The following is a 115,343-nucleotide window of genomic DNA, read 5'->3' as shown; positions in this document are numbered from 1 at the left end:
TCTGGGTGTCCAACGTCATCCCCGAAGGTCCGGTTGTTCTGCGTGCGGATCTGCCAGCGGACGTCAAGGCGACGATGACCGAGCTGGTCGACACACTTTATGAGCGTGACGCCGAATGTGCCTACGGGGTTGCTGCGGGTGACACGCTTGGTTTTGTGCCAGTGACCCATAAAACCTACGAAAGCATTGTTGCGGCCCGTCAGTCTGTGATCGGCAACTAAGATATTTTTATGACGACCCCGGTCGCCTTTGTGTTGAAGGCGGCCGGTATAATTATGCGAGGCAGCATTATGACAGCAACAGACACGGCAGGCCGGGCAGCGACACCTGGCCTTGGTCATATTCGTGAAAGCTACCTTGCACAGGTCGGGCGACGCAGGCTTTATAGTGGCTTGGCGTTGTTGCTGTTTGTGGTCTTGATGGTGTCCGGTTTTAACATTGCAGATGATCGCAATGCAGGCGGGTTCTGGGAGGGGTTGCACCAAATTGGCGATTACCCAAGTGAGGTGCTTGCCGAGGCTTGGGACAAACGCCGCGATCTGCCAAGCCTGATTGCCAAATTTTTTCCAGCCCTCGTTGAGACAATCAATATTGCGGCTGTGTCTACAATCATCGGCGCTGTGGGCGGGTTGATCCTGTCGCTTTTGGGAACCCGTGGCCTTGCCAAATGGCCACGGTTGATCCCGCTGTTTCGCCGTTTTTCCGATACGCTGCGTGCGATCCCCGAAATCGTTATCGCGCTGGTGCTGATCTTTATTTTGGGGGGCGGCCCTGTGCCTGCGATGATCGCAATTGCGCTGCACACCGCTGGTGCGCTGGCCAAGATGTTTTCCGAAGTGGCTGAAAATGCGGATCTCAAACCCGTGGAAGGTTTGGCTTCAACAGGGGCCACTTGGACCCAACGGATGCTTCTTGGTGTCTTGCCGCAGGTTGCGCCAAACTATGTCAGCTACACCTTGCTGCGGTTCGAAATTAATATCCGCGCCTCTGCCATTCTGGGTTTTGTCGGTGCAGGCGGCCTTGGCTATGAGCTGCGCAATGCGATGGCTTGGGGGCCGGGTCGGTTCGATGAGGCTGCAGCGATCTTTGTGCTGCTGTTCGGTACGATCGTTTTCTTTGACCAGATTTCAAGCCGCTACCGCAACCGTTTGACCGAAGGACAAGCCCAATGACATCGTTGGATATTCAAGCCTCGAAGACCCACGCTGAAGGTCTGTTTCGCCGAAAGCGTTTGTTTGCTTTTGGTGTGCCTGCGGTGATCTTGGTCTATTTTGCCTATATCTTCTTTGCGTTTGATGTGCCGGGCTTGATCCAGCGCGCCAACATGGAAAACGCGCGCACGCTGACCTCTGACATCTGGTCCCATAAGGTACACGTCACCCGCGATAATCGGAATGGTGAAGTCTCTTATGCGGTTGAAGGCGAACGCAAGGGAGAATACCCCGAAGGCGAGCGCCCTGCCTGGGTCAGCGGCACAGACGTTATCACGGTTGATTTGGGCGGCGACACGATTGTCCGCTTTCTGCCCGACAACCGCACCGAGATCGACGTCCCAGGCTTCGGGTCTGTCGAGGCGCAGGTCGAAGGCCGTACAGTCACCACCAATTTGCCGTCGCAGCTGCCCGATTGGATCAACGCATCCGACCGTCGTGTTGCCATAACAACACCCGAGGGCCGGATCACCCTCACGGGGTCAAAGACCGAAGTGTTCAACTATTTCGCAGGATGGGAATTGTTCTGGTTCACATTCGACAGCCCTTATCATGGTATAGGATTTGGACAGATCGTGTTTGGCGCACAGATCGATCCCGAACGACGCAACATCATCGGTGCGGTGTCGGACTTTTGGTACAATAAAATGTGGCGCCACAAGGATATCGCTTGGGCGCTGGGCGAAACGATCCTTATGGCGTTCCTTGGGACCATGGGGGCTGCAATGATCGCGCTGCCACTGGCGTTCTTGGCCGCTAAAAGGTTTACGCCTGTCATGTTGCTGCGTACCGCTACCCGCCGCTTGTTTGACTTTGTTCGCGGCGTGGACGCGCTGATCTGGACAGTGGTTCTGGCCCGTGCGTTCGGACCAGGACCAATGACTGGTGCCTTGGCGATTTTGATCACCGATACAGGCACCTTCGGCAAAACCTTCTCTGAGGCGCTTGAAAATGTTGACGACAAACAGATTGAAGGGGTGACATCGACAGGGGCCAAACCGCTCCAACGGTACCGGTTCGGGGTTATTCCGCAAGTCGTTCCGGTTTTACTGGCGCAAGTTCTCTATTTTCTCGAATCCAACACCCGCTCTGCCACAATCATAGGCGCGATCACCGGTGGCGGGATTGGCCTGATGCTGACGCAGGCGATCCAAACACAAAAAGACTGGGAGGAAGTCGCCTACTACATCATTTTGATTATTTTGATGGTCATGGTGATGGACTGGTTGTCGGGTTGGCTGCGCGGTAAATTGATCGGGCCCAAAGACGGATGACGCCTTACCTTATAGGTATGAACAGGGGCATCGGGGCTGCATGCGTTGCGGTTGGTATCCTTGATGTTTCCACAGGACTGAAGCTGGCTAGGACAGGCAAGGTCTTCCGCTTTTCTGAAGAAGAAAGAGAACTCTGATACATGTCCCGACTAAGCGCGACTGTTCCATTCATCCATGCCGATTGCGACATCACCGACAGCACCTTTGGTGCCTACGTCGAAATCGGGCGTGGCAGCAGGCTGAACAATGCGGCGTTCGGGGATTATGCCTACTGCGACCGTTACGCCGATATCGCCAACGCGCGGATTGGCAAATTTGCCAACATCGCCGCGTTCAGCCGGATCGGTGCGACGGACCATCCCTTGGATACGGCTGCCTGCCACCATTTCCTGTATCGCTCGGCGGACTATTGGGATGACACGACGCGGGATGCGACGTTTTTTGAACATCGCCGGTCCCGTATCGCCCAAATCGGACACGACACATGGATCGGGGCAGGTGCGATGATCAAGCCCGAGGTGACTTTGGGGGATGGCGCGGTCGTGGCGGCGGGGGCGGTGGTCACAAAAGACGTCGATCCCTACACAATCGTTGCTGGCACGCCTGCCAAGCCGCTGCGTTTGCGCCAACCTCGCAACATCGCGGATCGTCTCATCGCGCTGGCCTGGTGGGATTGGACCCATGATGCATTGCGTGCGGCATTGGACGACTTTCGGGCAATGAAGGCCGAGGCGTTCTTGGAAAAATACAAAGGTTAGCCTTTTCGCCCCCTCAATTTGATAAAACTTTGATCTTTCTGTGATGTGCCGTTCATATGGCCCGAATACCCCAAGCCGACATGAGCACCAAAAGGGGAATTTCATGCTTCGAATCATCGCATTGCCAACCGTCGTACTGGGCGCAACACTTGCCGTGGCACCTGCCATGGCACAAACGCTTGACCGCGTTGAATATGGCCCGCGTCCGTTCTATCTGATTGACCGGATGGAAGACGGTCCTCTGAAAGATCAATTGCAGTCTTGCCAAAACCAAGAGGCATCCACCTCGCTGTTTTCTATTGGTCACCGCGGTGCGCCGATGCAATTTCCAGAGCACACGGTTGAATCCAACCGCGCGGCGGCTCTGATGGGGGCGGGCATTCTGGAATGTGATGTGACGTTCACCGCCGACCTTGAACTGGTATGTCGTCACGCGCAGAATGATTTGCACACAACGACCAATATCCTTGCCACGCCTTTGGCCTCAACCTGCGTGGCGCCGTTCACGCCAGCGAATAGTGATGCAGGTGCCAAGGCCGAATGCCGCACATCCGAAATCACGTTGGACGAATACCGCAGCCTGACACCCAAGATGGACGCCGCTGACAGCACCGCCACAACAGTCGAAGCCTACCTTGATGGTACAGCGAATTTCCGCACCGATCTCTATTCGGTTGAACCTGCAATGTTAATGACACACGCAGACTCCATTGAATTGTTCCGAGACCTTGGTGCGCGGTTCACGCCAGAATTGAAATCGCCCGTCGTCGAGATGCCGTTCAACGGGTTTACCCAAGAAGATTACGCGCAAAAGCTGGTCGATGAATATGTGGCCGCTGGTGTTCCTGCGTCAGATGTCTGGTTGCAGTCGTTCAACCTTGAAGATGTGCTGTATTGGATCAAGGCCGCGCCAGAATTCGGTGCGCAGGCTGTTTACCTGATGGATGAATACGACATTGATGGCTATTCGCCAATGGATGCGGCCACTTGGCCCAACACCATGCAAGAGCTGAAGGCGATGGGCGTGAACTACATTGCACCACCCACGTGGATGCTGGTGACGCTTGAGAATGGTGAAATCGTGCCATCAGAATTGGCCATTCAAGCCAAGGCCGCAGACATCAACATCATCACCTGGACCATCGAACGCTCTGGCCCGCTGGTGAATGGCGGGGGGTGGTATTACCAGTCCATCGCAGATGCGGTAAACAGCGATGGCGTGATGTATGAGTTGATTGATGTTCTGGCGCAGGACGTTGGCGTCAAAGGCATCTTTTCGGATTGGCCTGCCACTGTGACGTATTACGCAAACTGCATGGGTCTCGAATAATTCGCCTGTCGTGACGATGATGGCCTCGCCTGTTTCGGGCGGGGCCTTTTTAGTTCTCCAAGGTCAATGTGACCCGATCACCGACAAACCATGTGCGACCATATTCGATGGGATTGTCGGCCAAATCAACATTCACACTAGAGGATCGCAGCAACGGGTCCCCCTCGGCGATCAGTAAATGCAGGGCCTGCGTCGCGGTGGCCCGCACTGCCGTCAGCCGTGTAGACGCACGGGTGTAATCGGGCACGCCGACGGCAGCCAAAGCTTTTGTGACGCTACTTTGTCCGCAAAAGGCTGCTGATATGCCGGGGGTGCGCACCTGTGGAAAAACGCTTTCGAACACGGCGATCGGCTGGCCATCCGCCAAAGACAGCCCGTGGTAGGAACAGACCGGTTCGCCGATTTGGATGGCAAGTGCTTGTGCTTCGCCGGCTGTGGCAGCCCGGTCTTCGACCAGCAGAACGCGTTTTTCAGGCAATCGCCCTGCCGCAACCAAATTGTCGTGGAATCTGACCTTGCGTCCGATGGGATAATCAGTGGGCGTCGAGGCCACAAAGGCCCCCGCACCGCGACGTGTGCGGATCAAGCCTTCGTCCACCAACGCAGAAATACCATGGCGCACAGTGTGTCGATTGACGCCAAACCGCTCGGCCAAGGCCGCTTCGGTCGGAAGCCTGTCACCTGCCGCATAGCGGCCTTCGGCCAGATCGATACGCAAGGATTGCGCGATTGCCTGCCAGATCGGTGTCTTGGGGCCGGGTCCGTGTTTTGGGGCTGTGTCACGCAAAATTCACAAATCTCCGCTGGGGGAATCGATCAGATATGTTAATATATGTCTAGTTGTATAGAATCTGAAGAAGTTGTCGAGATGAAAGACATGAACGAAGATTATGCCGCACGCCAGAATTGGCTTGGCATTATGGCCAAAGGGCCTAAAGGGCGCGTTGCCAACCTGTTGGACGCGACCATGATGCGGCCTGTGTTCACATGGCTGCGTGCACCTGAGGTGGGCAGCACCATGGTACAGGCCCGCGCCGGTGCAACAGGTGCATCGTTCAATTTGGGCGAAGTCTCAGTGACGCGCTGTGCGCTGACGCTTGCCACGGGTGAGGTCGGCCATGCCTACATTCAGGGGCGCAGTAAGGCTGATGCAGAGGCGGTGGCTGTCGTGGATGCCTTGATGCAGACGGCGGCGGCACCGATGTTGCAGACCGCAGTGTTGGACGTGCTTGACGCAGAGCAAACAGCCAAACGCGAAGCCCGCGCGGCCAAAGCCGCCGCCACAAAGGTTGATTTCTTTACAATGGTACGAGGAGAAGATTGATGCAGGCCCAAATCCCAAGCCAGCCCCTGAGCGGCGGCTTCGCCGACCCCGCCATCGCCTCTGCAGCCGCATTCCGTCAGGTTATGGAGGCAATGGCCCGACCCGGCACGATCCACATGGTAACGGGGGCCGCCCCGCCAGCCCCGCTTTCCCCTGCGACAGGGGCAGTTTTGCTGACGTTGTGTGACCCTGACACCCCTGTCCATCTGGCCGGGGAACTGGACTGCGAAGCGGTGCGTGCTTGGATCGCTTTTCACACAGGCGCGCCCGTTTCCGGTCCGTCCCGTTGCATGTTCGCGGTGGGTGGCTGGTCAGACCTTATGCCGCTGGGGGCTTATCAAATCGGTACGCCGCAATACCCGGACCGCTCTGCGACGCTGATCGTTCAGGTCGGGCGGCTAGAGCCGGACGGCGCCGTCTTGTCTGGTCCCGGCATCAAAGACAAACACGCTTTGTCGCTTCCCGACATAGAGGCGTTTCAGCACAATGCCGGACATTTTCCCCTTGGTCTCGATTTCATCTTTACGTGCTGCGACCAAGTAGCGGCCCTGCCGCGCAGCACGGTCGTCACGCAAAAGGGAGACATCTGATGTATGTCGCTGTCAAAGGGGGTGAGCGTGCGATTGAGAACGCACATGCGTGGCTTGCCGAAGAACGCCGTGGCGATACGTCCTTGGCCGAACTGAGCGTCGCACAAATCCGCGAACAGCTGGCATTGGCCGTCAATCGCGTCATGGCCGAAGGGTCGCTTTATGATCCTGATCTTGCTGCCCTTGCGATCAAGCAGGCGCGCGGTGATCTGATTGAAGCGATCTTTCTTATTCGCGCATATCGCACCACGCTGCCCCGATTTGGTGCGTCCTTGCCAGTGGACACGGGCAAGATGGCCTGTGATCGGCGCATCTCGGCGACATTCAAAGACCTGCCTGGTGGGCAGGTTTTAGGGCCGACGTTTGATTACACCCACCGCTTGCTGGATTTCAAACTTGCAGCCGAAGCAGAAGTGCCTGAGGCCGCGACACGAGAGGCCGCAGTCGGAGATGTTCCTCATGTGACCGAATTTCTGAACCACGAAGGTCTGATCGAAGAGGCGGTTCATGATGACACGACACCGCCGGACCTGACCCGCGAACCGCTTGAAATGCCTGCGGAACGCAGCTTGCGCTTGCAGGCGCTGACCCGTGCGGACGAAGGGTTCACGTTAGGCATGGCCTATTCCACCCAGCGTGGTTACGCGCGAAATCATGCCTTTGTGGGTGAGCTGCGCATTGGTGCTGTGCCCGTTGAAATGGACATCCCCGAGCTTGGGTTCAGCATCGAGATTGGCGAGGTCACGCTGACCGAATGTGAAACCGTCAACCAGTTCACAGGCTCAAAATCCGAGCCGCCACAGTTCACGCGTGGCTACGGGCTGGTTTTTGGCCAAACCGAGCGCAAAGCGATTTCAATGGCGCTGGTCGATCGGGCGCTGCGTTGGAAAGAGCTTGGCGAAGAAGACGAAGGCGCCCCTGCGCAAGACGCTGAATTTGTGCTGTATCACGCGGACAACATTCAGGCGACAGGGTTCCTTGAGCATATCAAATTGCCCCATTACGTCGATTTTCAAGCCGAATTGGAACTTGTGCGCAAACTGCGTGAAGAGGCGGGTGTGGATCAGGTTGCGGAGGCAGCACAATGAACGACTACAACTTTGCATATCTCGACGAACAAACCAAACGCATGATCCGCCGCGCGATCCTGAAAGGGCTGGCGATCCCCGGGTATCAGGTGCCTTTTGCCAGCCGTGAAATGCCGATGCCGTATGGCTGGGGCACAGGCGGGGTGCAGGTGTCGGCGGCGGTGATGACACCACAGGACCGGTTCAAGGTGATCGACCAAGGGGCGGACGACACAACCAATGCCGTGTCGATCCGCACATTCTTTGAACGCACTGCAGGGGTCGCAACGACCACCACCACGTCAGAGGCCACGGTCATCCAGACCCGCCACCGCATCCCCGAAGAGCCGCTCAGCGAGGGCCAGATCCTTGTCTACCAAGTGCCTATTCCCGAGCCTTTGCGATTTCTGGAACCGCGTGAAAGCGAAACACGCAAAATGCACAGCCTTGAGGAATACGGGCTGATGCATGTGAAGCTGTATGAAGACATCAGCCGCCACGGCCATATCGCAACGTCCTATGACTATCCGGTCAAGGTGGAAGGGCGCTATGTAATGGACCCGTCCCCGATCCCGAAATTTGACAACCCCAAGCTGGGCGATATGGCGGCGATCCAGCTGTTTGGGGCAGGCCGGGAACAGCGCATTTATGCGTTACCCCCTTACACTCGGGTCGTGTCGCTTGATTTTGAGGACCACCCGTTCGAAGCCTCTAAACCGGATCACCCCTGTGCCATGTGCGGCGCAGAAAACAGCTATCTCGACGAAGTGATCACAGACGACGCAGGCGGACGGATGTTTGTCTGTTCAGACACCGATTTCTGCGCAGGACGGCAGGCCGCTGGCTACACCGGCAAAATGAATGGAAAGGACGCGGCATGACACCTTTGCTTTCGGTCCAAGGGATCACAAAGTTCTACGGCCACCATATTGGCTGCAAAGATGTGGGGTTTGATCTTTACCCCGGCGAGGTCATGGGGATTGTCGGGGAAAGCGGGTCCGGCAAGTCCACTTTGCTCAACTGTATGGCCGGACACCTGACGCCCGACGCGGGCGCGGTCGTTTTTGATACGAGAGCGGATGGCCCGAAGGACACCGTCACAATGTCCGAACCCGAACGCCGCATGCTGTCACGGACCGATTGGGCCTTTGTACATCAGCATGCCCGTGACGGGTTGCGTATGGGCGTCAGTGCGGGCGGCAATGTGGGTGAACGCCTGATGGCCGTGGGCGACCGTCACTATGGCGACATTCGCGCATCGGCGACCGATTGGCTTGGCCGCGTGGAAATTGATGCCGCCCGTGTCGATGATCGTCCCACGACATTTTCCGGCGGGATGCAACAGCGCCTTCAGATTGCCCGCAATCTGGTGACGGGGCCAAGGCTGGTGTTCATGGATGAACCCACGGGCGGGCTGGATGTTTCCGTTCAGGCGCGGTTGCTTGATCTGTTGCGCGGGTTGGTACGCGATATGGGGCTATCGGCGATCATCGTGACGCATGATCTCGCCGTTGTACGGCTTTTGGCGGATCGCCTGATGGTCATGAAAGACGGTCATGTGGTCGAAGCCGGCCTGACCGATCAAGTGCTGGACGATCCCCAGCACGCCTATAGCCAACTTCTTGTCAGTTCTGTTTTGCAGGTGTGAAAATGATAGACCTTAGAAATGTATCCAAGACTTTTACGCTGCACAATCAAGGCAGTGCAGTAATTGAGGTCATTAACAATGTGTCATTTTCCGTGGGGCTCGGTGAATGCGTGGCACTGACCGGCGCATCTGGTGCTGGCAAATCGACACTGATGCGGATGATCTACGGCAACTACCTCACGCAGGCCGGTCAAATCCTGATCGACGGAACCGACGTGGTGCAGGCCGAACCACGCGACGTCATCGCCTTACGCCGCGAGACCCTTGGCTATGTCAGCCAATTCCTGCGGGTTGTCCCGCGCGTGCCAACGCTGGATGTGGTGGCCGAACCCCTGCGCACCGTCGGTGCCAAAGCTGAGACAGCACAGGCCCGTGCCGAAGAATTATTGACCAAACTCAACATTCCGCAGCGGCTTTGGTCTTTGTCACCCACCACCTTTTCGGGCGGCGAACAGCAACGTGTGAACATCGCCCGCGGGTTCGCGCACACCTATCCCGCGATGTTGCTGGACGAACCAACAGCCAGCCTTGATGCAGCCAACCGAGACGTCGTGCTGTCGCTGATCGAAGAGGCCAAAGCCCGAGGCGCAGCAATCATCGGCATCTTTCACGACGAAGCGGCCCGGTCCCGCGTCTGCGACCGTGAAATCGACGTCGGTCAATTTACACCGGGCCTGTCCTCAAGCAGCGCAGCGTTAGGACAACCAAAAGTGTCCTCAAGCAGCACAGCGGCAGGACAATCAAAAGAGACTGCGGCATGAAACAGGGTCGCTTTATTGCCGTTGTCGGCCCGTCCGGTGTGGGCAAGGATAGCGTGATGGCAGGGCTGGCCGCAGTTGATCCAGCGTTACATCTGGTGCGCCGCACGATCACGCGCGCACCGGAATTGGGTGGTGAAGATTACGACTCCGTCAGTGTTGCAAAGTTCAATGAGATGGCAAAAGCGGGGCATTTTGCCATTCACTGGGGTGCGCATGAATTGCAGTATGCCATACCCGCGCACGTCCGGATGGTTCTGGCCGAAGGCCGAGACTGCCTTGCTAATTTTTCACGCTCTGCGTTGCTTGCAGGTGATGCGGGTTTTGCGCGTTTCTGTGTCCTCAACATTACGGCGCAGTCCAAGACGCTTGCGGCGCGTCTGGTCGCACGTGGCCGTGAAAACGAGGCCCAAATCGAAAGACGGTTGGCACAAGCAACCAAACCGCTGCCCGACGGGTTGAACGTAAAGACGGTAAGCAATGACGGTCCACTTGATGCAACAATCGCGCAAGCCTTGTCGTTACTTCAGCCTGTGAGGGTGTAGCGTTGGACAAGTCCACATCGCCCGTCGGGGTCAACGCCAGTCATCCGCCCGATGCTGTCAGCGTCAACCCACCGCGTTGTTTAGGCGCACAGCGACCATTTTGGGCAACCGCCCAACGCCCAGCCCAGTCAAATCACCCTAAAGTTGACCAATGCGCCATCAATCGGCGCGTCATAAATCGCGAAGCGAGTGTAAGTCATGAATTATCCTCTTAGACCTGAAGCTGTGGACCACTCAGATGACAGGTTTGCTTTAGGCGACCTTTGTCTTGCCAATGCGCGTCTTGTCATGCCTGATCAGGTTCTGACAGGATCCATCACGATTGAGAAAGGCGTGATCACCGACATTGCCGAGGGCGATGAAAGACCAAGCGGCTGCGTGGATTGCGCTGGCGACTTCGTGATGCCGGGCCTTGTTGAACTGCACACCGACAACCTTGAGCGCCATATGGAGCCACGCCCCGAAGTGGACTGGCCATACTTGCCTGCGTTGATTGCCCATGATGCAGAATTGGCATCTGTCGGGATCACCACCGTGTTTGACGCCTTGCGCGCAGGATCCATCCATTCTGGCAAAGGGCGCTATATTGATTATGCCCGCGCAGTTGCAGATGAACTTTTGGCGGCCCGCGCCAAGGGCGTGTTCAAGATCAGCCATTTTTTGCACCTGCGCGCAGAGATTTGTTCTGAAACCCTGCTTGAAGAGTTGGCCCGTTTCACGCCAGATGACCGTGTCGGTATCGTCAGCTTGATGGATCACACCCCCGGTCAACGTCAATTCCGCGACTTGACCGCCCTGCGCACCTATATCGCAAAGAAACGTGGCATGGATGACAATGACTTTGCGGAACATGTCGCGAACCTGAAAAGGTTGCAGTCCAAGTTCGGCGACAAACACGAAAAGGGGGCCGTGTTAGAGGCCAACCGACTGGGCGCGGTTCTGGCCAGCCATGACGACACAACCCGCGATCATGTTATAGCATCCCAAGAAAACGGTGTTGGGTTCGCAGAATTCCCAACCACACGCGAGGCCGCGCAAGCGTGCCGGGATCGCGGTATTGCGGTCATGATGGGCGCACCCAATGTCATCCGCGGCGGGTCCCATTCTGGTAACGTCGCCGCAATGGAATTGGCCGAGGCCGATTTGCTGGATATTCTGTCGTCTGATTATGTGCCCGGTGGGTTGTTGCTGTCGGCCTTCCGCATCGCGGACGTTTGGGGCGATCTCTCGCGCGCGATTGCGACAGTCACCCGCACACCTGCCCTTGCGGCAGGGTTGCCGGATCGTGGCAGTCTACAAACGGGACTGCGCGGCGATGTTTTAAGGGTTAGCAACACGCAAGGCACCCCGGTTCTGGGTGGCGTTTGGGCGAAGGGGGGGCGCATCGCCTGACACCGGTTCTGCGACCTAAGGGGCGGCCATACAGGGGGGGCTGGGCCTTGGCCGACATTTTGCAATTTCATTCTGCTCAGTCTTGGAACGCGACCTTGGGTTTCGCGTGGCGCTGGTCCTGAACATCCACACGTGGGTTGCCGGCTGTGTGCGCCGCTAAATTGATCTAGCGGGTGTTGGCGATATCCAAAATGGATGTCTGGCTCAGTTGGAAAACCAGTTGTTTCTCGACGTCTTGCAGCACATCGGCAACCTTATTTTGCAAGGTATCTTCAAGGGAACAGTTACTTGAGTTTGGAGCGACCTTTGACGCAACCAGACTTTCCCCGAGGGCCAGATAGACGTCCGCCAAACTGATATCTTCGGGTTTGCGGGCCAGACGCCATCCACCAGCATGCCCTTTTTCCGACGATAAAAGCCCGGCATCCTTCAAGGTGCCCAGCACGCGACGCACGACAACAGCATTGGTTCCGGAATGCGCCGCGATACTTGCGGATGTGCGCATTTTTGTAGGTGTCATGGCCATATGACCAAGCGTGTGAAGGGCAAGAGATAGCCGGCTATTACGTTTCAAAACCTGTCTTTCGTAATTTCATATGTCACGTAACATCTCTTGTTGCGCATGTCTCGTAACTGCTCTAGGTGCGTAATAGTATAACATGTATTGCAAAAAAGGTGCAGACAGATGCGAAACGGGCATATGCAAAACCTTGGGAAAACATGCCTTCCCGTCCGACGTCGAAACGCAAACCCCATGCGTACCTACGATGCGCTACCGGTGCCTTTGCGCCGCTGGTTATCGCAAGCCGTTTTGCCCTGGTCCCCGAAATCTGCTGCACGCCTTTGGGCGCAGGCCCGCAAAAAAGGGCTGAGCGTAGAATTAACCCTTCAGTCGTTGCAAAACGCCGAGCGAAGAACACTCGCCAGCGAAACACACGCGACCCCACAACTTACCAAAACTTCAACCTGAGGAACGTACCTGATGTCCGTATTTACGCGCGTTGTCGCTGCCGCATTTTTCGCAGCTAGCCCGTTGTTGCCAGCCGCAGCACAAGAAGGTGTGTTGTCCATTTCCACCACGTTCGGCACCACCGATGAAATTCCTGATCCACGCGCAGGATACAACGGATGGACCTCCAATCAGGTCGGCGTCACCGAGACGTTGATGGGCATTGATTATGACATGAACCTGTACCCGCGTGTTGCCGAAAGCATTGCGCAGGTCAGCCCCACAACATGGCGCGTTACGGTGCGCCCCGATGTCCGGTTTCACGATGGAACACCTGTCACTGCAAGCAGCATTGTAGATGCAATTGCTGCGATCTCGGATGACGCGCATGCCGGGTACAATGCGCGTATTGCAAAGCTTCTTGATCTGGCGTCTGTGACTGCTGATGGCGACGCTGTCATAGCGTTTGAAACCAACACGCCGAACGCGGCATTCCCTTGGACTTTGTCCGATCCGGGCATCGCAGTTTTGGGGCCCGTGTCCGATGCATTCCCGATCAATGCGACAGGTCCGTTTGTGTTCAAGGAAGCGGTGCCAAAACAGCTGTACCGCGCCGAAGCGAATATGGATTACAGGCTTGGTACACCATCCCTGGAGGAAGTGCGGATCGTGTACACAGCCGATCCTGCAACGGCCGCTTTGGCGTTTGAGGCCGGTGAAGTGGATATGGTGATCAACTATCCCGAAGCTGATTTTACACGCATTCAAGAAACAGGCGCGCTTGGATTTTCGGCGCCAACGGGTCGTCTGTATTTCTACACGGTGAACGCCCAAAGCGGTCCAATGGCGAACCCGTTGATCCGTCGTGCCGTGTCTTTGGCGATTGACCGCAACGGTGTTGTTGCAGCGGCATTGTCAGGTGTGGGTGGCGTGCCTGCGGGCACGATCTATCCCGAGGACAAAGGGTGGGCGGCTGACATTCCAGCGGTTTATGACCCGTCTAAAGCCGAAGAATTGTTGATGCAGGCCGGAGCCGTCAAAGACGGTGGGCGTTGGATGCTGGATAGCGCACCGCTGGAAATCGACATTGTGACATACTCCGGCCGCGCGGCACTTGCCCCTACAGCGGAATTGACACAGGCGTTCTTGCAAGCCATTGGTGTGACCGCAAATGTGCGTGTCGGTGAATACGGTGCCAGCAATGACGCCATCGCAGCAGGAGACGCGGATATGTTCCTTCAAGCATGGGTGACTACGCCCCAAGGTGATCCGGGCGCTGTGCTTGAGACGTTGTTGAAGTCGGACGGCGGATCGAACGCCGGGCAATATGCAAACGCTGATCTTGACCAACTGCTGGCAGATGGGCGCACGACATTCGATGCGGCAGAACGCAAAGCCATCTACAACAACGCGCAGCAGATCATTGCGCAGGACGCAGCCATGATCCCCGTGTTCCATGTGGCGCAGGTCAACGTCGCGCGGCAGGGCCTGACCGGCTATGCAGTGCATCCGACCGAAACCTATATTGTCACCCACGAGACTGCGTTGGAAAAATGAAGCGAACTGTGTCCGGCCTAAGCGTGATCCGTGCAGGTCGGACAGTTCTACATCCAACATCCCTGACCATTGCCGCGGGTGAGCGGGTTGGGGTTGTTGGTGCTTCGGGGTCGGGAAAATCAACTTTGGGTCATGCCCTTGTTGATGATCTGCGCCAACAGGGTGTGCGCGTTGCCCATGTTCCCCAAAGCCCCGACGAAGCGCTTGATCCGCTTCGCTCAATGGCGTTTCATTGGCATGAGGCGACGCGGGCCATGGGGCTTCCGCAAGACAAAAACCAGCAACAACGGCTGTTCAAAGCCCTCAAAATTGACCATGGCGATCTAGGAAAACGCCCCTGGAGCTGGAGCCGCGGCATGCAGCAACGGTTTGTCATTGCGATGGCCATGATAGGGGCGCCGGATCTGCTGGTTATGGATGAACCCACGTCAGCGCTGGATCCCATCGTTGCAGTGCGCACTATGGTTTTGCTGGACGAACACTTGCGCGGATCAGGCACCGCTATGCTTTTGATTACGCATGATCTGGGCCTTGCAGCGCAATATGTGACGCGCCTTCTGGTGATGGACGGTGGCCGCCTTGTCGAAGACAGCCCAACCCGCGCACTGCTGGAGCAGCCGCAATCAAAAACAGCGAAATCGCTTTGCGCACACCGAAGCTGGCTTTCGCTGCCATGCTGAGGGTCGAAAATATTTGTATAAAACGGGGCAGGGTCCAGACACTTACGGATGTGTCTTTGTCGCTTGATGCAGGACGCACGCTGGCTGTTGTGGGCGAAAGTGGGGCGGGCAAGTCGACGTTGATTGCCGCTATTTTGGGCTTGGTCAAACTGGCGCAGGGAGAAATTACCTGGGCAAATGCGGCTGTGCCTGACTGCCGTCCTGCCTTGGTGATGCAAGAACCCCGCGCCTCGTTCAATCCCGCGTTGCCGCTTTTGAGGTCTGTGTCCGAGCCGATGGCCGCGCAAGGGGCTTTGATGTCACAAGAGCGACTGGCGCGTTTGTGCGATGGTTTGGAATTGCCGCTTGACGTGCTGCTGCGTCGGCCCGCCGAAGTCTCTATCGGTCAGGCCCAACGTGTGGGCATCTTGCGCGCACTTATTGCAAAACCGCCGTTGGTCTTGTTTGACGAACCGCTGTCTGCGCTGGACGCGGTCACCCAAAAGCACACGGCAAGATTGATCGCGGATTTACAGCGCGAAGAAGGTTTTGCGTCCCTGATTGTGACACATGATCTGGGCTATGCGGCGGCCTACAGCAACGAAATGGCGATCTTGCGCAATGGCAGGGTTGAGGAAACGACGCCCACCGACATCTTCATACAAGAGCCGCGTTCGGATTACGGTCACGCATTGCGCACGGCCGCCTTCGCTTTGGGAGCGTTGGAGGCGGTGGCATGATACATGCGATTTTTGGACTGGGCTTACGGGCGACGGTTGTTCTGGCCGGGACCGCAATCGCGACATTTGCGTTGCTTTGGCATGCGCCGGGTGATCCTGCACTTGCGATTGCGATGGCCCGGTATGATGTGGTTGTGACGGCTGATGTTATCGACATCGTGCGCGCAGAGGCCGGATTGGATGGCGGGTTCTGGCCCGCGTTCCAAGGATGGATTGGCCCGCTTCTGACAGGGGATTTTGGCAGGTCGTCTGTCACAGGGCGCCCGGTTTGGCCTGATCTGGTCACGGCACTGTCCTATACTTTTCCACTGGCGCTTATGGGTCTTTTGATTGGCATGGGGATTGCGGTACCGCTCGCGGTGGTCGCGGCGCGCCATAAAGGGGGGTGGCCGGACCGGCTTGCTGTTGCCCTTGCGTCCCTTGGGGCCGCTATTCCGGCCTATTGGTTGGGGCTTTTGCTGATCTTGTTGTTTGCGGTCAAGCTGGCGTGGTTGCCTGCTGTGGGTGCGCGCACCACAGCGCATATGGTTCTTCCAGCGCTGACGCTTGGGCTTGGGGCAGCGGCGGCTTTGACGCGGATTATACGCTCGGGCATCCTTGAAGCGCGCTTGCAACCTTTCCTGCCTGCGTTTGAACGGCGAGGCGTCAGTGCAGGCGGAATTGCACGCAACCATGTCGCCCCGCATGCCGCGATCCCTGTTGTGACGGTCTTTGGATTGGAACTGGCGTTTTTACTAGAAGGCGCTGTGATGATCGAAGTGATCTTTTCGCGCCCCGGTTTGGGCAGTTTTCTAGTGCAAGCAATCGGTGCACGGGATTTCCCCAAAGTTCAGGCTGTCGTTATTTTGACAGCTCTGCTGTTTGTCACGATCAACCTTCTTATTGACCTTCTTTACCACACAATTGACCCGCGTATCGGAGACCATGATGCGTAGCGTTCTTGGCCTCGTTTGTGTGTTCATTCTGCTTGCTGTCTTCGGGCCGTTGCTTGCGCCTTATGACCCCACGGAGATTGATATTCCGAACCGGTTGCATGCACCAAGCTTTGATTGGCTGTTGGGAACCGATGCCTTGGGCCGGGATATCCTTTCGCGTCTGTTGCATGGTGCGCGCTGGTCACTGGGGCTGGCATTTGTCATATCGCTGATCGGGCTTTTTATCGGCACAGCACTGGGTTTGGTGGCGGCATTGTTTGGAAAGACGGTGGATTGGGTGGTGATGCGCGTCACGGATTCGTTTTTGGCCTTCCCCGAATTGATCGCTGCTGTGGTGATTGCGGGCGTTCTGGGCGGCGGGGTCAACAGTCTGATTTTTGCGTTAAGCGTCACGGGGTGGATGCGTTATGCACGGGTCGCACGCGGGATCGGGTTGACGCTCCAAACGCGCGGTTATGTTGTGCAGGCGAAACTGGCCGGTCTGTCACCTTTGGCTATTTCGCGGTGGCACTACCTGCCGTCATTGTTGCCATCCCTGACAGTCGTATGGACGGGCATGTTTGCGCGGGCCATCCTTGGCATATCTGCGCTTGGCTTTTTGGGGTTCGGAGTGCAACCGCCCATGCCGGAGTGGGGCACGATGCTGCTGGATGCGCGTATTCACATGCGGTCGACCCCTTTGCAAATGATGTGGCCGGGGCTGGCGGTTGTTGTGTGCGTTTTGGCGATCAACCTGACCGGTGATGCATTGCGCGATTCATTGGCGGACGAAGACGCAGAGCAATGAGCGAAGCCCAAGATCGCCCGATGTACGGCATCGGCTTGCGGGTCCTGTCGGGGCTTTTGTTCGCTGGCATGTTCATCAGCGTCAAAGCCATAAGCGCAGATGTTCCCCTTGGCGAGATCGTGTTTTTCCGGTCCTTCTTTGCACTGATCCCCTTGGTCCTATTCCTTTGGGTTCGAGGCGAGTTTCCCGGCGGGCTGGCCACAAAACGGCCCCGGGATCACGTCTTGCGCGCAAGCTTTGGCGCCATCGCACTGTTCACGTCTTTTGCAGCACTCGCACGTCTGAACATCGCTGAAGCCAGCCTTTTGGCGCAGCTTTCGCCGATACTGACGGCTTTGGCTGCAGCGGTGTTGCTATCAGAGCGGTTGACCACCTGGCGTATCGGCGGGCTGACGCTTGGCTTTGCGGGCGTGGTCGCATTGGTGTGGCCGGAACTGAGCGGGGGGGCGCTGGAGCTGACGCGCCTGATTGGCATTGGCTTGGGCTTGATTTCGGCAGTGTTGGCGGCGTTGGCGATGATCATGGTGCGCAGCCTAAACCGCACCGAAAACCCCGGTGCCATCGCGTTGTATTTTGTGATCGCGTCGATGATTGGGGGGGTGATCTCTATTCCGTGGGGCTGGATCATGCCGGACGTATTTATGTTGGCGTGTCTTGTGCTTGCAGGCCTTTTCGGGGGCTTTGCCCATATCGCGATGACGTTTTCATTTCGCTACGCAGAAGCATCGCGGCTTGCACCGTTCGAATATCTCACCCTGCTTTGGCCATTGCTGGCGGATTTCTTCCTTTTCCGCCTGCCCATTTCGACAACATTTGTCCTTGCGGCCCCTTTGGTCTTGGCGGGGGCCACTGTGGCCGCCGGTGAAGGGCGCAGGTTTCGGAAATTTGCGGGTTAGAAAAGACAGAGGGACGGCTGTCCAGTTTGCCTAACAAGCGACCATACATTTGAAATTCAGTTTGGGCCCGATTGCGAATTTCTGTCGGGTTTAAAGGTTATTCCACGACGTGTTGGTGCCACATGTCTGTGACGATATCCCATCCTTCATCGTTTGGTTCCAAGACAAACAAATAGGTGCCTGTGGCATCCATTCCGACGCTTTCTACGACGGCCTCAACAGACCCGATCATAATGGCCAAAGTTTCGTCTTTCGACACAAAGAGAGGATCAATCGTGTGAGTAACATGCCCTTTGTTTGCTGTCACAAATTCGAACAACTGGCGCGGTCCGGCCAACCCTTGGCTCACGGGCGTGCCTTGCGCGATCCACAATGTGTCGTCGACGTAAAGGTTGGTAAGGGCATCAGCGTCGCCTGCTGCTGCGGCTGCGTTGAAGGTATTGTTGACGGCGCGCGGGCTGTCTTGTGCCGGTGTGTCGGCCAAAGTGCCGCTGGCGCCCAAGGCAAATGTTGCAAGAAAAATTGCAAATTTCATGTTCAGAACCTCTTTAGGATTAGGATTAGGATTAGGATTGGGGCTTAGGGTGTTCGACGCGCCGCGGTTTGCGTCGATCATGCCCTCAAGCATGGCTATGAAGCCGGGCTTGTCGTGCTGAACCATGTTGTCATCGGTGTCGATCATATGGATGCGCATGTCATCGTGGTAGATCTGGTGCAGCGCATTGATGTCGTTGGTGGTGCCTGCTTCATCCACGACAAACAGGCCCGGTTCTGCGAAGGGGCCTTCAACACCCATGCCATTGCGAGGGCCAGAAATATACAAACCAAGCTGCTGCATTTGTGTGATGGTCAGGTCATAGCCAACCGGGAATTGAGGGTTGATCTGCACCATGTGCTTGGACGCGCGATCTTTGCTATCGGCAGAGACCACTGCGACGTCCATTTTTAACGACTTCAGGTCTTGGATAATGTCATTCAACTTTCGCAGATAGCTGGTGCAGATGGGGCAGTGGCGTCCGCGATAGACAATCACCAGTTTCCAGTGATCGGAACTGCTGCGTGCGCCCAAATCCAACGCCCCCCGCCCAGTTTCGGGACCTGTATCGAAGGGAACGCCGCGCCCGGCATTGGTTTTTGCGTGTGCATTGGTGGCTTCTTGACTTATATAATGACCGATACAAAAAGAATGGGGCGGCCCCGCACCTTTAACGAAGGCGATGCGTTGCTTGCGGCGATGAATACCTTTGGGACCAAAGGGTATGACGGGACATCGATGAAGGATCTGACCGCAGCCATGGGGATCAGCGGGCCAAGCTTGTATTCTGCGTTTGGGGACAAGCGAGAACTCTACCTCAAAACCATCGATCGGTATGCAGACGTCGATGGCTGTGCGCCTATCGTTGCGTTTGAAGCAGGGCAGGACATTGCCAAGGCGGTCCATGACTTTTTGGAATCTGTAATCTTGTATTCCACAGCAGAGCATGGCGGCGCGAAGGGATGTTTCCTGGCGTCATGTGTATCCACAAGCGTGGGTGAGGTTGAGGGGGTGGCGGAACGTATGGAAGACGCCACGCCTGCACAAATGCTGTCCGACCTCGATGATCGGGTAAAGATGATTTTGTCTTGATCCGTTGGGCCGTTGTTGCTTGGCTGTCAGCAAACGGGCACTTAGGCCTGTAGCTGTCAGACAACTTGGGTCCTTCAGGCGATTAAGTGCGCGACGGCGGCGCCGGTTCATTTGTTTGCAACAGGAAGTCGGACAAAAGCCCAGAAAACAGTGCAGGTTTTTCAAGGTGCACCGCATGGGCACAGGCCGGAACAACTGCGAGATGGGCATGCGGGATTGTTTGCCATAACAACGCCGTTTGTTCCCAGGCATAAGTGCGGTCGCGGTCACCCCAAATCACCAAAGTTTCGGATTTGATGGCCGCCAGCGTGTCTACGCCAGACCATTCTTGCATCGCATCCAAACCTGCAAGTATGGCTTCAATGCCTGATCTTGCCGCTATGTCTGCGCAGTTTGCATAGCCCTTTGCGTCTTCGCGTTGCAAAAACCAGGTTGCGGCAATCCGGCGGGCGGTTGCATTCGGGCCGTCCTGCTGGGCGCGGATTTTGCTGTGTGCGATGGTCTCGAACCGCCCCGGCAAAACCCCTTGTGCGCCTGTCGCATAAAGCACAAGCTTGCGGACGCGGTGGGGAATTTTGCGGACCACTTCCTGCACAATCATTCCGCCCATGGAGTGCCCAAGCAGATCGAAGCTATCCACGCCCCGCCCGTCAAGTTCCTCTATGACCCAATCGGCAAAACCACTGATGGTGTTGATAGGATCAAGGTCACAGTTTGCGCCGAACCCCGGAAGGTCCAGGGCGATGACGTCGCAGGTGTCTTTAAGGGCCACGACATCGCTTGCCCATTGGGCGCTGCCGCCCATGAAGCCATGCACCATAACAAGGGGTATCACTTGCGTTGTCCCTGAACGATCCGGTCAAGGATCATCGCGCAGAACAGGATCGCAAAGCCTGCCAGAATACCTTGGCCGACGTTGGCGTATTGCAATGCCTCAAGCACATCCTCACCCAGACCTTTCGCACCGATCAGTGATGCCACAACCACCATTGCAAGCGACAGCATTATGGTCTGATTGATACCTGCGCGTATTGAAGGGCTGGCAAGTGGCAGGTCTACCCGTGTCAAAAGATACCATTTGTTCGCCCCAAACGAAATCGCAGCTTCGCGCACGCTTTCGGGGACGCCCCGCAATCCAAGCACGGTCAAACGTACAACAGGGGTGCCGCCAAAAATCATCGTGGTGACCACAGCGGCGGGTTTGCCTGTGCCGAAAAACGCAATCACCGGGATCATGAAGACAAAGGCAGGCATGGTTTGCATGAAGTCCATGATGGGTTGAATGGCTGCATAAAAGCGCGGTCGACGTGCCGCGAACATACCCAAAGGGATGCCGATCAGGATCGAAAGACATGCGGCCGTGCCAAGCAAAGCAAGGGTCGTCATGGCCTTTTCCCAAAAGCCCAACAGCCCCATGTAGGATAGGAACGCCCCTGAATAGATCGCCATGCGCACGCCGGCTGTCAGCCACGTCAGAAGGATAATTAAGGCTGCAATCACGATCCACGGTGTGCTGACAAAGACGATCTCAAGCGCGTCCAGCAACAATCGGATCACAAAGGTGATCCCGTCGAACAAGGCTTCTCCGTTCAGGACGGCCCAGTTGAAAAACGTCTCAACCCAATCAATGCTGGTCAGGCGAATACCCGGATCCGTGGGGAAGCTGCCAAGAAGTTCGAAGCGCCCCGGCAGGCTGTAGTGCAGCATCGCAGCCAACACAATCAGCCCCATGAAAATTGCGCTGAACACGATCTGGGACAGCGGCATTCCCGATCTTATGGTGCGGTCAGACACCCAATCCGAAAAGCGCCCTTCAAGCGCCCAATTGGCGACAGTGGCCTGAACGGCCTTGGTGACAAGAAGAATACACAAACCAATCAGGGCAATTTTTGGCCCTTGCGCGGCCATAGCTGCGGCTTCGTCGCGCATGCCGCCGATGTTGGCCTCTAGCCCCTGAACGGCGCGCTGGAACGCATCGATCCTATCTGAACCGTCTTCGATGGCGGCTGCCAATTGCCTGCGTCGCAGGTCTAATGTCCCTTCAATGGACGCGATGCGCGCCATGGCGTCGGCACCCAGATCTCCGAACAGCCCACGGGCAATCTGAACCAATGCCAAAGCTTCAAGGATTAAAAACGGCAGCGCCCATGACCAAAGCCCGCGCGCTCCGAACCAGACCGGCCCAAACAGGCCCGCCATCAGGTTCAGCGTGGGTGTGAACCGCGATGATCCGCCGATTTTGTTGAAATTCTTGATGTAGTAGTCTGGGTTGGTGCGCACAAAGGTTCGAATATTGGTGCGCCGTTCTTCGGCATAGGCGATGGCAGCGTCGCTGTTGGGGTCGTCCAGCGGGTTCACGGTTGTGTCCATCATGATACCTCTGTCCCTTCGATGACAGTGCGCAATAAATCTGCTCGTGTTATTATGCCGACGTCGCGGCCCCCGTCCTGCACAAGGATCGGGTTGTCGTCGTCAATGGCAAGATTGATGAGATTGCTCAGCGTTTCATGGCCACCGACGTGGCGGGCGTTTGCAGAAACGGGGCCTGACTTGGCGATGTAGGCGTCAATCGGCTGCATGACCGCGTGTGCATGCACGACCTTCAGGCGCGAGATGCCAGCTACAAAATCCGCAACGTAATCATCGGCGGGGTTCATCACGATGTCTTCGGCGGTTCCGGTTTGCACCACTTTTCCATCCCGCATGATGGCGATGCGGTCGCCGATGCGAACGGCTTCGTCCAGATCGTGGGTGATAAAAATCGTGGTTTTCTTCAAGATTTTGGACAGGCGGATGAATTCATCCTGCAACTGTCTGCGGATCAAGGGATCCAGCGCCGAGAAGGGTTCATCCATCAAAAGCACGTCGGGGTTTGCGGCCAAGGCCCGCGCCAATCCGACACGCTGTTGCATCCCACCGGACAATTCATGCGCGAACTTTGAGCCCCACGCGCCAAGTTCCACAATATCAAGGATTGCGGCGGCTTGGCGCAGGCGTTCGTTCTTGGAGATTTGCCGGATTTCAAGCGGCATGGCGACGTTGTCCAGAACAGACCGGTGCGGCATCAAGGCAAAGTTCTGAAACACCATGCCGATCTTGCGATTGCGAAAGGCCTGTAGTTCCTTTGCGCCCAAGGCCATCACATCTGTGCCTTCGATTTCGATCTTGCCAGCAGTTGGTTCAAGAAGGCGATTGAAGTGACGCACCAAAGTGGATTTGCCGCTGCCGGACAATCCCATTATGCAGAAAATTTCGCCACGATTGACAGACAAGCTGACGTCCGCAACACCGACTACGGCGTTGAATTCAGACAGCACTTCGGCTTTGGTTAGCCCCCGGTCGCGGATGGCTTGTAGCGCGACGTCTGGCCTGCCACCAAAAATCTTCCAGACGTTCGAGATTTTAATGACACAGTCGTTGGTTTCCATGGTTGCCCCACCCACCATTAAGAAGGCCGGCGCAGAGTGTCCGCGCCGGCTTTGATCAAGTTGCGTTGAGGATCAAAGACCCAGCATCGCATCAACACGGTCGGAATTTGCAGCAACCCATTCGGCGGCCACATCTGCCGGTTCACGGCCATTGGCGCTGATTTCAAACGCAAGGCTGCTGACATCGTCGGCGGTCAAATTGAAGTTCGCAAAGAACTCTGCAATCGCGGGGGACCGCTCGGGCAATGAATTTGACCATGCAATTTGCACTTGTTTCAGATCATCCTTGGTCGCAACCATCGAGTTTTTGTACCAGTCTGCATCGTCCGAAGGCTGAACCATCTTGTATTTGGCGGGGTCATATGTTGGTTCTGTCAGCATCACGACATCAAACATGTACCAAACGGCGTGTGGCTCATAGCAATAGAATGCATAGCCTTCACCCTTGGCGATGCTGTCTTTGATGCGGGCTGTCTTTACCGCTTCTTCTGCGCGAATGGGTTCGATGAAATCGAGCAATCCGTAGTCGCGCACTTTCACTTCGTTGACATTGGCAGAGGCCCAGCCGGGGGCACCGATCCACATCTCGCCCAAGCCATTGCCATCGCTGTCCATCAACGCGGCCACGTCGGGGCGGCCAAGATCAGCGATATCTGTGATGCTGTTGGCGGCGGCAAAGTCTTTTGAGACGCAAAACCCCTGATTGCCCTGATACGGATTGCCGGACAACGACACGGTGCCGGCACCGTCAACATATTGTTTGGTAAAACTTTCCTGATTTGGCAGCCAAACGTCGGGGTGGACATCAATATCCCCTTCGCCTTGGTCCATGGCCTGAAAAATCGTCGCGTTGTTGCCGGGCACATAATCGACCGTACCGCCGATGCGGGTGGTCACGACTTCGCCCAGAACATAGGCAATGGCTTGCGCCCCTGTCCATGTGGGAACGCCGATATTCACCTCTTCGGCAAAGGCGGGAACAGCTATCACGCTTGCGAAGGCCGCGGTCATTAGTTTCTTTTTGAGTGTCATGTTTTGTCTCCTTGTTGGGTCGGCTTTTTATTATTGCAGTTTATTTTTTTAGGCAGAGTAGCCGGGCAAGCCGAAGGTGTCGGGATAGCCAAACAATGCAGCGCTGCCGCCAGTGTGCAGGAACACCACGTTGTTCATACCATCGAAATGCCCCTTCCGGGTCAAATCTATCAATCCGTCCAGCCCTTTGCCGGAATAGACCGGATCAAACAAAAGCCCTTCGGTCTGGGCCAACAGTTTCAATGCGGCGATCATCCCGTCGGTGGGCAAACCGTATCCGGGACCGACATAGTCGCAGTTGGCGCGCACTGAACTGCGTGGAATATCGGTCTGGATGCCCAGATGTGCCGCTGTGCGCTGGGCCAAATCATGCACCATGCCTTCTTGTTTGTCTTGTGGCGCACGTACGCCAATGCCCAGAAGGTGGATATCGCTTTCGATTGCGGCCAGTCCGGTCACAAGCCCCGCCTGCGTGCCTGAACTGCCTGTGGCATGCACCAGCGCGTCAATGTCCAACCCCACGGCACCGGCCTGATCAACCAATTCGCGGGCGCAATTGACGTACCCCAAAGCGCCGGTGGTGTTCGACCCGCCGCCGGGGATAATGTAGGGCGTCTTGCCTTGTTGGTGCAACGTATCGGCCAGCGTTTCCATTTCGGCATTCATGTCTGTGCCACCGCTGCGTTTGGACACGCTTGCACCATGCAAGCGATCCAGCAACACGTTGCCGTTCATGATGTAGCTGCCGTCATTTGATCCTGTGCGATCTTCCAGCAGGATGTGGCATGCCATGCCCAGCTTCGCGGCCGCAGCCGCTGTTTGTCGGGCGTGGTTTGATTGCGTTGCACCTTGGGTGATGATTGTGTCTGCACCCTGTTTTTGGGCGTCCGCCATCAGAAATTCCAGCTTTCTGGTTTTGTTGCCTCCGGACGACAGGCCGGTGCAGTCGTCGCGTTTCACCCAAAGGCGCGGGCCGCCCAATTCTTCGCTTAGGCGGTCCATAGGTTCAAGCGGTGTTGGGAAGTGCCCCAATGCAACGCGCGGAAATTTCGCCAAGCGCACAGCAAGGTCCTTGCAGCGGCTGGCCATAAGATCAGCCGACCCCATTGCGTTTTGCCCCGTTGCATCTGGCCCAATCATATCATCAGTTGCAGTCACGATATCCCCCATGTGTCGCTCAGGCAAAGCATCGCCTATGGCCACGCAGAAAAACAATGCTATTTTCTATGACTGCTCATATAATTTGTTTGAGCAGAAGGGTGTGCACAATGCAATTTCAATGGCTGGATGACGTTCTTGCGTTACTGGAAGAAGGAAACCTGTCGCGTGCAGCAGCACGTCGCAATATCACGCAACCTGCGTTTTCGCGGCGCATACGCGGGTTCGAAGACTGGTTGGGCGTGACGGTTTTGGAACGGCAGGCCAACCGAGTGGACATCAGCGCAGCACTGCTGTCCAACGAAGATGAAATCCGCGCCCTGATGACGCGGCTTCGTGAGCTGCGCACAAAAATTGCGCATTTTGACAGCTCTCAGATGACCGTTGCTTTGGCTGCCCAGCACGCGCCGATTTGTGCGACATTTCCGGACATGGCACTGCGGGCAAAGCAGCATTTTCCGGGCCTGCAATTCAGGTTGCGTGCGGGCAATCTGAACGATTGTGTTTCGATGTTTTTGCGTGGCGATACCAGCATGCTGCTATGCTATGAGGCCGAAACAGTTGGCGCGTTGCAATTTGGCCCCGATGTCCAAAGGGGCGTTTGGGGCAGCGACTATCTGGTGCCGGTTGTGGGGGGCGCTTTGCGTTACGTGGTGACGGACATGGGGGACATCCCTGCGGACACACCCGCGATTGTTTACCCCGAAGACAGCTATTTTGGTGAGGTGTTGCGCAACATTCCGACGTCGTTGGGTAAGGCGGGGTCCGGCGCCAACAGTTTCATCGTGTCGGCGTTTTCCAGCGGAACGCGTGAACTTGTATTAAAAGGCCTCGGAGTGGGGTGGATTCCCTTCAGCATGGCCTACCGCGAAATTGAAAGTGGAGACCTCATTTCGTTGGCCACGCGCTACGGGCAAGAAGCGCTGCAGGTGGTGGTTTACGCAAACCAGAATGAAGAAATTGCGCAATCCTTGATGAAGATTTGGGCTAAGGAAAAGTGACAAAGAACCCAATGGCCGCGTCAAAGCGCATGGTCTTCATCGGTCAAACGCGGATGATGGGCTGGGGCTGCGCCGATGCTTTCCAACATTTCGTAAAGCGTTTGCATCCAGTCGCGTTTTACCCGCGTTGCCAGTCTTGATGGTGGACGGTGCAGGGGCGTCAGAATTGCGTATTCGTAACGTACAGATGCGTCAAAAGGGCGAAAAATGATTTGGCCTTTGGCAATGTCCAATTCGCGTTCCGTCACAAGGGTCAAAGGATCCAATATTGTGCAGCAATGCCCCAAAGCGATGAAGGGAATAAGGCGCAGTAGCAATTGGCGCTGATGATTTGTGTTGCATATTATGGTTTGTTTCCAAAAGGTTCGTCAAAGTTGGAAAAGCCGAAGTCGATGCTTTGGGTGCTCGCAAGTTCACGAATTTGCGACGTGCTACGTGACGCAATAGTGGTGCTGAACTGCGGGTCAGTGGCCACATTTTCACTTATGAATTTTGGAAATATATTTGCGGATATTCCGGGCATGTCGGCCAAATTCAAACTGCCAGTTTCGGTGGATCTAAGGCCCTTCATGGTGGCTGAAACCGTGGACACCCGGTTTAAAATCTCGGTAGCTTCCACCCTCAAATAACGGGCTTCAGGTACTGGAACCAACTGTCTGCCGCGCCGTTCAAACAGTGTCAGATCCAGACTTTTCCAAAGTCTTGATAGCAAGGCTGATGGCGGGTTGCGTGCGTCCGAGTGTTTTGGCGATCTGTGACACGGACCCTATTTCCATGACTTCCCGAAAAACTTTGAGCTGGGCGAAGGTAAATTCGACGGCGAACCGCATCCGAAGTTGTGCATCGTCGCCGATCTTTTCCCCGAGGATCTAAACCTGGTCATGCCAAAAGGCACAACAATCTCGGATCTTGGCGACGTTGAAGGCAAACGTGTTGATATTGCGCAGGCGGGGTCCGTCACACAAGTGGCCGTTTTGCAAATGCTGGATGCATGGGGCGTCAATCGCGACAACATGGACGAGGCCGAATTGAGCAACAGCCAATCTGCGGAACGTCTGGCTGACGGTCAAATCGATGCCTATTTCTATGTGGCAAGCTGGCCTGTGGCAGCGATGGTTCAGTTGGCATCGACCAAAGGCATGAGCCTGCATTCCTTGACCGAAGAAGATCTGGCCAAGATCAACGAAGTCATTCCCGCCTACATCCCGTCGAAGATTCCCGGCGGTGTATATGAAGGTGTGGACAGTGACGTGCTGACACCAGCTGTCTCTGCAATGCTGGTGGTATCTGCTGATCTGTCTGACGAGCTGGTCTATGGTTTGACCAAGGCGCTGTGGAACGCCAATACGCGCAAGTTGCTGGACAATGGCCATGCCAAAGGCAAGAAAATCACGCCTGACACGGCATTTGACGGTGGTGCAGCGCTCGGCGTGCCTTTGGATGCAGGCGCCGAGAAGTTTTACAAGGAAGCCGGTCTTCTAAAGTAATCCCCGATCTCTTTTCCTGAGATATGACATTTTGTGGTGCCCGTTTTCGCGGGCGTCGCAGGCCTTGCCCGCACGCGCAATCCTAGGGGACCCCCATGTCAGCATCCGACCAAACAGAGACCCACGAGCTGACCGCCGAAAAGCTGGCAGCCATCGAAGAAAAATACGACGAAGGTTCCGCCACCCGTGCGGTTGGTCCTGCAACAGGCGTTGTTTTGTGCGCCGTTGCCCTGACATTTGCTATCTATCATTAAATCACTGCCGGTTTCGGCTGCCTGCCGATCATTGGCACATGGGCTGGCACCTGACTGGCCTGTTTATCCTGACGTATGCGCTGTTCCCCATCATCGGATCGAAAAGCCTGTTTGCGATGAAAGCCAGCGCATTACGCATTGGCAATATTCCCGTTTGCGACATTGTTTTCATGGGTTTGGGGGTGGCGTCTGCCTTGTACGTGGGCTTTGCATGGCGCGGTGTTCCGATATTGGGCATCGAAGAACAGACGTTTCGCACGGGCAATCCCAACACTTATGATGTGTTCTTTGGCGTGGTCATAATTTTGCTGGTTCTGGACATTGCCCGCCGCACATTGGGCTGGGTTTTGCCGCTGATCATTTGCGTCTTTATTTCCTACGCCTTGCTGGGCCAGTGTTTTCCCGGTCTGTTGAAACATCCGGGGGTGAATTTCAAAATCTCTGTGTCATCGATGTACTTCCCGCAATAAGGCGTCTTTGGGGTGACGCTGTGGGTGGTCTCTACTATCGATTTTCATTTCGTGTTGTTTGGAGTGGTCGCGCAGCGCACAGGGCTGGGTCAGTTGTTCATCGACAATGCTACAATTCTGGCGGGGCGTTATACGGGCGGGTCTGCGAAGGTCTCTGTTGTGTCGTCGGCATTTTTCGGCATGATTTCAGGATCTTCCGTGGCCAACACCGTGTCCACGGGCGCATTGACAATCCCCAAAATAAAACGCTTGGGCTATCTGGGGCCCTTTGCAGGCGGCGTTGAAGCGGCATCATCTGCAGGCGGGCAAATCACACCGCCGATCATGGGGGCTGCGGCCTTTATCATGGCCGAATTTCTGGAACTTCCCTACACCACCATTGTGATCGCTGCCATTTTCCCCGCGCTGCTACATTATGCCGGCGTGTTCACCGTTGTGCACCTGATGGCGCGTAAGCTGGACCTGAAAGGTTTGACCAAGGAACAACTGCCCAAACTCAAGGCGGTTTGGTCTGAAGGCTGGGCAAATATCGTGCTGTTGGTGGGGCTGCTTGTGATGCTTTTTTCTGTCTACACGCCGTTCATGTCTGCCTTTTGCGGCATCTCGCTGGTTGTGGTCACTGGCATGTCACGGCTGAAAGAGCCCCCAACATTGGTGTATTCAGCCGCTTTCATTGCGTTTGTTTTGTGGAACTTCACTGGCGGCGGATTTGATCTGACTATGACGATCATCTTGTGTGCAGGCATCTTGTGTGAAGGGTCTGCGATGGACGATACAGTCACCATTCTAGGCGCAGGTATTGTTGGCATTTGCAGCGCCCTGTCTTTGCAAGACCGCGGCGTTAGGGTGCGGTTGATTGATCGCGGCGCACCTGGGCAAGAAACGTCATATGGCAACGCGGGCATTATTTCCCCTTGGTCCATTGTAGCGCAGGCATCTGCAGGGCACAGGCCATGAGCATCTGGTGGCTGACAGTTTCTATGTGCATGCTTTCCGAAACGCACCCAAGGCCAGTTTGAACGATTTGGGCTGCGAAATCCGTTAAAACAAAGGGGCAGAGCTTAAATTGGTTGGGGGGGACGCACTGCGCCAGCTTGAACCTGCATTGTCGCCAGCCTTCAAAGCGGCGGTCTTGATCAAGGGGCAGGCGCGGGCTGTATCCCCGGGGCGTATCGGGACTGCGCTGGCGCAAAAGGCGTTGGACCAAGGTGCCGAAGTTTTGCGCACCGATGTGTCCGGACTGACCCGGCAAGCCGACGGGACATCGGGGCTTGCCACCTCGAGCGGCGCGGTGCAGACAAAAAACTTTGTGATTGCAGCAGGGGTTTGGAGTGCCGCTTTGCTGAAACCTTTGGGCTTGGATGTTCCGCTTGTGGCAGAGCGGGGATACACCGTTGAATTCCCCAATGCCGCAACAAGCATCAACAATTTTGTCATGGATGTAGACGCCAAGATCGTGGCAAGTTCGATGTCGGACGGTGTCCGTGTCGCCGGATCGTCGGAATTTGGCGCGTTTGACGCGCCAGCGAACCCTCGCAAAAAGGCATTGCTGCAGGCCCAAGCCAAGGCGATGTTTCCTGATCTTGATACAGAAGGGACTGTGTTTCGGATGGGGCGGCGGCCCTCATTTCCGGACAGCCTACCTGTTTTGGGGCCTGTGGACGGGGCGCAAGGGCTGTTCACGGCGTTTGGACATTCCCACTACGGTTTGATGATGGTGCCCAACACAGACCTGTCCCCGTTTTCGCCGCAGCGGTTCTAAAGCGGCGGCAAAATTACGAAACGGAGGGCGTCGATGTGGCCTTCTCGCGCATGCGCGCTTTTGATTGGTTCCGCAACGTAAACTTTATTTGACCTGCCCTGTATCAAGGTGGCACGTTTGCGTTGGTGTATTTACGTGGGGGGGGGTCTAGATTTGGTTTTGACATCACCCCGGAGTGAGCTAAAGAAAAACATATGACTGGATATGTACTTGAAATAACTGATTTTTGGAGGCTTTCCTTCGAAGATAAAACATTTCAGATCAAAGCGCCCAGAGCCCGTGCTTTGATCACCTTTTTGGCTTTGACCACCGGTGGAATGCGCAGCCGCGAGTATCTGGCGCAGCTTTTGTGGCCAGATGTTCCGGCCACAAATGCGCGGGCGTCTTTGCGTCAGTTGATGCTGGTTTTGAAACAGGACCTGCAAGATGCCGATCTTCTTCAGCAGTCGCGCAATGATATCAGTCTGGATCAAAGCAGGATTTCCACAGACGTTGATGTGCTGATCGGGCGGCTGGAGGGCGGAGAGCACAACGAACATACTTTGGCACAGGTCGGTGCGTTGCCACGTGCATTGGCAGATCTGGAAGACATCAGCGAAGACCTGTCAGTTTGGCTCAGGGTGCAGCGGGAACGCATTGTCGCGCGTGTCGCGACTTGTTTGCAAACGCAGTATTCTGACAGGGCCTTGCCCGCGCGGATGCGCAACAGATTGGCGAAAGCTGCCCAGGACCTGGACTCCTTTGACGAAGACGCAGTGCGCGTTGTTATGGCGTCGCATACCGAACTGAACAATTCCGTCGCGGCGCTACGTGTTTATGGCGATTTTTTCGAAATGCTGGATAGGGAATTGGGCGCGGAGCCATCCGTTGAAACGCAGGATCTGGCCGTATCAATAAAACTGGCCAAAGATAAAAACCCTGTCAGCGTGATGCCGGCCGTGTCTGATGAAGTTTCTGTGGCGGTTTTGCCTTTTGATGCGGCGGGCACTGATTTACCTGAGCATATCATCATCGGTCTCCTGGATCATGTGACATGCCAGCTTGCTGGGCTTCGCGCCCCGGCGGTTATTTCCAGCAATTCAACACGCAGGTTTTTGCGCCAGCACCCCGAACCGCGGGAAATCGGGCGTGTGTTGCAGGCCACATATGCCGTAACGGGCGCGATCAGAACGGATGGTGAAAAGGCCGTGATTTCGGTGCAGCTTGCAAAGACGTCTGACAATCGGGTGGTCTGGGCCAACCGGCACGTCTGCGCTTTGGATGATTTGTACGACGTGAATATTCCGATTGCGGCTGAAATTGTTCAGGTTGTTTCACCCTCTATCAACTCGGCTGAATTGACGCGCACGGTGGCCACCCCGTTGACCGAACTGGAACCGTATCATTTGTTGCTGCGCGCCAAGGATCTGATTTTTCAACTGTCATGGCCGGAATTTGAACGGGCAGGGGTCCTGTTGAAACATGCCACAACCCAAAGCCCGTATTTTGCGCCCGCCCATGCGCTGATGGCCGAGTGGTTTGCGATTGCGATTTGGCAGGGTTGGTCGCGCACCCCCCAAGACGATCAGGTGGCACTGGAAGGGCATCTGCAAAAAGCCATTTCCCTGTCGCCAGGCGACGGAAGGGCACTTGCGCTTTGGGGACACAGCCAGCTTGTGATGCACCGACGGTATGGCAAGGCAGAGCAAGCTTTTGAAACAGCGCTGGAACTTGGGCCGAATGATGCGGAAACGCTGATATGGACCGTGCCGAATTTTGCCTTTCTCGGGCAGCCAGAGCGCGGTGTTGCAATCGGTGAGAAGGCGATGAAGCTGTCTCCTTTGGACCCTTTCGTATTTCGCAACGAACATTTCTTAAGTGTTGCGTGTTACGGGATCGGTGATTTTGAACGGGCGGCGGCTTTGGGGCAGTCATCTTACGAACGTGTGCCCAACTACGCCTCAAATATGCGGACAACCATTGCGGCATTGGTTGCGGTGGGCCGATTGAATGACGCCCGCTACCTTGCATCCCAACATGCTGAAGTAGAACAAGGTTTCTCGGTCTCCGAATTCTTCAAACGTGCGGCCTTCCGGTCAGAAGACACGCGCAGGCAGTTTTGCGATCGACTGTTAAGCGCAGGCATGCCCCTTGACGCAGCTTTGACGCAAGACTGACGCGGTATGGTTAACGTCGTCGTGGGTTTGGGGAGAACTTAGATGACGATAAAAGGCGCAGGGCACGGTGGCACGCACGGGGGCACCCATGGTGGCACGCATGGCGGAACTCATGGTGGCACACACGGCGGTACGCATGGCGGCACCCACATCGCGATGGGGCCGGGATCTGGCACTGTCATTCCCGCGAACATGCCCTTGCCGTCCAGTGCTGCGGACGCTGAAACCAGCATCGTAAGGGGGCTGTCTTTCGGCGACCAGAATTGCCATCCAGACCTGTGGGTGATTGCCAAATACAACGAAATTTTCGCGGTTTTGTCGCCTGACGATGACAGATTTGGCGCCGCTCTGGAAAGCATCACGCCTGCGTCTGAGGAAGATAATTGGTCGAAAATTCTGGACCGCAAAAACGCACTGCAGGATTACTTTGCAGAAACGGCTGATCAATCGGGTAACTTTGATCACTATTACCACAATGTCCTGTCGATCAACACGCGCAGCCACCCCAACACCGCCCGCCTGATCGCGCTGGGCATGTCTGTGGCGGGGGTGATCGGGCTGTATTGGAAGATGAAATTCAACCGCCCGCGCCCTGCACAGATGATGCCCGGACTGTTTCCGCTACTGCCAACACCCGCGCATCCGACGTTTCCAAGCAATCACGCCACACAAAGCTACACTGTGACAGCCCTTTTGAAACACGCCCTGACAGGGGCGGCCGAAACGGCCTATGCGCGGCGTCTTGATGAACTGGCAAAGCGCGTCAGTGAAAACCGTGAGCGGGCAGGGCTGCATGTGGCGGATGACACGGCTGGCGGTGTCGCGTTGGCCCAAGTGGTCACGAAACGGCTGCTAGGGGTTGGATTTGTCAAAGACGAATTGATCCCCGGTTGCCGTGCTGAATTGCAGATTTGATGGCGCTGATGGCTGAAGCTGTTTACGGGGCATGTACCCCGCCGGGATGGACCCTAGAGGGGGCGCGTGACATGCCGCACGCCCAAACAGCTGCCGTGCTACCGCAAAGCCGGATCAACTTGCTGGATGATGTGATGTCCCATGCAGACTGGCCGCTGGGCGATCAGGCTGGTCGCGGCACATGCAATGCCTATGCAGTTGTCGCCGCGGAAGAACTGTACCGCATGCGCCAATCCAAGACGCAAAACATGCAGCTGTTTTCGCAAGAGCATTTTTATTCTGCCATCCGCCAATGTACTTTCGAGAAGATCGGGATGCAGGTTGCCGACGATGTAAAGCGTGCCCAACACACCCAAGGGCTGACGTTTCTGGCGCAAGCCAAACAAGCGTTGATTGAATTCGGGCTGTGCCAAGACACATTGATGCCGATGTTTGAAACGGATGATCCGGCGTTCTTTATGCAAGAGATCCCGGAAGCAGTGGCCAAGGATGCTGCCAGTCGCCGGTTGGATGCGGATGCCTTGGAACATAACATCATCGATGTGCGCACAGGTACTGCACCGCCGCAAAATCTGACATGGGTGAAGGCTTTGCGATCCAACATCGTGACGTTGTTTAAAGACAAACTGGCGCATGGCATTCCGGTGGTCGCGTCTTTTGCGATTTTGGACAAAGGAAGTTGGTTCAGTAACACGGCGGAACAATGGGGCAAGGTACGCTATTGCCTGAAGGAAGATTTGAAAGTGTCCGGTCGGCCGGACGGGCACACAGTTTGTATCGTGGGATATGAACCGCCGGCTGATGGAGACACCCAAAGCGGAGGCTGGTTCCATTTTCGCAACAGTCATGGTGATGGGTTTGCAAGATACTTTGACGACAATCCCTTTGAACCGGGGGCGTTGGGCAAAGGGTATGGTTACATCTCGGCAAAGGACGTGAACGTCTATTGTTGGGAGTACATATTTCGGAAGTGATCTGGCTTTCCAGAAGGGGTGGGGGTGTTTGTTTTGTTTGGGTCGTTCTTGTTGAATGACGGTGTTTAAAAGTGACTTCCTTCTTAGACTTTCCGAAATGAAGGGCGTCTGGCGGTTATCGTCAGGCGCCCTTCGCATTGGCGGCCGCTGGCGTGTACGTGTGGCGCGTGTGCGATGATAGGGCTGCGCTATAGTTTTCATTTATTCTTTGCCAATTGCACGGTAAAGCACGTCCAGACCTTTGCTCCGTTGTGAAAGAAAACTTATGAATATGCTCAAGATCGTCGCAGTGCCCATGCACAAGGAAGGCCGCAAATTCGTGGCGATTTTTGCGATTGTGACCGCCCTTTTGGGGCTTGTCTGGATGCCGTTGTTTTGGCTGGGTGTTGGGGCAACAGTCTGGTGTTACTACTTTTTCCGCGACCCGGTCCGCGTGATCCCGCAACAAGAGGGTCTGGTTGTGTCCCCCGCAGACGGCGTTGTGTCCTTGATCGAAGACGTGTTGCCAACCCCTGATATGGAGCTCGGCTCAGAGCCGTTGACGCGTGTGTCGGTCTTTATGAATGTGTTCAACTGCCATGTGAACCGTGCGCCGATTGCAGGGAAAGTGGCCGCAATCACCTATCACCACGGCAAATTCCTGAACGCGTCTTTGGACAAGGCCAGTGAACATAACGAACGCAACAGCGTCACCCTTGAGGCCGCTGACGGCACACGCATCGGCGTGGTCCAGATTGCGGGCCTGATCGCGCGGCGCATTGTATGCTTTGTGCAAACTGGGGACACATTGGGGGCAGGTCACCGCTTTGGCTTGATCCGTTTTGGCAGCCGGTTGGACATTTACCTTCCCAAAGGCGTCAATCCGATGGTGTGCGTCGGCCAAACGGCTGTTGCGGGCGAAACTATTTTGGCTGATTTGAAAGATCCCGACATCCAACGCCACGGGACCTACGAATGAGCGAGTCCCAGCGCCTCAAGCTGCGCCATATCGTGCCCAGCCTGGTCACGGTCTTTGCGATCTGTGCCGGTCTGACCAGTCTGCGCATGAGCATTGAAGGCAATATTGAATTTGCGTTGTACTTCATCCTTCTGGCGGTCTTTCTGGACGCTGCGGATGGGAAGTTGGCGCGTTTTCTGGACACTGCAAGCCCGTTTGGCGCGGAATTGGACACATTGGCAGATTTTTTTAACTTCGGCATCGTGCCCGGTGTCTTGATCTACAACACGCTGTACATTGGCACAGATCACGCCAATCTGGGTTGGCTTGCGACGATGGTTCTGGCGGTGTGTTGCGGGCTGCGTTTGGCGCGATTTAATCTATCCACCAAAGCCGCGGACGTCGCGTTGAAAAAGGACGATCATTTCGTGGGGGTGCCTGCACCTGCCTTGGCGTGTTTGGCGTTGATGCCCGTGTTCATGTATCTTCACGGCTGGGACAAAACGGACTTTCCGTTTTTGCGGGCGGCCTACATCATCGGGGTTGGTATGTTGGCTGTCAGCACGATCCCTACGTTTTCCATCAAACACGCCAGCATCAAACGGGCGCATCTGCCGTTTGCTGTGATAGGGGCCGTTGTATTGGTGGTATGCTTGATGGTGTATCCGTGGCCAACGCTGATCCTGGCAAATTCGCTGTACTTGCTGTCTTTGCCACTGCCATATCTGGTACAGCTGCGCCAAAATAATACGCCATCTGATTGAATAAGAGCGCCCCGTAATCGGGACGCTCTTTGTGTCGTGACATCAGCCTGTCTTACTCAGGGCAGTTGTTGCCAACCCATGCCGAGAAGCTTTTGATTTGCTCTTCAGGGAAGTAGGGACCACCCGCGGGCATTTCTGGAAATCCTACCGGAAAATCGCTCATCATTTTCTCTTCTAGAATTTTAACCAAGCCCGACGTTTCGGGTGTCCCGCACGTCACAAGACGCACTCCGAACACCTCTTTGGATTTGAAATCAGTATAACTTAGGCCATCCCAGAATTTGCCGTGGGGGGCGCCGTTGATGCCGATTCCGTTGAGTTTCACGTAGGAATTGAGCATCTCAAGCACGTCCGCATAGGATTTGATTGCGATGAAATCAATGATGCCGACGTTCGATCCGACCACTTCGGGGGCGGTGAACGGGCTGTTCTTGATCAGGAAGTTGAAATCCGACCCATTCAATTGCGCCACGCCGTGGCAGCCCAAACATCCACCCATGTTCACTTTGCCGGTGCCATGTATCACCGTGTTTTGCATGTCGATCTGGTCTGCAGCTTTGCCGCCTCGAAAGTTTTGCAGCTCTTCGTTGGATTCAATCACGATATTGGACAGAAGATAGGTCGAGATGTCCTCTTGATTGGTGCTGTCTTTGATCGCGCTGTAATCAACGGGGTGGGCTTGGACGCCGACCAATTGGTAGTTGGCCCAAACGGTCCCTGCCAATCCGGTTTGCGCCACACTGTTCATGGCTTTGACGGCGTTGGGGATAGGGTTGTCGCGGTCTGAAATAATGACCTTGGCCCCTGCAACATCGCCTGCACCGCGTCCGTTCTGGGTGATTTCATCAATGTAGCCGATGCCCGATGCGATGTTGTCTTTGTGCTCAAAAGTAGCAAAGACATAGGTAGGGAAATTGGCCGTTTTGTGGATGATGTGCAATCCGATCAAACCGTAGGTGTCTGTGAACCACTTGTTCACTTTGTCAGCTTTCGTCGCGCCGACAGCCTGATAGCGAATGACCTTGTTGGTGTAATAGGCGCCGCTGGCTGTTTCATCCGCGTTCAGCTTGCGCCATGCGGCCTTGATTTCAATATTGCCTTCGGCGCCTCCCATAACGCCGCACGGCAGGGACACGATGCCAGAAGGCGCTTTGCCACAAGTGCCGCCATATGCCGTCAATGCATCAGCCGTTTTGGTTGCCGCCACCATCGTGTCGCGTGTTTCTGTGTCGTACAGTTTGGTCGACAGCACATAATTGAACCCGGCCTCGTTCATTTTCGCTTCATAAACGATGCGATTTTCATCGACGAAACCATTGGGGGCGTCGGGGTCGCTGGGGTTGGCGGACACATGGGCAAACATCTCGTCGACATTTAGTTCATTGTCTTCGTCCAGATTGTTCCACAGGGATGCGTCCATGCCTGGAGTGCCACCACCAAAGGTCGTGCTGTCCAAGGCAAAGCCTGTGTATTTGTAGGATGGTTTGGCTGTTACATCGGCTTTGCCACCTGATTGCACAGGGGTCTTATCGCCGGGGAACATTTCGACGCGGTGCCAGTAGGTTTCCCAAACCCGCGCATCAGCGGCGTCGCCAATGGACGACCCGGCCAGCGGCTTGCCGCGATGGTTGGGGTCTGCCGGATAGTTCAACGCCGCAAACTCGCGCCAGGCAAAATGTGCAAGATCATAAAGAACAACGTCAGGGTAGGGCGTCTTGCTGGATGTCAGGTCCGTCGGCACTTCGGGGCTTGGGATAAATTTGCGCGTTTGCAAAGACCACGCCTGACCCGAAAAGTTTCCGCACGGTGTCATGAACGACCCACCACCTTCACCTGTGGCAAAGTCATAGCGATTGCCCTCAAGGCAAGCGTTTGAGGCTTCGGACGCTTTGGTTTGCAAATAGACGAAGTCACCTGTGAAAGGTTTGATCTTCCACAGCTGGGTGTCAGCGCCCGTGCAATCCGCCATATAAGCACGCCCGCCTGCGGGGCCGTCAGGAAAATTGCCCTGATCGAGACATTTGTTGTCGGCCTCCAGAAATTGGGTTTTCATTGTGTAGTAGCCGTTTCCGGCGCTTTCAAACGCCCAGAACTGGCCGCTGACCCATTGGCAATTGTCCAGAAAGGCAGCCCCCATCAACGTGGATTGCGCGGAAACCTTGTTGCCTTCCAGGCATCTGTTGTTGGATTCCTGAAAAAGTGTTTGAAGCCGGTAGTAGCCATCGAAAGGCTGCGCGAAAAGCAGCGTCGGGGCATTTAACCCCAACGTCATCAAAGCGCCCAAAAGCGCTGGTTTGGAAAAAGACATTTTGCACCTGTTGTTCATAAAAAATGTTTGAATACGCGACCTGAAAAATATTGGTCACAGTTAGAAAAATGCGGTTCAGTCAAATAGACACTGTAACCTTAGCACGAATTTTTCGGCGAGTTCAGATTTTTTTCTGCTTTGGTTGATCGGCTTTGCGGGGCACGGGCCCGCAGCTTTGACGATGCTTCAGGCTAATATCGCAATTGATCCGTGCCATATCAGTCGGTTCACCGATGACCATTTCCGCCAGATGCTGACCTGCCAGATGGCCGATTTCGCCTGCGGGAAGCCGTACCGTGGTAAGAGACGGGTGCATATCTTCAGAGCCGCGAAAGTCTCCGATCCCGATGATGGACACATCGCGGGGCACCTGTAATCCCATCGCATGTGCGGCATAGATACTGGCCACTGCAAGCACGTCGTTGCCACACAAAAGGGCTGTTGGGCGGGGTGTGGTTTTCAACATCGACGACACGCTGCGTTTGGTCTCTGACAGGCTGTAAGGGCTTTGGATGTGCCAATCGGGGTTCGCTGTGAATCCGCCGTCCGTTTTTTGCAAAACGGACATCGCCCCCTCAAAGCGAGCGCTGGCGCGGTCATTTCCCGACAAGGGGGGGAACACCAAACCTATGTCGCGATGCCCGTATTCCAACACGCATTGCGCGGCCATTTCCCCGGCCTTCCGGTTGTCTGCGCCAACGCAAGGCAACCGCGATGTTGCGTCGTAGTTCCAGATCGAAATGGCGGGTGTGTTGTTGCTGTCCAGCAGTTGATATGTGGCTTCCGAGTGGTCTTGACCGATCAAGGCGATGCCATCGACACGGTGTTCCAGAAATTTCCGAACTGCTGCATATTCGCGTTCCAAATCGTAATCATGCGGTGCCACAAGAATGGAGAAACCTTGGGTTTCTACCGATTTTGCAAAGGCTTGCATCAGCTCTGAGAAAATTGCGTGGTCAATGGTGGGTACAATCAAACCGATCGTACCGCTGCGAATCCCGTGCATGGTCTGGGCGGCGCGGTTGCGAATGTAGCCCAGTTTACGCACCGCTTTGTCGATTTTCTTGCGAGTCGCCGGTTTTAATTTTTCGGGATGGTTGAAGCTGCGCGAGACGGTCGAGATTGATACTTTTGCAGCCTTTGCAACCGCGAATATATCGACTTTTTCACCTTTTTTATCAGACATTTAACTCTCGATTTTGGGCGTAAAATGAAAACATTTGCAATACTATTTTCATTCTCTACTGTTGAAAAGCTAGAAGTTTCTGCTTGGGAGGGCGGATGGAATTTTTACTACATTTCGGGGAGGTGTTTACGCCATTCAATTTCGGTCTGCTGGTGCTGGGCACCGTGTTCGGGTTGATCTTTGGCGCCACGCCTGGCCTGTCCCCGACGATGACCGTGGCGCTTGCCATTCCGTTCACCTTCAAGCTTGAACCAACCGCTGGGCTGATTTTGCTTGGTGCGCTTTACACATCAACTGTCGCAGGGGGCGCTGTCAGCGCCATCTTGCTGCGTATTCCGGGTGCGCCTGCCAATATCGCCACGACGTTGGACGGCAACGCCATGGCCGCCAAAGGCGAAGGGGCGAAGGCGTTACAGCTGTCGTTTCTAGCGTCACTTGTCGGCGGATTGTTTGGCGTTTTCCTTTTAATAACACTGACAAAACCTTTGTCTGAATGGGCGCTTATCTTTGGTCCGTCCGAATTGTTCTGGTTGGCGATCTTGGGGGTCACGATCATTGGATCTCTGGACAGCAAATCACTGGTTAAAGGTTTGCTTTCAGGCTGTATTGGCATGTGGTTGGCCACCATTGGCTTTGACGACATGTTGGGTGCGCAACGCTTTGTGTTCCACCCATCCTTGGGCGGCGGCATCAACATTATCGCGGCCCTGATCGGTTTGTTTGCGATCCCGCAGGTGATTACGATGCTTGCAGGGGGGCGCATTGATACCGCAGCCCAAGTGATCCAAGTGCAAAAGCACAAAATTACCGATGCGATGCGCGAATTGGTGAAACGCAGTCGTGCGGCGACAATTGGCACATTTGTGGGTTCTGTGATCGGGCTTATCCCCGGTGTCGGTGGCCAGATTGCGGGTCTTGTCGCCTATGACCAATCCAAGAAATTTTCGTCCGAGAAGGACAAATTCGGAACCGGCCATTCAGAAGGGGTGATCGCGGCAGAGGCTGCGAACAACGCGATGGTTGGCCCGTCTTTGGTGCCACTTCTGACGCTTTCCATCCCGGGATCGCCGACAGCCGCTGTCTTGTTGGGTGGATTGCTGATCCATGGGATTTTCCCGGGACCGGATTTGTTTGTGAACCACGCAGATGTCGCTTGGACCTTCATCAATTCAATGTTGATTGGTCAGATTTTGATGTGTGTGCTTGGGCTTTTGGTGGCGGGCGTTGCCGCCAAAGTGGCGCAGGTGCCCAAACACGTTATGGCCGCTATCGTTCTGGCGCTGGCCGTTTACGGCAGCTATTCCGTGCAGACCAGCATGGGCGATGTTTACGTCATGGCGACGCTGGGTGTGATGATGTTCTTTCTGGAACGCTTTGGCTTTTCGGCGGCGCCTTTGGTTCTGGGTCTGATCCTTGGCCCCATCGCTGAGGAAAATTTTGCGACCGGCGCAATGATCGCCAATGCGACAGACGGTTTAGCGCCTTACTTCCTGACCGGTCGGTTGAACATTATTTTGATCGTTCTGGTTATAGCCTCAATTGCTTACTCAGGATGGATGGAACTGCGGTCGCGCCGCTACACCTCCAAAGAGGAGATCATCGGATGAGCGACGTCAGCCTGCCACGTCTTCAACACATCATCGGGTCCGGCGTGGTCGCCGCTGTCGGGGTGTGGGTGACCTACATCAGCTTCACGCAACAACCGTCCGAGGCGTTCCTGTTTCCGCGGTTGATTGCGACGGTGTTCGTGATTTTGGCGATTTGGACCTTTGCCAAGGCCTGTCTAGGATGGACCAAAGTTGGCAGCGGTATATCCATGCCGCAAATCACAAATCTGGTGCCGGGGCTTTTGGTGGCTTTGGTCTACATCTTCTGGGCGGCGAAGGGGCTGGGTTTTTATACAGCCACCGCAATCGCCTTTTTCGTTTTGCTCAGCCTCTACGATCCGGCACCACATACGGCGCTGAAATCATGGTTGAAACGCATGATCATCACAGCTTGTTTTATGGCGGTGATGTACGGACTCTTCGCGTTGCTTTTGAAAGTTTACACACCGCGAGAGATTTTGTTCTGACCTGCAAGAATAGCAGGCAGAATTAACCTTTAGGGAGGAAGAACTATGAAAAAACTACTAGCAGGTGCAGCGATTGCACTGATGGGTATGTCGGGTGTCGCAGCTGCGGACGGTCATGCCAACTATCCAGAGCGTCCCATCATGATGATGGTCAGCTATGGCGCTGGCGGCGCGACAGATTTCCAAGCACGGATTGTCACAATGACAGCGGGCAACGAAGACGCGCTGGGCATGCCTATTGCGATCCTGAACAAGCCGGGCGCCGGTGGTCGCGTGGGGTGGAACTGGCTTGCAACACAAGCCGAGGCCGATGGCTATACGCTGGGCGCCTACAACATCCCGCACTTCGTGGCGCAGTCCATCAAAGGCGGTGTGCAATACAGCGCAGACACGTTTGAACCGATTGCCAACTGGGGCGCAGACCCAGCCGTTTTGGTCGTTGGCGCAGACAGCGAATTCAACACGTTGCAAGACGTTGTGGATTTCACCAAAGCCAACCCCGGCAAGCTGACGACATCGGGCGCGGGCCTTTTTGTGGGCCACCACATCGCAGCGTTGCAGATGGAAAAAGCAGGCGACATGAAGATGGCCTACATCCCCACCAAAGGTGGTGGTGCTGCGGCGATGAAGGCTGTGATCGCAGGTGACGTGATGGCGGGCATCAACAACTTGTCGGATGCGTTCCGCGCGGCACAAGCAGGCTCTATCAAAATTCTTGCGGTTGCTGATCTTGAGCGCAACGAATTCCTGCCAGACGTTCCAACGATGATGGAAAGCGGCTTGGACGTCGACAATTCGTCCGTGAACTTCCGCGGTGTGATGGTGCCAAAAGGCACACCACAAGGCATCATCGACAAGCTGGCTGCAACTGTGCCTGCAATGTTCGAAAACAAGCGTGTGGCTGGCAAAATGAAAGCCGGCGGTAGCCCGATGCACATCATGACACGCGACGAAGTGCTGGCCATGTGGGCGGCACGTGAAGAAACCCTGAAAGAGCTGCTTGCAGGTCTTTAAAACTCTACGCATGAGGTGGCGGGGCGGTATACGGCCTGCCACACCCAGAAAAGGAACATGACATGACCGCTCAGGACGATTTGATGCAAGTAGATGCCATCGTGACACGTGCCCGTGTGGCGCAAGCCAAGTATGAAGCATCCGGCAGTCAGGACATCTATGACCGCGCGGCGAAAGCAGCTGCTTGGGCTATAATGGAACCCACGCGCAACAAAACCTTGGCAGAGATGGCCGTGCAGACCACAGGCCTTGGCAATGTTCCCGATAAGATTATCAAAAACCACCGCAAGACGTTGGGGTTGATGCGCGACCTTGAAGTTGCAAAAACCTTCGGTGTGGTATCAGACGACCCCGCGACAGGCATTACCGAAATTGCACGCCCCAAAGGCGTTATCGGGGCTGTCGTGCCCTCGACGAATCCGGCGGCAACCCCTGCCAACAACATCATCAATGCGCTGAAATGCGGCAATGCGATTGTGCTGTCACCCTCGCCCAAAGGGGTCCCAAGCTGCGAAACATTGATCGGATACATCTACGAAGAATTTGATAAATTCGGTCTGGATCATGATCTGGTCCAGATGGTGCCCGCGCCGGGATCAAAGGAAAAAACCCAGCGCTTGCTGGAAATCACCGACACCATCGTTGTGACCGGCAGCCAGAACAACGTCAAACGCGCCTACACCTCTGGGACACCGGCGTTGGCGGTTGGCGCAGGCAATGTCACGGTGATCGTGGACGAAACGGCCGATTTGGCCGAGGCTGCGGCAAAGATTACGGCGTCTAAAACCTTCGACAATGCCACGTCCTGCTCATCCGAGAATGCGATTGTTGTCGTTGATGCGATTTTTGACGCCTTCATGACTGAGCTTGCAAAGGCGGGGGGCATCCATGTGCAAGACGATGCGCCCATTATCGAAAAGCTTTGGCCAAACGGGCACCTGAACCCCGCGATTATGGCGCAAGATGCCGACAAGATGCTGGCCGCATTCGGGATCACCGATGCGCCGGCGCATACCGAATTTTTGGCTGTCGAAACCACTGGTATCGGCAAAGGGCACCCGTTGTCTGGCGAAAAATTAAGCCGCGTGGCTGCTTTGTACCGTGCGACGGATTTTGAGGATGCTGTCACCAAAACGGCCGCCGTTCAGGACCATTTGGGGGCAGGCCATTCCGTTGGACTGCATTCCACACGCGATGACCGTGCTGTGACGTTGGCCCATGCCATCCCCACAAGCCGCGTGATTGTGAACCAAGCACATTGTTTTGCAACTGGGGGGGCGTTCAACAATGGAATGCCGTTTTCATTGTCTATGGGATGCGGGTCTTGGGGGGGCAATTCCATTGACGACAACGTGCATTGGAAACACTTCATGCAAACAACCAAAATCGTGCGTGAAATTCCAGCGCGAGAGCCTGCAGTCGAAGACATATTTTCGGACTATTGGGATGCGGTTGGCAAATGATTTTGCGCAAAGATACCTCGCCTGAAGGCACGTTACGTGACTGGCTGGACGCGCGATGCGACAGTGATGACATCGCTTATGTGTTTACTGATGGGGCCAGTCCGCTGACGTGGCGTGATTTGTGCCGGCAAGCGCACCGCGTGGCTTTGGCGATTACCGCGGCGGGCACGGCAAAAGGGGAAAGCGTTGCAGTGATGCAACCCAACGGGCGTGAAGGTGTCTTGGCATTCTTCGGGGCTGTGTACGGCGGATTTCGTGCCACCATGATCAATCTTGCCGCGGGTCATGATGCGATTTCCTATGCATTGACCCATTGCGATGCCAAGCTGGCACTTGTCCATAACACGGCTGTGGAATTGTTTGCCGAGACGAAACCGGACGGCCTTGAAGCTTTGACGGTTGACCGTGCGGTCAGCGGGGCGAAATTACACGATATTGGCCCCCAAGACCATGCGTTGTTGATGTATACCTCTGGAACCACAGGGCGCCCCAAAGGGGTTGTGCACACCCACGCCAGCCTTTTGGCGGGGGGATGGACGACGGCTGTGGCACACGCGTTGACGGCGCAAGACCGTGCTTTGTGTGTTCTGCCAATCTACCACATCAACGGGTTATGCGTCACGATGATCGGGCCGCTTGTGTCGGGCGGATCGGTGGCGATGGCCTCGCGGTTTTCGGCCGGGCGCTTCTGGGATCAGGTGCGCGACACCAAGGCCAACTGGTTCTCTGTTGTGCCGACGATCATTTCGCATTTGTTGCACGGTGAAAGGGATCCCGACGCGGACACAAAAGCCCGTCTGCGGTTTGGGCGTTCCGCGTCATCTGCCTTGGCACCCGACGTGCAAACGGCCTTTGAGACACGTTTTGATGTGCCGATTGTCGAGACAATGGGGCTTACCGAAACAGCGGCACAAATATTGTCCAATCCATTGCCCCCTGGCACACGCAAGATCGGGTCGCCGGGTCTGGCCTATGGAAACGCGGTTGACGTGTTTGCCAGCGATATGACGCCATGCGCCCCCGACATTGAGGGAGAGATCGTGGTGCGCGGGCCAAATGTGATGTTGGAATACCTCAAGAATCCGGACGCAACCAAAGCCAGCTTTGCAGGTCAGTGGCTGCGCACCGGGGATTTGGGCCGTAAAGACGCGGACGGATACCTGTTTGTGACGGGCAGGTTAAAGGAACTGATCATCAAGGGCGGCGAAAACATAGCGCCCCGCGAAATTGACGAAGCGCTTTATGCACATGGCGATGTGATAGAGGCCGCGGCCTTTGCCCGACCCTGCAAGACCTACGGTGAGCGGGTGGAAGCGGCTGTGCGTGTGCGTGACGGGTCGGGGCTGTCTGATGGTCAACTGATTGCTTTGTGTGTGGAGCGTGTCGGAAAATTCAAAGCCCCAGATCATATCCACTTTTTGCCCGAGTTGCCGAAGGGGCCATCGGGGAAAATCCAGCGTCTCAAGTTGCTGGACATGACGGAAGCGACTGGCTGAGGTTCGCTTTTGTCGGTTTCGGGACTTGTTGTACGCGTTGGTCAACGACACAATTTTGAGAAAGATCACATTTCCAAGGACAGCCCATGTCGCAAGACCCCTTGTTGCAACCCTATCAGTTAAAACACCTCACCCTTAAAAACCGGATCATGACCACCAGTCACGAACCGGCATACCCTGAAGACGGTATGCCCAAAGAACGCTACGCCGCCTATCACGAGGAACGCGCAAAGGCGGGTGTGGCTTTGGCGATGACGGCAGGTTCGGCGGCAGTGTCAAAAGACAGCCCACCGGTGTTCAACAACGTGCTGGCTTACAAAGATGAAGTCGTGCCATGGATCAGGCAGCTGACAGATCGTTGTCACGAACATGGCTGTGCCGTGATGATCCAACTGACCCATTTGGGCCGTCGTACGACGTGGAACAAAGGCGATTGGTTGCCGTCCATTTCATCGTCAAAGCACCGCGAACCTGCCCATCGCGCGTTTCCCAAGTTGGTCGAAGACTGGGACATCGCCCGTGTTATTTCCGATTTTGCGGACGCTGCGGAACGTATGAAAGCCGGTGGCATGGATGGCATAGAATTGCAGGTCTATGGCCATTTGCTGGACCAGTTTTGGTCACCGCTGACCAATGATCTGGACGGACCATATGGCGGGCAAACTTTGGAAAGCCGCATGCGGTTTCCGTTGGTCGTGCTGGACGCCGTCCGTAAACGCGTTGGTGATGATTTCATCATCGGGGCTCGCTATACCGCAGACGAGGCACAGGCCGGTGGGATAACCGCCCAAGAAGGGCTGAAAATCTCGAAAATTCTGGCGGACACAGGCCAAATGGATTTCTTGAATGTCATCAAGGGGCGCATTCATACGGACCCGGCCATGACAGATGTTATTCCTGTTCAGGGTATGCCATCCGCGCCGCATCTGGATTTTGCCGGTGCCGTCCGCAAGGAAACCGGAATGCCGACGTTTCATGCCGCGCGTATTCCCGATGTCGCCACAGCGCGCCATGCTATTGATGCAGGCCTGTTGGATATGGTGGGTATGACCCGCGCCCATATGGCGGACCCGCATATTGTGCAAAAAATTCGCGAGGGTCGTGAAGACGACATTCGACCTTGCGTTGGTGCCACATATTGCTTGGACCGGATCTATCAAGCAGGCGAGGCATTGTGCATTCACAATCCGGCGACCGGGCGCGAGCTGACGATGCCGCATGTGATTGCCAAGGCAGACAAAAGCAGGAAAGTGGTTGTTGTGGGCGCGGGGCCGGGCGGCTTAGAGGCGGCCCGCGTTGCGGCAGAACGCGGTCACGAAGTTGTCGTCTTTGAAGCACAGCCAGAACCGGGCGGGCAGATTCGACTGACCGCACAAAGCCCGCGCAGACGCGAGATGATCGGCATCATTGATTGGCGCATGGCGCAATGCGCTGCGCGTAACGTTGCGTTTCATTTCAACACATGGGCAGAGGCCGCGGATGTGCTGGCCCAGAACCCGGACATTGTTGTCGTTGCAACTGGCGGGTTGCCAAATCTCGAACTGTTGGAACAAGGCAAAGAAGCCGCGCATGTGGTGTCCGCTTGGGATATTATTTCGGGCGACGCAAAGCCCGCCGCATCGGTGCTGATCTATGACGAAAGCGGAGACCATTCCGGGCTGCAGGCCGCGGAAATTGCGGCGATGGCGGGATCGCACGTCGAAGTCATGACACCCGATCGCAGCATCGCCCCAGAAGTTATGGCGATGAACCTTGTGCCGTATATGCGCAGTCTACAAGACAAGGATGTGACATTCACTGTCGCGCAACGCTTGCTGCAGGTGGCGCGGGTCGGCAATCGTTTGGATGCCACAATCGGAACGGATTACAGTGATTTCAAGACGGTCAAACACTATGACCAAGTGGTGGTGAATTATGGAACCCTGCCATTGGATGACGTGTATTTCGATTTGAAACCGTTTAGCGTGAACTTGGGCGAAGTTAATCAAAGTGCTTTGATTGAAGGGCGCCCACAAGCGGTTTTGCGCAACCCCGAAGGGCAATTTCAACTGTTCCGCATTGGCGATGCTGTCAGTGCACGCAACACTCATGCGGCTATTTATGACGCGCTCAGGTTGATGAAAGACCTCTGATTTAAGCCAAAAGCCGGTTTTGCGGAACCCTAGGTTGAGATGGGCGCCGTAAACCGGCCTAAATCCAAAATCCCATTGAAACCTCTAGGTACGACTGCAATGATTGCCCAGCTGCGCTGATTTACACGGCTTGCGACTTGGGCGATCATTGAAATGTTATTTTATGTAAATAGATTATGTCTCATGCCTGAGACAGGGATATTGAATGCGCAGGTTACGTCGACGGGACCAAAATCGGTGACCTTGAAAGACATCAGGATGGCACGAAAGGGACGGGCGTTGAACCATGCCTTGGCCCTTTTGGATGCGCTTTCCGACGAAGATGTCCACAACGCCAGCCCCATGGTCATGCGGGCGCAAATCCTGCGCATGATGATGTCCCTGACGGATGCCAAAGCAGTCCTAAGCAAACATGTTCAAAGCCATAGCGACGACCGGCAGGCGCGGCAGTTGCTAATAGAAACGGCGCGGGTACTGGGGGACTTTGACGACGTAAACGCGCTGTTGGTAGACGACAGCAGCAGCGAAATGGCAATCGCCAAGATAAAGCTTGCCTTGGCGCAAGGCGATGTTGCCAAAGCGCTGAAGTTGTCACAATCCGCCTATGCAACATGGCCGCAGGATCGCGGAGTTTTAACGGTGCATTGCGATGTGCTGGCGAAAAACCTGCGCCATAAAGAAGCTGCATCGCTTTTGGATGCGGTCCTTCAAAATGAACCTGAAGATCATGTTTTCATTGTGCAGCGTGCCCAGCTTGCGGTGTCCGTAAATGATCTGGACACCGCCAATGCATTGCTGCAAAGCAGTTTGCCTACGCTGCAGGCCTTGCAAATTCAATTGAATCTGGATGCATTGTCCGGGCGTCCGAACAGCGCCGCGTATGCGCGGATCAATGCGCGTATGGGGCAGCTTTTGTCGGTTGAGGACGATGGCGCATCGTCGTTCCAGACGCATTTGGATCTTGGTGATCTACTATACATAAAGGAAGACTGGCGCGGTGCGTTGCGCCAGTTCAAACTGGCTGATGCCAATGCCGGTCAAAATCGTATGCGATCCATGAAGGTTGCGCGGTGTCACTACAAACTGTTGGATTTCACAGCCTGTCGTGCGGCCCTGACCCGTGTTTTGGAACAAGTGCCCAATTCGCTGGACGCTTTGTCGTTGCGTGCGACAATCGACACGATCGAAGGGCGAAGCGCCGAAAGCATTGCTACGCTCGAACATTTGTTCGCGTTGCAATCCGCCCGAAAAATGGCTTTCGGGGTTAAACTTATGCGCAGCTATATGCGCATCGAAAAGCTGGACCAGGCGCACCGTGTTCAAGCCGAATTGGTTGGGCTGGGCAAAACACAGTTTGAACCGGAACTGGTTGAGGTGTTGCTGCAATTCGGCGCTGCCAATGATGCGTTTGAAGTGTGTACGCCATGGGCACAAAACGCCTTTGAAAGCGGTGTGCATCTGGACCTGTTTCGCACAGTCGAAACCATGACAAAGTGTAGTTTTGGCTGCCCGGAACAGAACGCACACAGGTTGCCGGTTCTGCAAAAGGGCGATCCGTCCGATATTCAGTCTATGGCCGCTATCGGCGCACGCCTTGATCAAAAGGCCAGTGGATTGCCAGTGCCACTGGCTGTGAACGCGGCATGGGCCGTATCCGGTCATACCGACATGGGTTTTCGCATGTGGCAACGTCTTGCGCGTATGGCGACAGCGAACACGCGGCGGGTGTCTCATATTGCGCCGCGGGCGCAGGACATTGCGGAATTTACAGATTTTCCTGATCGATCAGCTTTGGGCGTTCATGGCCAGACCACAGGGCCTTTGATCTTTATGTCCAGTCATGGCGGGCCGTCGGTGTCATGTGCGCTCGACGAGGGCCTCTTGGCGGGGCGTGAATTGGCTTATTTGCGCACGCATACAGTTGATGACCGCCAAAAGGACAGGCTGATCACTGTTGGATACAACCCGCAAAACGCGGCGAAGGCTTTGGTGCAGGCGCTGGCCGCAGGAAAAACCATTGGCATGGCGGTGGATTCCCCCACGTTGTGGCAAAGCGGCGGACGCAGCGGTAAGGGGGCTACGGGCACGGTGTTTGACGTTCCTGTCACGATTTCGACCACGCCCTTAAAGCTGGCGCATGCGTTTGGTGTTCCTATGATCTGGGTGCAACCGTTGTGGCGTGACGGCCGGATCACATTCGAGATCGAAGAGATGGACGTCCCCCCAAAGGATATGCCGTTTCAGGACGCGGCCAATATCTGGGCGGCAGATTACCTGGCGCGTGTGGCGCGGGTTATGTGCAGTGGGCCGGAAAATCAGGATCTGAGTGCGCCGATGTGGCAGCATCTTGTGTACAATGGACTGGGCCAAAAGCGTGCCTGACACACCCCGCGACCCATCCTTGGCGGACATGTTGCGCGCCCGTTTATTGGACCGCAAAAATCAGACAATCATGACGTTTTTGCACCGCTCGGGTGGCATGCAAGCCACCGAAATAAGCGGGCAGGCGCTGCTTGAGGCTGCGGAACAACAGGCTCGGATCTGGCGCAAGTCGTTTGGACCGGGCCGCTATGTTTTGGCATTGGCGATGCCACATGGCTTGGGGTTTGTAACGGCTGTGCTTGCGGGGCTTCTGGAGGGCATCATCGTGTCCGCGATGCCGCCCGCCAAAGCAGGTGATCCGCGTCTGCCGCATATCGTGCGCGATTGCGGCGCGCGCGCCGTGATCACCCAGACGCAAAGCGCGGCTGGATTGCGGCGCAGCCTTACTGACAATGATGTCGTGCAATGCCCGATCTATGACGCTGACGGAACCCTATTGGCGGCGTCTGATGTGCCTTCGCTGGATGCTTCCGTGGCCCCGTCTACCGTGTTGCTACAATACACGTCTGGGTCGACACACATGCCCAAAGGTGTGGAAATGAGTGGCGCAAACATCATCGCCAATGCGGCCCTTGTGGTGCAAACATGGGGGTTGGGGCGCGACACCGTCGTGGTGAACTGGATGCCACATTACCATGATATGGGGCTTATGGGATGTTTGCTGTATCCGATCCTTTTTGGCGGCACTAGCGTTCAACTCAGCCCGTTTGATGTCATTCGCAAACCGTTGACGTGGCTGCAGGCTGTGCAGGATTTCAAAGCTACGATCACGGGGGGGCCTGCGTTTATTTACGCCGAATGCCTGAAACGGATTGCGCCAGAAGATTGCGCGGCATTGGACCTTTCTTCGTTGAAGCAAGCCTTTTGCGGTGCAGAACCTGTGCCTGCCGATTTGTTGCCCGCCTTCCAGGACCGTTTTGAGGCATATGGATTGCCGAAAGGTGCTAGCTTTGCCTGCTACGGGATGGCGGAAAACGCATTGTTTGTCGCTGGGGCGCAACCTGATCACGATGCGCCGCATGACCACAAACTGGCGCCTTGCCGCCTAACGCCACAGACCCGCCAATGCATTGGTATCATGTCAGAGGATGGGCAGCTTTGTTGTGATGGCGTTGAAGGTGAGATTTGGGTGCATGGGCCAAGCTGCACAGGCGGTTATCTGAATGCGCCGCAGGACACGGCCGATCGTTTTGTGACCAAAGGTGCCAAAACGTGGTTGCGCACCGGAGATCTGGGCGTGATTGAGGGGGATGACCTGTTTGTGACGGGGCGTTTGAAAGACATGCTGATTGTGCATGGACGCAACGTGGCCGCCACCGAAATTGAGTGGTTGGCGGCGTCCATGGATGACCGTCTGAACAAACTGGCCGCGGCGGCCTTTGCGCCAGACCCATCTGTTCCCAGTGACGCCGCATTGCTGATCGAAGTGACCGAAAAGGCGCGTGATTTTGACGGCGCAGACACAGTGCGCCGCGCCATCACACGTGCGGTGCGCGGTGCTTTCGGGGTTCAGTTAAAAGACATTCGCTTTTTGCCGCGCGGCACTTTAGAAAAAACCAGCAGCGGCAAGGTCCGACGCAGAATATGTGCCAGAACCTACCAACAAGGCGAGATGCACGCAGGCCTTGGCCCAAAGTCGACACCAGAGACACCATGACCCGAAGCTTGAACAAATTGCCCACGCTGACATTTTCCGACCCGCAGGATGTGGACCGGATTTTACGTGGTAAAGACTTTTCGATTTTTGCGCTGCAAGGTTATCTGGAACAGATCGAAGCGGCGTCGGGGCATGATTTGTCCGCCGTCCGTCGTTTTGCACAGCATTCGTTGATTTACCAAAGTGACGATACACACCTGCAATCGCGGCGTTTGATCGCCGCTGTCTTTTCTGAAAAAGCGCTGGATGCTTGGGTGCCCATGATGGACGCCGCGATTGCGGTGCGACTGGATGCTTTGGCACAGATTCAAGATGCAGACCTCATGCGCGATTTTGTGGACCCTCTGTTTTGCGATGTGATTTTGCCGATCATCGGCTTTGATCCGCATCCCAAGGGGCAGGCCGAAATGCTGAATGCGGTCGCGGACCTGCGCAAGTTCACCGAAAAATTCCTAAGTCTGCGCGAACTGCGAAAAATGAATGCCTGGTTGAATGATACAGGGCTTGTTGCACCCAACATGGACACACAGGCAGATGGCCCTGCAACTTTGTCCAGCCACGTGGCCGCCGCCTTGGGTGACGTGCCGGACAAGGAAAACATGGTGCGTGACACTGGCCTAAGCTTGTTTGTGGCGGCCCATTCGGCGGGTTTGGGGCTTGGGTTTGCAGCATGGGGCCTGTTGATGCATGGGCAAGGGGAATGGCAAGACGCAGGCCAGCGGGATTGGCCGGACCGCAAACTGGAACAGGTGCTCAGTGTCTATTTGTCGACGCGTTTTGTAGGCCGAGTATCCGATGCCGACGGTGATGTTGGCGGGTGTCCTGTCCATCACAACCAACACATCAGCCTTGATATGCAGGCCAGCAATCTTGCGTTGCGCAAGGATTGGTTGTCGCAAGACCGCCCGAACGGGGTGCGTAGCCCGACGCAAGCCTTCGGGGCCGGGCGGCACAAATGCCCCGGCGAAGCTTTTGCACGGTTGTTCATCTTGCGGGCTTTGCCAGCACTGAGCCGTCGGTTTCCCGATATGATCCTGCACAAAGACCGCTGCAGTTTTCTGGTGTCGCCAATGTTGCAAGGGCCACGTGCGCTTCCGTGCACCCCCGTGCCACTGTGTGAAAAGCCGGCTGCCAAGCTGTGGAACGTAAAGGACCACACGACCGCGCGCGCCATTATCACGGATGACAAAGGTTTTGCGCCGCCGCAAATGGAAGCCCACTTGCAGGCATTGCACGACAAAAGCGGGCGTGACTTAAGCCCGGTTATTCATATCGCCAAAAACGCGATGTTCTTTATGTCAGGCCCGCGTCACGCTGCGGCGCGCAAATCTGTCATGCAAGTTCTTGGCCAAAACCGACTGCGCGTTTGGCATGGGCTTATTGATGATCGCATTCAGGTGGCGCTGGACGCTTTGCAAGCTTCAGGTGCCCCCGATCTGGTCGAGGACTTTGCAAATCCTGTCTTTCGGGCCATCACCAAGCCGATTTTAGGGTTGCATCCTTCCGATCTGGACCGCTTTGACACGCTGGCGCCTGTCTTGCAGGACGTGCTTGAACCTTTGTTGCCCATGCGCCAGATTTTGCAACTGCAAGAGGTGTTTGCAGAGACCATGTCGCTGGTCAGCACTGGCCGCGCACGTACCGAGGATGCCCCATCAGGGGCCGTTTCACTGCAAGATCACCTGCAGCAAAATCCCCCCGAAGGATACGACGATGCAGACATCGCGGCCTTGGTTTTGGTGTTGTACGGGGCCAGTTTCAACCTAAGCCATACTTTGGGCAATGCGCTGCATTGGGTTCTGAGCTTGCCGTGGGATCTGCGACAGGATGTGGCGGACCCGGCTTGGACAAACACGCGGATCGAGGAAATCATGTCCACCTGCGGATCGCCCAAATTTATCTACCGGCATGCGCGAAACACCCAGCAGGTTGACGGGTTGGCTTTCAATGCAAAAGACACGGCCTGCATCCATCTGAACGCTGTGAACAGGGGCAAAACAACGGGGCATTTGTCCTTTGGTCACGGGCTGCACCATTGTGTTGGTGCGTCTTTGTCGCGCTTGTTGCTCAGGCGTGCAATTCCTGCCGTTTTTGCACGGTTTCCTAACATTCGATTGACGTCTCAAGGGCATCGCTATTTTGAGATGTCCCAAACTGTTGCAATGCAGTCCTTAAAGTGCGATTTGTAGGCCTGTATTTATTTAACGATTTTATAGACTTACAATTCCACTATTGATTGAGAAACCTTATGTCCGACTCAAATTTGACGCATTACTTGCGTGAACAAATAGCCAAACGCACCGATCTTCCGCTTGAAGAGGTCCGCGAAGAGTCGGTTTTGATCGACATTGGACTGGAAAGTATCGATGCCGTTTTGTTGTGCGGTGACGTAGAGGACGAATTCGACGTTGAAATTGATCCATCCATGATTTTCGAACATGATACTTTGGGTGCTTTTGCGACTGCGGTATTGGCGCTGAAAGCGGCCAAATGACCACGTGGTATCTGGGCCTGTCCACCACTGGACATGACCCGGCGTTGGCGATTGTCGACGAACGCGGAACATTGGTTTTTGCAGAAGCAACCGAACGCTACATGCAAGACAAACGCGCGTGGAGTGTGGCCGCAGATCATCCCGCGCATCTGGCGCAAGCTTTAAAGGCCGTTGGTGCGGATCCGAACAAAGACAAGCTGGTGGTTGCCAGTACATGGCAAACCCAAAAGGTGGATCTGCCCCCTGATATGGTCGATCTGATGATGCCAGCAGACCATGCCTTGTGGTTATGGCATGTGCACCAAAACGCGCAATCCGCGATGGGGGCTGGCGTGATGCGGCAGGGGTTTGCAAACGGGCAGATGCCGGACATCAAACGCTTTGAGCATCATCTGTGCCACGCGGTCGCCGCCTGCCACCAGACGCCCCATGACGACGCAGTGTGTCTGGTGATTGACGGTGAAGGCGAAGCTGGCGCTGCCGCAGTTTACGACATGACCGATCGACAGATCAAACGCCGGTGGCGGTCTTGGGGGCCCGGGTCATTGGGTGCATTCTATTCCAAGTTGACGCTGTTGGCGGGCTTTGATTGGCGCTTGGGGGAAGAATGGAAACTGATGGGGCTTGCGGCCTTCGGCACGCCGATTCCTGCTTTGGTCGATGCGCTGTGCGCGACAGTGACTGTGGATCGGGGCAGGTTACGTTTTGCGGATACCGGCATCGTGAAGCAGGCGTTGGCCATGGCGCAAACATACGGTCGCGGCGCGGATGATCCTATCATGCAGGGTGCCGATCTTGCAGCTTCTGCGCAAGCTGCCTACGCGCATATTACGGATCAAGTGGTTGAAGCTGTGTTGCCCGACAGCCCGGCTAATCTGGTGCTGACGGGCGGCTGTGCGCTCAATTCATCCTACAACGGCACCATCGCACGGCGGTTCAATGTCACCAGCGTCACGGTGCCATCCGCCCCCGGTGACGATGGAAACGCAGTGGGTGCAGCCCTTTTGGCCTGGATGGACGACACCAAGCAAAAGCAGATTCCCAAAGGCACAGGCACAGCCTACTTGGGCGCACGTCCAAACCCCGAAGCCATCACAAAAGCACAAGATTATTGCAAAGTGGCCTGCGTGACCGAGTGTGGGGACAGGTCTGTGGCCAAGGTGGCGCAACTGCTCAAAGACGGCAAAATCATCGGCGTCATGCGCGGCCGCGCCGAATTCGGGCCCCGTGCATTGGGAAACCGGTCCATTCTGGCTGACCCAAGCGTCCCGGACATGAAAGACCGCATCAACATGCTTGTGAAGGGCCGCGAAGCGTACCGCCCGTTTGCTCCTGTTATTCCAGCCGAAGATGCCAGCCTATGGTTCGACCATGCGCAGCCTGCACCCTACATGTCTTTCACCTTGCCATGGGCTGCGGGGCAGGGCGAGAAAGTGCCAGCCGTGGTGCACGAAGACGGAACAGGCCGGTTGCAGACAGTCACCGAGACCGACGCCCCATGGATGCACGCGCTGTGTCGTGCCATGGGTGAAACGGCAGGCGTGCCGGTCGTGTTGAACACCAGTTTCAACATTATGGGCAAACCGATCGTGCACAGCGTTGAAGACGCGGTGGCCATGTTCATGACGTCGGGGTTGGATGCACTGCTTTTGGAAGACGTTTTGTTCGAAAAGTAGCGCTATTCGTAGCCGGTCATTTCCAGGTAACCACGCCCCGTATGTGATCCTTGTACTGTCACAGGCCCTTCCCAATAGGACAATGACACGGCCATCCAGGCCTGCGGGTTCAGGGCCGTTGTGGTGACGTCCACATTGAACCGGGGCACCTGCACGCGCCAAGTCGTCGGAACGTCGCGCCCCCCCACATCCGACAGTGCCATGGGGGATGCGATAAAGTCGTCGGGGCGCAACGCGGTCGGTGTCCCATCGGGCGCAATCCACGTTCCGGATGCAAAAAACGTACCGTCGGTCTGGCGGAGCCTGAACCCCATCAATTTGTTGCCATCCTCAAAGGACAGCGAAAACCAGTCCCAACCGGACTGATCGTCGGCCAAAGGCTGCGACGACCATTCGCGGTCCAACCACGCGGTGCCTGTGACCGGAACAGGCCCGTCCGGCAGGGTAAGCGTGCCGCTAAGGTCATAAAAAGGCTGCGAATAGTAGTAGCTGGCTTGGCCTTTTGCCGATTTCACGGAAAAGCCACCGTCGCCATGGAAAACCAGCGGCCCTTGGGCGTCCAGTGTCACATCATAGGCAAATTCCGGTCCGGTGGCGTGCATCTGCATCGTGTCAAAGTTGTCGCCTTTAAGATGCCAGTCATCAATCCATGCTTCAAAAGGGGCGGGTGTCACGCCAGCCTGTCCGATGCCGCCCCTTGCAAAGCGTTCGGACACGTAATGGGCGTCCTTTGTGGTGACGGCCGCATGTCCGAAGTAGATTTGGGGCGAAGTCCATCCGACCCCGGCCTCAGGGGCAAGCGCAGACCGGAACAACGTCCATTGTAGCCCGTATTCCGCGCCATCCGGTCCCGTCATATTGGCCGTCAGATACCACCATTCAATCCGGTAGTCGGGGTGGGGGCCATGATCTTGCGGGAAGTCGAAAACAGGGTTGGGACGGGGCGTTGTGAAGCCATCTGCTTGGGTTCCCAAGCCTCCGAACCCTTGGGCCCACGCCATAGCGGGCAAACACAGCAAAAAGACCAAAGCCCTAACGTTCATTTGCAAAAACCTTCAAAAGATCGGTGGGGGGTGTTCGTGCCAAACGCAAAGCTGGCCAAAGTGCCGCGACGATGGCAGCCAGCAAAGCAAACCCGCATAGTTTTGCGTAAGCTGCGGGAAAGACATACATAGGCAACTTCCACCCAAAAGCCTCGACATTGACAACAGCCAACAACACCCATGCCAATGCCAAGCCCAAAGGAATGGCCGCTGTTGCGGTCAAAACGGCCAAAATGGCAGCACGGGTCAATTCCTGTTGCCCCAGTTTGCGTCGTGTCAGACCAAGCGCCCAAGCGGGGGCCAACTGCGGCACGCGCATAGAGGCCAGTGTAAGAAGGCTCATAAAAATCGCAAACCCTGCAACGGCCAATGTCAGCACATTTAAAGCACCGGTTACGGTGAAAGTGCGTTCGAATATGGACAGCGAGAATGCTTTGATCCCTGCTTGATCAATGATGTTTGCCTCTGGCAGTCCAAAGTCGTCAATTAAGGCTTTGCGCACGCTGTCCGGGGTGTCTGTGCGCAGCCCGAAACGGGTGGGAATTTGGTTGGGGTGCAGGGCATTGAACAGATCCTCCTGAACGATGGCTTGCCCGATTGGATTGCCGTAGTCGCCGTAAATACCCACGACGGGCAAACTACGGCTGCCCCCCAAAGACACGTCATCGCCCACCCAAAGACCCGCGCGGCGTGCCAGTTGTTCGTTGATTATGATGCCGCGCCCTGTATCGACGCTGTCCCATGCGTCGCTACGGGCCTCCAGAAAGGCCCAGTTGTCACGGTGGGTGCTGTCGATGCGGGCGCCGTAGAGATCCGTAGGCAGTCCGGCAAGATCGGTTTGCACGGACAAAACAGGCAAAATGACACGCACTTGCGGCTTTAGAAATGCTTGCAAGGCTTCACTTTGTGCGGGTGTCTGCGCGGTGACATAAAGCTCTGAAGCCAAGCGTTGGTCCAAAAACCCTACAAAGGTCAATCGAAAGCTCGACACCATCGTAGATACGCCCACGTTGGCCGCCATTGCCAACAGCAAGGCCATCAAGGCAAGGCTAAGGCCTGGCAATTGTTGACGGGTGTCGGCCCAAAACCATTCCCAAATCACATGCCTCGCACGGGCTTGCCCAAGGCGCAAAGCCACATCCAAAATCAACGGCAAGGCCAATGCGGCGCCGATCAACAACGCCCCCAGCATGACAAATCCTAATACCAGACCTTTGCCCCAAACCCCCAAAGCCACCGCCACAGCAAGCAACAGACCCGAAATCGCGACATGCAATATGCGCCGTGCGGAAGATGCGGTTAACCAGGCCTGTGGACGCGCACTTGCCAGCAGGGGCATGCGTGCAACCTGCATCAAAGACCCGATTGCCGCGACCCCAGTGCCGGCAACCGAAATCAGCAATCCCGAAATCCACCAGCTTGGTCTAAGTTGTAAGGTGCCAGACACGTCCGCGCCATATAACCCTTTGAGGGTCGCCGCGACATCCGGCAGTAAAGCTGCTGCGATCAGGTATCCCATGACCACGCCCACACCGCCCCCGATCAAGGCCAGCACAATCAGCTCAACCCCCATCAAGACCATAACGCGCCGCAAAGGCATGCCCAAAGCCCGCAATGTCCGCACCATGCTGCGTCTTTGTTCAAACGCCAGCCCGATGGTGCCGTGCACAATGAAAATGCCAACTGCAAAACTTAGCAACCCGAAGGCTGTCAGGTTCAAATGGAAGCTGTCGGTCAATCGTGCGACGTCTGTGCCAGATTGTGCGGCGACACGGGTCAGGTTGGGAACGACATCTGCCAGCGGCGGAACCCCCAGCGGCTGTTGGTTCGCAATCACAAGCCGACTTAATTGTCCGGGCAGTGACAGGACATCTTGGGCCACTGATACATCGGTGATCGCCATGCCGCTGGCCACGCCCGCATCCTCGATCACCCGCACCCCGAGGCCTTTAAGCAGGTCAGCCGTGTCCGCGTTTGCAAAAACTGTAGGTTTGGACAAAAAGCCCACCAGATCAACGGGTTGCCCTTCTCCGACTGCGTCAAATCCGTTCGGGGCCGTTAACGGATCTATCCCAAGGATGCGGATTTGGGTGCCGTCCGCGTCCAGTCGACCGTCCACAACGGGGCCCACTTGCCAGCCTGCACGGCGCAATGCGATGTAATCGGCCTGCGCAATTGTGTCCGATTGTGCCGGTAACAGCTGATCGAATTGCCCTTCGCCCAAGGTTGCAGCAGCCGCGCCGTAGCTGGCGCGGGCTTCGGCGTTGACGGCTTGCACGCCCGACCACAAGGCAGTGGCCAAAGCAAGCCCTGCAACAAGTGTGAACAATTGCAACGGGTTGCGCCGCCAATGTGACCAAAGCGCGTGAAAGCCTGCAGCCGTCATGCAAGCTGTCCCTGACGCAGATGCAACCTGCGTCCCATGCGATTGGCCAAGGTAGGCGAGTGAGTCACCATGATCAGCGCAGCGCCGGTGTCCGCCACAAGGTCCAACATTTGGGCTAGCACTTGTTCGGCTGTGTCTTCGTCCAAATTGCCAGTGGGCTCATCGGCCAGCACCAGCTTTGGACGCACAGCCAAAGCGCGCGCGATTGCGACCCTTTGTTGTTGTCCACCCGACAATTGTTCGGGGTATTTGTTTAACTGTTCGGTCAAACCCAAAGCGTCGGCAAGATGTGCGAGACCATCGGCAGACGCTTTTCCAGCCAGACGCGCTTGAAACGCGATGTTTGCGGCGACGGTCAGGGAAGGGATCAAGTTAAACTGTTGAAAGATAATACCAAACGTATCACGGCGCAAAGCGGCCCGACCCGTGTCATCAAGCCCCGTGATGTCGCGACCTTCCAGTGAAATTGTGCCACTGTCCACCACATCCAATCCGCCCAGAATATGTAAAAGTGTGCTTTTTCCAGACCCAGATTCGCCCGTCAAAGCAAGGGTTTCGCCCGCGTCGACCGACAAGTCGATGCCGCGCAAAACAGGGACGGGGCCGTCGACGCTTTGAAAGGATTTTTTGAGCTGGTGCGCCTGAAGAAGCATTTGGGTCTCCCTTGGGATCGGCCTACGGGGCTGGGGTGAAAAAAGCAACTTTGGCGGACAAAGTCGTTGTGGCGATTGGACGCGTAATCAGATGCCTGAGGACAGGATCCTTTCAGTGCGGCGTTTGGTCCTTAGGGGCACACGAAAAGCTGTGGAAAATTTGCACACTTGGCGATACTCTCACCGTATGAACAGTGCCGATCCTTCCCCGAACGCCCAAATATTTGAACGAGCCTTAAAGACTGTATTGCGCCCGATGATGCGCATGTTGATCTCAAAAGGGATCGCAGCCCCCGCTTTTTACCATGTGGTGAAACAAACCTATGTAGAAACAGCTGTTGAACTGCTGGGCCGCGACGCCACAGACAGCCGCATCAGTGTCATGACAGGTGTGCACCGGCGTGATGTGAAAGAATTTAGGGACCCCGACCGGCACGCGGAAGAAAGCCTGCGCCGCAAGGTTTCCACCTTGACGTCAGTTGTCGGGCGCTGGCTGTCTGATCCGGTTTATGCCAATGCGCAGGGTGCGCCTGTTGCGATCAAACGCTCAGGACAAGCCCCGAGTTTTGACGCGCTGGTGCAATCTGTCAGCCGCGATGTTCGGCCACGTACGATTCTGGATGAGCTGATCCGCCAAGACATTGTGTATCAAACGGATGATCTTATCGCGTTGGATATGGATGTGTTGGTGGGGCCTGCCGACACCGATCAACGCATGCACTTTTTCGCGCACAACTTGGGGGACCATATGGCAGCGGCTGTGGAAAACCTACTGGAAGAGCAACCGAAGCTGTTGGAACGTGCCGTGTTTTACAACCACCTGACGGCGTCCTCCGTTGACAAATTAGAAGTCCAAGCACGCAGCCTCAGCCAGGATACGTTGTTGAAAATCAATAAGTTGGCGGCAGACATGCAAAGCACCGACAAGGTGTTGGCCGAAGGAAAACAACGCTTTAGATACGGTGTGTTCTTTTACAAAGAAGACGAAAGCGAAGCCCCGAAAGGAAACGATCCCCAATGACCTCAAAGCCTGTAACGCGTCGCGCGATGATCGTCGGGGCTTCAGCGTGTTTGCTGTTGCCCCGGACCAGTTTCGGGCAAAGTATCGAAGCGCCCGTGGAAGGTGGCATCGGGGGAACCGGCATCGTCGGGGTTCTGACGGAATTTGGCAGTTTGATCGTCGGTGGGAATTATGTGCAGACGGATAAGACAACCCTGTTCACTGACGGGTTTGGTGCGATCGGCGAAGCCGACTTGCGGTTGGGGAACAGTTTGACAGTTGAGGCCCAAGGCGGGCCAGATCAGCTTGTCGCCCGCCGCGTTCATGTCACGCATCCCTTGGTGGGACCGGTTGAAGGGGTGACGCAAGGTGGACGGCTGTTGCGTGTCAACGGAGTTGATGTGGTGTTGGCCCGCAGCGTGCCATCTGTGCACGTGGGGGCGTTTGTCAAAGTGTCTGGCTTGTGGCGTGGGCAATCTGTGATTGGTAGCGCGGTTGAAATCGTAAAACCGACACAGCATTTGGTGTCAGGCGATGTGTCCCGCGCGTCGGGGTTCAATGTCATGCAGGTGGGCGGCACGAAAGTACGCGGTGCGGGTGTCGGATCTTTGCAGCCGGGTGGGTTCGCAACGGTGGTGGGCCAATATGATCCGCTGACTGGGATCTTGAATGTCACCAAAGTGACATCGGGGCGGTTCTTTGGGGCCGCTGGGCCATTGGTGCAATTGTCGGTCGAAGGGTATCTGGAACCGACGCGTATGGCTCCGGGTTACCGCATTGCGGGTTTGGGCCACAGCTTCCAACGCAATTTGAAACTGGATGCGTACAGGGGCAAACGTATGCTTTTCAACGGCGCATATACTGGAAAATTCGCCGCCCAAAGTGCTGTGATCTTGCCCGAACGCAAAGCATCCAGAGTGCGGCTGCTTGGGGCGATGTCACGCGAAGATCGTTAGTCTGGATCGGCTGCGTGTTGGTTGCGCATCAGGTATAGCGATTTGGTGTTCTCTCAAGATGCTTCATACTGACGGTTGCAATTTTGAAATTTGGCAGTATTTGTTAGCGCTAACTTAATCATGAACCTTCATGCGTGATGCAAAATACACAATATTTACGGAGAGCCTGACATGCCAGTGACTGTAGCCATCAATGGATTTGGGCGGATCGGGCGCAATGTATTGCGTGCGATTTGCGAAAGTGAACGCACAGACATCGAAGTTGTCGCTATCAACGACTTGGGGCCTGTCGAAACAAATGCGCATCTGTTCCGTTTCGATACAGTGCATGGACGCTTTAATGGCGATGTCACAACCACGGATGACACCATTGATGTCGGGCGCGGCCCCATCAAAGTCACGGCAATGCGCAACCCAGCCGATCTGCCATGGGGACACGTGGATGTGGTGCTGGAATGTACCGGTATCTTCAAATCCAAAGAAGCCTGTCAGGCCCATCTTGATAATGGATCGTCGCGGGTTCTGATCTCTGCGCCAGGGAAAGATGCGGATAAAACAATCGTGTATGGTGTGAACCACGGTGATCTGACGGCGGACGATGTGATCGTCTCTAATGCGTCATGCACCACCAACTGCCTTGCCCCCGTGGCCAAGACCTTGAACGATGCCGTGGGTCTAACAAAAGGGTTTATGACCACTGTCCACAGCTATACCGGTGATCAGCCGACGTTGGACCGGATGCACAGCGATCTGTACCGTGCCCGCGCCGCTGCATTGTCTATGATCCCGACCTCAACGGGCGCCGCAAAAGCTGTTGGACTTGTGTTGCCCGAACTGAACGGAAAGCTGGACGGCGTGGCGATCCGCGTGCCAACCCCCAACGTGTCTGTTGTGGATCTTACCTTTGAGGCGCAGCGCAACACGTCTGTGGAAGAAATCAATGCAGCCATCATCGCCGCAGCCGATGGGCCGTTGAAAAATGTGTTGGGATATACCGACTTGCCTTTGGTGAGTTCGGATTTCAACCACGACCCACATTCGTCGATCTTCCATCTGGATCAAACCAAAGTGCTGGATGGCAACATGGTGCGCATTCTAAGCTGGTACGACAATGAATGGGGTTTTTCCAACCGCATGGCCGACACTGCCGTGGCGATGGGCCAGCTGATCTAGCGCCGTTTATGTGTTATTCGGGGCGCAATTTACGCGCCCCGAATGAACCATCGTATAGGTTTTAATTCTCTTTTCGGTCGTCAACGACGTTCATTCCGGCCAGACCGGACTTGCCCAAATCGACACCCGCAAACGGGCCGCCATGGCACATATGGTTGGGGTCGTGTGGGTTCATGGGTGGTTCATTGGCCAAGACCTCTTCCGCGAATTGTTCTGCGTTGTCTTTCGGACGGTAGCCCAAAAAGCTGGCCTTGGAATTGTCCACGGGTGCGCGGTCATTGTCTGACACGCCGTAAATGACGGCAAATCCTGTGACAGGGGTTTCGATGCAACGTGTGACCAGCTGGATCAGATCATCATAAGACAACCATGACCCCAAAGCGCGGGCGTTGTTGACTTGGGCGCAGGACAGGATGCGCATGTGAACGCTTTCTAGGCCGCGTTTTTCCCAATACATGCGACCCAAATCCTCGGTAAAGCACTTGGCCAGACCATAGAAAGTGTCGGGGCGGTGGGCGACTTCGGTGTCGATGAATTCGTTCTTGGGATACATGCCAACGGCGTGGATGGATGACGCGTAAACGACACGGCGCACACCATGCTTTGAGGCCGCTTCCCAGACATTGTAAGACCCCACGAAATTCGGCCCAAGCAATTGTTCGAACGGGCCTTCATCGACAAAAGCGCCCATGTGCACAACCATGTCGGCGCCTTCGATCACTTTGTCCATCGCGACAAAATCCGCAAGATCGGCCTGCATGTAGGTTTCACCAGCATAAAGCGTGCCAACGTCGTCCTTGATGTCTGTGGATACCAATTCGTCGCACAGCTTGGTCAGCGGTTCGCGCAAATATGACCCCAAACGGCCTGCGGCGCCGGTCAATACGATTTTTTTCATGGTGTTTCCTTTAGTTGAAGGGCTGCGACTGCCGAAGCCAGTCGCGTCATTGCTGTCGAGAGTACGGCCTCGGAGGCGGCTGTGGAAATGCGGAAAAACGGCTCTAGCCCATAAGCGCTGCCTGGAACGGCGGCAATGCCTGCCGCTTTCAGGAAATAGGCCGTGACGTCGGCGTCATTGACCAGCGTGGTGCCGTGGGGGGTGGTGGCACCGATCAGGGCCTCACAGCCGATCAAGGCGTAAAAGGCGCCTTGCGGCGGCTCCAGTGTCAGCCCGTCGATGCCCGCGACATGATCCACAACAAGATTGCGTCGCGCTTCAAAGGCGGCATTGAAGCGGCGCACCTCGTCTTGCGGGCCATTCAGGGCGGCGGCGGCTGCGGCTTGGGCAATGGCGCAAGCGCCTGAACAAATCTGCGACTGCACCTTGGTCATGGCCGCGATCAAGGGGGCTGGGCCAGCCCCGTATCCAATGCGCCACCCCGTCATCGCGTAGGCTTTGGACACGCCGTTCACCGTCAGGGTCCGATCTTTCAATTGCGGGTTTGCCGCCGCGAAGGACAAGAATTTGTGCCCGTCAAACAAGATATGTTCGTAGATTTCGTCAGACAGGATCAACACATCTGGGTGGTCGTCCACAACCTGTCCCAAAGTGCGCAGAGCGTCGTCCGAATAGACTGCGCCTGCCGGATTGGACGGCAGGTTCAGCATGATCCAACGTGTTTTGGGGGTGATGGCAGTCCTGAGCGCGTCGGGCTTCAGGATAAATCCGTCCGACGCGGGGCAAATCAGTTCAACAGGCGTGCCGCCCAAGATCAACACAATGTCTTTATACTGGCCAAAGTAGGGGGCGCATAGCAGCACTTCGTCCTGTGGTTCCAGCGTGGTCATCATCGCGTTGAACAGCACTTGTTTTGCGCCGTTGGATACTATCACTTCGTCCAGCCCATAGCTCAGGGCATTTTCGCGCGCCAGCTTGCCCACAACGGCTTGGCGCAAGGCCGCGGTTCCATTGGTCGGCGGATAGCGTGTTTCGCCGTTCAGGGCCGCGCGGTGGGCAGCCTCAATGATGTGGGACGGCGTGTCGAAATCGGGCTCGCCCAGCCCCAGATCAATGACGTCTTCCCCGGCTGCAATGGCAGCTTTCGCCGCTTGGCTGACCCAGGCCGAGGCCGAAGGTTGGACCGGATCCAGACGGGACGCCGCATATTTCATTTCAACTGCCCTTTGACGTTTGCCAGCAATGCATCGGATGCGCGGGCAAGAAGGGTGGTGTCGGTGCCACACGCCACAAAGGTGAAGCCTTCGTTCAAAAGCTGGGCTGCAAAATCCGCATCATTGACCAAAGTCCCGACAGGCACGCCCATGTCACGCAATTTTGCGGCCACCGGTCGGATTAAATCCCACACTGCAGCATCCAAAGGCTGGCCCAGTTTGCCAATGTCTGCGGCGATGTCAGCGGGGCCAAAGAAAATGCCATCGACACCGTCTACGCCCGCGATTGCGCCGGCCTGTTCAATGGCGCTGCGGGTTTCAATCTGCAACAGGACGGCTGTTTCGCTTTCGACCTTATCCAGATAATCAGTCACGCGCCCGAATTTATTGGCCCGTGTCCCCCCTGAAAACCCGCGCATCCCATGTGGCGGATAACGTGTTGCGGCGACCGCTTTTTCGGCTTCTTCTACGGTTTGGATCATGGGAAACAGCAGACCCGGCACGCCCATGTCCAACAGGCGTTTAACTGCCACCGGATCGTTCCATTCGGGGCGCACGATCGCGGTTGTGCTGCTGGCGGCAAAGGCCTGCAACTGGCCCAGAACGCTGAAGTAATCATTGATCGAATGTTCCATATCGACCAACGCCCAATCAAATCCAGCTGGGGCTGTAACTTCGGCTGCGAAAGGGCTGTTGAGACTGGTCCAGATGCCCAACTGCTTTTGTTTGCTGGTCAGGGCGCGCATGAACGGATTTGGGGGCATTTGCATCAGATAACTGCCTTTTCGATTATTGGTGTATTGGTTGTGATCCGCTCATAGCTGAAGGGTGACAGATCAAGGCTGCGATAGGCGCCATGCACCAAAAGTTCTGCAATGCCGCGCCCCATGGCGGGGGATTGTTGCAGGCCGTGGCCCGAAAATCCGTTTTGGAAGATGAAGTTTTCAATCTCGGGATGCCGTCCCAGAACCGCGTTGTGATCCAGCGTGTTGTAGGCGTAGTGACCGGTCCAAGAATGGGTGACTTTCACGGCCTCGAACTGGGGAATACGGGTCGCAAGGATCGGCCAAGCGTGGTTTTCCCAAAAGCTGTGGTCCATATTGAAATCGTCATAATCCACAGCCGGATCGATGTCGGCGTGCCCTCCGGCTTGATAGGTGCCACCGCCATTTTCGCGGCAATGTACGCCAGAAGGATCAATGGTCAGGGGCAGGTCCTGATCGAGTGGTCGTTCGGCGGCAAAAATCCACGAAAAGCGTTTGCGCGGCTCAACGGGTATCTCAATGCCTGCCATGGCGGCTGTTCGTGCGGCCCGCGGGCCGGACGCATTGACAACCTGCCCGCAGGAGATCACTTCGCCCGAAGCCAAAGTGATGCTTTCGACACGCGTGCCTGCGGCGTTTTTTGTCATCGCGACAACTTCGTTGTGCACATACTCCACGCCGCGTTCACGGGCCAGTCGTCGCCACCAATCAAACACGGCCGCCCCGTCCCAATAGCCTTCGTCCACAGTGTTGATGGACCCCAACACAATGTCATCCACATTGTAGAAAGGGTATTTCGCCTTGATTTCGTCCGGTGTCATCAAAACGGTCGCGGCCCCTGCGTCGTGCTGGATCTTGATGTTTTCGCGTAGGGTTTGGGCGAAGCTTTCGGTGTCGGCCAGATACATGTAACCAAAGGATCGGATCGACAGTTCCGGGACGCGGTCGTCTTTCATGTAGCTGCGGATGTTTTTCACAAAATCAGCCGCAAATTGCGAGATGTTGACGTTTAGCGCGTTGGAATACTGCTGGCGCATACAGGAATTGGTGTGCGCCGTTGAGGAAAATTCATAACTTGGATCTTTTTCTACGACCAGCACACGTCCCTGAAAGTCTTTTTGTTCGGTCAGGAACCAAGCCGTGGACGATCCCATGATTGCGCCCCCCACGATGATGATGTCATAGCTGCTGTGATTTGGTGTTTGATTGCTCATCAAATTGTTCCCCCCTTGGTCACGGTGTTTTGCACATCCGCGATATCTTCGGCGCTTAAGCCATAGTCCTGTGCGGCAGTTTCGGCAGAGATGTAGCCCAATGCCAAGTCTCTTTTTACGTGATCCTTTGAACGTTTTGCCGGGTCGCCGTAGCCTGCGCCACCGGGGAAGGCCATCATCACGCGCCGGCCGTGGGCCACGAACTGCTTGCCTTTGCCGTTCATCGGGCTGCCGTCGTCTTGTGCGATTGTGGTTGGCGCGCCCGCGCCACCGCCCCGTCGTCCCTGTGCGGGGTGGTTCACACGGTCGAACATGGCTTGAATGTCGAATTCATGACCTTCGCGTGCGCCCACTTCCATGTATTGCCCCAAGCCGCCGCGTTGCTGGCCGGCGCCGCCTGAATCAGGGCGCAATTCTTTGCGCCAGATAATGACGGGGCCTGCGTGCTCTGTGGCCTCGATGGGCATGGTCATGACACCCGATGGAAAAGCCGTCGCATTCAGCCCGTCGTGTTCGGGACGCGCCCCGGATCCGCCTGAATTGAAAGTCAGTACCTCGGACCGGCGGGCGTCGTCGGGCGCGGGTGCATCGGTGCGCGGACGCAGCGACACTTGGAAGTTGCACAAACATCCCGCCCCTTCCGCAGGCACCAGACCCGGCACGATTTTGTCGAAAGCATTGTAAACCGTGTCTGGTACAAAATGCCCCACGATATGGCGCAGGGCCACGGGGGCAGGGTGCACGGCATTCACAATCGTATCAACTGGCGCTTCGATCTCGAAGGGGGCAAGGCTGGCGGCGTTGTTGGGCACTTCTGGCGCAATGGCCACTTTCAACGCGTAGCAGGCGTAGGCCTTGGCATAGACCAGCGGACAGTTGATGCCTTTCTTGTCCAAGCCCGACGACCCGGTGAAATCCGACACGATCCGGTCTTTGTGTACTGATACTTTGACCTTCAGAGTGATGGGGGCCGCAAACCCGTCCACTGTCATTTCGCCTGTGGCAGAGGTGCGGGGCAGCTTCGCAATCGCTTCGATGGTTGCGCGGCGCGAATTGTCGAGAATGAAGGTGGCCACATCGTCCAGTGCATCCAACCCGAATTCCTCCATCATGTCGATCAGGCGGCGGTGGCCGATTTCATTACACGTCGCCAAAGCATACATGTCTCCGACCAGTTGATCGGGTTCGCGGACATTGCCGCGCACGATACGAAGCAACGTGGCATCCACGTGACCGCGTTCAGCGAACTTCATGATGGGCAGATAAAGGCCTTCTTCATAAATGCTGGCGGCGTCTGCCCCGAACCCGCGCCCACCGATGTCGACGATATGGGCGGTGCAGGCAAAGAACCCCACCAAGTGGCCTTTGTGAAAAGACGGCGTGACCATGGTGATGTCATGCAGGTGGCCTGTGCCTTCCCATGGGTCGTTCGTAATGTAGACGTCGTGTTCGTAAATGTTGTCGCGCCCGATGCGTCGGATGAAATGGGCCACGGCATCGGCCATCGCATTGACATGGCCGGGTGTGCCTGTCACGGCCTGCGCCAGCATTTGGCCCTGGACGTCGTAGACGCCTGCTGACAGATCGCCTGCTTCGCGTACTGAAGTGGAAAAGGCCGTGCGCACAAGGGCTTGTGCCTGTTCTTCGACCACCGAAATCAGCCGGTTCCACATGACTTGATACGCAACGGTTGAGTGTGATTTTGCCATGGGTTTATCCTTTCACGCGCAAGTCGATGCAGCCATCAGGTTGGCGCAGCGCGATGCGTGATGCGGGCACAATGATCGTGGTTTCGTCTTCGGTGATGGCGGCGGGGCCGTTCGCTGTTTGGCCGCTGTGCATTTGATCGCGCAACACGACATCGGCTTGCATAAATTTGGCCAAAGCCGGATCAAACAGGGTGCGCGCACTGCCGACGGGCGCTGCAGATCCGATGGTGCTTTGGGCGACCGGAGCCACTGTTTCGGGACGGGTTGTTGCATTGACAGACCACACGGTGATTTCGATGTTCATGCCGTCCACCGCACGTCCGAACAGCTTGACGTAGTCTTCGGTGAAGCGGGATTTGAAGGTGTCGGCATCAGGCGCCATGGCTTGTGCTTCGGTCAGCATGATCGGGATTTCCCAACCTTGCCCTGCGTAGCGCATGTAGACTTTGAATTCGGACAGGATTTCGGCCTGCGCATCACAAGTGCGCACAAATCCCGTGGCTTCGGTTTTCAAGTCCCCCAAAAGGGCTGTGATTTTGTCCGGATCAAACGCGTCCAGCGTCATGTAAACTGATCTGTTCGCCTCAAAGCTGAAGGGTGCCCGCAAAAATCCAATGGCAGATCCAACCCCCGCCCCGGGGGGCACCAGCAGGCGTTCGACGCCCAGTTTTTCGCACAAGCGGCCCGCATGCAAAGGCGCCGCCCCGCCAAAGGCAATCATGGTGTAATCGCTGAGGTCTTCGCCATTTTCGACGGCGTGCACCCGTGCTGCGTTGGCCATGTTTTCATCCACAACTTCGGCCAAACCGAAAGCTGATGTTGCCGCATCCATATCCAATGCATCGCCCAGATGGGTTGTCAGGGCGTTTTTGGAACTGTCCGCATCCAGAACAATTGACCCACCCGCAAAGTTGTCTGCATCAAGCTTGCCCAGAACCAGATCGGCATCCGTTACAGCAGGACGTTTACCGCCGCGCCCGTAACATGCGGGGCCGGGTTCAGAGCCTGCGCTTTCCGGCCCAACACGGATTTGGCGCATCGCATCAACATGCGCCAGACTTCCGCCACCTGCACCGATTTCGACCATGTCGATGACGGGAATGGAAATCGGCATGCCGGAGCCTTTTTTGAAGCGGTAGGTGCGGGCGACTTCAAAAACACGCGATGTTTTAGGGGTTTGGTTTTTAATCAGACAAATCTTGGCTGTTGTGCCGCCCATGTCGAAACTTAATACTTTGTCCAACCCGTACCGCGCAGCGATATGTGCTGCAAAAACCGCCCCACCGGCGGGACCGGATTCAACCAGACGGACAGGAAATTCAGCAGCGCTGTCGATGGAAATTATGCCGCCGCCTGAATGCATCAGGAAGATGTTGCACCCCACGCCTTCGTCTTGCAGCCGGCCTTCGAGGCGGCCCAGATACGACTTCATCAAAGGCTTAATGTAGGCGTTGGCGACCACGGTGTTAAAACGTTCGTATTCGCGCATTTGCGGTGACACTTCGCTAGACAGGGACACCATCACATCGGGTAGCTTTTCGGCCAGCACGTCACGCACCAGCTTCTCATGGCTGTCGTTCAGGTAGGAATGGATCAGCCCGACCGCGACGCTGTCATAGCCTGCGGCCTTGATCTGATCCACGACGGGTTCAATGTCGGCGCGCGACAATGGTTTTAGCACAGCGCCCGTCGCATCCACTCGCCCCGGCACAGTGTACCGCATATAGCGGGGCAACAGGGGATCGGGCAGGTTCAGGTTCAGGTCATATTGTTCAAAGCGCGATTCAGTGCGCATTTCGATCACATCGCGGAAGCCTTCGGTGGTGATCAACGCGGTTTTGGCGCCGCGGCGTTCGATCAGGGCATTTGTCGCCAGTGTCGTGCCGTGAATGATCTGATCGATCTGTGACGGGGTGATGCCGGCTTTCGCACAAACCTGATGCATCCCGTCGATGATCGCGTTTTCAGGGGCGGTATAGGTGGTCAGAACTTTGGTCGAAAACGACGCCCCGCCCGTTTCCAGAACCACGTCTGTAAAAGTGCCGCCGATGTCGACGCCAAGCCGAGTAGAATGTTGTGCCATCTGATCTGTCCATATGCTGTCACGGTCAGAATGAGCCGTTCCTTGCATAGCTGCAAATTTTTATTTCAAATATATATGATAGAAAAAATCTATCATCAGAGCGACGATCGGTCAGCTTGGTAAGCGACAAGAACATCCTTTGCCATTTCGGCGGCATTGTTCATGAACACCGTCATTTTTTCTGTTTGATACCGTGCTGCAAACCGCAGTGCATTTGGCGTCCAGTTGACGTCCAGTTGAACAAGGCGGCGCTGGGCGATGTCACGTTCGACCAGAACACGTGGCAACAGGGCAACCCCCATGCCGTCAGCAACCATTTGCACACAGGACGTCATAGAATTGGAGGGCACAATACGCGCCGTTTGCAACCCCATGCGTGTGGCTTCTTCGGTCAGCTCGATAAAAGGCAACGTGTGTCGTGCATGGGTCAATATCGAGTATGGCAGCAGGTCCTTGATCGTGCAGGGCCCTTGCAGTTCGGCAGCGACATTCGGGCTTGCGGTCCACATATATCCGAAGCGCCCCAATTCTATCATGCCGTCAACAGGGGCCGTAAAAGGCGCGTTCATGATCGCGATGTCCAGCCGGTTGGATGCCAATGCCCTGTCCAGATTTCGTGACAAGTCCACGGTCAATTCCACAAAAACCGAAGGGTAGGTTTCTTTGATGCGGCGCAGATAGCTGTGCAGCCATGTGCAGGCGACCAGTTCTGTCACACCCAATCGCAAGCGGTCGTGGATCAGGTCGGGGCGTTCGGCCACTTCGACCAGATGTTCGGCTTGTCGTAATGTTGCGCGCGCGGCGTGCAGAATGTCGCGCCCTTTTTCTGTCAGGCGCACAGACCCCGCATCGCGTTCCATCAAGATCACGCCAAGGGTCTTTTCCAGCCCTGAAATGCGGGTCGAGATGTTGGGCTGCGTGGTGTTCAGATGTTTGGCTGCTTTGCGAAAACTGCCCAAGTCGGCGACCCAGATAAGCGCCTCGAGTTGTTTTAGGGTCAGGATGTGGCCAATCATCCGCGCAACCTGAGGCGGGCCAAGGGGCTTGTCAATCTAGGGTGTTCAGAAAATTCAGTATCGGACGGGTGAAAGCGTCCGGATCTTCGATCAGGCCTAAGTGTTTGTATTCGGGTATGATAACGCAGGTTGCGTTTGGGATTTCTTCCGCGATTGCGTGGCTCATGGCCGGTGTCGACCCCACATCGTTTTCACATGTCATGACCAAAGTGGGGTGCGCAATGGCTGGGTCGGGACCGATCAATTCACGCACGCCATGCGCCAGAACCCAAGAGGTCTGCGCATAGCTTTCGTCATCGACTTGGGTGCGCCAGTCCCGCACCAGAACCGGTCCCGTCCCGTGTTTTTGATGATCAGGCGTAAACCACCGCGCTACGGCTGCCTCAAAAGTCGCAAAAGCGCCTTGGTTGCGGGCGGCAATTGCGCGGTCTTCGACGGCTTTTTGCGCTTGCGGACCGCGATCATGAGGAGAATTCATAATGATCAAAGACCGCGCCATTTCCGGGAAATCCAAAGCGAAGCGCCGGTTGATCATGCCGCCGATAGAAAAGCCCACGATATGGCCTGCGTCGATGCCCAGATGCTGCATAAGATCGGCCAGCTGTCGGGCGTACACCGCAAGACTGGTCGTCACAGCGCTGGGCGCACTTCCGCCATGACCGTATAAATCATAGCGCAGCACGCGATAGTCCGCCAAGGCTGGCAGATGCGCGTCCCAAAGTGCACGCGACAGGCCCAGCCCATGGATCAACACGACACAAGGCGCATCGACGGGGCCTGTCAGGTCATAGGCCGTGCCATCAGGGGCAAACGCATCAGACACCGGCGGGATTGTCCACGTCGTGGCCCATTTCCTTCAGGTCTTCGTAGCGATTGCCGATGCGGTGGTTGGGATGACCACCAATGGATGCTCCAAGGGCCATGATGATTTCATCTTCGGCAGGGGCGTCTTGAACGCTGACATGAATGGTCTGGTAATGAGACCTCTTTCCACCGTCATCCTTGTGCATCAAAGGTATCATCAAGGATGTACCTGCTGCACCGCGGGTGTTGGAAAATACCAAATAGGACTGTGCGTTAACAGCTTCGCGGTACTTATTGCCAAACCACAGCGTGTGGGTCAAAGCCTGGGCGTGTTCCAGTTCACCGCCCATGCCCACGACCGACGCTTTGCCGTAGCCTTCAACGCCATCCCCCGCCACGTCCAATATCATTTTGGTCAACAAAGCACCCACTTCGGGGCCGACGTCCCGAATTTCGGGGCGCAGGTTTTCAACATGACCGCGTCCGAACCACGGGTTCTTGATAATCGCCATGGCAGCAATCAGTTTGGTCGGGGTCTCTACGGCTTTCCAACCTTCAATGTAGGTGTCTTGCACATTCAGGATTGTACGGCGAATTTCAGCGGGCATCAGGTAAACTCCGGCATAACTTCGTTGATGAATAGGTCCATGGATCGCTGTTGCACATCCATATCAAGCCCCATTGAGGCGTAATAAATGAAAGCATCCACGCCAAGGGCTTCGTAGGCTTTCAGTTTCTCGATGACTTGCGCGGGCGAGCCGAACATCAGGTTCTCTTCCAGCATCGATGGGTCGACGCGGGCGTTGCCATCCAAATCGGCCAACGCGACCTGTTCTGGAAAGCCATTCACGACCTCGCCCTTTTTGATCATGACATTGCCGAAACGTCCCAAGGCCCCGCGAATGGCATCTATTGTTGTGGCACGATCGGTGTCGTTGTCGTAGACAGCGGTATGGCGCATAAGTGCGAAAGTGCCGTTCCAACCCCCTGCTTTTGCGATGCTTTCATCCAATTGGGCACGGTATTTGACGGCCTCGTCCATGGGCATCGCCAAAGGCCAACACATGATGTTGCAGTCGTTTTCGACCGCGTAATCGAAGGTGATTGGCGAACGTGCGGCAACCCACATCGGCACTTTGTCTTGCAAAGGTTTGGGGCAGGACGTTGCGGCAGGGAATTGCCAGTGCGTGCCATTGTGTGTGATGTCGCCTTGCCACAATTCGCGCACCAGCGGCAACATTTCTTGCATGTATTTGTAGCTGTCGCGTTGATCGAGACCGGGTTTCATACGATCAAATTCGCGTTGATAGGCCCCGGATCCCAGACCCAGCTCTAACCGGCCGCCGGACAGAACATCGACCATCGCAGCTTCGCCAGCCAGATTGATAGGATGCCAATACGCCGCGTTCGCAACGCCGCAGCCCACACGAATGGTGTCGGTGTGATCCGCCCACCACGTCATCAATTGGAAAGGGTTTGGGGCGATGGTCATTTCGAGCGCATGGTGCTCAGCAGCCCACGCAATTTCAAACCCAGCGGCGTCGGCCTGCTGTACCATTTTAAGCGTGTGGTCACGTACGGCACGAATGTCGGTGGCGTCATCCATACGTTCCAGGTTGATTGCGAGATGGAATTTCATGGGGCTAACTCATTTTGAAGGGGTTGGCGATTGGGGCGTCGGACAGGTTCATCCAGACGGTTTTTGGGCGGGTGTAGGCGTAAACGGCCTGCATCCCGGCTTCGCGGCCGTAGCCGGAATTTTTAACGCCACCAAAGGCCGCAACGGGGCTGATGGCGCGGTATGTGTTGACCCATACGATGCCGGCCTTCACACGTTTTGACATGCGCAAGGCGCGCGCACTGTCCTTGGTGAAAATTCCTGCGGCCAACCCGTGTTTGCTGTCGTTGGCCAAGGCCAGAACTTCATCTTCGGTTTTAAAAGTTTGTACGGACAGAACAGGCCCAAAAAGTTCGGTGTCGACGATCGTCATGTCCTGTCTCGGGCAAGAAATAAGGGTGGGTTCATAATACAACCCTTGCACATCAGCCCGCTTGCCGCCCGTCAGCACAGTGCCACCTTCGTGCACGGCCAAAGCGACTTGGGTGTCAATGTGGTCAAGCTGACCTTGGGTGCACAGCGGCCCCATTTCCGTATCTTCAGCTTGAGGGTCGCCAATGCGGATGCCTTGGGCAATGGACACGAGGCGTTCCAAGAACGCTTCCGCGATGTCCTCATGCACATATAGCCTGGAGCCCGCGACGCAGCTTTGCCCCGTAGCTCCGAAAATTCCGGCTACCGATCCATTGACCGCACTGTCCAAGTTCGCGTCTTCAAAGACGATAAACGGGGATTTACCGCCCAGTTCTAACGACACTTCGGCGAAGTTTTCCGCAGCATTGCGCACAATGTGGCGCGCCGCATCGGGCCCACCCGTGAAGGCGATTTTGGACACCAGCGGATGGGTTGTCAGGGTTTGACCGCAGGGGGTGGCATGGCCCGTCACGATGTTAATGACCCCGTCAGGAATACCGGCTTCAGACACCAGTTTTCCAAACTCTAACAATGGCGCAGAGGCGTGTTCGGACGCTTTCAATACGATTGTGTTGCCTGCCGCCAAAGCAGGGCCAATTTTGACAGCACTTAGGAACATCTGGCTGTTCCATGGTATGACAGCGGCCACGACGCCGATAGGTTCGCGGTCGGTGAAAACAAACATGTCGGGCTTGTCGATGGGCAGCGTTTCGCCGTGGATTTTATCGGCAGCGCCTGCATAAAATTGGAAAAATTCAGCTATGTAAGTGGCTTGCCACGCGGTTTCTTTAAACAGCTTTCCTGTATCGACTGTTTCAATGCGTCCGATCGTTTCGGAATTTTCCGACAACAAATCCCCCAATCGGCGCAAACATTTGCCGCGCATCGTCGGTGTCATCTGTCCCCATGGGCCGTCCAGTGCCCTGTCTGCGGCCCGAACAGCGGCGTCGACATCTTGCTCTGTTGCTTCGGGAATCGTTGCCCATTTCTGGCCGGTTGCCGGATTGAAGCTGTCAAAACGGGCGTCGTCAGATGCATCGACCCATTGCCCGTCGATTAACATTTGGTAGTGTGCTGTCATGGCATTGCCGCCTTTGTGGGGACTGAGGTTTGGTACTGACCGGCCAAATACGTCAAAGGCATTTCTGATCCCAAAGCGATTTGGGTGACGCGCCCGATGCAGATAAGGTGGGTGCCTTCCATGACCGCTTGCGTCAGCTGACATTGCAGGGACGTGGCACCAGCCAGGCCATGCACAGGTCCAAAGTCTGGCCCTGTGACGTCCATCCCTTCAAACCGGTCTTGGATAAACGTGTCGTGTCGCCCTGCAAATCGGTCTGCGATGTATGACGCATGATCGGGCAAGACGTTTACACAAAAAGCGCGATTGTCACTGACTTTTGCTGCAATTGTCGATGCTGCATTGAGGCAAACCAGAACTGTTGGCGGATTGGCCGACACCGAACAAAAGGCTGACACTGTGGCGCCGTACCGGCCCGCGTCACCATCTGTCGTCACAACGCTGACACTGCTTGCAACAGTGCGCATGGCTGCGATGAATTCCTGACTGGTTGTAGATTGCATCAAGCGTTTCTCCTTTTGAGGAGAGGGTAATGTAAAACTTAGATATATGATATTGAAAGTTATTTGACAGTAAGTTCGAAATATTCGAATTATGTACATATGAATTTGTCCGAGCTCAGAACTTTCCTTTCTATTGTCGAAACCGGCAGCCTTGTCCGTGCATCGGAGGCGTTGAATGTGACCCAGTCGACAGTAACTGCACGTTTGAAAACCCTTGAGGACACAGTTGGTCAAACCCTAATCAACCGCAGCAAATCGGGTGCAACCTTGACGGCGGCTGGCATGCGCCTTTTGCGGTATGCGGACACGATTTCCGAACTGTGGCGACAGGCACAGCAAGAGGCGTCGCTGCCAGAAGAGCTATCGGGGGTGTGCAATTTGGCGTGTGAAACGGATTTGTGGCCCGGATTGGGAGAGAGATTCTTTGTCAATTTGCAAAACAGATATCCGGCGACTGCGATTTCAGTCTGGTTGGGCAGCCAGTCTGACGTCGCCGAATGGCTTGGCTCTGGACGGTCAGACATTGCTTTCACTTACCGTGCGGCAATTTCTCCACGCCAAAGTCAGACGGAATTGAAGCCCGATCAATTAACGTTGGTCGCAACGCATCATGACAGCCTTGGGCGTGAGGATGCAGGTTATGTTTTTGTGGAAGGAGGCCAGGACTTTGGTCGCGATCATGCGTCCGCATTTACAAATGCAGTGAGCCCGCGGTTAAGTTTTGGTACGGCCACCATGGGGCTACAGCATCTATTACGCGCAGGCGGTTCGGCTTATGTACCGCTTCGAATGGTGGCGGATGCTGTGTCAAATGGTTCGATGTTTACTGTACCCTCAGCACCTGTTTTTGAACGAAGGGTCTATCTGACATCAAATAAATCTGCCGAGAAAAACTGGAGCTGGTTTAGTTCGGTTAATCATTTAATTTCAATTTCTTAGGTCAGGCGAGTTCGATTTGGGTTCTGTCGTCAAAAATCTTTGAACCTGATTGCAATAATGAGCGAAGGCGCAACGTCGCTAACCTTTTCCAAGTTCTCGATCCAAGGCAACATGAATAATAGTTCTCTGCACAGGTTTTTTGCGGTCACATGGAAGAGAACCTGGTGCAGTTTGATCATAGTCGGAAAAACCGCATTTTCTGGCTTCAAAAGTGTATGATTTGGTAGTGATTGAATTTGATGTTCAATGCGTTGCACTGGATAAGAAGGTGAAACTGGGGGTGCATTCGTGTACTGGTTGGTAAAGACGTGACGTATCTGACGGTGCTGAAAAGGCATCAGCCGCTTGTGCCGTCCTGGCCATGCCAAGGCCTGTGGCCTGCTTTTCTTTGCACAACATCTTGTTTGTGTTTCTACTGGAAGCGGTTGTCGCAGCTAACCTCGATGACCACGTTTTCGAATTATTCACAGCCTAAGCAGTCGACGCTCTGGAAACGGCCCTAGCAGTTTTGCCACATGTGCGCCGAGATGGGATCCCGTGTAATGAGCACGTAAAACATGGATATTTGCACAGTATTTTGGCGCCAGTTTTAAACCGTTTGGGTGGTCCAAAAGCGGTCTTTGAACATTTTGGCAGCTTACGTTTAGTCTGACCAAAATTATATCGTTCGGGTGGGCAGGTTACTTGGTCGCCCGTGTGCGAACTGATATTATAAACGGTTATTGCGCAGGGTTTTTTAACCCGCTTTCCGATTGTTTTGACTGTGATTTGGGGCTTCGATTTGAAAGCGTGCTGTCGATTTTTTCAAGTCACGAGACTGGCTTGCCAATTCCAAAGTGGAAGCCGTAACTTCTTCCAAAGAGGCCGCTTGTTTTTGAGTGTTTTGTTCTATTGCAATCGCAGCTGTGGAAATTTCATCAATTCCCTTTGATTGCTCAGATACAGCGGCCGTAACGACTTCGACACGGTCAGAGATCGCAACGACTCGTGCCGCAATGTGTTCAAGCAGATTTCGCGCACTTCCGACTTTGGAAACGCCATCTGTTACGGCGATGTCGCTTGCTGAAATGACACCCTCGATTTCAGTAGCTGCTTCGCTGGCGCGTTGTGCCAAAGCTCTCACTTCGGATGCAACAACGGAGAACCCGCGTCCTGCCTCGCCTGCTCTTGCGGCTTCGACACCGGCGTTTAACGCGAGAAGGTTAATTTGAAAGGCGATTTCATTGATGACAGCAACCACACGGGTGATTTCACGCGATCCTTCTGCGATGCGGTCCATCGAAGACACCGCTTCTGCCGCGATCTTTTCGCTTGAGGCTGCAGTTTTCCGGGCTTCTGTTGCATCTGCGCTTGCTTCATGGACATTGTCTCGTACCTGCCGGACGGAGGAAGACAAGTGTTCAAGTGCGGACGATGTTTCTTCAACGGATGCTGCATTTTCTTCGGCGCGTTGGGAAAGCGCTTGTGCTGTTTCTTGCATGTCGGAAGAAGAAATCGCCAGGGTCTCTCCTGTGTCGGCAATATCGACGATCAGCGAGGTCAAAGCATCTATCATGTCATTCACATTTCGCTGCAAATCGGCGAAAGCACCATCAAATCGGCCCGTCATCCGTTGGGAAAAATCACCTTGAGCGACACGCTCCAGCAATCGGCCTGTTTCTGTTAAGCCACTGTCCACGGCCTGCATCAAGGCATTGATGTCGTTTGACAGCGCAACTAATGTTTGATCGTCAAATTGCGTTTCGATGCGTGTGGAAAAATTGCCGGCAATGGCCTCATTGACAACTTGGCCGATGGACTGCCCTAAAATTTCCATCATTTCCTGACGTTCTGCAGCCGCAGCTTTGTCGGCTTCAATTTTTTCAGCAGCCAAAAGTGCTTCCCTTTGAGCGGCAGATTCACGTTCAGTATTGAGTTGTTCCATCTTCGTGTTCGCACGGGTTTGTTCTGCGTTTAATGCGTCAATCTTGAGCGCATTCTGTCGAAAAACTTCAGTTGCCCTGGCAAGGCTACCTATCTCATCGCCGCGTGTTGTTTCAGGCACATTGGTTTGCAAATTTCCAGCTGCTACGTCTTTTACAGAATTTGTAAGGTTTTTGATCGGCACTGAAATGCTGCGCGAAAACATGATTGCGGCCATCAATACTGTTAAGAAAATTGCGAGAGAAAACAGCAAAATTTTGAATACCAAAGGGCCAACTCCGGCAAAAAGCTCTTTTGTATCTTGCTGCACGATCGCGACCATTTTGGTGCCAAGAAATTCGATTGGATTAAAGTAACCCATCACGTCTTGGCCGTTAAATCCGGTATCGGAAAAACTACCACTTTGATCTGCCAGCCCGCGTGCAATGATTTCACCGTTGTGCGCCAGTTCGAGAATGTCGGTTTCGTTTGTTTGAATTGAGCTAGAGCGCAAAAGGTGATCATCTCCAATTAGGAACCCATTCGCAGTTGCACCAAGGCCTTGCAGATCGCCTGCAGCCTGGTTCAAAGCCCCAATTGGCATTTGATACGCTAATACACCGACGAGAATGCCGTTCTGGTCAATAACAGGGCGCGACATGAATGCGGCAGCAGTAGAGTGTGAAGGCCCGTATCTGGTGAAATCTACATACACTGTTTCCTGGTCTGGTGTCCGCTCCAATGCTTTGGAGAAGGCTGTGGCCAACCCGGTATCCTTCCACATGCCGTCGACAAGGTTGGTCGCAAAATCGTTTTCTTTAAAAACGCTGTAGACTAGGTTTCCTTTCACATCGAAAAGGAACAAATCATAATAGCCCATTTCATTCTGCAGATTGTCCAGAACGGGATGGTAAATGCTGTGCATGAACCCGTAGCTTGATTGAGTGTCGGCTTTTACCAACAGATCCTTTTGACCGGTCGGATTCTCATTTTCGTGGATATAAACACGAGTTAGGGTGTCATATGCGTCTTCCCCGAGACTTTCGAATCCGTCGGTAAAGGCAACAAGCGCTTGGGCGATAAGCGGGGTGGCCGATTGAAGCCTGATGTCACGCTCAATTGAGCCAAACAGGTCATTCACCCGGTCGGCCTGCATCATTGCAATTGATTCCAGTTTTTCTTCCACAGAATTGGCAATGATACCGCGCGCTGCAGTGACACTAACGATCGTCAGTGCGATGACCGTGATTGCTACCGAACATGCGATCGCAATGGGCAATTTCACGCCAATAGCGATGTTGCGGATAGGTTTTTTCATATTAACCTCAATCGTCCCAAAGATCACTGAATCCATAGAACGATCGCGGATCTGCTACAGCATCAGATGATGTTGCATTTGACTAGTTCGATTCGGTTACGATTTGTTGAAACCCCATGGCAAAGTGACCAAGTCAAAAGTGGGGCATTCGTAATTTGCATTGGAAATCAATTGCCAATGGGTCGTTTGGCGTAGGCATATTTAGGCGCGCTGGTCACACATCACGAAATGCAAAAAAGGCGCACGGAGTACCGTGCGCCTTCGAATTCTTGGTTGCCGCCGACGTAAAGTCGGCTGCCAGATCAGCTTACGCCAATGCGATGTTTGTCGCGCTTTCGCGGTTATCGCGGCCAGCTTCGATGTCGAATGTGACTTTTTGGTTGTCTGCCAAGCCTGTGAGGCCTGCGCGCTCAACTGCAGAGATGTGTACAAACACGTCTTTGCCACCTTCGTCAGGTGCGATAAAGCCGAAGCCTTTAGTAGAGTTGAACCATTTCACGGTGCCATTAGCCATCGTGTTTCTCCTTAAAATACTGCCCGCGGAATGCGGCAGGTCGGCGTGGTCAGTGCAAGATCGCAAGACTGAGCCTTTAGGAGCAGAAAAAACGATAGTGGTAACGTAGCACCCGCTGGTTAGGGCCATAAGCTGTAGAAAGCAAGACAAATACGCATCAAAACGCCGACTGCAGTGCGGCATCTTGTCGTGAAGTCGACGCCCCTCAAAAAGCGAAATTCTATCAATGATAGAAATGATTGACGTATGTCAAAGTGTGATTGACGTATACCATTTCTAGCGGTAGCAAATGCGGCACCACAGTAACTGCGATGGAGGTGGCATGAAGAACCCGACGTTAAGTGACGTGGCGAAGTCCGCGGGTGTCAGCTATGCAACTGCTGATCGCGTTATTAATAAGCGGGGGAATGTCGCGGAAAAATCCACCCGCAAGGTCCGTGATGCGATGGTTGCTTTGGGTTATGTGCGCAATGTTGCCGCCGCCAACCTGTCGCGCAAACGGATTTACCGGCTTGCTTTCCTGCTTCCGAACGGACCCAATGCGTTCTACGATCGTATCCGCAGTCATCTGCATGGGCTGTCGGACCATCTTGCAAAGGATCAGATCAGCGCAACGGCTATCGGTGTCGATGCCTTTGCCGTGGGCGGTCTCAAGTCGTGTTTGAGCGCGATTGCTGATCAGGGTTTCGATGGTGTTGCTGTTGTCGGGCTGCAAAGCACTGAACTGGAGGCCCCGATAGAGCGCTTGGTAGAGCAGGGCGTTCACATCATCAGCTTGGTGTCTGACCTGCCCAAGCATCTGCGCTCGGCCTATATTGGCATCGATAATGTCGCCGCAGGGCGCACGGCCGCCCGTCTTGTCGGAGTGTCGCATGGCGGGCAATCGGGGCGTATCCACATCCTTGCCGGATCCACCGAGGCCCATGACCACGCGGATCGTTTGGCTGGCTTTTACGAGGTAATACACCGTGATTTCCCAAATCTTGCGGTGAATGTTCCGGTGATGACCTGCGATGATCCAAATGTCGTGAAAGCCGAAGTTGAGCAGGCGGTCGATAAATCGTCCGGTATCACTGCGCTTTACAACATCGGTGCCGGCAACGTTGGCCTGATAGATGCAATGGCGCAGCTTGACCAAACCCACCGCCCCTTTTGTGTGGCGCATGAATTGATGCCGGACACATGCCACGCTTTGCAACACGGGCATATCGATCTGGTGATTGATCAAGGGCCGGATGTGGAAGTGAACAGGGCCCTTAGCGTGTTGAAGGCCTTGATCGACGGGCGTTCGCCGCCTCCGGCCCCTGATTTGGTTCCCACTATATATGTCCGCGATAACCTTCCTGCGGACCCCACTTTGGCAATGATGAAAGACACTTCCCATGACTGATTTTTTCAAAGGTATAACGCCGCTACGCTATGACCCCAGCAGCACCGATCTGGCCTTTAGGCACTATAACCCAGACGAGATCGTAATGGGCAAACGGATGGAGGAGCATTTGCGTTTCGCCGTGGCCTATTGGCATTCGTTTGCGTGGCCGGGCGGTGATCCGTTTGGCGGAGAAACATTCGAGCGCCCCTGGTTTGGGAATACCATGGATTTGGCGCGTATGAAGGCGGATGTGGCCTTTGAAATGTTTGATCTGCTCAATGTGCCGTTCTTTTGTTGGCATGATGCCGATATCCGTCCCGAAGGGGATAGCTTTGCCGAAAGTCTGCGCAACTTTGAGGAAATCATTGATTATTTTGGCGCAAAGATGGACGGGGCAAAAACGAAATTGCTGTGGGGAACCGCAAACATGTTCAGCCATCGCCGGTTTATGTCTGGCGCGGCCACAAACCCCGACCCGGATGTCTTTGCGTGGTCCGCTGCCACGGTCAAGGCGTGTATGGATGCGACGCATAAGCTGGATGGCCAGAACTATGTGCTTTGGGGGGGGCGTGAAGGGTATGAGACGCTTCTGAACACGGACATGAAGCGCGAACGCCAGAACGCGGGGCGTTTTTTGCAGATGGCAGTCGAATACAAACACAAGATTGGTTTCAAGGGCGCCATCCTTGTTGAGCCAAAGCCGCAAGAGCCATCAAAGCACCAGTATGATTATGATGTGGCAACCGTGTATGGCTTCTTGAAAGATTTCGGGCTGGAAGACGAAGTGCAAATGAACATCGAACAAGGGCACGCAATTCTTGCCGGACACTCGTTTGAACACGAATTGGCGCTTGCCAGCAGCCTGGGCATTTTTGGGTCAATCGACATGAACCGGAATGACTATCAATCGGGGTGGGATACGGATCAGTTCCCCAACAACACGCCCGAAGTGGCTTTGGCTTACTATGAGGTCATCAAAGCGGGTGGCTTCAAAACGGGGGGCACAAACTTTGACGCAAAGCTGCGCCGGCAATCTTTGGATGCACAAGATCTGATTGCGGCGCACGCCGGTGCAATGGACATTTGTGCGCGTGGTTTCAAAGCGGCAGTGGCCATGACGGAAGACGGCACCTTGGAAGCAATGCGGCAAGATCGCTATGCGGGTTGGGACACATCCGACGCCAAAGCTATGCTGGCCAGCGACTTTTCAAGTATCGCAGAGCGGGTCGCGTCAACGGGCATCGATCCTGCCCCGCGGTCCGGCAAACAAGAGATTTTGGAAAACATCGTCAACCGTTTCGTCTGATCGGTTCTTTGCCCTATCAAGCAATCACAAAAGGCGGGCAACCCTGTCCGCCTTTTGTGTGTTTTGGATAAGATCTAGACATCGCCTAGGCAGCCATTATCGGAACAGGCCACTGATAAATGCACAACAATACCTCGTTTTTGCGGGATATTTGATGCATTTGTACGCTATTTTGATAGATTTGTATTAGAGTGGACGGAGTTAATCTATCAATCTTATAGGACAGACAAAAAACGATTCTGTCATTTCTGGGAGGAAATCTATGAAATCTCTTCGTAACACTGCGCTTGGCTTGACGCTTGGTATCGCTGGTGCGTCTTTCGCGTTGGCCGATGGTCACGCCAAGGAACTTACGATTGCGATCGTGAACAACGGTCACATGATCAACATGCAAAAAGTGGCTGAAGCCTACACCGAAGAAACCGGCGTAAAGCTGAACTGGGTGTCGCTGGAAGAAGGCGTTCTGCGCGAGCAAGTCACATCCGACACAGCCACAGGTGGCGGCCAGTACGACATCATCAACATCGGCATGCAAGAAGCACCAATCTGGGGTGCCGCAGGCTGGATCGAACCACTTGAGTTCGGCGCAGACTATGACGTTGACGACATGCTGCCAGCGATGCGCAACGGCTTGTCCCACGAAGGCACATTGTACGCGGCACCATTCTACGGTGAATCGTCCATGGTCATGTACCGCAAGGACCTGACAGACGCCGCAGGCGTAAACATCGCCGACAACGACAGCTGGGACAACGTGAAAGCGGCAGCCGCTGCAATCCACAACCCAGATGCCGGCGTTTACGGCGCATGCTTGCGCGGTAAGCCAGGTTGGGGCGACAACATGGCGTTCATCACGACCGTTGTGAACTCCTTTGGCGGTGCGTGGTTCGACGCAGACTTCAAACCAACGCTTGATTCAGACGAATGGAAAGCGGCCATCAACTTTTACGTTGATCTGCTGGGCAACTACGGCCCTCCCGGTTCTGAAGGCAACTCCTTCAACGAAATCTTGGCTTTGTACAACGAAGGCAAATGCGGCATGTGGATCGACGCCACAATCGCGGCATCTTTCTTGACAGTTGACGGCGTTGCATACGCCCAGTCCCCGAACGCTGGTAACCCAGTGGGCGCGAACTGGTTGTGGGCATGGGCGATGGCGGTTCCGGCCGGTTCCCCGAACGCTGCTGAATCCCAAGCGTTCATCGAATGGGCCACGTCCAAAGAGTACATCAAAGCCGTGGGCAACCACCCAGACTTTGGTTGGGGCAAAGTGCCAACAGGTACACGCGCTTCCACATATGCGATCCCTGAATTCCAAGCCGCAGCACCTTTCGCTGCTGCTGAAATGGCAGCCATTGAATCTGCGGCCCCAGAAGCCACAGACATCAAGCCATACGTAGGTGTTCAATTCGCAGCGATCCCCGAGTTCCCGGAAGTGGGTTCTGCGGTTGCGCAAGAAATGGCAGCTGCTTTGTCAGGTGCGAAATCCGTAGATGAAGCCTTGGAAGCTGCACAAGCAGCGGCTGACGCAATCATGTCGGAAGCGGGTTACTACTAACTCTCTCTAAAATGTGCAGAGGTCCGGCCAAAGTGCCGCCGGACCTCTCGCCCCATACCGTTTTTCAGGTGCGCCAGCGATAATCTGCGTTCATGAAAAGCTGTATCATGCCATCACCCACCGCATCTTTGTCCAACAAAGGCTTTGAAACCGTTATGTCCGACAGAACGATTCCCCGTTTGCTTCAAACACCTGCCGTCATCTTGTTGTTGATCTGGATGTTGGTGCCCCTCAGCATGACGCTGTATTTTTCATTCATTCGCTATGTATTGAACAGTCTGCGCCGCCCCGAATGGACCAAACCCGCCCTGAGCAACTGGCGTGGTTTTGGCAACTATGAATACGTGCTCAACGCTAAAGATTTTTGGTTCGCGATCCAGAATTCGGTGTTCATCGTGACCAGTATTCTGATCATCACGGTGGTTCTGGGGCTGGCCATCGCGGTTTTGATCAACCGTAATTTCCCTGGGCGGGGCATTGTGCGCGTGCTTTTGATTTCGCCGTTTTTCGTGATGCCGGCTGTGAATGCCGTGTTGTGGATCAACATGATCCTTGATCCGGTGCTTGGCTTGCAGGGGATTGCCGTTGGTGGTTTGAACAATTTGGTTGACGGTCTGCGTGATTTTCCGGTGCTTGGGGCGTTCTTCTCGCTTTGGCCCGAGATCGAACCGATTTCTTTCCGGGCAACGCAAACATCGGCTTATGCCGTTATCATGATGGTGGCATGGCAATGGACGCCTTTTGCGATCCTAATTTTCATGACGTCACTGCAATCCGAAGACGAGTCGCAAAAAGAGGCCGCAACATTGGACGGTGCCGGGGCATGGTCGCAATTCATCAACCTGACAGTGCCACATCTGGCGCGTCCCATCGCGATTGTTGTGATGATCCAGTCGATCTTCCACTTGTCGCTTTATGCCGAAATTGAAATTGTCAGTCGCGGCAACGGGAACAAAAACCTTCCCTACCTGATCGGCGAATTTTCATCCAACAACATTGGTGCCGCAAGCGCCACGGGCATCTTCGCCGTCATCCTTGCCAATATCATCGCCATCTTCTTGCTGCGCATGGTTGGCAAAAGCTTGATGGATTAAGGGATAAGAACATGGCAGCTGTTACAGAACGATCCAAATTCGGCAACTTTGCATGGCCTGTGCTGGCATGGGGTGTCGCGCTGATTTTCTTCTTTCCCATCTTCTGGTTGGTGTTCACCAGCTTCAAAACGGATGCGGATGCGGTCAAGCCGGAACACCTGTTTTTCTTCACGCCAACGCTGGAAAACTACACCAATATGACGGAAAACTATGACTATTGGCGCTTTGCGATCAATTCCGTCATCACCTCAACATTTGCCACGTTGTTCGCCTTGGTCGTCGGCGTACCGTCAGCCTATGCGATGGCGTTCAATCCCAGCCGTCACACCAAAGACATCCTGATGTGGATGCTGTCCACCAAGATGCTGCCTGCCGCTGCTGTGCTGTATCCAATGACGTTTCTGACCAAGAATTTCCTTGGGATTTTTGACACCCACTTTCTGGTGATCCTGGTTTTGTGCCTGATCAACTTGCCCATCGCGATCTGGATGTTGTTCACCTACTTCAAGGAGATCCCGAAAGAGATCATCGAGGCGTCCAAGATGGACGGTGTGACAACCTGGGGCGAAATCAAAGACATCTTGATTCCGCTGGCCTGGGGGGGCGTCGCCTCAACAGCGCTTTTGACGTTTATCTTCTGCTGGAACGAAGCCTATTGGACGGTGCGCCTGACCACCATTGACGCGGCCACCCTGTCCAAACTGATTGAAGGAAACCGCGCACCCGAGGGACTGTTCTTTGGCCGATTGGCTGCTGTGTCCACAGCCGCCGTAGGTCCGATTGTTGTGCTGGGTTGGTTCTGCCAGAAACAGTTGGTGCAGGGTCTGACCTTCGGGGCCGTCAAATGAAACGTCACGGGCCTTTTTACAAAGTGGCAAAGGCGATCCCCGATACACTGTGGAGCTACGCCGCCTGCTTTGCCGCGCCAACCACCGGTGTTGGCGATGGAAACGGGGTGAGGTAGCGAAATGTCCATTATCAAACCTGAAATCGAAATGGTGGACCGCAGCACCCGGTCCATTCGCTATCTGCAACATGGGTGGCCTACGGATTTATGCCGCTGGCATGCCCATGAAGAATACGAATTGCACCTGATCGTTGAAACGCGCGGCAAAGCCTTTGTTGGGGATTACATTGGCGATTTCAAAGCCGGTGACTTGTTCATGACAGGGCCGAATTTGCCACACAACTGGATCACGGACCATGTCTGGACCGAGCCTGTGCAAACCCGCGACATGCTTGTGCAATTCAGCCACGAAAGCGTTGAGAAACTGGCCGAGGGCTTCCCTGAGTTTTCTCAGGTTCTGAGGCTTTTGCATCTGGCGCAATCGGGCATTCAGTTTGAAGGGTTCAACCCGACTTTTGCGCGTGGGCATATGGAAGCCATTCGCGACAGCAAGGGCGCAGAGCGTATTCTGGCTTTCATCCGCTTTCTTGTGCGTCTGAACGAACACGCAGAGAAGAAGACACTGTCCGTGACACGTATTGTGCAACCTGAAGGCGGCAGCAAACAAGCACGTATCGCTGACGTCGTGGACTTTGCGACCAAGAACTTCCACGAGACGTTTTCGGTGACGCAAGCGGCCAGTATGGCAAGTATGACCGAAGCCACCTTTAGCCGGAATTTTCAGGCGGCCACGGGCCACAGCTTTATTGATTTTCTGAACCGTATCCGCATCGGGGAGGCCTGCGGGATGCTCTACGCCTCTGACGACCAGATCATTTCCATTGCCCAGAATGCCGGTTTCAAAAACCTCGCGAACTTCAATCGTCACTTCCTGAAAGTTAAGGGAATGACGCCGTCTGAATACCGTGACACAGCCCGCAAAGATCTTATGCCGCAATCCAAGGTGACGTCATGAACAGCGCAACGCTTGCCCCGATTTATGCCACCAAATACGATCGTTCCACCTGTGACGTCGGCATCGTGCATCTTGGCTTTGGTGCGTTCCACCGTGCCCATCAAGCGGTTTATCTGGACGATTACATGGAAGCATCGGGCGATGTGCGCTGGGGAATCGCTGCGGTGAATTTGCGGGCCTCCGAAACCGATCAGTTGCGTTTGGCGCAGGCGGATATCACGGACCACGACGGGTATTTCCTTAAATCCATCTCGGCGGATGGTGACGAAGAAGTCCGACGCGTCCGCAGCCATGTGCATTTCGCAGACTGGAGCACAGGTCAGGCGGAAGCGGAGGCATTGTTGTCCCGCCCTTCCGTGCATTTGGTCACGATTACAGTCACCGAAAGCGGGTATTACACCGATCCCAAGGGTGATTTGAACCTGGCTGACCCGACAATTGAGGCCGAGATCAAAGGTGACGCCGCACAGTCAGTCTACGGATATCTGAGAGCGGCGCTGTCGCAGCGGATGAAGGCAACGTCTGCTCCTTTGACCATCGCATGCTGTGACAATATTCGTCAGAACGGCAAAATGCTGGAACGCAACCTAATCGCCTATCTGCGGGCTTGCACTGAACAGGCTTTGGCGGATTGGGTGACTGCGCATGTGACGTTCCCGTGTTCTATGGTGGACCGGATCACGCCGCGCAGCCCCGTCGCATTGGGTGCGGAACTGTCCGCTTTGGTTGGTAAAGATGTGGCGTCGCCGGTCATGGCCGAAGATTTTATCCAATGGGTTTTGCAAGATAGCGCCACCGCGCCAATGCCCGATCTGGGCTGTGTGGGGGTGACGGTCACGCCTGATGTGGACCCTTTTGAAGAAACCAAAATTCGTGTCTTGAACGGGGGGCACACGGCGCTGACCTACATGGCAGCTCTGGAAGGGGTGGACACATTCGATGCGGCGATGCGCGTGCCGCATTTGAATGCCCATTTCCAGAACTTCGAGACCCAAGAGGTGTTGCCGGCGCTGACACTGGCGCTGCCCTTTTCCAAAGACGATTACCTTGCAAAAATCGCCCGCCGTTTTGGCAATCAGGCTATTGGTGACACCGTGGCCCGCATTTGCGCTGATGGCATGGCAAAGTTCCCGATTTTCATACGCCCCACCATCGAGGGATGCCTTGCCGCGGGAACCATGCCCAAGTTTGCCATTCGAAGCATCGCAAGCTGGTATGTTTTCGCACGCCACGTGGCCGCCGGTAAAATTCCGTTTGAGTATGTTGAGCCAAGCTGGGCGCAGTTGAAGACATTGCTTGGCACGGACGACTTTTTAACCAGCACGCAGCTTTGGGGCGACGTGCCGCGCAAATATCCGCAGTTCATCACGACACTGCGCGAGGAAATTTCTGAAATGGAGGCAACATGGCCGGTCTGACATTACGCGATGTAAAAAAGAGCTACGGCGCCACGCAAGTGATGCATGGCGTCGATCTGGACATCAAAGACGGTGAGTTTGTGGTGTTTGTCGGCCCCTCGGGCTGTGGGAAATCTACCTTGCTGCGCATGATCGCGGGTCTTGAGGAAATCTCTGGCGGGTCTGTGGCCATCGGCGACACGGAAGTGAATGATGTGGCGGCCTCAAAGCGCGGCGTGGCGATGGTCTTCCAGACCTACGCCCTTTATCCGCATATGACCGTTTACAAGAACATGGCGTTCGGGCTGAAGCAGGCCAAAACGGCCCCTGCGGAAATCGACCGACGCGTCAAAGCCGCCGCCGAGATTTTGCAGATCACCGATTACCTTGAACGCAGCCCGCGCAACCTGTCGGGGGGGCAACGTCAACGGGTCGCCATTGGCCGCGCGATTGTGCGTGACCCAGAGGTCTTTTTGTTTGACGAACCCCTGTCCAATCTGGATGCAGCCCTGCGTGTGCAAACCCGATTGGAAATTGCACGCCTGCATGAACGCCTGAAGACAACGATGATCTACGTCACCCATGATCAGGTCGAAGCCATGACATTGGCCGACAAAATTGTCGTGCTGCGGGATGGTCGTATAGAACAGGTGGGCAGCCCCATTGATCTTTATGAACGGCCTGCCAACGCTTTTGTGGCACAGTTTATCGGCAGCCCGAAAATGAACTTCTTCGGGGCAGGCGATTTAACGTCTGGTGCGGGTACCGTGTTGGGCAACGATCTATCACCCAACGTGCAAGTCGGACTGCGCCCCGAAAACCTGACCCCGGCAGACAGTGCCGATGCGGTGGTGGAAGGCACATTGGAGCTGGTCGAAAATCTGGGTGAGTATGCCTTGGTTCATTTGCGCACCGAGACCGGTATCGAGTTTATCGCCAAAACCGAAAAACCGCCGCAGGCAGACAAAGGCGCGATGCTGGGTTTTGCGATCAAACCTGAGTTGGCCCACTTCTTTGACACAGCCACCGATTTACGTTTGACGTGACACGCGAAGACCACGCGGATACCGCAGATAAACAAGAGGCACGAAAATGATATTGTGTTGCGGTGAGGCGTTGATCGACATGGTGCCTGTCCAATCAGAAAGTGGGCAAGCGTTTTTGCCTTTGCCGGGTGGGGCCATTTTCAACACGGCCATCGCACTTGGTCGGCTGGATGTGCCGACGCAGTTCTTTTCAGGCGTGTCGCAAGATTTGTTTGGCGCCCAGCTTGCCGGTGCTTTGGAGAAGGCGGGCGTCGGCACAGAAACGTTGGTGCGCAGCGATCGCCCAACCACTTTGGCTTTTGTGGCGTTGCAAGACGGGCAAGCGCACTACACATTTTATGATGAAAACTCGGCCGGGCGTATGTTGGGGGCGGATGATGCACCTGATATTGGTCCGAACATCACGGCGTTGTATTTTGGCGGCATAAGCCTATGCGCCGACCCTGCCGCCTCTGTGTATGCTGATCTGGCTTTGCGTGCTGCAGATGATGCCGCAAACCATGCGGTTGTCATGATTGATCCCAACATTCGGCCCGGCTTTATTCAGGACGAGCCTGTCTACCGAAAGCGGTTGAACGAAATGATGGCAGTCGCGGACATCGTTAAAGTGTCTGACGAAGATTTGGACTGGATCATTGAAGGTGATGCGGATCATGCCACGAAAGCGCAGCACCTGCAGGCTTTGGGTGCGGGCCTTGTCATTGTGACCAAGGGACGTGATGGTGCCTGCGCGTATTTGCGTGGGGGGAACTGTGTGTCTGTATCTGTGCCCAGTGTGGTTGTTGTGGACACTGTCGGGGCGGGGGATACGTTCAACGCGGGTTTTCTGGCGCATCTTCACGACTGCGGAGTTCTGGATAAAACGGCTTTGAAAACCATTGATGCCGCGACAGTTGAACATGCATTGGGCTTTGCTGCCAAAGTTGCGGCGGTCACTGTAACGCGACAAGGGGCAAACCCGCCTTACCGGTCAGAGATTTCGTAAAAGACATCGGTGCCTGCATCGGCCAGACGGTCTGCGCTTGCGCATTTTCGTCGTGCCTGCGTGACCTATGCTGTCGTGTCGCATCCGAATTGCACTGGTTGGCCATCTAAAAAGATGGTTTTATGTGACCCTAATCGAGTAGTTCTGCGATTCCGGTTGTTTGTGCCCCTTGGCACGCCATATCTCGCGTAAGAATGAACTAGAAATAGCATTATTGGGCCCGGTCTTGTCACTTTTCTTTATCGTCGCATTGCCCTTTCTGGGCGCACTTCTTCCGGGTTTGATGAACCGCGCCGGGCGCGCGGCCTGCGCTGGTGTCACATTTACAGTCACGTTAACGGCCTTCATCGGTTTGCTGACGAACCTGCCGCAGGTGCTGCGCGGAGAAATGGTGATGGCGCGGGTCGACTGGATGCCGCAGCTTGGGTTGAACATGACCTTGATGCTGGACGGGCTTGGGTTTTTCTTTGCGCTGCTCATCCTTGGCATCGGGCTTTTGATCATCGCTTATGCGCGGCATTACCTAAGCCGCGATGACAATATGGGCCAGTTTTTCACCTATCTGCTGCTGTTTCAGGGCGCGATGGTGGGGATTGTCCTAAGCGATAACATATTGCTTTTGTTGGTGTTCTGGGAGCTGACATCGCTGTCCTCCTTCTTGTTGATCGGATATTGGAAACATTTGCCGGAAGGCCGTCAGGGCGCGCGCATGGCATTGACCGTGACGGGAATGGGCGGTCTTGCCATGATCGGTGGTATGCTGATCCTTGGACAAATCGCGGGCAGCTACGACTTAAGCGTGATTTTGCAAAACCGCGAACTTATCCAAGCCGATCCGATGTATTTGCCAGCGCTTATCCTGATCCTTCTGGGGTGCTTCACCAAATCGGCACAGTTCCCGTTCCACTTCTGGTTGCCGCATGCCATGGCGGCACCCACGCCAGTGTCTGCTTATTTGCATTCGGCCACGATGGTGAAGGCTGGTATCTTTTTGATGGCGCGCATGTGGCCTGTGCTGTCGGGCACGCCTGAATGGTTTGTGATTGTCACAACGGCGGGTCTGATCACGATGGTTTTGGGCGCGGTGATTGCCTTGTTCAAACATGACCTGAAAGCGCTGCTGGCGTTTTCAACAGTCAGCCACCTTGGGCTTATCACGATGCTTTTGGGCACTGGCACCGCGTTCGGTGCGATGGCGGCTGTTTTTCACATCCTGAACCACGCGACCTTCAAAGCGGCGTTGTTCATGTCGGCAGGCATTGTGGACCACGAAACACACACACGCGACATTCGCCGCTTGGGTGGACTGGGCAAGCTGATGCCGGTGACGTTTGCCATCGTGACGCTTGCGGCTTTGTCGATGGCGGGTATTCCGTTCCTGAACGGCTTTTTGTCCAAAGAAATGATGCTTGAGGAAGCCAACCACACGGTGTTGTTCAACACGCCTTGGTTGGTGCCTGCGGTTGCGACATTTGGGTCGCTCTTTTCGGCGGCATATTGTTTCCGTCTGATCGGACATACGTTTTTGGGACCAGTGCGCGACGATTACCCGTCAACCCCGCATGACCCGAATACGGGTCTGTGGATGCCACCGGCCATTCTGGTGGTGCTTGTGGTGGCGATTGGTGTGGCGCCTTTCCTGGCGGAACCATTTGTCAAAACAGTCACGGCATCTTTGTTGGGCGATGCTGCAGATGTGCCAAAGAACTACTTCAAGATTTGGCATGGTCTGGTGCCGGCGCTTTACATGTCGATCATTGCCGTTGTTGGCGGTCTGGTGTTGATGGTTGTCTACAAACCCCTGCAAAAGCTGTGGGATGTGGCGCCGCGCCCTGAAGCCAAAACAATTTTTGAAGCTCTGATAGACGCCGTGGCGCGGATTGCGAAAACGGTCATCCATTCTTCACACAACGGCGCGTTTACCCGTTATGCCACGATCGCAACGGTGGCTATCGTTTTGGCCGGATATTATGCGTGGACAACCGGAACGGTAGGGCCTGCGACGCGCGACATGCAGGCCGCCGGACCAGTGCCGTTGGCAGGTTGGGCGATGTTGGTTGCGGCCACAGTGGGGTTGGTCTTGCTGCACCGCAACCGCCTTTTGGCGCTGATCCTGATCGGAATTGTGGGGCTGATGGTGTCTGTGGGCTTTGTCTATCTCAGTGCCCCTGACCTTGCGATGACGCAGTTCACTGTCGAAGTTGTCACGATCATTCTGCTTTTGCTGGCGCTGAATTTCTTGCCCAACAAAACGCCAGTGGAAAGCACGGTTTTGCGCCGGTTGCGCGACGGTGGCGTGGCTGTGGCGGGGGGGCTTGCTACGTTTGCGTTGGCCTATCACTACATGCTGCGCGATCCGGTGGCGGCATCTATTTCCGAATTCCACCTTGCCAATTCCTATAAAGGCGGCGGGGGCACCAATGTGGTCAACGTGATCCTTGTCGATTTCCGTGGCTTTGACACATATGGCGAAATCATCGTTTTGGGCATCGCCGCGCTGTTGATCTATGCGCTGACGGAAACGCTGCTGGACGGGCCTGTGCGTGCGCGACTGCTGAACCGTGTGCCGGACCAGCCACGCGCGGGCGACATGCATCCTATGATGATGGTCGTGCTGACACGTGTGATCATGCCTGTGGTGCTCATGGTCGGGTTTTACATCTTCTTGCGCGGACACAATGAACCGGGCGGCGGTTTTATTGCGGGTTTGATTGTGTCGATTGGTGTGGTCATGCAGTACATGGCCAGCGGCTTTAACTGGGCAACAGCGCGATTGAAATATCCCTATCACGGGGTAATCGGCGCAGGCGTTCTGGTGGCGGGGTTCACTGGCATCGGATCGTGGTTTGTGGCCAAGCCTTTCCTGACATCCGATTTCACCTACGTGCGCATCCCGCCCTTCTATAAATTTGAACTGGCCACGGCAGCTTTGTTCGATGTGGGTGTCTTTCTAGCGGTGGTCGGGGCCGTGATGTTGTCACTTGAAAGCTTCTCGAGGTTGGCCCGCCGCACAGGTGCGCAAGACAGCGAGCATCCGATGGATATTGACCCGTCGCGCGATGATTCAGACGATGCACCAAATGCACCCGTGAAGGAGGGCAACTGATATGGAGCTTCTTGTTGCCTCTGCCATTGGCGTTATGACGACCGCCGGAATTTATCTGGTGCTGCGTTTGCGCACTTTCCCTGTCATTTTGGGCATCTCGCTTTTGACCTATGCGGTGAATGTGTTTCTCTTTTCCTCAGGCCGTTTGACCATTGGTGCCCCCCCAGTCTTGCACGATAGTGCGACACTATACGCAGACCCGTTGCCGCAAGCTTTGGTGCTGACAGCAATTGTGATTTCCTTTGGCATGACGGCGGTTGTGGTGATGATCGGTTTGGGGGCGTTCTTGGGGTCTGACGATGATCACATCGACGACCAGCCGGAACCCGACGCCTCACAGCCTGCGGACGCGGAGGGCCAGCCATGACTCATTGGATCATCGCCCCCATCGTCTTGCCTGCTTTGCTTGCGCCTTTCATTGTTTTGGCGGCGCGCTATCACATCGTTATACAACGGGTGTTTTCAGTGGTGGGTGTTGCAGCCCTGATCGCGCTGTCGGCCGGACTGGCGTGGCAAGTGTCTGACGGGTCGGTCATTTCCTACCGCTTGGGAGATTGGGCGGCCCCGTTCGGGATTGTTGTCGTGGGTGACAGATTGTCGACCATGATGGTCTTGCTGACGTCTGTTTTGGCGCTGTTTGTCCTGCTTTATGCCATCGGTTCCGGTTGGGACGATCGCGGCAGACACTTCCATGCATTGTTCCAATTCCAGTTGATGGGCATTATCGGGGCCTTTCTTACGGGTGATTTGTTCAACTTATTCGTCTTCTTTGAGGTGCTACTGATCGCATCTTACGGGTTGATGATCCACGCGGGCGGCAACGCAAGGCTGCGTGCGGGGGTGCAATATGTGCTGTTCAACCTGATTGGATCAACGTTGTTCCTGTTCGCGCTGGGGGCGATCTATGCTGAAACAGGTACTCTGAACATGGCGGATTTGGCACAGCGCGTTCAGCTTGTTGATGCCTCGGAAACCGTGGGCATCCGTGTGGCCGCAGTACTTTTGATTTTGGTCTTTGCGATCAAAGCCGCGTTGGTGCCGCTGCACTTCTGGTTGCCTTCAAGCTACGCAGAAGCACCTGCACCTGTGGCGGCCCTTTTTGCGATCATGACCAAAGTGGGGGCTTATGCGATCATCCGCGTTTATACGATGATCTTCCCGCCGGACCTTGAGGTCACGGCAGGTTTGCACGCTGATTGGCTTTTGCCTGCGGCACTTGTGTCTTTGGCCATCGGCATGACGGGCGTGTTGGCCGCGCGCAAACTGGACCGTTTGGTGGCGTTCAGCGTTGTGGGGTCCATGGGCATGGTGATGGTGGCGATTTCGCTGTTCACACCGGATGCTATCGGGGCCGCGCTGTACTACATGGTACATTCGACACTTGCGGGCGCTGCATTGTTCCTGATTTCCGATCTTGTGCGCACCGGCCGTGGCAATGTCGATCTGACGACGCAACCCCCAATGGCGGGCAACGCTTTGACAGCCGCCATGTTCTTTGTGGGCGCCATTGCGATGGCGGGCCTGCCACCGTTGTCTGGGTTTCTGGGCAAGCTGTTGGTGCTGGATGCGTCCTACACAAGCGACGGCATGGTGTGGATTTGGGTCGTTGTGTTGTCATCCAGTCTGATTAGCATCCTCGGGTTTGCCCGCGCAGGCAGTGTGGTCTTCTGGAAAGCGCATAGCGTGGCATCTGAAGATCCGAAGCCGGAGGCCGCCAAACCCGCAGCGCTGTCTTACGTGGCTGTTGGCGGTATTTTTACGATGCTTGTGTTGCACACGATCTTCGCGGGTCAAGTGCACGGATATACAACGCGCATCGCCACTCAGCTGTTTGCCCCGGATGCCTATGTGTCGACCGTCCTTGATACGCCGGGTAAACTTAGCACCCCCAAGAAGGACCACTGATATGGCTCGTGCTTTTCGTTGGCTTCTGCCCCATCCGTTTCTGACGCTGGTGCTGGCTGTTGTGTGGACGTTGTTGCAAAACGAGGTCAGTGCAGGGATGGTCGTGTTCGGGATCATTCTGGGCATCATAATCCCGCGGATGACGTCCATCTGGTGGCCCGATACGCCAAGCGGTTTTCGTTTGGGCAAGATGACCACCTACAGTGTCATGGTGATCTGGGATATCATTGTCGCCAACATCGAAGTGGCATGGATCGTTTTGTCCGTTCCCAACGCCAAGCTGAAGCCGGCGTGGATTGTTGTGCCATTGGAGCTAAAACAACCTGAAGCGATCACTGTGCTGGCCGGCACGATTACTTTGACACCGGGCACGGTGTCGGCGGATTTGTCCAATGAAGGGCACAGCCTGTTGGTACATGTGCTGCACACAGATGATCCGGATGCGGTGCGCGACGACATCAAAACGCGATATGAAAAGCGTCTGTTGGAGATATTTGTATGACTTCTGCTGCGGAATTTTTGGACATTGCCCTGCTGATCACGTTTGTGGCGCTGGTTTTGGGGCAAGTGTTTTCCATGGTGCGTTTGTTGATTGGCCCCACATCAGGGGATCGTATTCTGGCGCTGGATACAATGGTGATCAACGCCCTTGGTCTGGTTATTGTATTGGGCATGTATCAAGGCGTGAAAGTCTACTTTGAGGTGGCGCTGCTGATCGCCATGCTGGGGTTTGTGTCGACAGTCGCATTGGCGCGCTTTGTTCTGCGGGGGGACATCATCGAATGACGTTCGAAATTATTGCAACATACGCCGCTGCTGTTTCTTTGTTGATCGGGTCCGGTTTTGTCACCGTGGGCGTGATCGGGCTGCTGAAATTCAACGAACCCATGACGCGCCTGCACGCGCCCACAAAGGTGGGGACCATCGGGATTGGCATGTTGTTGCTGGCGTCCATGCTGGTCAATGCCTCAGCCGGACGCGCGTCGATCCACGAGCTTCTGATCATGGCATTCTTGTTTGTGACCGCTCCGGTATCTGCCCATTTCATTGCAAAAGTCAGCATACACCGGCGCGATTGTGATACGCCACCACCACCAAAGGCAGATGAAACGTGGTCGACACTGGCGTCACCCGACCACGACATGATGGAAGCTTTGGCAGAAAGTCACGACACTCCGTCTGCCACGAAGTCCTAATCCGAAACCTGGAAAATACCGTCGTTTGGCAGACACATCATGCCGACGCTATGCCTTGATCTCTTTGGTCGCAGACTGCGGGTAAAGGTCAATCAAAGCCGCACGAAAAGCCGTTGCCAGCGCGTCGCCTTTACCGCTGTCGCTGATTTGAACGGGGTCCGCAAAGCGGGATCGCAACGGGGCTATGTCGAAAAACACGTCCGGGCGGTTAAGTTTCAGCTGCATGTCGTAGCTTTCACGCCAAGCCAACGGGTCGTTTCGCGTTTGGAAAGTCCACAGCCGTGCACCACTGGCCGCTGTTGTTTCCTTGGTAGATAGGCAAACACGCGAAATCTCGTCAGGGCTGATGTTGAACTTTTCAAACAAGGGTTCGCCCATCGCGATCCGCCACGTCAAGCCTGGCAAAAGATCCAATTTTCCCGGCCCCAAAGCAGACATGTCTTCACTGGCGTCATATAGGTACTCGCCTGTGCGGGCGTGGTAGACGGGGAAATGCACAGGCAATTTGAACCGATTGACGTATTCGGAATCTGCCTGCCCGTGTGACGGGCTTTGCGCGTGGGATGTGTACCCGCAATAGCTGTAGGTGAAGGCGTCAGCATCTGGAATGGCTTGTCCCCATGCAGTGTCCATCGCCTTGATTTGCGCGGCAAAGTCACGTGCACTGGGCCGCAGCAACATCCACGATCCAAAGCCCGCGGCAGGTGCGCGATAGTCCAGCGTGTACTTCTTCATCTTCAACGACAAAGATGAAGGGTCCTGTTGGGTCCAGTTCAGCCATGCTGCATCATCAAACCCCTTGAAGGCGTCCATCTCACGCGGGTTTTCCGAAACGCCGTATTTTGTGACCGCAAAATCTTTGGGCAAGGTCGCGCAAAAGGCGGCAACCTGTGCTGCATCGTTCAATGTGCCGTTTTCGGTCTGCATATACAGTGTCATCTTTGGCATAATTGGACTGGGCTTGCAGTTGACGGGTGTTGGCCAGAATACGCACATCCTTGACGTCTACGACCTTTCCGTCCGGCATTGCATCGGGATAGGTGTGTCGCGGTTTCCGGCGTCATCGCGGCTGGTAACGCGCCTTCGGTTTGTCGTCAGGCCAAATTGTCCAATGTACGCGCTTCATTCCTGTTGCCGCGTGCAAACCTTTCCAGCACAAATTGAGGCAAACGGGCCCATGCCTTCGGTCAGCTGCTTGATCAACACCCGCAATGTGAACCCTGCGGGGGCACTTGCCGTCGGGCTGAGTGTTTGGGTGTACCGCAAAAAGCCGTCAGGCCCGACAAACAGATAGGTCGCAGCACCGGATTCTGCGTGATAGGATAGTTTTTCCCGTAAAAACTGGCGCAAGTTCATCGTGTAGTGTGTATCAGAGAACCATTCATCGTGGTCCAGATGCTCAAGATCTTGTTCCAATTCGGCGTATTGCCAAGCATCCGGATCAACACCTTGCTGAAAGGTCAGGGTGTTTCATTCATCCTGATCCCGACATCGGTTTGAAGTGCCCCGATGATGGCATAAAGTTCGTCACGGTTGCCCAAATCCGTGGCGGTGCGGGCGCGTGTGCGCAGACGGGCGGCATAGGCGTCATCGGATTCGTCCAATTGACGCTCAAACGGCAATTCGGACACATGTACGCGTGGGCAACGCCCTGTCGGGCAATCAATTTCCTCATATCGCCCGCCCCCTAAGGACCTAAAGCGGCGTGGATCGGGTTCTGCCGCCGGTGCAGGGGCTTTCGATAAAAAGTCCAGTTCGTCGTCTTCTGGGATACTCATCTCAGTGCTCCCGCTTCAAGTTTGATGCGCAAGGCCAGAACTTTTTTCGATGGGGTGTTGAGGTGCGGTTTCTTGAGAATGTCACGATCCATGGTCAGGCCCGCGTCATGCGCTTGTCCAACGATACGATCAATTTCTGTGTGCATGCGGCGCCGCCGGAATGTTCAATGACCATGGACAGCTTTTCTTGTGTGCTGTCGATCGCGAAAAACCGGTGACTGCGGTCCCCCCATCGCCTTATCCCGCTGAAATACGGCAACGCCACGCGCGGGTCCCAGAAACGAAACAGGAACCATCCGTCGGTGTCTGACTGGCGCACACGCGTAAAACGCCGCAAGTGCCGCCAAACTGCATGCATGGGGGCAGGGGTGATCAAAATGATGCCTGTCCCCTTGCCCCAATGCCCAGAAAAGAAGTGCTGACAAAAATTGGTACCATCGGAGTTTTTCGCATCCGGAGTGATGTCCACCAGATAGGGTGCGCTTTCTTTCCACTTGTCTTCGGCCTCACCGGTAAACAGGCACCGCACGTCTGCATCGGTCACGTCCAGATCAAACAAGCCGACCAAATTGGAGCGTAGAGTTGCATCCACATAAAGATAGATGCGCATATCTGGCGCATCTTTTGTGGGAAAAACGATGGACCCCAGAAGGGGAGATATCTAATCGCCGTCAAGTTCGACGGAGGGTAAATCGTGGTGTGTAACGTTTAGAAAGTCCTGCGGCGCAGTATTTTGGTGCGGGTCTGTACCAGTCAGAAAAGACGGTGCATTTGTCCAAGGATCAGTTGGTTCACCGCTCATTGTTACCCATATTACCTTACCGCAAACTCCCCCATAAGGTGCAGTGAGATCACTAAAAACCTCATGGGAAAAATGTTTGAATAGCGTGGGTTAAGTGGAATTTTGCCTTGTTTGCATTGCGCGGTGTTTTGTTAGGGCGCTTGTGCGTACCGCTGCTTAGGCGGGACTGTCTGACCAACCTCCCTGCGCAAGCATGCGTAGACGGGGTTTGTGACGGGCGCGGTAAACGATCCCGGCCCACCAGGCAAAAAAGAACGTAAGTGCTCCGGCGTCTATTTCGACACTGTCGATCAGCTGGCTGCCTGTTGGGGTGTCGATCACACTTAAATGATGCCTCCAGCTTTTGATGCCAGCGCCTTTTTCGTCGGATTGGAATGTCATGGCGGTGTGATCGCAGGTCTCTACGGTCATTGAATAATCTTGCCATGGCATGATGCCAAACAATGACACACGCACGTCCAGCGTTTGACCTTCGCTTATTGTTCCAGATGGAAGCCCATCAAACACGATCAGTTTCCCCATCGCTTCTTTGTAGGCGTCAATGTCTGTTGCGATGTCCCACACCTGACGTGCGGGTGCCGGATAATCATGTGTCAAAGTCACTGTGCGGGGCATGATCTAGGTCTCTACTTGGGTTGTTAAAATACGGGTGAAATCGGCAGCACAGGCTTCGGGATCGTCGACATCTACCGTTGACAATGCGTGCCCTACATAGACCCACATCATCATTTGGGCACGGCTTTGCGCGATAGCGGGTGGCAGGTCAATGGTTTGTAGCAAGGCCTGAGCATATGATTGCCTGACCTTGTCCACGTCGGCCAACGTCTGAAACGCCAGCGGATCGACGCCAGCCCAGATGCGGATGCCACGTTCAAGAGGGCGCGACATGGTAAAGACCCGTACCATCAGCGCTTTGATCTGGTCTTTGGCGTCAGGCAGTTGGCGAAGTTGGGCAATGACCTCTTCATTGATCTGGACCCGCCATGCGGCGATCAATGCGGTATGGAAGCCCTTGATGTCATCAAAATGCCAGTAAAAGCTGCCTCTTGAGACACCAAGCGCCTTTACCATGCGGTCAGCCTTTGTGCCATTGCGCCTATCGTGTAGCATACAGTTGTATATGGTTTAGGGCGTGCGGAAATAAAACATAACTTTTGGTTGTGATTTATTCACAAACAATTCTGGTGGAGACTGTGATGCTGTGGCTACTCGGCCAAATGGCAGGCCACACGCGTCGCGTTTATGGTGCGCATTTTTGGACGTTCTGCTTTACACACATCAGTCGCCAACGGACAGCGTGGGTGAAAGGCACAACCGGTGGGCGGATTGATCGGATCGGGAATTTCGCCTTCAGGCAAAGTGGCCTCTCGGCCAAACCCGTCCATCCGAGGGGCCGCTTCAAGCAGCATTTTGGTATAAGGATGTTTGGTATTGGCAAACAGGTCTTTAGGGCTTGCTTCTTCGACCAAGCGCCCCAGATACAGGACGCCGATACGATCCGCCATATGTTGAACAACTGTCAAATCGTGGCTGATCAGCACATATGTCAGCCCGAAGTTGTCTTTAAGATCGCTCATCAGGTTTAGAACCTGCGCTTGCACCGACACGTCCAAAGCCGATGTCGGTTCGTCACAAACGATCAGCTTGGGTTCTGACGACAATGCACGTGCGATACAAATCCGTTGGCGTTGCCCGCCAGAAAACTCATGGGGGAACTTGCCTGCGTCCAGTGCAGAAAGCCCGACTTGTTCCAACAGCTTTTCGGCCAATCCGGTTGCGTCGCCACCGCGCGCAACAACAGGTTCCACAATAATGTCACGCACCCGCCAGCGTGGGTTAAGCGAGGCGAAGGGATCCTGAAAAATCATCTGGATGTCAGAGCGGATGGTATCCACTTTGTCCGCATCTCGTTCGGTGGCCAGATTGACCCCGTTGATCTCGACCTCGCCAGAGGTGGGTGTCAGCAGTCCAACCAACATGCGCCCGATCGTGGATTTTCCTGATCCGCTTTCACCAACCAAAGCGTAGGTGCTGCGTGGGGCAACTTCGAAATCAACCTCTGACACGGCGGTCAGCAGTGCCTTTGGACGCCGTTCCAACACGCGGTTCAGCCAAGGCTTTGACACGTCGAAAACGCGGCTTAGGGATGTGACGGAAATAAGTGACATTACGATACCTTTTCCGCAGTCATCGGGAACCAGCACGCGGCGGCCCGGTCCGCGATCTGCGGGCTTGGGGCCTTGCGGCATTTGTCTTGCGCATAGGCGCATCTTGGATTGAAAGGACAGCCTTCGGGCACTTTATTCAGTCGTGGCATGGCGCCTTCGATCTGATGCAGACGCGCTTTGCCCTGGGACGCCAACGGCGTAGAGGCCATCAATCCGAACGTATAGGGATGGCGGGGTGCTGTCAGCACATCGCGCACATCGCCCAATTCGGCGAGGCGGCCTGCGTACATTACGGCCACGCGGTCAGCCGCCTCTGCGATCACGCCCATATCATGTGTGATCAACATCACAGCCGTGCCGCGTTCACGGCAAAGCCGCTTCAACAGCGCAATGATCTGCGCCTGCACCGATACGTCCAGTGCCGTTGTCGGTTCATCCGCGATAATCAATGAAGGTTCCGCACAAAGCGCCAAAGCAATCACAACGCGTTGCCGCATCCCGCCACTGAATTCGTGGGGGTAGCTGTCGATGCGTTCTGCGGCCCCCGGAATGCCGACTTCCTCTAGTGCAGCAATCGCACGGGTTCGGGCTTCGCTGCGGGTGATGTCGAGATGGGTCAACATGGTTTCGGTCAATTGGTCGCCGATGCTGAGCAGCGGATTTAGAGACGTCAGCGGGTCCTGAAACACCATGCCGATTTGCTTGCCGCGCAAACGGCGCATGTCTTCGCCTTTCAGCGTGTCGATGCGTGTGCCGTTTAACCAGATTTCGCCTGCCGCAATATGGGCTGGTGGTGTCAGCAGGCCGATGACGGCGTTGCCTGCCATGGATTTGCCGGCCCCGCTTTCCCCTACAACGCCCAGAATTTCACCTGCGCGAATGTCGTAGCTGACGCCGTCGACGGGTTTGACCGTTCCCGAACGGCTGGGGATTTCAACGGATAGACCACGAATAGAAAGAACAGCATCAGACATCAACGCAACCTCGGGTTTAGCGCATCGCGCAGCCAGTCGCCCAGCAAATTGACGCTAAGGGCAAGGGTCAAAAGGGTGACGGCAGGGAACAGCAAAATCCACCATTCGCCGGAAAACAGGAAGCCTTGCCCGATGCGGATCAAGGTGCCCAAAGATGGTTGCGTCGCGGGGGCGCCGACCCCCAGAAAGCTCAAAGTTGCCTCGGCGATGATGGCCAAGGCCAATGATATCGTGGCAATCACCAACACAGGCGACAATACGTTGGGCAGAATATGCCGCAGCATGATGGCATATGGCGTGCGCCCGATCAGGCGGGCCGCTTCCACGTATTCCTTGCGTTTTTCAACCATCGTGGCCCCGCGCACAACACGCGCAAATTGCACCCAATCGCTGAGGCCGATGGCAAGGATAAGCACCCAAATTGCCATTTGGTCACGGTATTCAACGGGAGTGATCCCTTTGGCGACCCCAAAGATCAGCATCGCCACCAGAATAGACGGAAACGTTAATTGCACGTCTGCGGTGCGCATGATGATCGTTTCTGTCCAGCCGCCAACATACCCTGAAATCAACCCCAAGGTGATCCCTAAGACCATCGCAAGCAGCACGGCGGCCACACCCACGAACAACGACACGCGCATGCCGTAAAGGATGGTGGAAAACACATCGCGGCCCTGATCGTCGGTGCCCAACAGGAAGCTTTCGCCAGTGAAGGCGTTTGGCGCCATCGGACCTGTAAAGCCGTTCATCAGGTTCAAAGATGCCGGATCAAAAGGGTTTGTCGGTGCGATCAACGGTGCAAAAACAGCCGCAAGCACAAGGGTCGCAAACACGATCGTGGATACCACCGCAACGGGCGACTTGCGAAACATATAGAAGACGTCGCTGTCAAGAAACACGCGCAACCGCGATTGTTCTGAAGCTTTTACCGGTAATTCAGCCATCAGTGCCCTCCCGCGCGATCGACACGCAAACGCGGGTCAATGAAGAAATATAGAATGTCGACGATCAGGTTGATGCCCACGAACATCACCGAAATCAGCATCAGATATGCAGCCATCACAGGAATATCGACAAACTGCACGGCGTTGATAAACAACAGTCCGACACCGGGCCACTGGAACACTGTCTCTGTGATGATGGCAAAGGCAATAATTGCCCCCACTTGCAAACCGATGACCGTAATGACCGGCACCATCGTGTTTTTCAAAGCATGGCGGAAGTTGATCACGCGGTCGCGCAGACCCCGGGCACGCGCAAAGCGAATATAATCTTGGCGCAGCACTTCCAGCATTTCAGATCGCACCAGCCGCATGATTAGGGTCATCTGATACAGCCCAAGTGTGATCGAAGGCAAAACAAGGGCTTTCAACCCCGAAGCCGTCAGCAACCCCGTTGACCAATTGCCGATTTGCACCGTTTCGCCACGCCCGAAACTGGGCAGCCACCCAAGTTCGACCGAAAATATGTAAATCAGCAAAATGCCGATCAGAAAGGTTGGCAAGGACACCCCGATAAGCGACGCAGACATGATGGCATTGGCCAGAACGCCATTGCGCCTGATCGCCGTAAACACGCCAAAGGCGATCCCAAAGGCAATGGCCAGAATGCCGGACACCGCCGCCAATTCCAGTGTTGCGGGTGCGCGTTCCAGCAAGATCTCGGCCACCGGACGCCCCTGACGGTAACTGACACCGAAATTTCCCTGTGCCGCTTCGGTCAGAAATTTATAGTATTGCACCGGAAACCCCTGATCGAGGCCCAACTGTTCACGCAGCCGTTCAATGTCTGCCGCCGTGCGTTCTTGCCCCAGCATATTGTCGATGGGATCACCGACAAAGCGAAACATCGAAAATGCCGTCAGTCCGACAATCAACAGCACAAGAATAGATTGCAGAACGCGCCGGATGATAAAGGCAAGCATGGTGGCAATTTCCCCGATGGGTGGCAGGCAACGTGACAAGGTGGGTCGGGGCGTGTGCCCCTCTTAGGCTGTGCTAGTTAACAGTGACCCAGCGCAAGATAAAGAAGTTGTCGGGGCGTTGCACCAATTCAATATTGGACCGCGTCCCCCAGACCAAAGGCTGCACATAAAGTGGAACGTAAGCCGTTTCATCCTGCAGGGTTTGGGCAACTTCATCCAGCATCGTCTGGCGTTTTGTCTCGTCGATTTCGGATTGTATCATCGGCAGCAATGCGTCGACACGATCGTTGGAATATCCGCCAAAATTCCAGCTGCCCAATTTCTTTTCTTCATTGGGTGTGGCGGCCAGAAAGCGCACAGGGTGTTCAGCGTCAAAGGTGCCGGGCGACCACCCCAACAGATACATGTCGTAGTTGTCTGCCCGCAATTCGGGCCAGTAGTTTTGCACCGGCATCGCGTCCAAAGTCGCGCGCATACCGACCTGCGCCAACATTGCAGTGATGGCCTGACACACGGCTTCATCGTTCAGATAACGGTTATTGGGGCATTTCAACCCGAATGAAAATCCGTCCGCGTAACCTGCTTCGGCCAACAAGGCGCGTGCAGCATCCTGATCAAAGGCCGCGTTGCCGCCCAGTACGTCGGAATACCCACGCATTGCGGGGCTGACCAATTGGTTCACCGCTTGGGCGTTTCCGCGCATCGTGGTCTGCAAGATCGCGGGCACATTCACGGCATGGGCCACCGCGCGGCGCACGCGGGCGTCGGCAAACGGATTTGCGTCTGTCGTTTCAGACGAATATTTCAGCGCTTCGGCCTCATGAGGAAAGCCAAGCATGATAACGCGGGCTTCGATGCCCTGAATGACATTGACGTTTGGATCATTTTGCAATCGCGCCACGTCTTGGACAGGTACGGGATTGATGAAATCGACGTCGCCCGACAACAGGGCTGCCAAAGCGGTGGCGGGGTTCTGGATCGGCGTCAGCTCTGCGCGGGTGATGTTGTGTGTGGCATCGCCCCACCAATTGTTATGCGGCTCAAGTACAGTGCGCAGGCCCGGTTCACGATTGGTGATGGCAAACGCGCCGGTGCCATTGGTATTCAGCGTGGCATGGTTGCCTGCTTCTTTGTCGGGGCGGCCAGCATCATTGGATTGCGCCCAGTCGCTGTCCATGATCATCCAGTTGGCGATGCTGTCGGGGAAAATCGGGTTCGGGGACGTGGTCATGAAGTCCACCGTGTAATCGTCTACAACGACCACGCCTGACACCGGCGCAAACCAACTTCTGGTGTCGGCGGCTTCGCTTGAGGCGCGTTCATAGGAAAACAATACGTCCTGCGCGGTAAACGCGGCACCATTCTGAAAGGTCACGCCCTGGCGAAGATTGAAGCGCCACCCTTCGCCGGCCCCTATGGCTTCCCAGCTTGTGGCAAGCGCCGGTTCGATGGCCATGTCCTGCCCGCGGCGCACAAGACCTTCATAGACGTTGTTTAAAAAACCCAGGACCGGCGCAGAGTTAACAGCATGGGGATCCAGAGTTTGAGGGTCTGTTGTGACAGCCCATTTGAAGTCCTCGGCAAAGGCTGCAGGGGTCAAAACGGCGAAAAGAGCGGCGTAGCTAAAATTGCGTAACATGGATTTTCCTGAACTGGACCAAAATGGACTGGCGTTGAAAAATGAAAGCAGGCGGCGCATCAATTGTAACGATGCGCCGCCCGGATGGTTTACTTCATGGTGAAGTATTTAACCTTTGGCTGATCTTCAGGATCAACTTCGATGCCCACTTTTTCCGACATGCCCCAGTTCAGAACCTGGTGGTGGATCGGGATGTAAAGCTGTTCATCTTGCACAACACGCCAGATTTTGGCGATGTCCGCATTCCGCGCAGCCAGATCGGTGTTGGACGCAAGTGATTTGATCATGGCGTCGACGTCATCGTTGTCAAAACCGGTGCCGTTCCATGTTCCGATTTCAGCTTCACGACCATGCACAAGGAAGTTGAAGATGTATTCGGAATCATACGTCGGCACGCCCCAGCCCAGCATATAGAAGTCTGTTTTGCTGTCCGTGATCAACGGAAAGTGTTGTGCCTTTGGTTTGGCATCAAGGTTCACTTTAACGCCGATCTGGCCCAGCATGCCAACCGCAGCCTGACAGATGCCTTCGTCGTTGACGTAACGGTCATTGGGGCAATCAAGGCGGATCGAAAACCCGTCTGCATAGCCTGCCTCTGCCATCAGTGCTTTGGCGCCTTCGATGTCGGTAGACGATTCGGCATCCATTTCAGCGGTCCAACCGTTGACGAAGGGTGGGGCGACCATGCCGGCAGGCGCACTTTGGCCACGCATCACAACCTGACGGATGGCGTCGCGATTGATCGCCATGGACATGGCTTTGCGCACACGCACATCAGCCAATGGGTTGGCACCATCGACGTTGTCGCTTTCGATGTCGTCCGCGCCTTGGTTCATGCCAAAGAAAATTACACGGTTTTGGGGTGCTTGCTTGACGACCAAACCGTCGACGGCGTTCACGCGCTCAAGGTCCTGCACAGGCATGTCTTGCAGAAAATCAATTTCGCCAGACAACATAGCAGCCACACGGGTCGCGGCGTTCTGGATGGGGGTATAGACGATTTCCGTCACTTCCATTGGGAACTGGTCGCGGCCCCAATAGGCTTCGTTGCGTGTCATGACGGTTTTGACGTCAGGTTCGCGGCTCGTCAGCGTGTAAGGGCCCGTACCATTGACGTTTGTGGTGGCAAATGTGATTTCGCCGCCCTCAAAGTCCTGCACGTCAACTGTGTTGTTTGCTTCGGTCCAGCCTTTGTCCATCATGTACAGGTTGGTCAGGTTCGATGGCAGGATCGGGTTTGGCCCGTCCGTGACGATTTCAACGGTATAGTCGCCCTTCGCGCGAACTTCTGTGATGGAGCCAATCAGTTCTTTCATGTCGGAATTGGGCTGTTTGGCGCGCTCAAAGCTGAACACCACATCTTCGGACGTAAAATCTGCCCCATCGTGGAACTTCACGCCTTGGCGCAAATTGAACACCCATACATTTGGATCATCTGCTTTAGGGGCCCAGTCAGTGGCCAGCGCGGGCTCAAACGCGCCTGTTACGTCGCGGATGATCAATGGCTCATACATCTGCTGGCGGATCGTATGTGTCGGACCTTCATTCTGGGAATGAGGATCAAGCGTCAATGCATCGCCGGATCGGGCCCAACGCAGCGTTTCGGCGCTGACCGGTGCCGCCGTCGAAATCAGCAAAGCGCCGATCATGGTTGTAATTGTCGTTTTCATGGAAAATCCCCGTGCTGTTATTTATGCTCTAAGCTTGGCTTGTTTTTCGCCAATGGCAAGGCCCTCTTTGGATAAGGATCGCGGAACGTCGGGTTATCGAACAGCCGCAGCAAGCACACGCTGGGATAGTCGCGTTGCCAAAAGACGCGGTTTGGACCTTGGCAGGCCATCATGAAACACAGTTTTACAATGTGGATCCAAACGGGAGAAACCGAGCAAAACCAAAGTGCAAAAATTCTATGTTCTTCGCGCGGGCCGATCACGGTATTTAAAGAAAGGTTGGCTGGGATGGTAGGATTCGAACCTACAGTCTACTGTACCAAAAACAGGTGCCTTACCATTTGGCCACATCCCAACGTGACGCGTTAGATAGTAGGGTAATGCAGGGGGCGCAAGACCCGTTTTGCGAAAATAGTTGGTTTTTATTATTCCTCGGGCGCGGTGCGGTTCAGCAGGTCTTCATCTGCCAGAACAGCCCGTTCCTGATCAATGATTTCGCTCAGTTCCTGATCCGCCTGAGCCGTGACTTGCTGCATGTCCGTCGGGGTCGGAGCGACATGTGTATCAGAGGGGGATTCGGGTGCCGCCTGAGGCGATATGATGCGAAATGTGGGCTCTGGCATTGCGATGTTTGCCCCGTCAAAAGCCGCCATCGTCAGGCGAATTGCTTCGCCGCGCGCACCTGCGAAACTGGTCTTGTGTTGGTCAATCCAGGCGGCAAAGCGCAACGTAATCGTGCTGTCTCCGACGGTTTCGATCCATGTGGCAGCCGCGGGTGTTTCCAAAACAAAAGGCAAATCGTTCAACGTTTGCAACCCAAGGCTTTGGGCCTGCGCCAAATCCGTGTTGGGGGCGACACCAAGATCGAACACAAAGCGGCGTTCGTCGTTGCGTGAATAGTTGACGATGCGGCTTTTGAAGACGGTGGAATTGGGAATGCGAATGTGGTTGCCATCAAAACTGAGCAAAATGGTTGCACGGCTGGTCAGGCGGATGACTTTGCCGACGTCTCCGTCGATTTCGATGGTGTCATTGGGGCGGAAAGGTTGACGGATGGACAGCATAATTGAGGCGATGAAGTTCTCGACTGTATCTTTGACTGCAAAACCGATAGCCAGCCCAACAATCCCGGCAGCACCCAAAATTGTGCCCAAAAGGGCGGTGGCCCCCAGAATGTCCAATGCAATCACCAGACCCGCAATAAAAAACGCAAGTCGCACAACCTGACGGTAAATATCAGCGATAAAGGCGTTGGGGGCGATCCGGTCCCAGGGATAACGCATCCGGGCCAGCAAAATACCCAAGGCGACCACCAAAGCCATGGCCGTCAAAGCAACAATCGCCAAAGGCAAGAAGGCCACGATCTGGTACATCCGCGCTTTAAAGCGTTCAACCGCAGGGTTCAGGCGTTCGACAACGTCTGTGGTTTCGGCGACTTCGTTTTCGATGGCCACAACGCCTTCAACCCTGCCGACCAGATCGTTGAGGCGCACAGCAGATGGCGCGTCGACGGTTGTGCCGCGCAGGGTCACGATGCCAGAAGACACTGTGACGGTGACATTGGTGTAGCCTTCCAGCTCAGACAGAATGTCCCGAATGCGCACGGCAATGGCTGCGTCCTGTATTGCGCTGTCTTCCACGGCGATGGTGCCTGAAGGCTGATCCGCCGTTTGCGCATAACCACTGACAGGGGCAAAGCAGATGAAAACCGCCACCAAAGCGACAGCCGTTAAGAAGGGCACACACGATAGAAATCTGAACAAGGGTCTCACCTTTACTTTTGCACATCCACCAGCACGGCACCCTGACGGTCACCGCTTTCCACAATTGCGTGGGCTTTGGCGCAGTCTGACAGCGGGTGTACGCTGTCTATCGGGCAATCCAACACACCTGCGCGCAGGGCGCCATGCAATCGGGTGATGGCCAGACTGCGAGGCTGGGGGGACAAAATGTAAACCAACGCCATGTCGATGGTTATGTTTTTGAACATCATCTCCATGAAGGGGATAGTGGGGGCCATGGATTTGGCTGACCCGTAGGCCGCGATGATGCCGTCCGGGGCGATCACATCGGTGTTCACTTGTGCGTTGATGCCAAATTCAGGCTCAATGATCTGGTCGATCAAAGTGCCATTGTTTGCCGCGATGATCTGTTCTGCGACGGTGTCTTGTGTGAAGTCGATCACCGCATCGGCACCTGCCGCACGGCACATCTCGTGGTCGCTTTCGCGGGCAGTTGCAATCACCCGCGCACCGCCCCAAATGGCCAGTTGCAAGGCCAGATAACCAACAGTGCCAGCGCCCCCCTGAACCAACACCGTCTTGCCATGCAATTCACCGTTGCCAAAGACGGTATGGGCTGCCGTCAGCCCCGGGATGCCAAGACACGCGCCCACTTGCATGGATACGCCATCCGGCAAAAGCACCGCCTGGGCATGTGGCACCACGATATGCGTGGCGGCCGTCCCGAAAGGGCGCTGCCATTGTGCGTTCCAGATCCAAACGGCTTTGCCAATGATGTCACTTGGTACGCCAGTGCCAACGGCCACCACCGTCCCCGCGCCATCGCTGTGTGGCGTGATTTTTGGAAAGGCTGGCTTTGTCACGCCGGGACGCCCACCCGCACGGACCTTGACGTCTGAGGGGTTCACGCTGGAATAAGCCAATTCCACCAACACTTCGCCGATGCCCGGTTGGGGCGTGTCCGCGTCCTCTAGTTCCAGCACCTGTGACGCTGGCCCAAAGGCTTCGTAGAATATGCGCTTCAAAAGACATCCCCAATTCTTTTGTGCCGCGACGTTCCCCTGTGATGACGGCGCGGTGTGTTGCTAAGCTATGATCATACTTTAGGCAGAGGACGGATGAATGGACAAGTTGCGCACACCAGATAATCGATTTAACGATCTTCCCGGTTTCGATTTTCCACCAAATTACCTTGATGTAACGGACCCTGATGGTGGCGCGTTGCGTGTGCATTATCTGGATGAGGGGCCTGAAGATGCAGCGCCTGTGTTGGTCATGCATGGAGAGCCGTCCTGGTGTTACCTGTATCGCCATATGATTCCCGTGCTGACTAAGGCGGGACACCGTGTTTTGGCCCCGGACCTGATTGGATTTGGACGATCCGACAAATTGGCGCATCGCGCCGACTATACGTACCAGCGGCATGTAGACTGGATGTTGGACTGGTTGGATCAGACACAGGCGCACAACATCACGCTTGTTTGTCAGGATTGGGGTGGTTTGATTGGATTGCGTTTGCTTGCGGCACGCCCGGACCGTTTTGCACGGCTTGTTGTGGCCAACACTGCATTACCCACAGGGGATCAACCGATGAGCCCTGCCTTCGAAAGCTGGAAAGAATATTCGCAATCTGTACCGGATTTTGACGCAGGCCGCATCGTAAGCGGTGGCACGACGTCAAAATTAACGGATGCCGAAATCGCCGCATATAATGCGCCGTTTCCCGATGACAGCTACAAAGAAGGTGCGCGGCAGTTTCCGGTGCTTGTCCCGTCAACACCGGACGATCCGGCGGCACAAGCCAACCGTGATGCTTGGGCCGTGTTGCGGGGCCTTGATATTCCGGTGCTGACCGCTTTCGGGGCGGATGACAAAATCATGGCGGGCGTCGATCAGGTGTTTCAAAAGCTGATGCCGGGTGCGGCGGGACAAGATCACTGCATTTTGCAAAACGCAGGTCATTTCTTGCAAGAAGACGTGGGGCCGGAGCTGGGCGCTTTGACAAATGCCTTTATCGCAAAGACGGCAGGGTAGGCAGGATCAGTCGCGGATTTCCTGCGCCCCGACGCCCCAAAGACGGGCTTTGGGGGCCCATCCTTTGAACCCGCCTGCGTTCAACCGGCACCATTCGACGTCACATTCGCCCAAGCGGGCGACTACGCCGGCCTCTAGGGCTGCGGTGACGGGCGCAGTAGGGTCCGGACGGGTGCGCAATGTCATCATGTCTTGTTCGATGATGACTGTGCGGGTGCCTGACAGAAGGGAATAGTGAACCCACCCGCCTTGACCATCACGGTCTTGGACGCGGCGCCAGTGGCCGTGCTCTGCGGTGATGCGCAAAGGCATATCGCGACGGGTGAACACCCAGTCGATGCGGTGTGTCAGGGACGGGCCACGGCGCACGTTGCCTTCCGCAGCTTTCATCGAGACATAGCGCGGCAGTGGCAAATTCGTAACGCTGCCCTTTTCGGTGGGTTCACCTGCGGCCTGCGCTTGCGGGACAAATATCACCATGGTCGCGCAGAAAAGCGCCCCCAGCATCATGGATCGAACCAACTGTTTCATATTCTTAAGGCCTGTACTGCCACTACCCATTTGTTGTCCGGGTTCTTGTGCCTTGGATCAACATGGGCCACCATGCCACAAACAAGTTGCATGCGCAAAGCGTAGGGGAGGCAAAATGCCAAAGGAACGTCTAAGTGTGTTCGTGACGCGACGGTTGCCTGAACCGGTGGAACGGCGATTGGGGGAACTTTTTGATGTGACGCTGCGCGAGGACGACGTGGCACTTTCCCGCGAAGCCTTGGTTGCAGCGGTGAAAACTGCCGATGTTCTGGTGCCAACCATCACAGATACCATTGATGCGGGACTGATCGGGCAGGCAGGACCACAGTTAAAGCTGATTGCCAACTACGGGGCCGGGGTAGACAACATTGATGTGGAAACGGCGCGCAGTCGCGGTATCCTTGTCACCAACACACCCGGAGTTTTGACAGAAGACACGGCTGATATGACGATGGGGTTGATCCTTGCGATCAGCCGTCGGTTGCCCGAAGGGCTGGCGACCATGCAACAGGGCCAATGGACCGGATGGTCACCGACTGCGCTGCTGGGTGGGCGTATCGGCGGGCGGCGCATTGGTATTCTTGGGATGGGGCGCATCGGCCGCGCTGTTGCTCAGCGTGCCGCGGCTTTCGGGATGCAGGTACATTACCACAACCGCAAACGCCTGCGTGCCGAGACCGAAGACGAATACCAAGCGACCTATTGGGAAAGTCTGGACCAGATGGTGTCGCGTGTTGATGTGCTGTCCATCAACTGTCCGCATACGCCCAGCACCTTTCATCTGCTAAATGCGCGTCGCCTGAAATTGATGAAACCCAATGCGGTGATCGTGAACACCTCGCGGGGCGAAGTCATCGATGAAAACGCGCTTACGCGGATGTTGCGGGCGGGTGAGCTGGGGGGCGCGGGCCTTGATGTCTATGAAAACGGCACAGACGTGAACCCGCGATTGCGCGAATTGCCCAATGTGGTTTTGCTGCCGCATATGGGGTCAGCTACAGTCGAAAGCCGTCTGGAGATGGGTGAAAAGGTCATCATCAACATCAAAACCTTTGATGATGGCCACCGTCCACCGGATCAGGTGGTTCCCGCTATGCTATAATTTTCCACTTTGCTTTCGGAATGATGTGGCTAAAGTTCACCCCACATCATTTCAAACATTGTGGAGGATATTATGCGGACGACAGCAGTTACTTTGGCGTTGGTCCTAAGCGCAAGCGCGGGTTTGGCACAGCAAACGGCTGACGCTGTGCAACCCGAAGGGGCGACAGACGGCCAATTCACCTCCATTGATCCGACGGTCACAGCAGCGCTTGAAGCCAAGGCGCTGGGCAAGCCGGTTCAAGCGCAAAACTGGATGGTGGCAGCTGCAAACCCACATGCTGTAAAAGCGGGCGCGGATGTATTGCGGGCAGGGGGCACAGCGGCGGACGCGTTGGTGGCTGTGCAAACCGTGCTGGGTCTGGTTGAACCGCAATCTTCCGGCATCGGGGGCGGTGCGTTTTTGGTATATTTCGATGCCGCCAGCGGAGAATTGATGACGCTGGATGGTCGTGAAACGGCGCCTTTGGCTGCAACGCCCCGACTGTTCCAAAACGACGATGGCGAACCCATGGGCTTTTTTGATGCTGTGGTGGGGGGGCTGTCTGTGGGCACCCCCGGCACGCCGGCGTTGTTGCAAGAGGCGCATGACCGCTGGGGGAAATCACAATGGAGCGGCTTGTTCGAACCTGCGATTGCATTGGCCACAAACGGTTTCTCGGTCTCTCCACGTCTTGCGGGCTT

The 115,343-nt window shown here is 55.4% G+C and carries 107 protein-coding genes, 1 tRNA gene and 1 pseudogene (2 of these 109 cut by a window edge); 65 read left to right on the top strand and 44 right to left on the bottom strand.

Annotation, left to right across the window (positions count from 1 at the left end; genetic code table 11):
• The 5 genes from phnD to ABJL60_RS10195 form a co-directional block, all read left to right on the top strand.
• Positions 1 to 221, top strand: the final stretch of a protein-coding gene (phnD, locus tag ABJL60_RS10215) for a phosphonate ABC transporter substrate-binding protein (protein WP_348288728.1). 691 nt of this gene lie to the left of the window's left edge; 221 of the gene's 912 nt are visible here — the last part of the coding sequence; its start codon lies off the left edge, out of view; it ends in the stop codon at positions 219 to 221.
• Positions 222 to 290: 69 nt separating this feature from the next.
• Positions 291 to 1,172, top strand: coding sequence for a phosphonate ABC transporter, permease protein PhnE (phnE, locus tag ABJL60_RS10210; RefSeq protein WP_348376226.1), 882 nt, complete (start codon positions 291 to 293; stop codon positions 1,170 to 1,172).
• Positions 1,169 to 2,485: a phosphonate ABC transporter, permease protein PhnE gene (gene phnE, locus ABJL60_RS10205; RefSeq protein WP_348376225.1), complete on the top strand. Its 1,317-nt coding sequence runs from the start codon at positions 1,169 to 1,171 to the stop codon at positions 2,483 to 2,485. Before phnE (ABJL60_RS10210) ends, phnE (ABJL60_RS10205) begins: the two co-directional genes overlap by 4 nt.
• A gap of 140 nt (positions 2,486 to 2,625) precedes the next feature.
• Positions 2,626 to 3,243, top strand: a complete 618-nt coding sequence (locus ABJL60_RS10200; protein ID WP_348376224.1) for a DapH/DapD/GlmU-related protein — start codon at positions 2,626 to 2,628, stop codon at positions 3,241 to 3,243.
• A gap of 103 nt (positions 3,244 to 3,346) precedes the next feature.
• Positions 3,347 to 4,573, top strand: a complete 1,227-nt coding sequence (locus ABJL60_RS10195) for a glycerophosphodiester phosphodiesterase family protein (RefSeq protein WP_348288736.1) — start codon at positions 3,347 to 3,349, stop codon at positions 4,571 to 4,573.
• Between the two features lie 49 nt (positions 4,574 to 4,622).
• Here ABJL60_RS10195 and phnF read toward each other — a convergent pair whose 3' ends face one another.
• The gene (phnF, locus tag ABJL60_RS10190) at positions 4,623 to 5,360 is read right to left on the bottom strand and encodes a phosphonate metabolism transcriptional regulator PhnF (protein WP_348376223.1); all 738 of its coding nucleotides are present in this window, start codon (positions 5,358 to 5,360) and stop codon (positions 4,623 to 4,625) included.
• 81 nt (positions 5,361 to 5,441) lie between these two features.
• Here phnF and phnG point away from each other — a divergent pair, with 81 nt between their 5' ends.
• The 8 genes from phnG to ABJL60_RS10150 all read left to right on the top strand — a co-directional run bounded on the left by phnG (position 5,442) and on the right by ABJL60_RS10150 (position 11,897).
• A complete protein-coding gene (phnG, locus tag ABJL60_RS10185; protein ID WP_348376222.1) occupies positions 5,442 to 5,897 on the top strand; it encodes a phosphonate C-P lyase system protein PhnG in 456 nt (151 codons plus the stop codon).
• Positions 5,897 to 6,487 carry a phosphonate C-P lyase system protein PhnH gene (gene phnH / locus ABJL60_RS10180; RefSeq protein WP_348376221.1) on the top strand — a complete coding sequence of 197 codons (591 nt, stop codon included), beginning with the start codon at positions 5,897 to 5,899 and terminating at the stop codon, positions 6,485 to 6,487. Before phnG ends, phnH begins: the two co-directional genes overlap by 1 nt.
• Positions 6,487 to 7,575 carry a carbon-phosphorus lyase complex subunit PhnI gene (locus ABJL60_RS10175; RefSeq protein WP_348288744.1) on the top strand — a complete coding sequence of 363 codons (1,089 nt, stop codon included), beginning with the start codon at positions 6,487 to 6,489 and terminating at the stop codon, positions 7,573 to 7,575. The genes phnH and ABJL60_RS10175 overlap by 1 nt, the downstream gene beginning before the upstream one ends.
• A complete protein-coding gene (locus tag ABJL60_RS10170; protein ID WP_348288746.1) occupies positions 7,572 to 8,435 on the top strand; it encodes an alpha-D-ribose 1-methylphosphonate 5-phosphate C-P-lyase PhnJ in 864 nt (287 codons plus the stop codon). Before ABJL60_RS10175 ends, ABJL60_RS10170 begins: the two co-directional genes overlap by 4 nt.
• Entirely contained in the window at positions 8,432 to 9,202 is a 771-nt protein-coding gene (gene phnK, locus ABJL60_RS10165; RefSeq protein WP_348288748.1) for a phosphonate C-P lyase system protein PhnK, read from the top strand. Before ABJL60_RS10170 ends, phnK begins: the two co-directional genes overlap by 4 nt.
• Positions 9,203 to 9,204: 2 nt before the next feature.
• Positions 9,205 to 9,963 (top strand): phosphonate C-P lyase system protein PhnL, encoded by a 759-nt coding sequence (gene phnL, locus ABJL60_RS10160; RefSeq protein WP_348376220.1) that lies wholly within the window; start codon positions 9,205 to 9,207, stop codon positions 9,961 to 9,963.
• The gene (gene phnN / locus ABJL60_RS10155; protein WP_348376219.1) at positions 9,960 to 10,505 is read left to right on the top strand and encodes a phosphonate metabolism protein/1,5-bisphosphokinase (PRPP-forming) PhnN; all 546 of its coding nucleotides are present in this window, start codon (positions 9,960 to 9,962) and stop codon (positions 10,503 to 10,505) included. Before phnL ends, phnN begins: the two co-directional genes overlap by 4 nt.
• A 198-nt stretch (positions 10,506 to 10,703) precedes the next feature.
• Positions 10,704 to 11,897: an alpha-D-ribose 1-methylphosphonate 5-triphosphate diphosphatase gene (locus ABJL60_RS10150; protein WP_348376218.1), complete on the top strand. Its 1,194-nt coding sequence runs from the start codon at positions 10,704 to 10,706 to the stop codon at positions 11,895 to 11,897.
• A 166-nt stretch (positions 11,898 to 12,063) separates the two neighbouring features.
• Here the strand turns inward: ABJL60_RS10150 and ABJL60_RS10145 are convergent, their stop codons facing one another.
• A complete protein-coding gene (locus ABJL60_RS10145) occupies positions 12,064 to 12,417 on the bottom strand; it encodes an Rrf2 family transcriptional regulator (RefSeq protein ID WP_348288755.1) in 354 nt (117 codons plus the stop codon).
• A 165-nt stretch (positions 12,418 to 12,582) separates the two neighbouring features.
• On the opposite strand from ABJL60_RS10145, the gene ABJL60_RS10140 reads away from it, so the two are divergent.
• From ABJL60_RS10140 to ABJL60_RS10110, 7 genes are read left to right on the top strand one after another with little or no spacing between them, the layout of a single operon-like run.
• Positions 12,583 to 12,867 (top strand): DUF6525 family protein, encoded by a 285-nt coding sequence (locus ABJL60_RS10140; protein WP_348376217.1) that lies wholly within the window; start codon positions 12,583 to 12,585, stop codon positions 12,865 to 12,867.
• Between the two features lie 12 nt (positions 12,868 to 12,879).
• Positions 12,880 to 14,403 carry an ABC transporter substrate-binding protein gene (locus ABJL60_RS10135; RefSeq protein WP_348376216.1) on the top strand — a complete coding sequence of 508 codons (1,524 nt, stop codon included), beginning with the start codon at positions 12,880 to 12,882 and terminating at the stop codon, positions 14,401 to 14,403.
• Entirely contained in the window at positions 14,400 to 15,083 is a 684-nt protein-coding gene (locus ABJL60_RS10130; RefSeq protein ID WP_348288759.1) for an ATP-binding cassette domain-containing protein, read from the top strand. The genes ABJL60_RS10135 and ABJL60_RS10130 overlap by 4 nt, the downstream gene beginning before the upstream one ends.
• The gene (locus tag ABJL60_RS10125) at positions 15,077 to 15,802 is read left to right on the top strand and encodes an ATP-binding cassette domain-containing protein (protein WP_348376215.1); all 726 of its coding nucleotides are present in this window, start codon (positions 15,077 to 15,079) and stop codon (positions 15,800 to 15,802) included. Before ABJL60_RS10130 ends, ABJL60_RS10125 begins: the two co-directional genes overlap by 7 nt.
• Positions 15,799 to 16,737 (top strand): ABC transporter permease, encoded by a 939-nt coding sequence (locus ABJL60_RS10120; RefSeq protein WP_348376214.1) that lies wholly within the window; start codon positions 15,799 to 15,801, stop codon positions 16,735 to 16,737. The genes ABJL60_RS10125 and ABJL60_RS10120 overlap by 4 nt, the downstream gene beginning before the upstream one ends.
• On the top strand, positions 16,727 to 17,524 hold the full coding sequence (locus ABJL60_RS10115; protein ID WP_348376213.1) for an ABC transporter permease: 798 nt from the start codon (positions 16,727 to 16,729) through the stop codon (positions 17,522 to 17,524). The genes ABJL60_RS10120 and ABJL60_RS10115 overlap by 11 nt, the downstream gene beginning before the upstream one ends.
• Positions 17,521 to 18,420: a DMT family transporter gene (locus ABJL60_RS10110; RefSeq protein WP_348376212.1), complete on the top strand. Its 900-nt coding sequence runs from the start codon at positions 17,521 to 17,523 to the stop codon at positions 18,418 to 18,420. Before ABJL60_RS10115 ends, ABJL60_RS10110 begins: the two co-directional genes overlap by 4 nt.
• 97 nt (positions 18,421 to 18,517) lie before the next feature.
• On the opposite strand, the gene ABJL60_RS10105 is transcribed toward ABJL60_RS10110, so the two are convergent.
• On the bottom strand, positions 18,518 to 19,495 hold the full coding sequence (locus ABJL60_RS10105) for a redoxin domain-containing protein (RefSeq protein WP_348376211.1): 978 nt from the start codon (positions 19,493 to 19,495) through the stop codon (positions 18,518 to 18,520).
• Between the two features lie 93 nt (positions 19,496 to 19,588).
• Here ABJL60_RS10105 and ABJL60_RS10100 point away from each other — a divergent pair, with 93 nt between their 5' ends.
• On the top strand, positions 19,589 to 20,047 hold the full coding sequence (locus ABJL60_RS10100) for a TetR/AcrR family transcriptional regulator (RefSeq protein WP_348376210.1): 459 nt from the start codon (positions 19,589 to 19,591) through the stop codon (positions 20,045 to 20,047).
• Between the two features lie 82 nt (positions 20,048 to 20,129).
• Here the strand turns inward: ABJL60_RS10100 and ABJL60_RS10095 are convergent, their stop codons facing one another.
• From ABJL60_RS10095 to ABJL60_RS10075, 5 genes are all read right to left on the bottom strand, one after another.
• Entirely contained in the window at positions 20,130 to 20,882 is a 753-nt protein-coding gene (locus ABJL60_RS10095; RefSeq protein WP_348376209.1) for an alpha/beta hydrolase, read from the bottom strand.
• Positions 20,879 to 22,420 (bottom strand): ABC transporter permease subunit, encoded by a 1,542-nt coding sequence (locus ABJL60_RS10090; protein ID WP_348288777.1) that lies wholly within the window; start codon positions 22,418 to 22,420, stop codon positions 20,879 to 20,881. Before ABJL60_RS10090 ends, ABJL60_RS10095 begins: the two co-directional genes overlap by 4 nt.
• Positions 22,417 to 23,475 (bottom strand): glycine betaine/L-proline ABC transporter ATP-binding protein, encoded by a 1,059-nt coding sequence (locus ABJL60_RS10085; protein WP_348376208.1) that lies wholly within the window; start codon positions 23,473 to 23,475, stop codon positions 22,417 to 22,419. Before ABJL60_RS10085 ends, ABJL60_RS10090 begins: the two co-directional genes overlap by 4 nt.
• A gap of 72 nt (positions 23,476 to 23,547) precedes the next feature.
• Positions 23,548 to 24,507: a glycine betaine ABC transporter substrate-binding protein gene (locus tag ABJL60_RS10080; protein ID WP_108829376.1), complete on the bottom strand. Its 960-nt coding sequence runs from the start codon at positions 24,505 to 24,507 to the stop codon at positions 23,548 to 23,550.
• Between the two features lie 48 nt (positions 24,508 to 24,555).
• On the bottom strand, positions 24,556 to 25,569 hold the full coding sequence (locus tag ABJL60_RS10075) for a D-cysteine desulfhydrase (RefSeq protein WP_348288962.1): 1,014 nt from the start codon (positions 25,567 to 25,569) through the stop codon (positions 24,556 to 24,558).
• A 206-nt stretch (positions 25,570 to 25,775) separates the two neighbouring features.
• On the opposite strand from ABJL60_RS10075, the gene ABJL60_RS10070 reads away from it, so the two are divergent.
• A complete protein-coding gene (locus ABJL60_RS10070; RefSeq protein WP_348376207.1) occupies positions 25,776 to 26,666 on the top strand; it encodes a LysR family transcriptional regulator in 891 nt (296 codons plus the stop codon).
• 20 nt (positions 26,667 to 26,686) lie between these two features.
• Here ABJL60_RS10070 and ABJL60_RS10065 read toward each other — a convergent pair whose 3' ends face one another.
• Positions 26,687 to 26,983: a hypothetical protein gene (locus ABJL60_RS10065; RefSeq protein WP_348376206.1), complete on the bottom strand. Its 297-nt coding sequence runs from the start codon at positions 26,981 to 26,983 to the stop codon at positions 26,687 to 26,689.
• Between ABJL60_RS10065 and ABJL60_RS10060 the strand changes: the two genes are divergently transcribed.
• The 10 genes and pseudogenes from ABJL60_RS10060 to ABJL60_RS10015 all read left to right on the top strand — a co-directional run bounded on the left by ABJL60_RS10060 (position 26,984) and on the right by ABJL60_RS10015 (position 36,385).
• The gene (locus ABJL60_RS10060) at positions 26,984 to 27,295 is read left to right on the top strand and encodes a hypothetical protein (RefSeq protein ID WP_348376205.1); all 312 of its coding nucleotides are present in this window, start codon (positions 26,984 to 26,986) and stop codon (positions 27,293 to 27,295) included.
• A 168-nt stretch (positions 27,296 to 27,463) separates the two neighbouring features.
• Positions 27,464 to 28,153, top strand: a complete 690-nt coding sequence (locus ABJL60_RS10055) for a TAXI family TRAP transporter solute-binding subunit (protein ID WP_348376266.1) — start codon at positions 27,464 to 27,466, stop codon at positions 28,151 to 28,153.
• Positions 28,154 to 28,248: 95 nt separating this feature from the next.
• Positions 28,249 to 29,618 (top strand): annotated as a pseudogene (locus ABJL60_RS10050) (TRAP transporter fused permease subunit); the annotation flags it as partial.
• Complete coding sequence (locus tag ABJL60_RS10045; protein WP_348376265.1) at positions 29,598 to 29,834, top strand: FAD-dependent oxidoreductase; 237 nt, start codon at positions 29,598 to 29,600, stop codon at positions 29,832 to 29,834. The pseudogene ABJL60_RS10050 and the gene ABJL60_RS10045, both read left to right, overlap by 21 nt.
• 109 nt (positions 29,835 to 29,943) lie before the next feature.
• Positions 29,944 to 30,639, top strand: a complete 696-nt coding sequence (locus ABJL60_RS10040; RefSeq protein ID WP_348376204.1) for an FAD-dependent oxidoreductase — start codon at positions 29,944 to 29,946, stop codon at positions 30,637 to 30,639.
• A 194-nt stretch (positions 30,640 to 30,833) separates the two neighbouring features.
• Positions 30,834 to 32,795, top strand: a complete 1,962-nt coding sequence (locus tag ABJL60_RS10035) for a BTAD domain-containing putative transcriptional regulator (protein WP_348376203.1) — start codon at positions 30,834 to 30,836, stop codon at positions 32,793 to 32,795.
• 42 nt (positions 32,796 to 32,837) lie between these two features.
• Positions 32,838 to 33,710, top strand: a complete 873-nt coding sequence (locus ABJL60_RS10030) for a hypothetical protein (protein WP_348376202.1) — start codon at positions 32,838 to 32,840, stop codon at positions 33,708 to 33,710.
• An 8-nt stretch (positions 33,711 to 33,718) separates the two neighbouring features.
• Complete coding sequence (locus ABJL60_RS10025; RefSeq protein ID WP_348376201.1) at positions 33,719 to 34,684, top strand: hypothetical protein; 966 nt, start codon at positions 33,719 to 33,721, stop codon at positions 34,682 to 34,684.
• Positions 34,685 to 34,949: 265 nt separating this feature from the next.
• On the top strand, positions 34,950 to 35,642 hold the full coding sequence (locus ABJL60_RS10020; RefSeq protein ID WP_348376200.1) for a phosphatidylserine decarboxylase: 693 nt from the start codon (positions 34,950 to 34,952) through the stop codon (positions 35,640 to 35,642).
• Positions 35,639 to 36,385, top strand: a complete 747-nt coding sequence (locus tag ABJL60_RS10015) for a phosphatidylcholine/phosphatidylserine synthase (RefSeq protein ID WP_348376199.1) — start codon at positions 35,639 to 35,641, stop codon at positions 36,383 to 36,385. The genes ABJL60_RS10020 and ABJL60_RS10015 overlap by 4 nt, the downstream gene beginning before the upstream one ends.
• Positions 36,386 to 36,437: 52 nt before the next feature.
• On the opposite strand, the gene ABJL60_RS10010 is transcribed toward ABJL60_RS10015, so the two are convergent.
• Both ABJL60_RS10010 and ABJL60_RS10005 read right to left on the bottom strand, forming a co-directional pair.
• Entirely contained in the window at positions 36,438 to 38,693 is a 2,256-nt protein-coding gene (locus ABJL60_RS10010; RefSeq protein ID WP_348376198.1) for an RICIN domain-containing protein, read from the bottom strand.
• 121 nt (positions 38,694 to 38,814) lie between these two features.
• Positions 38,815 to 39,879, bottom strand: a complete 1,065-nt coding sequence (locus ABJL60_RS10005; protein WP_348376197.1) for a LacI family DNA-binding transcriptional regulator — start codon at positions 39,877 to 39,879, stop codon at positions 38,815 to 38,817.
• A gap of 95 nt (positions 39,880 to 39,974) precedes the next feature.
• Between ABJL60_RS10005 and ABJL60_RS10000 the strand changes: the two genes are divergently transcribed.
• From ABJL60_RS10000 to ABJL60_RS09950, 11 genes are all read left to right on the top strand, one after another.
• Positions 39,975 to 41,486 (top strand): tripartite tricarboxylate transporter permease, encoded by a 1,512-nt coding sequence (locus ABJL60_RS10000; RefSeq protein WP_348288799.1) that lies wholly within the window; start codon positions 39,975 to 39,977, stop codon positions 41,484 to 41,486.
• Positions 41,483 to 41,953 carry a tripartite tricarboxylate transporter TctB family protein gene (locus ABJL60_RS09995; protein WP_348376196.1) on the top strand — a complete coding sequence of 157 codons (471 nt, stop codon included), beginning with the start codon at positions 41,483 to 41,485 and terminating at the stop codon, positions 41,951 to 41,953. Before ABJL60_RS10000 ends, ABJL60_RS09995 begins: the two co-directional genes overlap by 4 nt.
• Positions 41,954 to 41,998: 45 nt before the next feature.
• Positions 41,999 to 42,967, top strand: coding sequence for a tripartite tricarboxylate transporter substrate binding protein (locus tag ABJL60_RS09990; RefSeq protein ID WP_348376195.1), 969 nt, complete (start codon positions 41,999 to 42,001; stop codon positions 42,965 to 42,967).
• Between the two features lie 62 nt (positions 42,968 to 43,029).
• A complete protein-coding gene (locus ABJL60_RS09985; protein WP_348288804.1) occupies positions 43,030 to 44,430 on the top strand; it encodes an aldehyde dehydrogenase family protein in 1,401 nt (466 codons plus the stop codon).
• Positions 44,427 to 45,926 (top strand): AMP-binding protein, encoded by a 1,500-nt coding sequence (locus tag ABJL60_RS09980; protein WP_348376194.1) that lies wholly within the window; start codon positions 44,427 to 44,429, stop codon positions 45,924 to 45,926. Before ABJL60_RS09985 ends, ABJL60_RS09980 begins: the two co-directional genes overlap by 4 nt.
• Before the next feature lie 86 nt (positions 45,927 to 46,012).
• Positions 46,013 to 48,058 carry an NADH:flavin oxidoreductase gene (locus ABJL60_RS09975; RefSeq protein WP_348376193.1) on the top strand — a complete coding sequence of 682 codons (2,046 nt, stop codon included), beginning with the start codon at positions 46,013 to 46,015 and terminating at the stop codon, positions 48,056 to 48,058.
• A 183-nt stretch (positions 48,059 to 48,241) separates the two neighbouring features.
• Complete coding sequence (locus tag ABJL60_RS09970) at positions 48,242 to 50,440, top strand: hypothetical protein (protein ID WP_348376192.1); 2,199 nt, start codon at positions 48,242 to 48,244, stop codon at positions 50,438 to 50,440.
• Entirely contained in the window at positions 50,433 to 52,097 is a 1,665-nt protein-coding gene (locus ABJL60_RS09965; protein ID WP_348376191.1) for an AMP-binding protein, read from the top strand. Before ABJL60_RS09970 ends, ABJL60_RS09965 begins: the two co-directional genes overlap by 8 nt.
• The gene (locus ABJL60_RS09960; RefSeq protein ID WP_348376190.1) at positions 52,094 to 54,286 is read left to right on the top strand and encodes a cytochrome P450; all 2,193 of its coding nucleotides are present in this window, start codon (positions 52,094 to 52,096) and stop codon (positions 54,284 to 54,286) included. Before ABJL60_RS09965 ends, ABJL60_RS09960 begins: the two co-directional genes overlap by 4 nt.
• Before the next feature lie 59 nt (positions 54,287 to 54,345).
• On the top strand, positions 54,346 to 54,591 hold the full coding sequence (locus ABJL60_RS09955) for an acyl carrier protein (RefSeq protein WP_348288815.1): 246 nt from the start codon (positions 54,346 to 54,348) through the stop codon (positions 54,589 to 54,591).
• Positions 54,588 to 56,267 (top strand): carbamoyltransferase C-terminal domain-containing protein, encoded by a 1,680-nt coding sequence (locus ABJL60_RS09950; RefSeq protein WP_348376189.1) that lies wholly within the window; start codon positions 54,588 to 54,590, stop codon positions 56,265 to 56,267. The genes ABJL60_RS09955 and ABJL60_RS09950 overlap by 4 nt, the downstream gene beginning before the upstream one ends.
• Positions 56,268 to 56,269: 2 nt before the next feature.
• Here ABJL60_RS09950 and ABJL60_RS09945 read toward each other — a convergent pair whose 3' ends face one another.
• Genes ABJL60_RS09945 through ABJL60_RS09935 form a run of 3 tightly spaced genes read right to left on the bottom strand, consistent with a single transcriptional unit; the run spans position 56,270 to position 60,349 of the window.
• Positions 56,270 to 57,310, bottom strand: coding sequence for a lipocalin-like domain-containing protein (locus ABJL60_RS09945; RefSeq protein ID WP_348376188.1), 1,041 nt, complete (start codon positions 57,308 to 57,310; stop codon positions 56,270 to 56,272).
• Positions 57,300 to 59,696 carry an FtsX-like permease family protein gene (locus tag ABJL60_RS09940; RefSeq protein ID WP_348376187.1) on the bottom strand — a complete coding sequence of 799 codons (2,397 nt, stop codon included), beginning with the start codon at positions 59,694 to 59,696 and terminating at the stop codon, positions 57,300 to 57,302. The genes ABJL60_RS09945 and ABJL60_RS09940 overlap by 11 nt, the downstream gene beginning before the upstream one ends.
• Positions 59,693 to 60,349: an ABC transporter ATP-binding protein gene (locus ABJL60_RS09935; RefSeq protein WP_348376186.1), complete on the bottom strand. Its 657-nt coding sequence runs from the start codon at positions 60,347 to 60,349 to the stop codon at positions 59,693 to 59,695. Before ABJL60_RS09935 ends, ABJL60_RS09940 begins: the two co-directional genes overlap by 4 nt.
• A 91-nt stretch (positions 60,350 to 60,440) precedes the next feature.
• Between ABJL60_RS09935 and ABJL60_RS09930 the strand changes: the two genes are divergently transcribed.
• The 3 genes from ABJL60_RS09930 to gap all read left to right on the top strand — a co-directional run bounded on the left by ABJL60_RS09930 (position 60,441) and on the right by gap (position 63,478).
• Complete coding sequence (locus tag ABJL60_RS09930) at positions 60,441 to 61,370, top strand: DUF6502 family protein (protein WP_348376185.1); 930 nt, start codon at positions 60,441 to 60,443, stop codon at positions 61,368 to 61,370.
• Positions 61,367 to 62,305, top strand: coding sequence for a hypothetical protein (locus tag ABJL60_RS09925; protein ID WP_348376184.1), 939 nt, complete (start codon positions 61,367 to 61,369; stop codon positions 62,303 to 62,305). The genes ABJL60_RS09930 and ABJL60_RS09925 overlap by 4 nt, the downstream gene beginning before the upstream one ends.
• 171 nt (positions 62,306 to 62,476) lie before the next feature.
• On the top strand, positions 62,477 to 63,478 hold the full coding sequence (gap, locus tag ABJL60_RS09920) for a type I glyceraldehyde-3-phosphate dehydrogenase (protein WP_348376183.1): 1,002 nt from the start codon (positions 62,477 to 62,479) through the stop codon (positions 63,476 to 63,478).
• A gap of 61 nt (positions 63,479 to 63,539) precedes the next feature.
• Here the strand turns inward: gap and ABJL60_RS09915 are convergent, their stop codons facing one another.
• The 12 genes from ABJL60_RS09915 to ABJL60_RS09860 form a co-directional block, all read right to left on the bottom strand.
• Complete coding sequence (locus ABJL60_RS09915; RefSeq protein WP_348376182.1) at positions 63,540 to 64,376, bottom strand: NAD(P)-dependent oxidoreductase; 837 nt, start codon at positions 64,374 to 64,376, stop codon at positions 63,540 to 63,542.
• Positions 64,373 to 65,590 carry a pyridoxal phosphate-dependent aminotransferase gene (locus ABJL60_RS09910; protein ID WP_348376181.1) on the bottom strand — a complete coding sequence of 406 codons (1,218 nt, stop codon included), beginning with the start codon at positions 65,588 to 65,590 and terminating at the stop codon, positions 64,373 to 64,375. Before ABJL60_RS09910 ends, ABJL60_RS09915 begins: the two co-directional genes overlap by 4 nt.
• A complete protein-coding gene (locus ABJL60_RS09905; protein ID WP_348376180.1) occupies positions 65,587 to 66,360 on the bottom strand; it encodes an HpcH/HpaI aldolase/citrate lyase family protein in 774 nt (257 codons plus the stop codon). Before ABJL60_RS09905 ends, ABJL60_RS09910 begins: the two co-directional genes overlap by 4 nt.
• Entirely contained in the window at positions 66,360 to 67,568 is a 1,209-nt protein-coding gene (locus ABJL60_RS09900) for an FAD-binding oxidoreductase (RefSeq protein WP_348376179.1), read from the bottom strand. The genes ABJL60_RS09905 and ABJL60_RS09900 overlap by 1 nt, the downstream gene beginning before the upstream one ends.
• On the bottom strand, positions 67,568 to 69,277 hold the full coding sequence (locus tag ABJL60_RS09895) for a hydantoinase B/oxoprolinase family protein (protein ID WP_348376178.1): 1,710 nt from the start codon (positions 69,275 to 69,277) through the stop codon (positions 67,568 to 67,570). The genes ABJL60_RS09900 and ABJL60_RS09895 overlap by 1 nt, the downstream gene beginning before the upstream one ends.
• Before the next feature lie 4 nt (positions 69,278 to 69,281).
• Positions 69,282 to 71,360: a hydantoinase/oxoprolinase family protein gene (locus tag ABJL60_RS09890; protein ID WP_348376177.1), complete on the bottom strand. Its 2,079-nt coding sequence runs from the start codon at positions 71,358 to 71,360 to the stop codon at positions 69,282 to 69,284.
• Positions 71,361 to 71,455: 95 nt separating this feature from the next.
• The gene (locus ABJL60_RS09885; RefSeq protein ID WP_348288846.1) at positions 71,456 to 72,376 is read right to left on the bottom strand and encodes a LysR family transcriptional regulator; all 921 of its coding nucleotides are present in this window, start codon (positions 72,374 to 72,376) and stop codon (positions 71,456 to 71,458) included.
• A 31-nt stretch (positions 72,377 to 72,407) separates the two neighbouring features.
• Positions 72,408 to 73,199 (bottom strand): alpha/beta fold hydrolase, encoded by a 792-nt coding sequence (locus tag ABJL60_RS09880; protein WP_348376176.1) that lies wholly within the window; start codon positions 73,197 to 73,199, stop codon positions 72,408 to 72,410.
• Positions 73,192 to 73,788 carry an amino acid synthesis family protein gene (locus tag ABJL60_RS09875; protein ID WP_108829338.1) on the bottom strand — a complete coding sequence of 199 codons (597 nt, stop codon included), beginning with the start codon at positions 73,786 to 73,788 and terminating at the stop codon, positions 73,192 to 73,194. Before ABJL60_RS09875 ends, ABJL60_RS09880 begins: the two co-directional genes overlap by 8 nt.
• Positions 73,788 to 74,819, bottom strand: coding sequence for an LLM class flavin-dependent oxidoreductase (locus ABJL60_RS09870; RefSeq protein ID WP_348376175.1), 1,032 nt, complete (start codon positions 74,817 to 74,819; stop codon positions 73,788 to 73,790). Before ABJL60_RS09870 ends, ABJL60_RS09875 begins: the two co-directional genes overlap by 1 nt.
• Before the next feature lie 4 nt (positions 74,820 to 74,823).
• Positions 74,824 to 76,293: an aldehyde dehydrogenase gene (locus tag ABJL60_RS09865; RefSeq protein ID WP_348376174.1), complete on the bottom strand. Its 1,470-nt coding sequence runs from the start codon at positions 76,291 to 76,293 to the stop codon at positions 74,824 to 74,826.
• Positions 76,290 to 76,796, bottom strand: coding sequence for a flavin reductase family protein (locus ABJL60_RS09860; protein WP_348376173.1), 507 nt, complete (start codon positions 76,794 to 76,796; stop codon positions 76,290 to 76,292). The genes ABJL60_RS09865 and ABJL60_RS09860 overlap by 4 nt, the downstream gene beginning before the upstream one ends.
• 63 nt (positions 76,797 to 76,859) lie before the next feature.
• Here ABJL60_RS09860 and ABJL60_RS09855 point away from each other — a divergent pair, with 63 nt between their 5' ends.
• Complete coding sequence (locus tag ABJL60_RS09855) at positions 76,860 to 77,735, top strand: LysR family transcriptional regulator (RefSeq protein WP_348376172.1); 876 nt, start codon at positions 76,860 to 76,862, stop codon at positions 77,733 to 77,735.
• Positions 77,736 to 78,471: 736 nt separating this feature from the next.
• Here ABJL60_RS09855 and ABJL60_RS09850 read toward each other — a convergent pair.
• Positions 78,472 to 80,955, bottom strand: a complete 2,484-nt coding sequence (locus ABJL60_RS09850; protein WP_348376171.1) for a methyl-accepting chemotaxis protein — start codon at positions 80,953 to 80,955, stop codon at positions 78,472 to 78,474.
• Between the two features lie 307 nt (positions 80,956 to 81,262).
• Positions 81,263 to 81,469 carry a cold-shock protein gene (locus tag ABJL60_RS09845; protein WP_108829333.1) on the bottom strand — a complete coding sequence of 69 codons (207 nt, stop codon included), beginning with the start codon at positions 81,467 to 81,469 and terminating at the stop codon, positions 81,263 to 81,265.
• A 322-nt stretch (positions 81,470 to 81,791) separates the two neighbouring features.
• Here ABJL60_RS09845 and ABJL60_RS09840 point away from each other — a divergent pair, with 322 nt between their 5' ends.
• From ABJL60_RS09840 to mnhG, 15 genes are all read left to right on the top strand, one after another.
• Positions 81,792 to 82,859: a LacI family DNA-binding transcriptional regulator gene (locus tag ABJL60_RS09840; RefSeq protein ID WP_348376170.1), complete on the top strand. Its 1,068-nt coding sequence runs from the start codon at positions 81,792 to 81,794 to the stop codon at positions 82,857 to 82,859.
• Positions 82,852 to 84,147, top strand: coding sequence for a xylose isomerase (xylA, locus tag ABJL60_RS09835; RefSeq protein WP_348376169.1), 1,296 nt, complete (start codon positions 82,852 to 82,854; stop codon positions 84,145 to 84,147). Before ABJL60_RS09840 ends, xylA begins: the two co-directional genes overlap by 8 nt.
• 262 nt (positions 84,148 to 84,409) lie before the next feature.
• Complete coding sequence (locus tag ABJL60_RS09830; RefSeq protein ID WP_348376168.1) at positions 84,410 to 85,705, top strand: sugar ABC transporter substrate-binding protein; 1,296 nt, start codon at positions 84,410 to 84,412, stop codon at positions 85,703 to 85,705.
• A gap of 155 nt (positions 85,706 to 85,860) precedes the next feature.
• On the top strand, positions 85,861 to 86,799 hold the full coding sequence (locus ABJL60_RS09825) for a sugar ABC transporter permease (RefSeq protein ID WP_348288966.1): 939 nt from the start codon (positions 85,861 to 85,863) through the stop codon (positions 86,797 to 86,799).
• 11 nt (positions 86,800 to 86,810) lie between these two features.
• Positions 86,811 to 87,647, top strand: coding sequence for a carbohydrate ABC transporter permease (locus ABJL60_RS09820; protein ID WP_108829329.1), 837 nt, complete (start codon positions 86,811 to 86,813; stop codon positions 87,645 to 87,647).
• A gap of 120 nt (positions 87,648 to 87,767) precedes the next feature.
• Positions 87,768 to 88,661: an AraC family transcriptional regulator gene (locus ABJL60_RS09815; RefSeq protein WP_348288865.1), complete on the top strand. Its 894-nt coding sequence runs from the start codon at positions 87,768 to 87,770 to the stop codon at positions 88,659 to 88,661.
• Positions 88,658 to 90,079: a mannitol dehydrogenase family protein gene (locus tag ABJL60_RS09810; protein ID WP_348376167.1), complete on the top strand. Its 1,422-nt coding sequence runs from the start codon at positions 88,658 to 88,660 to the stop codon at positions 90,077 to 90,079. Before ABJL60_RS09815 ends, ABJL60_RS09810 begins: the two co-directional genes overlap by 4 nt.
• Entirely contained in the window at positions 90,067 to 91,104 is a 1,038-nt protein-coding gene (ugpC, locus tag ABJL60_RS09805) for a sn-glycerol-3-phosphate ABC transporter ATP-binding protein UgpC (protein WP_348376166.1), read from the top strand. Before ABJL60_RS09810 ends, ugpC begins: the two co-directional genes overlap by 13 nt.
• Before the next feature lie 46 nt (positions 91,105 to 91,150).
• Complete coding sequence (locus ABJL60_RS09800; protein ID WP_348376165.1) at positions 91,151 to 92,089, top strand: carbohydrate kinase; 939 nt, start codon at positions 91,151 to 91,153, stop codon at positions 92,087 to 92,089.
• Between the two features lie 226 nt (positions 92,090 to 92,315).
• Positions 92,316 to 95,195: a monovalent cation/H+ antiporter subunit A gene (locus ABJL60_RS09795; RefSeq protein ID WP_348376164.1), complete on the top strand. Its 2,880-nt coding sequence runs from the start codon at positions 92,316 to 92,318 to the stop codon at positions 95,193 to 95,195.
• Position 95,196: 1 nt separating this feature from the next.
• A complete protein-coding gene (locus ABJL60_RS09790; RefSeq protein WP_348376163.1) occupies positions 95,197 to 95,562 on the top strand; it encodes a Na+/H+ antiporter subunit C in 366 nt (121 codons plus the stop codon).
• On the top strand, positions 95,559 to 97,100 hold the full coding sequence (locus tag ABJL60_RS09785; RefSeq protein WP_348376162.1) for a monovalent cation/H+ antiporter subunit D: 1,542 nt from the start codon (positions 95,559 to 95,561) through the stop codon (positions 97,098 to 97,100). Before ABJL60_RS09790 ends, ABJL60_RS09785 begins: the two co-directional genes overlap by 4 nt.
• A 1-nt stretch (position 97,101) precedes the next feature.
• Positions 97,102 to 97,602 (top strand): Na+/H+ antiporter subunit E, encoded by a 501-nt coding sequence (locus ABJL60_RS09780; RefSeq protein WP_108829322.1) that lies wholly within the window; start codon positions 97,102 to 97,104, stop codon positions 97,600 to 97,602.
• Complete coding sequence (locus ABJL60_RS09775; protein ID WP_108829321.1) at positions 97,599 to 97,886, top strand: K+/H+ antiporter subunit F; 288 nt, start codon at positions 97,599 to 97,601, stop codon at positions 97,884 to 97,886. The genes ABJL60_RS09780 and ABJL60_RS09775 overlap by 4 nt, the downstream gene beginning before the upstream one ends.
• On the top strand, positions 97,883 to 98,296 hold the full coding sequence (mnhG, locus tag ABJL60_RS09770; protein ID WP_348376161.1) for a monovalent cation/H(+) antiporter subunit G: 414 nt from the start codon (positions 97,883 to 97,885) through the stop codon (positions 98,294 to 98,296). The genes ABJL60_RS09775 and mnhG overlap by 4 nt, the downstream gene beginning before the upstream one ends.
• 48 nt (positions 98,297 to 98,344) lie before the next feature.
• Here the strand turns inward: mnhG and ABJL60_RS09765 are convergent, their stop codons facing one another.
• The 15 genes from ABJL60_RS09765 to ABJL60_RS09695 form a co-directional block, all read right to left on the bottom strand.
• Positions 98,345 to 99,244, bottom strand: a complete 900-nt coding sequence (locus ABJL60_RS09765; protein WP_348376160.1) for a hypothetical protein — start codon at positions 99,242 to 99,244, stop codon at positions 98,345 to 98,347.
• Between the two features lie 174 nt (positions 99,245 to 99,418).
• A complete protein-coding gene (locus ABJL60_RS09760; RefSeq protein ID WP_348376159.1) occupies positions 99,419 to 99,712 on the bottom strand; it encodes a hypothetical protein in 294 nt (97 codons plus the stop codon).
• A gap of 44 nt (positions 99,713 to 99,756) precedes the next feature.
• Entirely contained in the window at positions 99,757 to 100,074 is a 318-nt protein-coding gene (locus ABJL60_RS09755) for a hypothetical protein (protein WP_348376158.1), read from the bottom strand.
• A gap of 94 nt (positions 100,075 to 100,168) precedes the next feature.
• The gene (locus tag ABJL60_RS09750; protein WP_348376157.1) at positions 100,169 to 100,684 is read right to left on the bottom strand and encodes a DUF4123 domain-containing protein; all 516 of its coding nucleotides are present in this window, start codon (positions 100,682 to 100,684) and stop codon (positions 100,169 to 100,171) included.
• A gap of 348 nt (positions 100,685 to 101,032) precedes the next feature.
• Positions 101,033 to 101,491: a hypothetical protein gene (locus ABJL60_RS09745; RefSeq protein ID WP_348376156.1), complete on the bottom strand. Its 459-nt coding sequence runs from the start codon at positions 101,489 to 101,491 to the stop codon at positions 101,033 to 101,035.
• Between the two features lie 3 nt (positions 101,492 to 101,494).
• The gene (locus ABJL60_RS09740; RefSeq protein WP_348376155.1) at positions 101,495 to 101,947 is read right to left on the bottom strand and encodes a TetR/AcrR family transcriptional regulator; all 453 of its coding nucleotides are present in this window, start codon (positions 101,945 to 101,947) and stop codon (positions 101,495 to 101,497) included.
• Positions 101,948 to 102,081: 134 nt separating this feature from the next.
• A complete protein-coding gene (locus tag ABJL60_RS09735) occupies positions 102,082 to 103,044 on the bottom strand; it encodes an oligopeptide/dipeptide ABC transporter ATP-binding protein (protein ID WP_348376154.1) in 963 nt (320 codons plus the stop codon).
• Positions 103,044 to 104,018: an ABC transporter ATP-binding protein gene (locus ABJL60_RS09730; RefSeq protein WP_348288893.1), complete on the bottom strand. Its 975-nt coding sequence runs from the start codon at positions 104,016 to 104,018 to the stop codon at positions 103,044 to 103,046. The genes ABJL60_RS09735 and ABJL60_RS09730 overlap by 1 nt, the downstream gene beginning before the upstream one ends.
• The gene (locus ABJL60_RS09725) at positions 104,018 to 104,962 is read right to left on the bottom strand and encodes an ABC transporter permease (RefSeq protein ID WP_348376153.1); all 945 of its coding nucleotides are present in this window, start codon (positions 104,960 to 104,962) and stop codon (positions 104,018 to 104,020) included. The genes ABJL60_RS09730 and ABJL60_RS09725 overlap by 1 nt, the downstream gene beginning before the upstream one ends.
• On the bottom strand, positions 104,962 to 105,942 hold the full coding sequence (locus ABJL60_RS09720; protein WP_348376152.1) for an ABC transporter permease: 981 nt from the start codon (positions 105,940 to 105,942) through the stop codon (positions 104,962 to 104,964). Before ABJL60_RS09720 ends, ABJL60_RS09725 begins: the two co-directional genes overlap by 1 nt.
• Positions 105,943 to 106,015: 73 nt before the next feature.
• Positions 106,016 to 107,581 (bottom strand): ABC transporter substrate-binding protein, encoded by a 1,566-nt coding sequence (locus tag ABJL60_RS09715; protein ID WP_348376151.1) that lies wholly within the window; start codon positions 107,579 to 107,581, stop codon positions 106,016 to 106,018.
• Positions 107,582 to 107,670: 89 nt separating this feature from the next.
• On the bottom strand, positions 107,671 to 109,251 hold the full coding sequence (locus ABJL60_RS09710) for an ABC transporter substrate-binding protein (RefSeq protein WP_348376150.1): 1,581 nt from the start codon (positions 109,249 to 109,251) through the stop codon (positions 107,671 to 107,673).
• 280 nt (positions 109,252 to 109,531) lie between these two features.
• Positions 109,532 to 109,606 (bottom strand) — tRNA-Gln (locus ABJL60_RS09705).
• A 70-nt stretch (positions 109,607 to 109,676) separates the two neighbouring features.
• Positions 109,677 to 111,014 carry a mechanosensitive ion channel family protein gene (locus ABJL60_RS09700; RefSeq protein ID WP_348376149.1) on the bottom strand — a complete coding sequence of 446 codons (1,338 nt, stop codon included), beginning with the start codon at positions 111,012 to 111,014 and terminating at the stop codon, positions 109,677 to 109,679.
• 11 nt (positions 111,015 to 111,025) lie between these two features.
• Complete coding sequence (locus ABJL60_RS09695; RefSeq protein ID WP_348376148.1) at positions 111,026 to 112,018, bottom strand: NADPH:quinone reductase; 993 nt, start codon at positions 112,016 to 112,018, stop codon at positions 111,026 to 111,028.
• 97 nt (positions 112,019 to 112,115) lie between these two features.
• On the opposite strand from ABJL60_RS09695, the gene ABJL60_RS09690 reads away from it, so the two are divergent.
• Positions 112,116 to 113,027 (top strand): haloalkane dehalogenase, encoded by a 912-nt coding sequence (locus ABJL60_RS09690; RefSeq protein ID WP_348376147.1) that lies wholly within the window; start codon positions 112,116 to 112,118, stop codon positions 113,025 to 113,027.
• 6 nt (positions 113,028 to 113,033) lie between these two features.
• Here ABJL60_RS09690 and ABJL60_RS09685 read toward each other — a convergent pair whose 3' ends face one another.
• A complete protein-coding gene (locus ABJL60_RS09685) occupies positions 113,034 to 113,507 on the bottom strand; it encodes an SH3 domain-containing protein (protein ID WP_348288967.1) in 474 nt (157 codons plus the stop codon).
• 166 nt (positions 113,508 to 113,673) lie between these two features.
• Here ABJL60_RS09685 and ABJL60_RS09680 point away from each other — a divergent pair, with 166 nt between their 5' ends.
• Both ABJL60_RS09680 and ggt read left to right on the top strand, forming a co-directional pair.
• Positions 113,674 to 114,660 (top strand): D-glycerate dehydrogenase, encoded by a 987-nt coding sequence (locus tag ABJL60_RS09680; protein WP_108829294.1) that lies wholly within the window; start codon positions 113,674 to 113,676, stop codon positions 114,658 to 114,660.
• A gap of 72 nt (positions 114,661 to 114,732) precedes the next feature.
• Positions 114,733 to 115,343, top strand: the 5' end (the start) of a protein-coding gene (gene ggt, locus ABJL60_RS09675) for a gamma-glutamyltransferase (RefSeq protein WP_348376146.1). It continues 1,168 nt past the right edge of the window; 611 of the gene's 1,779 nt are visible here — the first part of the coding sequence; the start codon lies at positions 114,733 to 114,735; its stop codon lies beyond the right edge, outside the window.

The organism is Ascidiaceihabitans sp. (genome assembly GCF_039986515.1).
Classification (GTDB): domain Bacteria; phylum Pseudomonadota; class Alphaproteobacteria; order Rhodobacterales; family Rhodobacteraceae; genus Ascidiaceihabitans.
The sequence above is the reverse complement of the archived record's forward strand: the minus strand, read 5'-3'. Positions and strand labels throughout refer to the sequence as shown.

Excerpts from the sequence above, each read along its gene's own strand:
- ABJL60_RS10145 (WP_348288755.1), bottom strand. The coding sequence starts at position 12,417 with ATGACACCTACAAAAATGCGCACATCCGCAAGTATCGCGGCGCATTCC.
- ABJL60_RS10130 (WP_348288759.1), top strand. The coding sequence starts at position 14,400 with ATGAAGCGAACTGTGTCCGGCCTAAGCGTGATCCGTGCAGGTCGGACA.
- ABJL60_RS09900 (WP_348376179.1), bottom strand. The coding sequence starts at position 67,568 with ATGAGCAATCAAACACCAAATCACAGCAGCTATGACATCATCATCGTG.
- ABJL60_RS09960 (WP_348376190.1), top strand. The coding sequence starts at position 52,094 with ATGACCCGAAGCTTGAACAAATTGCCCACGCTGACATTTTCCGACCCG.
- ABJL60_RS09870 (WP_348376175.1), bottom strand. The coding sequence starts at position 74,819 with ATGAAATTCCATCTCGCAATCAACCTGGAACGTATGGATGACGCCACC.
- ABJL60_RS09680 (WP_108829294.1), top strand. The coding sequence starts at position 113,674 with ATGCCAAAGGAACGTCTAAGTGTGTTCGTGACGCGACGGTTGCCTGAA.
- ABJL60_RS09825 (WP_348288966.1), top strand. The coding sequence starts at position 85,861 with ATGTCCGACAGAACGATTCCCCGTTTGCTTCAAACACCTGCCGTCATC.
- ABJL60_RS10175 (WP_348288744.1), top strand. The coding sequence starts at position 6,487 with ATGTATGTCGCTGTCAAAGGGGGTGAGCGTGCGATTGAGAACGCACAT.
- ABJL60_RS09750 (WP_348376157.1), bottom strand. The coding sequence starts at position 100,684 with ATGCGCATCTATCTTTATGTGGATGCAACTCTACGCTCCAATTTGGTC.
- ABJL60_RS09690 (WP_348376147.1), top strand. The coding sequence starts at position 112,116 with ATGGACAAGTTGCGCACACCAGATAATCGATTTAACGATCTTCCCGGT.
- ABJL60_RS09945 (WP_348376188.1), bottom strand. The coding sequence starts at position 57,310 with ATGAACGTTAGGGCTTTGGTCTTTTTGCTGTGTTTGCCCGCTATGGCG.
- ABJL60_RS09975 (WP_348376193.1), top strand. The coding sequence starts at position 46,013 with ATGTCGCAAGACCCCTTGTTGCAACCCTATCAGTTAAAACACCTCACC.
- ABJL60_RS10125 (WP_348376215.1), top strand. The coding sequence starts at position 15,077 with ATGCTGAGGGTCGAAAATATTTGTATAAAACGGGGCAGGGTCCAGACA.
- ABJL60_RS09950 (WP_348376189.1), top strand. The coding sequence starts at position 54,588 with ATGACCACGTGGTATCTGGGCCTGTCCACCACTGGACATGACCCGGCG.
- ABJL60_RS09925 (WP_348376184.1), top strand. The coding sequence starts at position 61,367 with ATGACCTCAAAGCCTGTAACGCGTCGCGCGATGATCGTCGGGGCTTCA.
- ABJL60_RS10010 (WP_348376198.1), bottom strand. The coding sequence starts at position 38,693 with ATGTCTTTTTCCAAACCAGCGCTTTTGGGCGCTTTGATGACGTTGGGG.
- ABJL60_RS10115 (WP_348376213.1), top strand. The coding sequence starts at position 16,727 with ATGATGCGTAGCGTTCTTGGCCTCGTTTGTGTGTTCATTCTGCTTGCT.
- ABJL60_RS09800 (WP_348376165.1), top strand. The coding sequence starts at position 91,151 with ATGATATTGTGTTGCGGTGAGGCGTTGATCGACATGGTGCCTGTCCAA.
- ABJL60_RS10150 (WP_348376218.1), top strand. The coding sequence starts at position 10,704 with ATGAATTATCCTCTTAGACCTGAAGCTGTGGACCACTCAGATGACAGG.
- ABJL60_RS09995 (WP_348376196.1), top strand. The coding sequence starts at position 41,483 with ATGAGCGACGTCAGCCTGCCACGTCTTCAACACATCATCGGGTCCGGC.
- ABJL60_RS09865 (WP_348376174.1), bottom strand. The coding sequence starts at position 76,293 with ATGACAGCACACTACCAAATGTTAATCGACGGGCAATGGGTCGATGCA.
- ABJL60_RS09890 (WP_348376177.1), bottom strand. The coding sequence starts at position 71,360 with ATGGCACAACATTCTACTCGGCTTGGCGTCGACATCGGCGGCACTTTT.
- ABJL60_RS09780 (WP_108829322.1), top strand. The coding sequence starts at position 97,102 with ATGGCTCGTGCTTTTCGTTGGCTTCTGCCCCATCCGTTTCTGACGCTG.
- ABJL60_RS09710 (WP_348376150.1), bottom strand. The coding sequence starts at position 109,251 with ATGAAAACGACAATTACAACCATGATCGGCGCTTTGCTGATTTCGACG.
- phnK (WP_348288748.1), top strand. The coding sequence starts at position 8,432 with ATGACACCTTTGCTTTCGGTCCAAGGGATCACAAAGTTCTACGGCCAC.
- ABJL60_RS10200 (WP_348376224.1), top strand. The coding sequence starts at position 2,626 with ATGTCCCGACTAAGCGCGACTGTTCCATTCATCCATGCCGATTGCGAC.
- ABJL60_RS09685 (WP_348288967.1), bottom strand. The coding sequence starts at position 113,507 with ATGGTGATATTTGTCCCGCAAGCGCAGGCCGCAGGTGAACCCACCGAA.
- ABJL60_RS10025 (WP_348376201.1), top strand. The coding sequence starts at position 33,719 with ATGGCTGAAGCTGTTTACGGGGCATGTACCCCGCCGGGATGGACCCTA.
- ABJL60_RS09845 (WP_108829333.1), bottom strand. The coding sequence starts at position 81,469 with ATGGCTAATGGCACCGTGAAATGGTTCAACTCTACTAAAGGCTTCGGC.
- ABJL60_RS09850 (WP_348376171.1), bottom strand. The coding sequence starts at position 80,955 with ATGAAAAAACCTATCCGCAACATCGCTATTGGCGTGAAATTGCCCATT.
- ABJL60_RS10020 (WP_348376200.1), top strand. The coding sequence starts at position 34,950 with ATGAATATGCTCAAGATCGTCGCAGTGCCCATGCACAAGGAAGGCCGC.
- ABJL60_RS10070 (WP_348376207.1), top strand. The coding sequence starts at position 25,776 with ATGCAATTTCAATGGCTGGATGACGTTCTTGCGTTACTGGAAGAAGGA.
- ABJL60_RS09955 (WP_348288815.1), top strand. The coding sequence starts at position 54,346 with ATGTCCGACTCAAATTTGACGCATTACTTGCGTGAACAAATAGCCAAA.
- ABJL60_RS09875 (WP_108829338.1), bottom strand. The coding sequence starts at position 73,788 with ATGCCCGCTGAAATTCGCCGTACAATCCTGAATGTGCAAGACACCTAC.
- ABJL60_RS09915 (WP_348376182.1), bottom strand. The coding sequence starts at position 64,376 with ATGAAAAAAATCGTATTGACCGGCGCCGCAGGCCGTTTGGGGTCATAT.
- phnE (WP_348376226.1), top strand. The coding sequence starts at position 291 with ATGACAGCAACAGACACGGCAGGCCGGGCAGCGACACCTGGCCTTGGT.
- ABJL60_RS10135 (WP_348376216.1), top strand. The coding sequence starts at position 12,880 with ATGTCCGTATTTACGCGCGTTGTCGCTGCCGCATTTTTCGCAGCTAGC.
- ABJL60_RS09815 (WP_348288865.1), top strand. The coding sequence starts at position 87,768 with ATGTCCATTATCAAACCTGAAATCGAAATGGTGGACCGCAGCACCCGG.
- ABJL60_RS09790 (WP_348376163.1), top strand. The coding sequence starts at position 95,197 with ATGGAGCTTCTTGTTGCCTCTGCCATTGGCGTTATGACGACCGCCGGA.
- ABJL60_RS10000 (WP_348288799.1), top strand. The coding sequence starts at position 39,975 with ATGGAATTTTTACTACATTTCGGGGAGGTGTTTACGCCATTCAATTTC.
- ABJL60_RS10195 (WP_348288736.1), top strand. The coding sequence starts at position 3,347 with ATGCTTCGAATCATCGCATTGCCAACCGTCGTACTGGGCGCAACACTT.
- phnL (WP_348376220.1), top strand. The coding sequence starts at position 9,205 with ATGATAGACCTTAGAAATGTATCCAAGACTTTTACGCTGCACAATCAA.
- ABJL60_RS09885 (WP_348288846.1), bottom strand. The coding sequence starts at position 72,376 with ATGATTGGCCACATCCTGACCCTAAAACAACTCGAGGCGCTTATCTGG.
- ABJL60_RS09765 (WP_348376160.1), bottom strand. The coding sequence starts at position 99,244 with ATGCCAAAGATGACACTGTATATGCAGACCGAAAACGGCACATTGAAC.
- ABJL60_RS09745 (WP_348376156.1), bottom strand. The coding sequence starts at position 101,491 with ATGCCCCGCACAGTGACTTTGACACATGATTATCCGGCACCCGCACGT.
- phnG (WP_348376222.1), top strand. The coding sequence starts at position 5,442 with ATGAAAGACATGAACGAAGATTATGCCGCACGCCAGAATTGGCTTGGC.
- ABJL60_RS10090 (WP_348288777.1), bottom strand. The coding sequence starts at position 22,420 with ATGATGGACACAACCGTGAACCCGCTGGACGACCCCAACAGCGACGCT.
- phnN (WP_348376219.1), top strand. The coding sequence starts at position 9,960 with ATGAAACAGGGTCGCTTTATTGCCGTTGTCGGCCCGTCCGGTGTGGGC.
- ABJL60_RS10120 (WP_348376214.1), top strand. The coding sequence starts at position 15,799 with ATGATACATGCGATTTTTGGACTGGGCTTACGGGCGACGGTTGTTCTG.
- ABJL60_RS10015 (WP_348376199.1), top strand. The coding sequence starts at position 35,639 with ATGAGCGAGTCCCAGCGCCTCAAGCTGCGCCATATCGTGCCCAGCCTG.
- ABJL60_RS10030 (WP_348376202.1), top strand. The coding sequence starts at position 32,838 with ATGACGATAAAAGGCGCAGGGCACGGTGGCACGCACGGGGGCACCCAT.
- ABJL60_RS09985 (WP_348288804.1), top strand. The coding sequence starts at position 43,030 with ATGACCGCTCAGGACGATTTGATGCAAGTAGATGCCATCGTGACACGT.
- ABJL60_RS09775 (WP_108829321.1), top strand. The coding sequence starts at position 97,599 with ATGACTTCTGCTGCGGAATTTTTGGACATTGCCCTGCTGATCACGTTT.
- ABJL60_RS09740 (WP_348376155.1), bottom strand. The coding sequence starts at position 101,947 with ATGGTAAAGGCGCTTGGTGTCTCAAGAGGCAGCTTTTACTGGCATTTT.
- ABJL60_RS09840 (WP_348376170.1), top strand. The coding sequence starts at position 81,792 with ATGAAGAACCCGACGTTAAGTGACGTGGCGAAGTCCGCGGGTGTCAGC.
- ABJL60_RS09735 (WP_348376154.1), bottom strand. The coding sequence starts at position 103,044 with ATGTCACTTATTTCCGTCACATCCCTAAGCCGCGTTTTCGACGTGTCA.
- ABJL60_RS09715 (WP_348376151.1), bottom strand. The coding sequence starts at position 107,581 with ATGTTACGCAATTTTAGCTACGCCGCTCTTTTCGCCGTTTTGACCCCT.
- ABJL60_RS09730 (WP_348288893.1), bottom strand. The coding sequence starts at position 104,018 with ATGTCTGATGCTGTTCTTTCTATTCGTGGTCTATCCGTTGAAATCCCC.
- phnH (WP_348376221.1), top strand. The coding sequence starts at position 5,897 with ATGCAGGCCCAAATCCCAAGCCAGCCCCTGAGCGGCGGCTTCGCCGAC.
- mnhG (WP_348376161.1), top strand. The coding sequence starts at position 97,883 with ATGACGTTCGAAATTATTGCAACATACGCCGCTGCTGTTTCTTTGTTG.
- ABJL60_RS10005 (WP_348376197.1), bottom strand. The coding sequence starts at position 39,879 with ATGTCTGATAAAAAAGGTGAAAAAGTCGATATATTCGCGGTTGCAAAG.
- ABJL60_RS09785 (WP_348376162.1), top strand. The coding sequence starts at position 95,559 with ATGACTCATTGGATCATCGCCCCCATCGTCTTGCCTGCTTTGCTTGCG.
- ABJL60_RS10170 (WP_348288746.1), top strand. The coding sequence starts at position 7,572 with ATGAACGACTACAACTTTGCATATCTCGACGAACAAACCAAACGCATG.
- ABJL60_RS10100 (WP_348376210.1), top strand. The coding sequence starts at position 19,589 with ATGACCGATACAAAAAGAATGGGGCGGCCCCGCACCTTTAACGAAGGC.
- ABJL60_RS09940 (WP_348376187.1), bottom strand. The coding sequence starts at position 59,696 with ATGACGGCTGCAGGCTTTCACGCGCTTTGGTCACATTGGCGGCGCAAC.
- xylA (WP_348376169.1), top strand. The coding sequence starts at position 82,852 with ATGACTGATTTTTTCAAAGGTATAACGCCGCTACGCTATGACCCCAGC.
- ABJL60_RS09895 (WP_348376178.1), bottom strand. The coding sequence starts at position 69,277 with ATGGCAAAATCACACTCAACCGTTGCGTATCAAGTCATGTGGAACCGG.
- gap (WP_348376183.1), top strand. The coding sequence starts at position 62,477 with ATGCCAGTGACTGTAGCCATCAATGGATTTGGGCGGATCGGGCGCAAT.
- ABJL60_RS09990 (WP_348376195.1), top strand. The coding sequence starts at position 41,999 with ATGAAAAAACTACTAGCAGGTGCAGCGATTGCACTGATGGGTATGTCG.
- ABJL60_RS09725 (WP_348376153.1), bottom strand. The coding sequence starts at position 104,962 with ATGGCTGAATTACCGGTAAAAGCTTCAGAACAATCGCGGTTGCGCGTG.
- ABJL60_RS09970 (WP_348376192.1), top strand. The coding sequence starts at position 48,242 with ATGCCTGAGACAGGGATATTGAATGCGCAGGTTACGTCGACGGGACCA.
- ABJL60_RS09860 (WP_348376173.1), bottom strand. The coding sequence starts at position 76,796 with ATGCAATCTACAACCAGTCAGGAATTCATCGCAGCCATGCGCACTGTT.
- ABJL60_RS09980 (WP_348376194.1), top strand. The coding sequence starts at position 44,427 with ATGATTTTGCGCAAAGATACCTCGCCTGAAGGCACGTTACGTGACTGG.
- ABJL60_RS09720 (WP_348376152.1), bottom strand. The coding sequence starts at position 105,942 with ATGCTTGCCTTTATCATCCGGCGCGTTCTGCAATCTATTCTTGTGCTG.
- ABJL60_RS10080 (WP_108829376.1), bottom strand. The coding sequence starts at position 24,507 with ATGACACTCAAAAAGAAACTAATGACCGCGGCCTTCGCAAGCGTGATA.
- ABJL60_RS10035 (WP_348376203.1), top strand. The coding sequence starts at position 30,834 with ATGACTGGATATGTACTTGAAATAACTGATTTTTGGAGGCTTTCCTTC.
- ABJL60_RS10045 (WP_348376265.1), top strand. The coding sequence starts at position 29,598 with ATGACGATCATCTTGTGTGCAGGCATCTTGTGTGAAGGGTCTGCGATG.
- ABJL60_RS09820 (WP_108829329.1), top strand. The coding sequence starts at position 86,811 with ATGGCAGCTGTTACAGAACGATCCAAATTCGGCAACTTTGCATGGCCT.
- phnE (WP_348376225.1), top strand. The coding sequence starts at position 1,169 with ATGACATCGTTGGATATTCAAGCCTCGAAGACCCACGCTGAAGGTCTG.
- ABJL60_RS09935 (WP_348376186.1), bottom strand. The coding sequence starts at position 60,349 with ATGCTTCTTCAGGCGCACCAGCTCAAAAAATCCTTTCAAAGCGTCGAC.
- ABJL60_RS09910 (WP_348376181.1), bottom strand. The coding sequence starts at position 65,590 with ATGAAATATGCGGCGTCCCGTCTGGATCCGGTCCAACCTTCGGCCTCG.
- ABJL60_RS10140 (WP_348376217.1), top strand. The coding sequence starts at position 12,583 with ATGCGAAACGGGCATATGCAAAACCTTGGGAAAACATGCCTTCCCGTC.
- ABJL60_RS09810 (WP_348376167.1), top strand. The coding sequence starts at position 88,658 with ATGAACAGCGCAACGCTTGCCCCGATTTATGCCACCAAATACGATCGT.
- ugpC (WP_348376166.1), top strand. The coding sequence starts at position 90,067 with ATGGCCGGTCTGACATTACGCGATGTAAAAAAGAGCTACGGCGCCACG.
- ABJL60_RS10085 (WP_348376208.1), bottom strand. The coding sequence starts at position 23,475 with ATGGAAACCAACGACTGTGTCATTAAAATCTCGAACGTCTGGAAGATT.
- ABJL60_RS09930 (WP_348376185.1), top strand. The coding sequence starts at position 60,441 with ATGCCTGAGGACAGGATCCTTTCAGTGCGGCGTTTGGTCCTTAGGGGC.
- ABJL60_RS09755 (WP_348376158.1), bottom strand. The coding sequence starts at position 100,074 with ATGAGTATCCCAGAAGACGACGAACTGGACTTTTTATCGAAAGCCCCT.
- ABJL60_RS10110 (WP_348376212.1), top strand. The coding sequence starts at position 17,521 with ATGAGCGAAGCCCAAGATCGCCCGATGTACGGCATCGGCTTGCGGGTC.
- ABJL60_RS09830 (WP_348376168.1), top strand. The coding sequence starts at position 84,410 with ATGAAATCTCTTCGTAACACTGCGCTTGGCTTGACGCTTGGTATCGCT.
- ABJL60_RS09905 (WP_348376180.1), bottom strand. The coding sequence starts at position 66,360 with ATGCAAATGCCCCCAAATCCGTTCATGCGCGCCCTGACCAGCAAACAA.